This window comes from Streptomyces sp. NPDC039430, from assembly GCF_055639435.1.
Genome location: NZ_JBVKAK010000001.1, coordinates 286,988 through 402,330, shown reverse-complemented (window position 1 = coordinate 402,330; position 115,343 = coordinate 286,988). Strand labels below are relative to the sequence as shown.

The window sequence follows — 115,343 nt, the reverse complement described above, 5'->3', positions numbered from 1 at the left end:
GGAAGGCCACGCGCGGCTTTTCGCCGTTCCCGGCCGGGATCCGCGCGCGTACGGCGTCGATCCGGTCCTCCGTGCGCTGCTTCAGCTCGGTTCCCGCCGTCGGCACGCCCAGCGCGCCGGCCACCGCGTCGATCCGGGTCCCGACATCGGCGAGGCTCTTCGCCGGGTCGACGACGACCAGGGGAATGCCCGCGTCCCGGATCTGGGCGATGGCCTCGGCGGGGCCCGTGGTGGTGTCGGCGAGGACGAGCGTCGGCCTGAGCGACAGCACGCCCTCCGCCGAGACATCGTGCGCCCTGGTCACCACCGGCAGCTTCGCGGCCTGTTCGAAGGTGGCGGTGATATCGCGGGCGACGACCCGCTCGCCGAGACCGAGCGTGAAGACGATCTCGCTGAGCGAACCGGTCAGCGGCACGATCCGGTCGGCCGAGGCGACCGTGACCTTCCTGCCGTCGGCGGAGTTGACGGTGACGGGCAGCCGGGGCATGGGCGTGCCGGCCAGCGGCTCCACCCGGTCGGCGGCGGCCGTGGGCGACGGGTTCCGCTTCGCGTCGGCCGCCTTCGTATCGTCGCCGCCGCAGCCGGTGGCGACCAGGGCAAGGGCCATGGCGGAGAGAAGGGCGCCCGTGAGGCGTGATCTGCGCACAGAGCGCACCAACCTGTCGTTCAGTCGAATCGAGTCGAATCGTGGCGAGTCGAGTCGAGCCGAGTCGTGGCGAGTCGAGTCGAATTGCCGGTCGAGTCGTTCGAGCGGGGCTCCTGCGGGGAAGGGGTTCCGACACAGGCACGAGTTAGCTTAGGTTAGCCTTACCTTGCTTGCCAGGCCCGGGGCGGTGATGCGTCCGGGTCCGCCATCCCTGCTCGTCAGACGTGGGAGTGACTCCGAATGCTGTCCTTCAGACCCGTGCGCGCGTTCGTCGTCGCGCTGCTCATGGCACTGCCGGTGGCCCTGCTGCCGACCGCCGGCGCGCAGGCGGCCGACCGTACGGTGCGGGGCGGCCGGCTCGACTGGGGCATCAAATCGTCCTTCCTCGGCTATGTCACCGGGCCCATCGCGCAGGGCAGTTGGGCTCTCAACGGGGGCGCGGCCACGGTGGGCAGCCAGTTCCGGTTCCACTCGGCCACCGGTTCCTACGACCCGGACGCCGGCGCCTTCAGGGCGGGCTTCTCCGGCGGCGTCCGGTTCGTCGGTCACCTGAAGTCCGACGGCACCCATGAACTCGATCTCACGATCAGCCGTCCCACCGTGCGGATCTCCGGCGGCAACGGCACGCTCCACGCGGACATGACCAGCAAGTCGAAGGGCAGCGGCAAGGTCACCTCGGCCTCGCAGGTCCCGCTCGCCACGCTCGATCTCTCCGGCATCGGGATGAAGGGCGGCGGCAGCCCCGTCGCCCTCACCCGCGTCCCGGCGACGCTCACCGCACAGGGCGCGACCGCCTTCGCGGGGTACTACACCGCCGGTACACCGCTCGATCCGGTCAGCCTGTCCGTCGATGTGAAGGCGGCGGGCACGGCGAAGAAGTCCCCGGCGCCGTCCGCGACCGGGCCCGGCGAGGGCGACGGCGACGGCGACGGCGAGAAGTCCACGGACGCGATCGTGGACGCGGCCGTCGACTGGGGCGTGCGCCGCACCTACCGCGAGTACGTCACCGGCCCCATCGCCAAGGGGAAGTGGACGCTGCACGGCGGGGCCCAGGACGGAGGCGCGCTGTTCCGCTTCCCACGGGGCAAGGGGACGTACGACGCCGGGAAAGGCACGCTCGACGCCGCCTTCGCGGGCAGCGTCCGCTTCACCGGCACCGAGCTGGATCTGATGCTCAGTGAGATCGTCGTACGGGTGAAGGACGGAAAGGGCACGCTCTCGGCGGATGTCACCGACGCGGCCGAGGGCAGCCCGCCCCGTGAAGCCGTGCCGCTCGTGACCTTCGCGGCCGAGGACTTCACGCCCGAGAACGGTCTCGCGTCGCTGACCGAGGTCCCCGCGACGCTCACCACAACGGGCGCCGAGACCTTCGGCTCCCTCTACGCGGCCGGTACGGCGATGGACCCTGTCTCGCTCGCCGTCGCCGTTGACAAGAAGGCCGAGTTGCCCGCGCTACCGGATCTGGGCAGCGACGCCCCGCCCTCCGCGGCGCCGAAGGACACGGCCTCCGCCGCAGCCTCGACGGGGGCGGCCACGGACGACGCGTCCTCCTCGTCGGCGCCTTCATCCTCGTCGTCCGCCGGTGCGGGAACGTACGTGGCCATCGGCGCGGGCGCGCTCGTCGTGGCGGGACTGGCGGGCTCCACGGCCGTCGCCGTCCGCAAGCGCCGAGGCGCCAACACGCCATAGCCAGGACCCACACACGCCATAGCCAGGACCACACACGCCGTAGGCCCGGACCGCACATGCCATAACCCGGCCTCGACACGCCGTAATTCGGCGCACGCACGTCCCAACTCGGGCCTCCACACGCCATAACCCGGCCCTCACACGCCAGAGCCCGGCCCCCGCATGCCATAACCCGGCGCTCGTACGCCACAACCCGGGCCGCCGCATGCCGTAACGGGGCCTCCGCATGCCATGACCCGGCGTCAACACGCCGCACACACCCCCCCATCTCTCGCACGGCATCCGTGCCTTTCACGTCTCACCAGCAAGGAGAACACCCACTCATGCCTCCCACCCGCCGCCCCATAGGCCCCCTCGCACTCGCCGCCGCCATCGCGACGGCGGCAGCCCTCGGCGCCACCGCCTTCACCCTCCCGGCGCTCGCGTCCGGCGCCCCGGCAGGCGCGCCCGCCGGGCCGCTCGCGGGACCGCTCGCCGCGCCCGGCGCCGCCCCGAAGCTGGTTCTGAAGGACGGCACCCTGGACTGGGGGCTCAAGGAGTCCTTCCGTAAGTACGTGACGGGGATCGGGGCGGGCACGATCACCCCCGCCGACGGCGCCACCCAGGCCACCGGCAACGGCCCCTTCACCTTCACCAACGGCACCGGCTCGTACGACCCCGCCACGCACAACGTGGCCACGGACTTCGACGGCAGCGTGCTGTTCTCCTCCACGGCGCACGGCTTCGAGATCAAGGTCGCGGACGTCAAGCTGGTCACGGCCGGGACGGGCGGCGCCATCGAGGCGGACGTCACCCTCAACGGCGCGACCCAGCAGGACATCGAGCTGGCCGCGATCGATCTGACGGGCATCCGTCCGGAGACCACGGGCACCAGGATGGTCTTCAGGGACATCCCGGCCACGCTGACCGCCGCCGGCGCGAAGGCGTTCAACGGGATGTACGCGGAGGGCACGGCGCTGGACAAGGCCACGCTCGCCGTCGGTTACGAGACGGGCGGCGGCGCGTCCTCTCCGCCGGCCTCCCCGCCGGCCTCGCCGTCGCCGACCGAGTCCGATTCCGAGCCGGCGCCCTCGAAGCCGACGACCGCCCCCACGTCGGACGCGCCCAGCAGCGGACCCGCTCCGACCACCACCTCGTCCACCACCTCGTCCACCACGTCGTCCACCACTCCGTCCACCCCTGTCTCCGAGGCGCCCCCGGCGGCTGAGGACGGCGCGATCGTGGACGGCACTCTCGACTGGGGCGTCAAGGAGTCCTTCCGCTCGTACGTCGTCGGTCCGATCGCCCAGGGCGTGATCGAACTCGGCGACGGCGCGACGAAGTCGGGCGCGGCGGCCTACCGCTTCCCCAAGGGCACCGGCGACTTCGACGCGACCGCCCGGACCCTCTCGGCGTCCTTCGGCGGTACGGTCCGCTTCCTCGGCCACAAGGAGGCGGGCGCGTACGTTCTCGACCTCCGGCTGAGCGGTCTCCAGGTCGTGGTGAAGGACGGCAAGGGCACGCTCGTCGCCGACGTCAGCACCAAGGACCGCGAGACGGGCAAGGTCTCCACGTACCAGGACCTGACCTTCGCCACGCTGGACATCCCGGCCGCCGGGCTGGTCGCCGAGGACGGCGTCGTCACGCTGACCGCGGTACCCGCGACCCTCACCGCCGACGGTACGAAGGCCTTCGGCGGGATGTACCGGGCGGGCACGGAGCTGGACAGGCTGACTCTCGCGGTCGCGCTCGACAAGGACGCCAACCTCCCGGGCGGCATGGGCGGTTCCGGCTCTGGTTCCGGTACGGCGGGCGGCGGCAGCGTCGGCGGCACCGTCGGCGGCACGGGGGGCGGGGCCCTCGCCTCCACCGGCTCCGAGGTCCCGGCCGGCGCGCTGATGGGCGCGGCCGGTGCGATCGCCGCCGCCGGCGCGGCCGTCGTCTACGCGGCCAAGCGGCGCCGTGCCGGCCAGGAGGAGACCGCGTAACCCCGGCCCCCGCCCGGCACGCCCGGCACGCCCGGCACGGCAGGCACGGCGGGGACGGCGGGCACGCCCGGCACGGCGGGGCACCCCGTACCTCGTGGTGCCCCGCCGTCCCCGCCGTGACGGTGCGATTCGCGCCGCTCGACGGCGGTGCTTAAATGCCTGCGTGACTGACATCGACGTGCCCATCGACGTACTCAGCGTCTTCTGCGGAGCCGACGGCCGGCACGGCAATACGCTCGGTGTCGTCCGCGAGGGGCGTCACCACCCCGACCGGTCGGCCCGGCAGGCCATCGCGGCCCGGCTCGGCTACAGCGAGACCGTGTTCGTCGACGACCCCGAGCGCGGTGTGGTCGACATCTATACGCCGGGGCTGCGGCTGCCCTTCGCCGGGCATCCGCTCGTCGGCGCGGCCTGGCTGCTCGACCTGGAGACCGTGAACCCGCCCGCGGGCGAGGTGTGGGTGCGCCAGGACGGCGAGTTCACCTGGATCACGGCCCGCCCCGAATGGGCCCCGCCGCGCACGCTCCGGCAGTACGCCTCCGCCGCCGAGGTCGACGCGCTGCCCGCCCCGCCGCCGGGCGAGGGCTGGCTCTACGCCTGGGCCTGGGAGGACGAGGCCGCGGGCCGGGTCAGGGCCCGCGCCTTCCCGCGCCGTGACGACGGCATAGCCGAGGACGAGGCGACCGGCGCGGCGGCCCTGCTGCTCACGGCGGAGCTGGGGCGCGCCCTGAACATCACGCAGGGCCGGGGGTCGCAGTTGATCACGGCCCCCGGCCCTGACGGTTCGATCGAGATCGGCGGTCGCGTGCGTCTGCTCACGGCACACTGACGCCGTATCAGCCGACGGCCCGGCGCTGTCTCACCCAACCCACAACCCACGCCGTACAGCGCGCCGACGTCGTACGTACAGCGCCCCCGCGCTCAGCAGCTCACGCGCTCAGCGGGAACTGCGCGCCCAGCTCACGGAACACCGCCCCGTTGAAGTCGAACGCGCGCTTGCACTCGTCGATGATCCGCTGCTTCTCCAGATCGTCCGCCGCCACGCGGTCGAGCAGCTCGCGATAACTCCGCTTGAACGCCGCCGGGTTGGCGATCCCCTCGAACACGTAGAAGCGGACGCCGTCTCCCTTGCGGGCGAAGCCCCAGGTCTTCTCCGCCTTGTCGCGGATGATCTGGCCGCCGGAGAGGTCCCCGAGATAGCGGGTGTAGTGGTGCGCCACGAAGCCGCCGGGCCAGGTGCGCGCGCACTCCTCGACCCGCGCGGCGTACGCGGCCGTCGCGGGCAGCGCCTCCAGGCCCGTACGCCAGTCCGCCCCGCGCAGATGCGCCAGATCGCGCTCCAGCTCGGGCGTGCGCTCCAGCTCGCGCTGGATGAAGGGCCCGGCGACCGGGTCCTTCCGCAGCGCCTCCGAGGCGCCCTCCAGCGCGCGGTACACGAACCACAGCTGCTCGGTGTAGCGCGCGTACGCGTCCACCCCGAGCCGGCCACCCAGCAGGTCGCTCATGAACGACGAGGTCTCCGCCTCCGTGTGCTGAGCGTGCGAGGCGACGCGGATGAGCGTGGAGAACGGGGTGGCGGTGGCGGGTGCGTCCAAGGCGGGCCTCCGGGGACCGAGGGGGACGGGAGCAGGCGGGTGCCGCGCCGGCGGCACCGGTGGCCGCCATGACCAGATACTCTTACTTAGGCTTACCTAAGTCAACTGGTTCCCGACGTCCTGTCGGTAAAAACGCTACCCCGCCCAGCCGGGCCGGCAACCTCAGAGCCTCCGGAGATCTCGGACGCCCCGGGGGACCTCGGACCTCTCGGTGCCCCCGGGGACCTCGGGGAAGACCTCTCGGTGCCCCGGGGACCTCAGGGAAGGGTGAGGATCTCGGCCCCCGTCTCCGTCACCACCAGCGTGTGCTCGAACTGCGCGGTCCGCTTGCGGTCCTTGGTCACGACGGTCCAGCCGTCGTCCCACATGTCGTGCTCGTACGTACCGAGCGTGAGCATCGGCTCGATGGTGAAGGTCATGCCCGGCTGGATGACGGTGGTGGCGTGCGGGCTGTCGTAGTGCGGGACGATCAGCCCGGAGTGGAAGGACGAATTGATCCCGTGCCCGGTGAAGTCACGGACGACGCCGTAGCCGAACCGCTTGGCGTACGACTCGATGACCCGCCCGATCACATTGATCTGGCGGCCGGGGCGTACGGCCTTGATGGCACGGTTCAGGGCCTCGCGGGTCCGCTCGACCAGGAGCGTCGACTCCTCGTCGACGTCCCCGCAGAGATAGGTGGCGTTGTTGTCGCCGTGCACCCCGTTGAGGTACGCGGTCACGTCCAGGTTCACGATGTCGCCGTCGCGGAGCACCGTGGAGTCCGGGATTCCGTGGCAGATGACCTCGTTGACGGACGTACAGAGCGACTTGGGGAAGCCCCGGTAGCCGAGCGTGGACGGGTAGGCGCCGTGGTCGCACATGAACGTGTGCGCGACCCGGTCCAGCTCGTCCGTGGTGACGCCGGGCGCGATGTGCTTCGCGGCCTCCTCCATCGCCTGCGCGGCGACGCGGCCCGCGATCCGCATCAGCTCGATGGTTTCCGCGGTCTGCACTTCCGGCCCGGTGTACGGGGTGGGGGCGGGTTTCCCGACGTACTCGGGGCGCCGGATGTTGCCGGGAACGGAACGGACGGGAGAGAGCTCGCCTGGTACGAGCAGTGACTGGCCAGACATGCCGGCGAGTCTAACGAGCGCCGGTGGGGCAGCATGGCGTCAGAGGAAGGAGCCGAAGATGGCCCTGTTCAAGAAGCGCACGGTCGGCAAGCCCGGCGAGTGGTACTACTGCCTGAAGCACCAGAAGGTCGAGGAGGGGCCCGAATGCCCCGCCAAGGACCGCTTCGGGCCGTACGCGAACCGCCAGGAAGCGGAGCACGCGATGCAGACGGCCCAGGAGCGCAATCTGGAGTGGGAGACGGATCCGCGCTGGCACGACGCGCCCAAGGGCGAGGCCGGGGCGGGGGAGGACACGAACCCACCCGCCTGACGCGCTACGAGGTTTTCGGGCTCAGGCCGTCGTCGTCGCCGTCGCCGCTTCCTTCTGGGCGCGGCGGCGCAGGGCGTCCTCGTCCGTCTCCGAGTCGTACGTCACCAGTCTCGGCAGCACCGCGGCGAGCAGCCCCACCGAGGCCACGCAGGCAAGTCCGCCGCTCCAGACGGCGGGGCGGGTGCCCGTCCAGCCCGCCATAGCGCCCGCCCGGATCTGCCCGAGCTGCGGTCCGACGCTGTACGAGAGCACCTCGATGCCCGCGAGCCGGCCGCGCAGCTCCTCCGGGATCGTCTGGTTCCAGATGGTCGAGCGGCCCAGACCGCTGAGCATGTCGCCCGCGCCCGCGAGCCCCAGACAGACCAGCACGACCCAGATGTTCGAGAACCATCCCGCGGCCGTGATCGCCAGCCCCCAGCCCGCCGCGCCGAACACCACGAAGAGCCCGTGTCCGCGCACCCGTGAGGTCCAGCCGCTGGTCAGACTGAGCGCCACCGAGCCGACCGAGCCCGCCGCGTACATCAGCCCGAGCGCCCACTCCGCGTCCAGATCGTCCGCGAGGAACGGGAAGATCGTGTTCGGGAAGGCGAAGAACATCGCGGCCATGTCGATCGCGTACGTCCCCAGCAGCACCGGTCTGCTCCACGCGTAGCGGGCCCCCTCCACGATGCCCCGCAGGGACGGCGCCTGCGCGTCATGCGCGGCGGGCGCGGGTGAGAGCCGCAGACAGAGCACGACGGAGACGGCGAAGCCCAGGATCGTGACCCCGTAGGCCGTGCCGTGACCGGCGTACGCGACGACCAGACCGGCCAGCGAGGGCCCCGCGATCGCGCCGAGCTGCCAGCGCACGGCGTTGAGGGCGGCGGCCGCGGTGAGCTGGTCGTGCGGGACGATCCGCGCCATCAGCGAGTCCAGCGCAGGCCGTTGCAGACCCGCCAGCGCGGACACCCCGGCCGCCACCACGTACAGCGGCCACAGCAGCGGCTGGGGCAGCAGCGCGTTCACCAGCAGGACGGCGGCGAGCACCCCGAGCCCCGCCTCGGTGAGCAGGATGACCTTGCGCCGGTCGACGGCGTCGGCGAGCGCTCCGCCGTACAGCCCGAAGATCACCAGGGGCACCAGCTCCACCGCGCCCATCGCGCCGACGGCCAGCGGTGATTCGGTGAGGTCCTTGATCTGGAGCGGCAGCGCGATCATCGCCATGAAGCTGCCGAAGTTCGTCACCAGCCCCTGCACCCAGAGCAGCCGGAATTCCCGCGAGGAACGCAGAGGGGAGAGATCGGGGAGTATCGCGCCGAGCTTCTTGGTCACGAGAGGCCATGATTGGCGCGGATGTACGGATTGGGCAAATGATTTGCCGGGGCTCGGGGCGGGGCGCTCGCAGGCCGGTGGGGCCCTCGGCGGGGGTCGGGCCACCGACGCGCGGGGGTGTACGGGCGTGTGGGGATCGCCGTCTGGCGAGGACGGGGAGCAGGGCCACCGGCGTGCGGGCGTACCGGCTATGGGCCGGCGGCCTGCCGGCGTGCGGGCAGGCCGGCGTACGGGCCTACCAGCGGGCGGGGCTACCAGCGGGCGGGCCTACCAGCGGGCGGGGCTACCAGCGGGCGGGCGGTGGCGCCGTCAGCTGGTCGGCCAGCCGGGACAGCCGGTCCCGGAACCGCCGCCGCCCGCGCGGCCCCGGCAGGCTGTTCTCCCCGGCCGCCGCGCTCACCAGATGCTGCACGGTGTCCAGATCCACGCCGTGCGCCACCTCCGCCGCGTCCACCGACAGGGCGTCGTGCGCCAGCCCGCGCACCTCCGCGTCCCCGCCGTCCAGCGACAGCACCGTCGCCCCGGCCCGGCGGGCTCCGTGGACCCGCTCCAGCAGCCCGGTGCCCGGCCGCTCCGGCGCCACGACGAGCAGCGTCTCGCCCCGGCCGGCCGCTTCGAGGCGGCCGAGCCCGACGGCCAGATGCGCCGGGTCGCCGGACCGCACCCGGTGCCGTACGAGCGTGGGCGTCAGCTCGGGCTGTCCCGACCACGCCGCCTCGTCCACGAGATGCGCGGTGAGATGCCACGGTTCGTACTCCTCCGTCCCGACGAGCAGCAGCCCGCCGCCCTGCGACACGACAGAGACACGCAGCGCGCCCGCGAACCGGCGGGTCGCGGACGGCCAGTCCGTTCCGGCGAGTACTTCACGCAGCAGTGCGACGCGTACGGCATCCATGGGCCCGCATCCTGCCGCAGGCCGACGCCTGGGGGTGGCCGGTCCGGAACGGCTCACCCGAACGTGCGCCAGTACCGGCGAGTAGGGTCGTGACCATGACTTCAACGGACAGTGGCAGCACCCCCAAGCCCCCCGCCAAGGACCCCTGGGACCTCCCGGACGTCTCCGGTCTCGTCGTCGGTGTACTCGGCGGCACCGGCGACCAGGGGCGCGGGCTCGCGTACCGGCTGGCGAGGGCCGGACAGAAAGTGATCATCGGTTCCCGGGTCGCCGAGCGGGCCGAGACGGCGGCGGCGGAACTGGGCAACGGCGTCGAGGGCCTGGCCAACGCGGAGTGCGCGCGCCGCAGCGACGTGGTCATCGTCGCCGTGCCGTGGGAGGGACACGCCAAGACCCTGGAATCCCTCAAGGAGGAGCTGGCGGGCAAGCTCGTCGTCGACTGCGTCAACCCGCTCGGCTTCGACAAGCGGGGCGCGTACGCGCTGAAGCCGGAGGAGGGCAGCGCGGCCGAACAGGCCGCCGCCCTGCTGCCGGACTCCCGGGTGACCGCCGCCTTCCACCATCTCTCCGCGGTGCTGCTCCAGGATGTGGAGGTCGAGCGGATCGAGACAGATGTGATGGTGCTGGGCGAGGTACGCGCGGACACCGATCTCGTCCAGGCGCTGGCCGCCCGTATCCCGGGCATGCGCGGGGTGTTCGCGGGCCGGCTGCGCAACGCCCACCAGGTGGAGTCGCTGGTGGCCAACCTGGTCTCGGCGAACCGCCGTTACAAGGCACACGCGGGCCTGCGCCTGACGGATGTGTAGACCGTGAACGTGTACGCGTAGGAAACGCGCGGTACTCGCGGTACGTGCGGTCATCGCCGTACGCGCGGTACAGCGCGGTACATACGAGAGAGACGCGGCCCGTGCGGGGCGCGGGGCGGGCCGTCAGCCCGCGGCCGCCGCCGTACGGGCCGCGCGTTCCGCCTTCGCCTTGCGCACGTAGTACCAGGCCATGTTGGACGACAGTCCGGCCAGCAGCACCCACACGATGCCGAGCCAGCTCCCCTGGATGAAGGAGACCACGGCCGCGGCGACGGCGAGGACGCAGACGGCGAGGGCGTACAGAGCGAGGCGGGGCATGGGGGTCGGCTCCTGTCGGGGGCGTCTTGTGCTGTCGTCGTTCGCGTTCCAGTGTCCCCCATGCCCGGGAACGTCCCGCCGCCGCCCGGCCGCCTTCCCGCCGGACCTCTGACCTGCCGGATGTCGTCTTCACAGCGTTGGCATGAACTTGTCGATATTGTGCTGCGACGGTGATCGTATGTGTGTACGTTGTGACCGTCCGCATGGGGAGTGCGGACATCCTGGGCCGTCCATGGCCTCTTTTTGTTGCTCTGGGGAGGGCGCGTGCGTCTGCACGGCGAGCGTTTCGGGGTCCATCTGTCCACGCGCCGGCGGTCACTGACCGTCGGGGCACTGGTGCTGGCGCTGTCGGCCGGCCTGGCGTCGGCCGAGGCGGCGCCGCCGCCGGCGCCCACGTCCGGCGCGTCGTCATCAGCACCGTCACCAGTACAGCCATCAGCACCAGCTCCGGCATCCGCGGCCAAGCCGGCGGGCCCGGAGCAGACCTCCGCGGCGGTCGCCGCCGCGGCCGCTCCGGCGGCCGGCGACGCCGTATACGCGTACGACGCGGCCGGCAACCGGCTCGGTTCCGCCGGCGAGATCGAGTCGTCGGTGACGACATCGGTCACGGACACCAGCCCACCGACCGTCTCGATCACCACACCGGGCAACCGGGCGCAGGTGCTCTTCGACGCCGGCCAGGGCGACGACATCACCTTCGGCTTCACCAACGCCACCTTCAACTCGTCCGTCACCCTTGAGCTGTACGACCCGAAGGGCGAGAAGGTCCCCGGCGGCAACGGCAGTTTCAACGGAACGGCCGGTGACTGGGAGGTCGAGAACCTCCCCCTCGCGGGCACGTACTCGCTGATCCTCAGGCCCGGATCGAGCGCCTTCGGCGCCGCGACCGTCACCGTGTCGAAGCCGGTCACCGGAACGCTGAACCTGACGGGGCCGACAGCGCAAGTGCCGCTGTCCCGGGCCGGGCAGGACGGCAAGCTGTCCTTCACCGCCCTGCCGGGCGACTCCCTCAGCCTCGGTATCGATGCCGCGCCCGTGGGCAAGAGCGTGTACGCGCGTCTGTACGGGCCGGACGGCAGCCAGGTCAGCAGCCGTTACATCGCGGCGAACGGCGCGGGCGGGATCGATGTCGACGCCCTGCCGCGGGCGGGCACGTACACACTGAGGCTCGACCCCGACGCGGCGGCCACAGGCACGGTCGGTGTGACCGCTTCGCACTACGCGGACGCGGGAACCATCGATCCGGCCGCCCCCGCCGTCGAGTTGGCGATCGACCGGCCCGGACAGGACGGGCGGGCGCGGTTCGCAGGCGTGGCGGGACAGCGTCTGTCACTGGGCGTGGCGGCCACCGGGTTCGGCAGTCACGTACGGCCGGAGATCCGGCGGCCGGACGGCTCGCTGCTCGAATACTTCCTGGTTCCCGACGACTCCAGCGCCGAGTGGGACAGCCCCGTACTGCCGGAGTCGGGCACGTACACGATCGCCGTTCTGCCGAACCTCCCGCTCGCGACCGGCCGGCTGACACTGACACTCTCACGCCCGGTGGCGCTCGCCCCGCTCTCCGACACGGGCAGTGCCCTCGCGGCGACCATCGGCCGCTATGGACAGAACGCCGAGACGGCCTTCCAGGGCCAGGCCGGCGCCCGGCTCTCGCTGGGCATCACGGCGAACACCTTCACCGAGACCGTCGCGGTGACCGTCCTCGCACCGAGCGGCGCGGCCGTCGTCGACGCCGACAACGTCGCCGCGGGCAAGGCGGTGACGATCGCCCTGTCCGGACTGCCGGAGACCGGCTCGTACCAGGTGATCATCGACCCGAACAAGGGCGTCGGCGGAACGCTCGCCCTGACCCTGTCCACGGATGTCCCGGTGCCGCTGACGGCGGACGGGCCGTCGGTGCCGGTGGCCTTCGCACGCGCCGGGCAGCGGGCCCAGGCCGAGTTCACCGCGCCGGACACCGCGTCACTGGGCTTCGCCGCCACCGGCAACAGCGTGCCGCAGGCGACCGAGGTCCGGCTGATCCCGGAGGGCGGGACCGCGCAGACCGTCGGCTCCTTCACCAAGAACGCCTCGGGCGCCTACTACCTGACCGGCCTGACGCCCGGTAAGAAGTACACACTGCTGCTGACGCCCGCCGCCGCGGCCACCGGCTCCCTCACGCTCTGGCTGTCGAAGCCCGCGCCCGCCGCGGTGCTGACCCCCGCCGCCCCCTCCGCCACCGTCGACATCACCCGGCCGGGGCAGCAGGTGGAGCTCCGCACGGACGCGACCGCCGGGGACGGCTTCTCCGTCGTCTTCTCGGGCACCACGCTGACCGCTCAGTCGAGCGTCCGGCATCTGCCGCCGGGAGCCTCGGCCGATGTGTCGATCGGCACCCTGCGTACGGCGGCCGTGGATCTCGCGCTGCGCGCGCCGCTGACCGCGGGCACCCACCGGGTGCTGGTCCAGCCGAGCGCGCCGGCCACCGGACGTACGACCGCGACCCTGGTCAAGGACGTGAACGGCGGAACGCTGACCGTGGGCGGACCGCAGAAACCGGTCGCGATCACCACCCAGGGCGGACACGGTCACGTCACCTTCACCGGTACGAAGGGGCAGAAGCTCACACTGGGCATCGCCGCCCCGGCGTCCGAGTGGGTCCTGTCCGTCCACGGCCCTGACGGCAAGTGGCTGGTCAACGAACGCTCCATGAGCGCCACGACCCTCTCCTACGCCCTGGCCACGCTCCCGGCCAACGGTCTGTACACGCTGACCGTCGATCCGGGCGCACTGAAGACAGGCACGTACACCCTGGGACTCACCACCCCGGCTTCTTGAAGGCACCCGTTTGAAGGCACCTCATAGTGCCGGCGCCCGCCCCGGCCGACAGTCGTCAGAACACGCTGTCGGCCGGGGCGGGCACCGGCACGGTCGGCGGCGCCGGGCTCGTCTTCTCGCGCTGCCGACGCGACCTGGTGGTCGCTACCGGCCGGTCGGGCCGCAGATGTATTCGTTCCTCGTGTTCCAGAAGCTGAAGAGATCGCGTCCGCAGTAGCTGTCCAGCTCCGAGACCCCCAGCCCGCGCAGGATCGCGTGGATCAGGTCGAAGAAGGCCGCGTTCACCTGGGGGATGAAGAAGAGCAGGACGAAGACGGCGAGCAGACCGTACGGGGCGATCGGCTCCACCTGGCGGCGGAATGTGTAGGACAGCCAGGGCTCGACCACCCCGTAACCGTCCAGGCCCGGGACCGGGAGGAAGTTGAGGATCGCCGCGGTGACCTGGAGCAGGGCGAGGAAGCCGAGGGCGTAGCGGAAGCCCGTCGGGACGCCGGACAGGGCGTCCAGCCAGAAGGGCGCGGTGCAGACGATGGCGAACAGTACGTTCGTCAGCGGGCCGGCCGCGGAGATCAGGCTGTGCCGCCAGCGGCCCTGGATGCGCTGGCGCTCGATGAAGACGGCGCCGCCCGGCAGACCGATACCGCCCAGGATCACGAAGACCACAGGCAGCACGATGGACAGCAGCGCGTGCGTGTATTTGAGGGGGTTGAGCGTCAGATAGCCCTTCGCCCCGACCGAGATGTCCCCGCTGTGCAGCGCGGTACGGGCGTGCGCGTACTCGTGCAGACAGAGCGAGACGATCCAGGCGCCGGTGACGAACAGGAATACGGCGATCCGGATGTTCGCCGCGAAATCCGTCCACACGGCCCAGCCCGCGACCGCCGTGACAGCGGCGATTCCCAGGAAGACGGGGGAGATCCGCCGGTCACCGCGGCGGGAGGAGGCGGTCGTCATGAATGGGTCTCCTCGGGGGCGTGGGACGGCGGTCGGACCGCCCTACCGTGGACAGCGCGGGACGGCGGTCGGTGTCGCCCGACCGTACAGCTGACAGAACGGGAACGTCCGGCGCCCCGATAACGTCCCGCCAACGGATCCCGGCGTACGAGCGGTGGCGGCGCCCGGTCGGCGCCTGCCCCCGTGGTTCGGCACGCACGCTCGCCCAGCCACCCGCGCCACGTCGCGGGGGCCCTCGGCGCGAGGCCGGGCGGTCCTCCTGGCGGCCTTCACGGACAATGGGCGGATGCGCTACCTGCTCCTCGGCACCACACGGGCACTGCACGACGACGGCGCCCCCGTCGCCCTCGGCGGTGCGCGGCTGCGTGCGCTGCTGACGGTGCTCGCCCTGCGGCCCGGCCGTACGGTGCCGGTCGCCCAGCTCGTCGCCGAGGTCTGGGACGGCGATCCGCCCGCCGACGCGGTGGGGGCGCTCCAGGCGCTGGTCGGGCGGTTGCGGCGGGCGATCGGCTCCGCCGCCGTCTCCTCCGCGGAGGGCGGCTACCGGCTGCGCGCCGACGAGGAGGACGTGGATCTCCACCGCTTCGGCCGGCTCGCCGCCGAGGGCGCGCGGGCCCTGGCGGACGGTGACGCGACCAAGGCGGCGAGCCTCCTCGACGAGGCGCTGGCGCTCTGGCGCGGTCCCGCGCTGGCCGACCTCCCCGACCGTACGACCGAGGCGGCCCGCTGGGAGACCCGCCGGCTGGAGGCCCGCAGGGCGCGGCTCACGGCCGCGCTCGCCCTCGGCCGCGCCGAGGAGACGCTGCCCGAACTGGCCGCGCTCTGCGGTGAGTTCCCGCTCGACGAGCCGCTCCAGGCGCTGCGTATCCGCGCCTTGCGCGACGCGGCACGCCCGGCCGAGGCCCTGGCCGCGTACGACAGGGTGCGCCGGGCGCTGGCGGCCCGCCTGGGCGCCGACCCGGGCCCGGAACTGCGCGCTCTGCACGAGGAACTGCTCCGGGGCACCGGAGGCACAGGCGGGACTGGTGGCACAGGCGGGGCTGGTGGCACAGGCGGGGCTGGTGGGACCAGTGGGACCGGCGGGTCTGTGGGGACACGCGCGTCCGATGAGCCGGAGCGGGCCGGGGGCGGCGGGCGCTCCGACCGTACGGGCGCCACGTCCCCCGGCCCCGTCCGCCCAGCGGACCGGGCCCCGCGCCCCGCCGCGCCGCCCGGCAATCTCCGGGCACGGCTGACCAGCTTCGTGGGGCGCGAGGGCGACATCGAGGCCATCCGCGGCGATCTCGGCCGCGCCAGGCTCGTCACCCTGCTCGGCCCCGGCGGAGCGGGGAAGACCCGGCTCTCGCAGGAGGCCGCGGAGCTGATGGCAGAGGGGTGGACCGACGGCGTATGGCTCGCGGAACTGGCGCCCGTGAACGATCCGGAGACCGTGCCCGAGGCCGTCTTGTCCGCGCTCGGCGCGCGGGAGACCGTACTGCGGGGCGCCGGGGCCGAGGAGCTGCGGGCCGCCGACCGGCACGCCGGTGAGCCGCTCGTACGGCTGGCCGAGCACTGCGCGCGCCGGCGCATGCTGCTGCTCCTCGACAACTGCGAGCATGTGATCGGCGCCGCCGCCGCCCTCGCCGAGGAACTGCTCGCCCGCTGTCCCGAGCTGACGATCCTGGCGACGAGTCGTGAGCCGTTGGGGGTGCCGGGTGAGTCGGTGCGGCCGGTGGAGCCGTTGCCTCCGGATCCGGCGCATCGTTTGTTCGCGGAGCGTGCTCGTGCGGTGTGGCCGGGGTTCGATGTGGCGGGGGATCCGGCGGCGGTGGCGGAGATCTGTCGTCGTCTCGACGGTCTGCCGCTGGCGATCGAGCTGGCGGCGGCGCGGTTGCGGATGCTGACTCCGCGTCAGATCGCGGACCGGCTCGATGACCGGTTCCGGCTGCTGACCAGCGGGAGCCGGACGGTCCTGCCGCGTCAGCAGACGCTGCGCGCGGTCGTCGACTGGTCCTGGGACCTGCTCGACGCGTCCGAACGCGCGGTACTGCGCCGGCTGTCCGTCTTCGCGGGCGGCTGCGGACTGACGGCCGCCGAGTCGGTCTGCGCGGACAGCCCGGCTGAGTCGGCCGCCCCGGGCGCCCCTGAAGCCCCGGCCATCCTTCAGGCCCCGGCCGCACCGGCCATCCTTCAGGCCCCGGCTGCCCCCGAAGCCCAGGCGGTCCCAGCCGCCCCGGCCACCACACACATCGTCCCGTCCCAGGACGTCGCCCGCCTCCTCGGCTCCCTCATCGACAAGTCCCTCGTCGTCGCCGCCCCCGCGCCCGACGGCGACATGCGCTACCGGCTGCTGGAAACCGTCGCCGAGTACGCTGCCGAACGGCTCGACCAGGCCGGGGACCGGGCCGCCGCCGAGCGCCGCCATCTCGTGTACTACCGGGAGCTGGCCCGTACCACCGACCCCGTACTGCGCGGCCCCGGCCAGCACGCCGCGATCGCCCGGTTCCAGCTGGAGTACGAGAATCTGCGCACCGCGCTGCGCCGCGCCGTCGTCGCCCGCGACGAGCAGGAGGCGCTCTGTCTCGTCCTGTCCCTCGGCTGGCTCTGGCAGATGCTCGACCTGCGCGCCGACGCCCGGCACTGGGCGGAGGCCGCCGCGGCTCTCGGACCCGACCCGTTCGCCCCGCCCGTGGAGCCGGCCCCCGCCATCTCGGAGCGGTGCACGGACGCGCCACCGCCCATGACCCCCGAACTGCTCCAGGAGGCCAGGCGCCAGGTGCGGATGATCGGGATCGTCAGCATGAATCACGACGCGGAGAACTGGGCCACACCCGAGCGGCTCGCGTGGCTGAGCGACGTCGCCGCCGCCTACCGGCCGGGGCTTCCGCAGACCTGCCGGTTCCCCGGGACGCTGTACGTCTTCGCGTACATGCTCAGCGGGGATCCACAGGGGCTGAGACGGGTCGTGGACGAGACCGTACGGTCCTGCGAGAGGCTCGGTTACGACTGGGAGCTGGCCAGCGCGCTGCACGTACGGGCCAATATCTTCTCCAACCGCGGCGACCGGACCGGGGACGCGACCCGGGACAGCGACCGCAGCCTGGAGATCTTCCAGCGGCTCGGCGACGCCTGGGGCACCGCCGAGGCGCTGTCCGCGCGTGGCGAGGCCAGGGAGGGGGCGGGGGAGTACCGCCTCGCCGCCGACGACTACCGGGCCGCCATCGCCCATGCCGAGAGGCTCGGCGCGCAGAGTCAGGCCGCGCTGTTGCGTGCCCGGCTGGCGACGACCATGTTCGAGACCGGCCAGGGCGAGGAGGGCGAGCGCATCCTCCGCGAGGTGCTGGCCGAGGGGCGCGACACCTGGCAGGAGGCGCAGCCCGCGGCCCGGCTCTTTCTCGCGCTCTGGCTGGGCCGTACCGGACGCGGGGACGAGGCGCGGGACGAACTCAACCGGCTGCTCGACGTGTTCCGCTCCGAGACGCTGGCCATCTTCGAGGGGTTCGTCCAGGGCGTCTTCGCCTGGCTGGACTGCGCGGACGGCCGCTACGCCCCGGCGCTGGGGGCGGCCCGCGCGGCCGTGGAGGCGGCGCTGACACCGCTGTCGCTGATGGTCGCCCCCGAGATGGCCGCGATCCATCTGGTCACGGTGGCCTGGGCGCTGGGCGGTCTGGCCGCCGAGGAGGGCGACCGGGAGCGCGGCCGGGACGCGGCCCGGCTGATCGGCGCGTACGAGGCGCTGTCACCCGTCGGGCGCCACCCCGCGTACTCGGAGAGGTACATCGCGAAGGGCGCGCGCGAGACGGCCATGGGTCTGCTCGGCGCGGCCGCGTTCGAGGAGGCGCGCGCCGAGGGCGGCGGCCTCACTCTGGAGGAGGCCACCACCCTCGCCGGGTGCTGAGCCCGTCGTCGGGGGCCCGTCGTCGGGGGCCCGACGTCCGGGATCTGTCCGGTCCTGGATCCGTCGGGGCCCTGATCTCAGGACTTCTTACGGAACTTGGCCACCGCGAGCGGCGCTGTCACCAGCGTGATCGCCGCCGCCCACCCCAGCGTCATCCACGCCGAGTCCGCGACAGGACCGCCGTTGATCAGGCTCCGCGCCGCGTCCGCGAGATTGGACAGCGGGTTGTAGTCGGTGAACGTCTGGAGCCAGCCGGGCATCGTGGACGGCGGGGCGAAGATCGACGAGCCGAACTGCAAGGGCATCAGCACGAGCATCGCCACGCCCTGGACAGCCTGGGCCGTCTTCATGGTGAGCCCCAGCAGTATGAAGATCCACATCAGCGAGGCGCCGAACACCAGGGACAGACCGACCGCCCCGAACAGTTCGAGCACCGACGTCCTGATCTCCATGCCGAGCAGGAAGCCCATGCCGAGCAGGATGGCGGTGGCGACCAGCATCCGGCCGATCTCGACGACGATCTTGGCGATCAGCACCGAGGACCGGGCGATCGGCATCGTACGGAACCGGTCCATGACCCCCTTGCGGAAGTCGTCGTTCACACCCGTGCCGACGGCCATCGCGATGTTCATGCCCATCATCGCCATCAGGCCGGGGATCACATAGTTCACATACTCCTCACGGCTGCCGCCGAGGCTCGCGCCCACGGAGCCGCCGAAGACGTACACGAACAGCAGCGTGAAGATGATCGGCATCAGCAGGACGTCGAACATCGACTCGGGATCCTGCTTGATCTGGAGGGCGTTGCGGCGCACCAGCGCGCCGATGTGCCGCAGATTGGCGCGCAGTCCGATCCGGCCCTCGGCGGCGGCGGCGGTGGCGGGCGACGGCGCGGGTGCCTTCTCGGGCGCGGACGTGGGCAGTGTGGTCGTGCTCATGCCGCGACCTCCTCGGGTGTGGTGTCGGACACGGAGGCCGTCTTCTGGCCGGTGATGGCCAGGAACACTTCGTCCAGGCTCGGGAGATGGGTGCCGATATGGGCGATCCCGAAGCCGCGCTCGCCCAGCAGGCCGACGACCGCGGTCAGTTGCTCATCGCTCAGGATCGGTACGTACAGCAGGCCCTCGTCCGGGACGGCCTGCGTGCCGGACAGGCCGTCGAGCCCGGTCTCGGCGATCGCCCGTGCCATCGCGGGGAGCTGCGCCGGGTCCGCGGGCCGGATCTGGAGCGTACGGCCGCCGACCTTCGCCTTCAGCTCGTCCACCTTGCCGTTGGCGATGACCCGGCCGCGGTCGATGACCGTCAGCTCGCTGGCCAGCTGCTCGGCCTCTTCCATGTACTGGGTGGTGAGCAGGACGGTGGACCCCTCCGCGACCATCCGCTGCACCTCGTCCCAGACCTCGTTGCGGGTACGGGGGTCGAGCCCGGTGGTCGGCTCGTCCAGATAGAGCACGGAGGGTTGGCCGATCATCGAGGCCGCCAGGTCGAGGCGGCGCCGCATACCGCCGGAGTACTGCATCGCGGCCCGCTTCGCCGCCTCGGTGAGGGAGAAGCGCTCCAGCAGCTCGTCGGCGCGGCGGCGGGCGTCCTTGCGGGACAGATCGAGCAGCCGGCCGATCATGTAGAGGTTCTCCCAGCCGGAGAGCTTCTCGTCGACCGAGGCGTACTGGCCGGTGAGGCCGATGGTGCGGCGCAGCTGGCGCGGCTGGCGCAGTACGTCGTACCCGGCGACCATCGCGGTCCCGGCGTCGGGCTGGACGAGCGTGGAGAGAATACGGACGAGCGTTGTCTTGCCGGCGCCGTTGGGCCCGAGCACACCGAGGACGGTGCCCTCGCGCACATCGAGGTCCACTCCGTCGAGAGCCCGGGTGCCCTGTGGTCCGCCGTAGTGCTTGACCAGCCCCCGTACCTCGACGGCGTTGCCCGTGCGGCTGCCGTTGGGGTTCTTGTCGATTCGAGTCATGACACCAGTGGACCAGCTGCCACCGACAAGCCACCGACAAGCCACCGACAAGCCACCGACAAGCCACCGACAAGCCGCCGACAAGCCGCCGACAAGCCGCCGTCGGGAGGCTGTCGGGCCGCCGTCGTGGCGAGCCGCTCGGGCCGCCGGCGGCCCGCGGCCCGCGGAAAGCCGACAGCCCGCCGACGGGGGAAGATCGGCGGGCTGTCGTCCGTGCGGGCAGTGGCTTCTGGGGCGGTGGGGTCCGCCTCCCCGGCCGCGCCCAGGGACTGTCCCCGGCCGCGCCCGGGGACAGTCCCTGGTGGCTGGGAGCAGCCCCTATGGGCCGGGGGCAGGCCCTAGTGGAACGTGTGCTCCTCCTGAGGGAACGTTCCTCCGATGACCTCGTCCGCGAACTCCCTCGCCGCGTCCCCGAGCGTCTGCCGGAGATTCGCGTACTGCTTCGTGAAGCGCGGCACCTTCCCTCCGGTGAGCCCGACCATGTCGGTGTAGACGAGCACCTGCGCGTCCGTCTCGGGCCCGGCGCCGATCCCGATGGTCGGGATGTGCAGGATGCGGGTCACCTCGGCGGCCAGCTCGGCGGGGACCAGTTCGAGCACGACCGCGAACGCCCCCGCGTCCTGTACCGCCTTGGCGTCGCGGAGCAGCTGCTGCGCGGCCTCCTCGCCGCGGCCCTGCACCCGGTAGCCGAGGGTGTTGACGGACTGCGGGGTGAGCCCGATGTGCCCCATCACGGGGATACCGGCCTGTACCAGCAGCTCGATCTGGGTGTGCGAGCGCTCGCCGCCCTCCAGCTTGACCGCGCCCACCCCCGCGTCCTTCACCAGCCGGGTGGCGCTGCGCAGGGCCTGGACCGGCCCTTCCTGGTACGAGCCGAACGGCAGGTCGCCGACGATCAGAGCGCGCTTCGTGCCCCGTACGACGGCCGCGGCGAGCATCGTCATCTCGTCCAGCGTGACGGGCACGGTCGTCTCGTACCCCAGATGGCAGTTCCCCATCGAGTCGCCGACGAGCATGACCGGGATGCCTGCCTCGTCGAACACGGAGGCCGTCATCGCGTCATAGGCGGTGAGCATGGGCCATTTCTCGCCGCGCTCCTTGGCGGCGCCGATGTCATGGACGGTGACGCGCCGGGAACTCGTGCCGCCGTACAGCGCCTTGGGGCCTGCTTCGGGGCGTCCCGCGCGTGACGTCCGCGCAGCCTCGGTCTGAACAGTCATGGCCAAAGGCCCTTTCGTCATCTCGAGGCACCCTGACGGTGTCCCCGGACCGGGTCCATGGTGGCATCCCGGGACCGGTCACGGGAAGTAGGGGCCGGGAAGTGGGGGGCGGGCGGGGGCATGCGGGGCCATGGGCCGCGCGTAAAGACTTTCCAATACGAGACGGTCTCGTATCGAAAGTGGTCTAGGGTGTGCGTCATGTCCACACCGTCCGGCGGCGCCGCCGCCGCACCCCGCATACCCGAGTCCCGTGTCCCGGAGGCGGTCCACCGCCGCCGCTGGGCCATCCTCGGCGTTCTGATGTTCAGCCTGCTCATCGTCGTGCTGGACAACTCGATCCTGAACGTGGCGGTCAAGACGATCGCCGCCCCCGAGCCCACCGGCATCGGCGCCACCCAGAGCGAGCTGGAGTGGGCGATCAACTCCTACACGCTCGTCTTCGCCGGACTGCTCTTCACCTCCGGGCTGCTCGGTGACCGCATCGGCCGCAAGAAGGTGCTCCTCTTCGGCATCGCCGTCTTCGGCCTCGGCTCGGCGCTCGCCGCCCTGTCCGGCTCGCCCGCCGAACTCATCGGCTACCGCGCCCTGATGGGCTTCGGCGCCGCGTTTGTGATGCCCGCCACCCTCGCCGTCCTGATGAACGTCTTCGAGCGCGAGGAGCAGCCCAAGGCCATCGGCATCTGGGCGGGCAGCGTGGGCCTCGGCATCGCCATCGGCCCGATCACCGGCGGTCTGCTGCTCGAACACTTCTGGTGGGGATCCATCTTCCTCGTCAACGTCCCGGTGGCCGTCGTCGCGCTGGTCGCGATGGTGCTGCTGGTCCCCGACTCGAAGGACCCCAGCCCCGGCCGGGTCGACCCGCTGGGCGTCGTCCTCTCCATCGTCGGTCTCGTCCTGCTGGTGTACGGCATCATCCGCGGCGGCGAGCTGGCCGACTTCACCGGTGCGGGCGTGCTCGCCCCGCTCCTCGGCGGCGTGGCCGTACTCGCCCTCTTCGTCTGGCACGAGAAGCGCAGCAGCCACCCGTCCATCGACATCTCGTACTTCAGGAAGCCGGCCTTCGCCGCCGCCGTCGCCGCCATCGCGCTGGTCTTCTTCGCGCTGATGGGCGTGACGTTCTTCTCGGCCTTCTACCTCCAGAGCGTGCGCGGCTACAGCGCGCTCCAGTCCGGGCTGCTGATCCTGCCGCTCGCCGCGGCACAGATGATCTTCGCGCCGCGTGCCCGGCTGGTGGTGGACCGGTTCGGCGCCCGCGCGGTCTGCACGGCAGGCATGCTGCTCGTCGCGGCGGGACTCGCCGCGTTCGCCCTCTTCGGCGCGGACACCCCGGTCTGGGTGCTGTGCCTCGTCTTCTTCGTCCAGGGCACCGGAATGGCGCACATCATGCCGCCGGTGACCGTGGCGGTCATGCAGGCGCTGCCCCGCGAGAAGGCCGGTTCCGGCTCGGCCATCAACAACACCTTCCGCCAGGTCGGCGGCGCCCTCGGGATCGCAGTACTCGGCTCGGTGCTCTCCGCGACCTACCGGGGCGGGATCGAGGGACACCTCGGCGCGGTCCCGGCCGGCGCGCGGGACGCGGCGGGGGAGTCGATCGAGGCGACCCTCGGCGTCGCGGAGAAGATGGGTCCGGCGGGCCGGCCGCTGATCAGCTCGGCCTACGACGCGTTTCTCGACGCCATGCATGTCACCGCCCTCGGCTCGGCGGCCGTCGCGCTGATCGGCGCCGTGGTGGTCGCGCTCTTCCTGCCGGGCCTGCCGGAGCCCCGGAAGCTCGCGGGGAGCGAGGAGGCGCCCGAGCCCGCGACCGCCGCCCGCGGCTGACGGCGACGCCGTGTACGCCGTGGGGTGAGACGCCGTGGAGTGAGACGCCCGTGTACGAGAATTGGCACGGCGGAAGCGCGGCGCGGCGTACACGGCGTACACGTCGTACGCGGCGGCCGAGGGCGGCGAGAGGCGGAGACAGGTGCGGGAGCAGGGCCACGAGAACGAACACCGGCGCGGCAGGCCACGCAGTGAGGCGGTCGAGCGGGCGATCCTGGAGGCCGTCGTGACCCTGCTGGAGGACGGCGTGCCGCTCGGCGCGCTCTCCGTCGAACGCATCGCCCGCACGGCGGGCGTCGGCAAGGCGACCATCTACCGGCGCTGGCAGGGCAAGGAGGAGCTGTTCCTCGATGTCCTGCGGGAGATCGAGCCGCCGGAGCCCGAACTGCCCGGCACCTCGGCGCTCGACGATCTCAGGGCCGTGCTGGAGTCGATGCGCCGGCGCGGGCTCGCCCAGCGGTCCTCGGCCATGCTGCACAACGTCGTCGTCGAGATGAAGAGCCAGCCCAAACTCTGGGCGGAGTACCACAGGACGATCGTCGGCCCCCGGCGCGAGCTGACGACGGGCCTGATCCGGCGCGGGGTCGCCTCCGGTGAGCTACGGGACGACCTGAGCGTGGAGTTGATGCACGAACTGCTGGTCGGCCCGATGCTCATGCGCACCCTGCACCGGCCGGGCGCACCGCTGGACGAGGACCTCCCCGACCAGATCATCAGCGCCGTGCTCCAGGGGCTGCGCCCGCGCGAATGACGCCGGTGCGCGCCGGAAACCAGCCCGGCCCGGCCGTGCGGGATCTGTCACACCTGCCCCGCTTACCTCCTTGATCGGAACCCGCGAACCCGTACTCTTCGTCTCCGTGCCAGTACGGCTGTCCCCGGACGGCGGAGAAAGTGCCCGTACATCGCCTAGGGTCGGGGGCGGGCGTGCACAGCAAGGCAGTGAGGGCAGCGCATATGACGCAGGAGTACACGGCGCAATCGGTGACGGACGGCGGGCAGGAGGACCCCCGCACCAGCTCACGCGTCAGAACTCTGCTCGACCGATGGCGGGGCGATCCGGGCATCTGGCGGCGGGGCATCGTGCTCGCGCTGCTCGCCGTGGTGGTCGCGCTGCTGATGATCTTCCACGCGCAGATCCCGAACAAGATCGGCAACCTGGGCAGTCTCATCGAGACCTTCCTGCCCTGGTTCGGGGTGTTCGTTCCGCTGATCCTCGTGCTGGCGCTGGTACGGCGCTCCGCCACCGCGCTGATCGCCGTGCTGCTGCCCGCCGTGGTGTGGGTCAATGTCTTCGGCGGACTCCTCACCGACAAGTCCGGCGACGGCGGTGACCTCATGGTCGCCACCCACAACGTCAACGCGGACAACCCCGACCCCGAGGGCACCGCGCGCAAGCTGGCGGAGTCCGGAGCCGATGTGGTGGCGCTGGAGGAGCTGAAGGCCAGCGCCGTCAAGACCTATACCGACGCGCTCGCCGGGACGTACAAGTACCACTCGGTGCAGGGCACGGTCGGGCTGTGGAGCAAGTACCCGATGACCGGGGCCGAGCCCGTCGACATCAGGCTGGGCTGGGTCCGCGCCATGCGCGCCACCGTCAGCACCCCGGAGGGCCGGGTCGCCGTCTACGTGGCGCATCTCCCCTCCGTGCGCGTCAAGCTGAACGCGGGCTTCACCGCCAACCAGCGCGACAAGAGCGCCGACGCGCTGGGCGAGGCCATCTCGCACGAGTCGCTGAGCCGGGTGATCCTGCTCGGCGATCTGAACGGCACGATGAACGACCGCTCGCTCAACGCCGTGACCTCCCAGATGCGCTCCACCCAGGGCGCGGCGGGGCACGGATACGGCTTCAGCTGGCCGACGTCGTTCCCGCTGGCGCGGATCGACCAGATCATGGTGAAGGGCGTCGAGCCGACCTCGTCCTGGACCCTTCCCGCGACGGACAGCGACCATCTGCCGATCGCGGCGCGGGTGCGGTTGCGCTGAGCCTCCGCGCGAGGCCCCCGCGCTGCGCCGCCTCGCCGGAGCGGTGCCGGTCGAAGGCGCGCTGACCCGAAGCGCCCCGACCGAAGGCGTGCTGACCACGCCGCGCTGACCACGGCGCGTCGGCCGGAGCCTCGCCGGACGGAGCGCTGGGCGCAATCCGGAGTTCATCCGCCGGAATAGAAACCCTGAGAGACTTTGTTCCGTGGGGGTACTTAATCCTGAAGTCCTGACCCCCTGAAGCTCACCACGGAAGGTCTCTTGATGCCCCTCGCCCTGTTCGCCCTGGCCGTCAGCGCTTTCGGCATCGGGACGACAGAGTTCGTGATGATGGGCCTGCTGCCCAATGTCGCGGACGATCTGGGTACGTCCGTGCCGACCGCCGGATATCTGGTCTCGGCCTACGCGATCGGTGTCGTCGTCGGCGCCCCCCTGCTCACCGCCCTCGGCTCCCGTATCCCGCGCAAGCGGATGCTGCTCCTGCTCATGGGGCTCTTCGTCATCGGCAACCTCGGCTCGGCGCTCGCGCCCGGCTTCGGCTGGCTGCTGACGGGCCGCTTCCTCGCCGGGCTGCCGCACGGCGCGTTCTTCGGCGTCGGCGCGGTCGTCGCCGCCCGGCTGGTGCGCGAGGGCCGGCAGGCGCGCGCCGTCGCGACCATGTTCCTGGGCCTGACCGTCGCCAATATCGTCGGCGTCCCCGCGGCCACCCTGCTCGGCCAGAACCTCGGCTGGCGCGCCACCTTCCTGGTGGTGACCGTCATCGGCCTGGTCGCGCTCGCGGCGCTCGCCCGGCTCGTCCCGCACATGCCGGTGGAGGCGCACCAGAGCGTGGGCCGCGAGATACGCGCCCTCGGCGACCGTCAGGTGCTGCTCGGCCTCGCGACGGCCGTCTTCGGCTTCGCCGGGGTCTTCGCCGTCTACTCGTACCTGGCCTCGATCACGACCGAGGTGATGGGATTCGGCGAGTCCTCCGTCACGCTGGTCCTCGCGCTCTTCGGCATCGGGATGACGCTGGGCGCGCTGGCGGCCGGGCCGCTGACCGACCGGGCGCTGCGGCCCACCCTGTACGCCTCGCTCGGCACGCTCGCCGTCGTACTGCTCGCCTTCCGCTTCACGGCGCACATCCAGTGGGCGGCGCTGGTGACGGTCGTGGTGCTGGGCGCGGTCGGGTTCCTGACCACCACTCCGCTGCAGATGCTGGTCATGCAGAAGGCCAGGCACGCCCCCACGATCGCCTCCGCCTCGAACCACTCGGCCTTCAACCTCGCCAACGCGGGCGGCGCCTGGCTCGGCGGCGCGGCGATCGCGGCGGGCTGGGGCTGGCTGTCCCCGACCCTGGTCGGCGCGGTGCTCGCGGTCGTCGGCCTGGCGATCGCGGTGACGGCCGGGCTGCTGGACCGGGGCGACAGGGGCGGGCGGGCGCCGGAGGCGTCGCGGGTCGTCGCCTCGGCCACGACGAGGACCGGCGCGACGACGGAACGGGTGGGCTGAGCCACGACGGAACGGGTGCCGAGTCCCGTGGCTCACCCGGCGGGTGGGCCTCGGCTCCCACGCGGCCTCGGCTCCCACGCGGCCTCGGCTCCCACGCGGCCTCGGCTCCCACGCGGCCTCGGCTCCCACGCGGCCTCGGCTCCTGTGCGGACCCGCGTCCGCCGCGGCGCCGGGCCCCGCGGCCCCGCGCGCCCGTGTCCCTGTGCGTTACGGCCTGTGCTCGCGCCAGCGGTTCGTGATCGGCAGCCGCCGGTCCTTGCCGAAGCCCTTCGCCGAGATCTTGGTGCCCGGCGGGTACTGGCGCCGCTTGTACTCCGCGGTGTCCACCATCCGCAGCGTCCTGGCGACCAGTTCCGCGTCGAAACCGGCCGCGATGATCGCGTCCACGCCCTGGTCGCGGTCGACGTACAGCTCCAGGATCCGGTCCAGTACGTCGTAGTCGGGCAGTGAGTCCGTGTCGACCTGGCCGGGGCGCAGCTCGGCGCTCGGCGGCTTGGAGATCGAGGTCTCCGGGATCGGCGGGGTCTGGCCGCGCTCCTCGGCGGCGCGGTTGCGCCAGCGGGCGAGCCGGAAGACGGAGGTCTTGTAGACGTCCTTGATCGGGCCGTACGCGCCGACGGAGTCGCCGTAGAGCGTCGAATAGCCCACGGCCAGCTCGGACTTGTTGCCCGGTGCGAGAACGATGTGCCCCTCCTGGTTGGAGAGCGCCATCAGCATCGTGCCGCGCAGCCGCGACTGGAGGTTCTCCTCCGCGAGCCCGGTCAGCCCCAGCTCGCCCATGTACGCGTCGAACATCGGCTCGATCGGCTGCGTACGGAAGTTGAGTCCGGTACGGCGGGCCAGCTCGGCCGCGTCGTCCCTGGAGTGGCCGGACGAGTACTTCGACGGCATGGAGACGCCGTACACGTTCTGCGCGCCGACCGCGTCACAGGCGATGGCGGCGACGAGCGCGGAGTCGATACCGCCGGAGAGACCGATCAGCACGGACCGGAAGCCGTTCTTCGCGGCGTACGCGCGCAGGCCCACCACCAGCGCCGAGTACACCTCCTCGTCGTCGTCCAGGCGCTCGGCGTAGCCGCCCGTCAGCTCGGGCTCGTAGGCCGGCAGCGGGTCCTCGGAGAGGACGACCCGGTCGATCCGCAGCCCGTCGTCCACGACCCCCGTGGGCGCTTCCGGCGAGGCGGCCGGCAGATCGAGGTCCAGTACGACACAGCCCTCGGCGAACTGCGGTGCGCGCGCCACGACTTCGCCGTTCTTGTCCACGACGATCGAGTCGCCGTCGAAGACCAGCTCGTCCTGGCCGCCGATCATCGCCAGATACGCGGTGGTGCAGCCGGCCTCCTGGGCGCGCTTGCGCACCAGGTCGAGGCGGGTGTCGTCCTTCTCGCGCTCGTACGGCGAGGCGTTGACCGAGAGCAGCAGCCCCGCCTCGGCGGACCGGGCGGCCGGGACCCGGCCGCCGTCCTGCCAGAGGTCCTCGCAGATCGCGAGCGCGATATCGACGCCATGGACCCGGATGACGGGCATGGTGTCGCCCGGTACGAAATACCGGAACTCGTCGAAGACGCCGTAGTTGGGCAGATGGTGCTTGGCGAAGTTGAGGACGACCGCGCCGCGGTGCAGGACGGCGGCGGCGTTGCGCGGGGCGCCCGCGGGCTGGCCGTAGCGCGGCTGGGCCGACTCGGAGCGGTCCAGATAGCCGACGACGACGGGCAGCTCGCCGAAGCCCTCCTCGTCGAGCCGTACCGCGAGCGCGCGCACGGCGGCCCGGGACGCCTCGACGAAGGACGACCGCAGGGCGAGATCCTCGACGGGGTAGCCGGTCAGCGCCATCTCGGGGAACGCCACGACGTGCGCTCCCTGCGCGGCGGCGTGCCGGGTCCAGTGCACGATCGCCTCGGCGTTCGCGGCGAGATCGCCGACGGTCGAGTCGATCTGATTCAGAGCGAGGCGTAGTTGAGGCACGGGACCCAGTGTAATCGTCTGACTGACGCGATGTCCTGGGGTGCGTGTGTGGGGCAGCCCACTCGGCGGGGCTCACTCGGCGGGGGCCCACTCGGTACGGGCGGCGGCCCCTGCGGTGCGGGCGGTGCGTCCGCCGGGGGTGGCGCGCGAGCCGGGGCTCAGCCGTGCGCGTAGACCTGCTCCATCCAGGAGGCGAGCTGTCCGTCGGTGAGGTGCTGGGCCAGGTCGGCCTCGCTGATCATCCCGACGAGACGCTTGTCCTCGATCACCGGCAGCCGGCGTATCTGGTTGCTCTGCATCTCGTACAGCACCTCGTCCACGTCCGCGCCCGCGTCGATCCAGCGAGGGGTGCCGTGCGCCATCTCACCGGCCGTCGTCCCTGCCGGGTCATGGCCCATCGCCACACACCCGACGACGATGTCGCGGTCCGTGAGAATGCCGGTCAGCCGGTCCTCGGCGTCGGCGATGGGGAGCGCGCCCACATCCAGCTCGCGCATGAGCTGGGCGGCGCGGTCCAGGGTCTCGTGGGCCGGGATCCACTGGGCCCCGGGGTGCATGATGTCTTTGGCGGTCGTCATGGGTTCCGTCCCTCCTGAGTGCCGTCCACCCCGAGCCAGAACCATCATCGTGCAGCCGTTCGAGTGGCGCGACCGCAAGAGACCACCGAGTTCACGGGACCGCCGGGGCCCCGGCGGCCGGGGACTGAGCCCGGGACTGAGCCTGGGACTGAGCCGGGGCCGCCGGAGCCCGGGGGACCGGCGGCCCCGGCTGCCCCGTGCGTCAGCCGTCGGCGCGCGGCTTCGCGCCGCGCGCCGCGAGCAGGTCCGCCATCAGCTTCATCTCGGACTGCTGCGCCGCGACCATCCCCTCGGCGAGGTCCTTCTCCGTACCGGGCGCGCACAGCCGCACGCAGCCCTGGGCCATCGCGACCCCGCCCTTGTGGTGGTCGGTCATCAGCTGGAGATAGAGGATCTCGGCGGCCTTGCCACGGGCCTCGCGGAGCCGGTCCAGCTCCGTCTTCGTGGCCATGCCCGGCATCAGCGAGCCGTCGTGCGCCTGATGGCCCGCGTCACCGTGATCCATCGAGCCCATGTCCATGCCGCCGTCACCGTGGTCCATGGTCTTGTCCATGGACATCCAGGCCATCGGCTCACTGCCCGACTCGACCTTCGGCAGCCCCCACATGTCCAGCCAGCCCAGCAGCATTCCGCGCTGGTTCGCCTGGGTGTTGGCGATGTCGTACGCCAGCCGGCGCACCTCCTCGTCGTCCGTGCTGTCCCGCACGATGAACGACATCTCCACCGCCTGCTGGTGGTGGACCGCCATGTCCCGCGCGAAGCCCGCGTCCGCCGAGTCCGTGGCCGGGGTACGGGGCTCGGCGGAGCCGCCGTCGCGCCCGGCCGAGGCCACCGCCGCCGTACCGGCGAAGACCAGCGCCAGGACGACGGCGGTGATCGCCGCCCACTGCGTGCGTGTCACCTTGCGCGCCGGTCGGGCCGTCTCCGCCGTCTCGGCCGCGGCCGTCGGGCCGGGCGCGCTCTCCGCCGTCACTGCGCGCCCATTCCGCCCGTGCAGGCGGCGCCCGGCTCCGGGGTCTGCGTGCCCTGCACGTACTTCGTGAAGAACTGGTCCACGCGCGGGTCCGTGGCGCTGTCCACCGTGACCTGCTTGCCCCACGCGCTCAGCATGAGCGCGCCCGCCTGGTTCTTCACCGGGCTCATCAGCGTGTAGGGGGTGTTCTCCACCTTCTCGCTCAGCGCCTTCACGTCGGCTTCGGACGCCTTGTCGTTGTACGTGACCCAGACCGCGCCGTGCTCCAGCGAGTGCACCGCGTTCACGTCCGGGACCGGCTCCTTGTAGACGTCCCCGTCGCAGTTCACCCAGATCTGGTTGTGGTCACCGCCCACGGGCGGGGTCATCGGGTACGTGACCGCCTCGGTGACATGGTTACGGCCGAGCTTCTTGGCGTCCCAGGACTTCTCGTCCTTCACGGGCGCCTTGGCCGCCGCCTGTTCCTGCTCCTTCTTGTCCGACTCCTTGTTGAGGAGGTAGGCACCGCCGGCGATGAGGGAGACCACCACGACGGCGCTCGCCGTGATCGTGATGATGCGGCTGCGCCGCTCGCGGGCCCGCTCGGCGCGGCGCATCTCCTCTATTCGGGCCTTGCGCTCGGCGGACTGGGACTTGGAAGCCATGATGTGTGTCCTTCTGCGATGACTGATGACGGAGTGACTGCGGAACGGAACGTGGACAACTGCGTGAGCACGGAACGTGGTTCGGGACATGCGGAACCCGGTGCGGGGGCCGGACCGGCGAGATCCGGACGACAGGCCCTACGTCCGCAGTACTTGAAGGACGTGGAGGTCCGGGGCGCGGGCGAGCGCTCCGGAGCGGGGCACCCGGCCGGTGGGGAACGGCGGTTCGAGGTGCGAGGGCTGGACATCGCAGGCGAGCGGGGTGGCCGGCGGCGGGACGGTGAGGACGGCCGGGCTCTGATGGGGGAAGAGCCCGCAGTCACCCTTGTCGTACGGGCAGGTGTACCGGGCCTCGGCCTCGGCCCGGTCCCGGATGGTGGCCCCGGCGGCCGGGCCGTACGCGCCGCCGTCCGCCACCGCCGCCGGACCGTCCGGGTGGTGGACCCCGGTACCGTCCGGCTCGGCTCCCAGACAGATGAAGAGCGCGGCGAGCAGCGTCGCCACGGCACTCAGCAGTGCCGTGGGACGCGTGACGCGTATGTGGCCCGCCCGCGATCCCCCCATGGGCGCAGATCGTAGTGCGTACACCCCCGCCGGCAGGAGTGAGGAGCCTGTTCCGGTCCGTCTCGGGGACCCCAGACGGTACGAACCGGACGCCGCCGGGGTACAAAGAGGCATGGCCGAGGATCCGCAGCCGCACCGACAACCGCGCCCCCAGCCGGAGCCGCCCGCGCGGGACTCCGGGGGGCGGGCCGATGTCCCCGGGGGCCAGGCCGATGTCGACGCGGTGACGCACGCCGTGCTGACCGCCTCCCGGCTCCTGGTGAAGGTGTCGGCGCGGTCCCTGGCGGCCGTCGCGGAACCGGTCACCCTGCCGCAGTTCCGGCTGCTCGCGGTCCTCGCCGCCCATGGCGACGCCAAACTGGTCGATATCGCCGAGCGGCTCGGGGTGAACCCGTCGACGGCCATGCGGATGCTCGACCGGCTGATCGTCGCGGGCCTGGCGACCCGGCAGAGCAATCCGTGCAACCGCCGCGAGACGATGCTGCGGCTGACCCCGGAGGGCCGCACGCTGGTCGCCCGGGTCACCGCCGTACGCCACCGCGAGATCTCGGCGATCGTCGAGCGGCTCACCCCCGAGCAGCGCACGGCCCTGGTCGGCGCGCTCGGCGCGTTCACCGAGGCGGGCGGGGAGCCGGCGGTCCCGGGCGAGGACACGGAGCCGTACCCCCTGGGCTGGTCGGACACTCCCGCCCGGCACAGTGGTGGCTGACAGGCGCCAAAGTCGATCTTCCGCACCGGTCTCCCGCACAATGGATTGCGGCCGCCTGTTTCATGAGCATGGGACGAACGGGCACTATGGGCGAGAAGCCCGTACACACGCACGACGCGATGTGTTGGACGGGGGTTCGCAACGCGCCGGAAATCGTGTGGTGGGATGCTCGGGTGCCCCGGCGTGCCCCGCGGCATGGGAGCAGGTGGCCTGACCAGCAAGGATGGGTAGGACGGCTAATATGGACAAGCAGCAGGAATTCGTGCTCCGTACGCTCGAAGAGCGCGACATCCGCTTCGTACGCCTGTGGTTCACCGACGTGCTCGGCTTCCTGAAGTCGGTCGCCGTCGCGCCCGCCGAGCTGGAGCAGGCCTTCGACGAGGGCATGGGCTTCGACGGATCGGCGATCGAGGGCTTTGCCCGCGTGTACGAGTCCGACATGATCGCCAAGCCCGATCCGGGCACGTTCCAGATACTGCCCTGGCGCGCGGAGGCCCCCGGCACGGCACGGATGTTCTGCGACATCCTGATGCCCGACGGCTCGCCGTCCTTCGCGGACCCGCGCTACGTGCTCAAGCGGATCCTCGCGAGGACCTCGGATCTGGGCTTCACCTTCTACACGCACCCCGAGATCGAGTTCTTCCTGCTGAAGGACAAGCCGGTCGACGGCACGCGCCCCACGCCCGCCGACAGCTCCGGCTACTTCGACCACACCCCGCAGAACGTCGGCATGGACTTCCGGCGCCAGGCGATCACGATGCTCGAATCCATGGGCATCTCGGTGGAGTTCAGCCACCACGAGGGCGCCCCCGGCCAGCAGGAGATCGATCTGCGGTACGCGGACGCGCTCTCCACCGCCGACAACATCATGACGTTCCGCCTGGTCATGAAGCAGGTCGCGCTGGAGCAGGGCGTGCAGGCGACGTTCATGCCGAAGCCGTTCTCCGAATACCCGGGCTCGGGCATGCACACCCATCTCTCCCTCTTCGAGGGGGACCGCAACGCCTTCTACGAGTCGGGCGCCGAGTACCAGCTCTCCAAGGTCGGCCGCTCCTTCATCGCCGGGCTGCTGAAGCACGCGGCGGAGATCTCGGCCGTCACCAACCAGTGGGTCAACTCGTACAAGCGCATCTGGGGCGGCTCCAGCCGCACCGCGGGCTCGGGCGGCGAGGCCCCCTCGTACATCTGCTGGGGCCACAACAACCGCTCCGCGCTGATCCGCGTCCCGATGTACAAGCCGGGCAAGACCGGCTCGGCACGGGTCGAGGTCCGCTCCATCGACTCGGGAGCCAACCCCTATCTGACGTACGCGGTGCTGCTCGCCGCGGGCCTCAAGGGCATCGAGGAGGGCTACGAACTCCCGGCGGGCGCCGACGACGACGTATGGGCCCTCTCGGACGCGGAGCGCCGCGCGATGGGCATCGAGCCGCTGCCGCAGAACCTGGGCGAGGCGATCTCGCTGATGGAGCGCAGCGAGCTGGTCGCGGAGACGCTCGGCGAGCATGTCTTCGACTTCTTCCTGCGCAACAAGAAGCAGGAGTGGGAGGAGTACCGCTCCGAGGTGACGGCCTTCGAGCTGAAGAAGAACCTGCCGGTGCTGTAGTACGTGTGGTGCTGTAGCGCCCAAGGCGTGATCCGGTCCGGGCTGGCGGGGTTGTCGTACCGCCGGCCCGGACCGGCCCCCGGGCCCGCGGCGGTCAGAACCGCCAGCGCGTCTGGCTGTACGGGGCCTTCCCGAAGCCGAAGGCCGTGCGGGGCGCGACCTCGAAGACCAGCGCCACATTCCCCTCGCCGCCCGTGAACCCGCCGTCCTGTACGTCGAAGTGCCACTCCGCGCCGTATTTCGCCTCCCACAGCCCGGCGAGCACGGTCAGCCGGGACGCGTCGGTCACCCGGACCGCCGTGCCCTCGACCACCAGGTCACAGCCGCCCCGGAGCGCGTTCACACCGGTGGTGAGCACCACTTCCGGGTTACGGGCGAGGTTCATGGCCTTGCGCTCGGCCGCGCCGGTGCAGAAGTGCAGCGCGCCGTCCGCCCAGACGGCCGGCAGCGGGGTGACATGCGGGCGGCCGTCGGGCCGTACGGTCGACAGCCAGAACAGCTCGGCCTCGGCGAGCAGGCCCTCGGCCTCCGGCCAGGCGGTGGCGGCGGCCTCCGGCTCGCCGTAACGGGCGTCCAGCTCGGTGCGGGGCTCCTTGCGTGCCATGGTGCGGTCCTCTCGCGCGGTGTCGTACGACAGCTGTACAGGAGGGACCGGCGGCGCGGGCCGGACTCATCGGTCTTCCGCCGGGACCTGGGTCTAGGCTCGTTGCCTGAGCTTTGGTCGGACGGGGTCGTGGACAGGAGACGGGCGAACATGGCGCTGCCGGGACGCAGGAGCAGTACTTTCACCCGCCTGCTGCGGCACGGCTTCACCGATCCCTCCGCCGCCGAGCGGCTGCTCGACGCCCCCGCGATGTCACCCGTACGGTCCGATCCGATGCTCCTCGACGCGCTCGGCGCCACCGCGGACCCCGATCTCGCGCTGCGCGGGCTCGTCAGGCTGGCGGAGGCGCAGCGGCCCGAGGAGCTGCGGGTGCTGCTGGACACCGTGGTGACGGCGAAGCCGCTGCGGGACCGGCTGCTCGGAGTGCTCGGCGCGTCGGAGGCGCTCGGGGACCATCTGGTCAGACACCCGGGGGACTGGCACGTACTGGTCACCTACGAACTGGCCGATCTGCACCCCGGCGTCGAGGAGTTCGAGCGCGGACTCGCCGAGGCGGCCGACCCGGTCTCGCTGCGGGTCGCCTACCGCCGCTGTCTGCTGGCCATAGCCGCCAGGGACGTCTGCGGGACGGCGGACTTCGCCCAGACCGCCGCCGAACTGGCCGATCTGGCGACCGCGACCCTGCGCGCCGCCCTCGCGATCGCCAAGGCGGCCGCGCCCGAGGACGCCGCGCTGTGCCGGCTCGCGGTGATCGCGATGGGCAAGTGCGGCGGCCATGAGCTGAACTACGTCTCGGACGTGGACGTGATCTTCGTCGGCGAGCCCGCCGACGGGGTGGGCGGCGCCGCCGAGGGCATCGACGAGGGCAAGGCCATCCAGGCGGCGACCCGGCTGGCGTCGCATCTGATGCGGATCTGCTCCGAGTCGACCATCGAGGGCTCCATCTGGCCGGTCGACGCGAATCTGCGCCCCGAAGGCCGCAACGGGCCGCTCGTGCGGACGCTGAGCAGCCATCTCGCGTACTACCAGCGCTGGGCCAAGACCTGGGAGTTCCAGGCGCTGCTGAAGGCCCGCCCGGTGGCCGGCGACCCGATGCTCGGCGCCCAGTACATCGAGGCGGTCTCCCCGCTGGTGTGGCAGGCGTCCGAGCGCGAGCACTTCGTCTCCGACGTGCAGAAGATGCGCCGCCGGGTCGTCGACAACATCCCGCCCGGCCAGGTGGAGCGGGAGCTGAAGCTCGGGCCCGGCGGGCTGCGGGACGTCGAGTTCGCCGTACAGCTCCTCCAGCTGGTCCACGGCCGCAGCGACGCCTCGCTGCACAGCGGCTCGACCCTCGAAGCGCTGACCGCGCTGGCGGCGGGCGGTTATGTGGGCCGGGCGGACGCGGCGCAGCTGGAGGAGGCGTACCGCTTCCTGCGCTCCATGGAGCACCGCATCCAGCTCTTCCGGCTGCGCCGTACCCATCTGGTGCCCGAGGACGAGGCTGATCTGCGCCGCCTCGGCCGCTCGCTCGGACTGCGGGGCGATCCCGTCGCGGAGCTGAACCGGACCTGGCGGCGGCACGCCTCGGTCGTACGGCGGCTGCACGAGAAGCTGTTCTACCGGCCGCTGCTCGACGCGGTCGCCCAGCTCGCGCCCGGCGAGATCCGGCTCAGTCCGCGGGCGGCCCGGCAGCGGCTCGAAGCGCTCGGTTACGCCGACCCGGCCGCCGCGCTGCGGCATCTGGAGGCACTGTCGTCCGGTGTGAGCCGCAAGGCGGCGATCCAGCGGACGCTGCTGCCGGTGCTGCTCGGCTGGTTCGCGGACTCCGCCGACCCCGACGCCGGGCTGCTCGGCTTCCGCAAGGTGTCGGACGCGCTCGGCAAGACCCCCTGGTATCTGCGGCTGCTGCGGGACGAGGGCGCCGCGGCGGAGAATCTCGCGCGGGTGCTCTCGGCCGGCCGGCTCGCGCCCGATCTGCTGCTCCGCGCCCCCGAGGCGGTGGCCATCCTCGGCGACCCCCAGGGGCTCGCCCCGCGCGGCCGTGACCCGCTGGAGCAGGAGGTCCTGGCGGCGGTCGGGCGCGCGGAGACGGCGGAGGGCGCGGTCGCGACGGCCCGTGGGATGCGCAGGCGTGAGCTGTTCCGTACGACCGCGGCGGACATCATCGGCTCGTACGGTACGGAGGAGAGCCCCGCGGAGGAGGACCCGGGGGCGCTGGTCGACCGGGTGGGCAACGCGGTCACGGATCTGAACGCGGCGACCCTCGCGGGCGCCCTGCGCGCCGTCGTACGCGAGCGGTGGGGCGACACGCTGCCGACCCGCTTCGCGGTCATCGGCATGGGCCGGTTCGGCGGCCACGAGCTGAGCTACGGCTCCGACGCGGACGTGCTCTTCGTCCATGAGCCGCGCGAGGGCGTCAGCGAGCACGAGGCGGCGCGCGCCGCGAACGAGGTGGTCGCCGAGATGCGGCGGCTGCTTCAAGTCCCCACCTCCGACCCGCCGCTGCTGATCGACGCGGATCTGCGGCCGGAGGGCAAGAGCGGCCCGATGGTCCGTACGCTCGCCTCCTACGCGGCGTACTACCGGCGCTGGGCGCTGGTCTGGGAGAGCCAGGCGCTGCTGCGCGCGGAGCCGATGGCGGGGGACGCCGAGCTGGGTCGCCGCTTCATCGAACTGGTCGATCCGCTGCGGTATCCGGCGGAGGGCCTGGGCGAGGACGCGGTACGGGAGATCCGCAAGCTGAAGGCGCGGATGGAGACGGAACGGCTGCCGCGCGGCGCCGATCCGACGCTCCACACCAAGCTGGGCCGGGGCGGGCTCTCCGATGTCGAATGGACGGTCCAGCTGCTCCAGATGCGGCACGGCTGGGCGGAACCCGGCCTGCGCACCACCCGTACCCGGGAGGCGCTGGCGGCGGCCTGCGCGGCGGACCTGCTCTCGACGGAGGACGCGCGGATCCTGGACGAGGCGTGGGTGCTGGCGACCCGGGTCCGCAACGGCGTGATGCTGGTCAGGGGCAGGCCGGGCGACACCTTCCCGTCGGACGGGCGGGAACTGGGCGCGATGGGCCGCTATCTGGGGTACGGGCCGGGGCATGTGGGCGACATGCTGGACGACTACCGCCGTACGACGCGCAGGGCGCGGGCGGTGGTGGAGGAGCTGTTCTACGGGGCGGCCACCTGACCTCGCGGGCTCGGATCCTGAGCCCGCGGGCTTCCCGCACGCTTCCCGCGGGCTTCGGCCGGCCGAGCCCGTGCCCGTGGATTCTGCCGAGCCCGGACCGGCTCAGGCGGGACGCCGGAGGCGGCGCTGCCACCGCGGCCGGTCGTCCTCCACATGGCGGGGCAGCCGGTACGGCGGCGAGCCGTACCAGGCGTACGAGACCGCGACGCCGAACGCCAGGCAGAGCATGCCGCCCACCGCGTCCAGCCAGAAGTGGTTCGCGGTGGCGACGATCACCAGCAGTGTGAGCGTCGGATAGAGCAGGCCGAGTATCTTCGCCCAGGGCGCCGAGGCGAGCGCGAAGAGGGTCAGCCCGCACCAGAGCGACCAGCCGATGTGCATCGACGGCATCGCCGCGTACTGGTTCGACATGTGCTTGAGGTCACCGGAGGCCATCGAGCCCCAGGTCTCGTGGCGCAGCACGGTGTCGATGAAGCGCTGCCCGTTCATCAGCCGCGGCGGCGCCAGCGGATACAGGTAGTAACCGAGCAGCGCGACCGCCGTGGTGGCGAACAGCACCAGCCGGGCGGCGGCGTAGCGGCCCGGATGGCGTCTGAAGAGCCAGACGAGCACGCCGATCGTGACGATGAAGTGCAGCGTCGCGTAGTAGTAGTTCATGCCGACGATCAGCCACGTCACCGAATTCATCGCGTGGTTGATGGTCTGCTCGACCGCGATGCCCAGGGACTTCTCCGCCTCCCAGATCCAGTCCGCGTTCCGCAGGGCCTTGGCCTTCTGCTCCGGGACCGCGTTGCGGATCAGGGAGTACGTCCAGTAACTCACCGCGATCAGCAGGATTTCGAACCAGATCCGCGGACGGCGGGGCGCTCTGACGCGCTGCAGCCAGGTGCGGTCCTCGGCCGTGTCCGTGGCCGCCGCCGCCTCACCGCTCGTGCCCGCGACCGCCTCCTCTTCAGGGATGGGTGACGGGGTCGCCGTACGGCCGCGCAGGCCTTCCTGTGTCTTCACGGTCGATTCACCCATAGCGAGAGAGTCTGCCAGATTCCCGTTCCCGACCGATCATCCCCCGGACGGGTTCGGGCCGCATTCGCTACACCTCAGGGACGACTCCGCGGCACATCTCAAGCACGACTCAGCGGCCCCGATATTCCCTGGGATCCGGGGCGGGACCCGAGGCGGTTGAACCGCGTACCACCAGCTCGGGCATGAAGACGAATTCGCTGTGCGGGGCGGGCGTACCGCCGATCTCCTCCAGGAGCGTACGGACCGCGGCCTGGCCCATCGAGGGCACCGGCTTGCGGATCGTCGTCAGCGGCGGATCCGTGAAGGCTATGAGGGGCGAGTCGTCGAAACCGACGACCGACAGGTCCCGGGGTACGTCGAGACCGAGCCGCCGCGCCGCCCTGATCGCGCCCAGGGCCATCATGTCGCTCGCGCACACCACCGCCGTACAGCCGCGCTCGATCAGCGCGGAGGCCGCCGCCTGGCCGCCCTCCAGAGTGAACAGCGACTGCTGGATCAGTTCGTCCGCCTCCGCGGAGGAGAGCCCCAGCAACTCCTGGACCGTGGCGCGGAAACCCTCGATCTTGCGGAGGACCGGCACGAAGCGCCGGGGGCCGACGGCGAGCCCGATCCGCTGGTGGCCGAGCGAGACGAGATGGGTGACCGCGAGCCGCATGGCCGCCCGGTCGTCGGGCGAGATGAAGGGCGCCTGGACCTTCGGCGAGAAGCCGTCCACGAGGACGAACGGCACACCCTGGGCGCGCAGCTTCTCGTAGCGCCGCATGTCGGCGGAGGTGTCGGCGTGCAGCCCGGAGACGAAGATGATGCCGGAGACGTCCCGTTCGACGAGCATCTCCGTCAGCTCGTCCTCGGTGGAGCCGCCGGGGGTCTGGGTCGCCAGCACCGGCGTGTAGCCCTGCCGGGTCAGCGCCTGGCCGATGACCTGCGCCAGGGCCGGGAAGATCGGGTTCTCCAGCTCGGGGGTGATCAGTCCGACCAGCCCGGCGCTGCGCCGGCGCAGCCGTACGGGACGTTCGTAACCGAGGACGTCGAGCGCGGCGAGTACGGACTCGCGGGTGGTCGCGGCAACCCCGGGTTTGCCGTTCAGTACGCGGCTGACCGTCGCTTCGCTGACCCCCGCCTGAGTTGCGATATCGGCAAGCCGTGCGGTCATGTCAGTGGACTGTACCGGGCGTATGTCGGATTGCCCACCGTGCCCGGCGCCAAGTGATCGCGGCAAGCTCTTGCAAGATCTTGCGAGGACTTCCGGCCGCGCTGCCGCAGGAGGCGCGCGATCCGGCCGGGACCGGTGCTGAGCTGCGGAGTCCACCCCTGCCAGCACCTGAGGGTTCCCGTCAAGAGGTTGGCCGGCAATCGACAGGACACATGCCGGTAACGATCAGCCGTCCTTGCAGAAATATTCCGCAAGGTCTTTCGGCCATCTTGCAAGGCTGTTACGTTCACGTCCGACCCGGCGCCGCGACGGAGCGGTACGGCAGTTGAAGGAGTTCGGATGCGACGTGGCATAACGGCCACCGCCCTGGCCGCGACCCTGGCCCTCGCGGCGACCGCCTGCGGCAGCGACAGTGACACAGGCGGCGGCAAGAGCTCGGGCGGCGAGCTCTCGGGAACGGTCACCTGGTGGGACACCTCGACCGTGGGCAGCGAGGACAAGGTCTTCAAGCAGCTCGCCGAGGGCTTCGAGAAGAAGCACCCCAAGGTCGACGTCAAGTATGTCAACGTGCCCTTCGGCGACGCCCAGAACAAGTTCAAGAACGCCGCGCAGTCCGGCTCCGGGGCGCCCGACGTGATCCGCTCCGAGGTCGCCTGGACTCCCGAGTTCGCCGATCTCGGCTATCTCGCCCCGCTGGACGGCACCCCGGCGCTGAAGGACGAGAAGGACTTCCTCGCGCAGGCCGCCGCCTCCACGAAGTACAACGGCAAGACCTATGCCGCGCCGCAGGTCATCGACTCCATGGGCATCTTCTACAACAAGAAGATCTTCAAGGACGCCGGCGTCGAAGTCCCCAAGACCGTCGACGAGTTGAAGACCGTATCGAAGACGATCAAGGACAAGACCGGTAAGACCGGCCTCTATCTGCGCGGCGACGACGCCTACTGGTTCCTCTCCTTCCTGTACGGCGAGGGCGGCGACATGGTCGACGCGAAGAACAAGACCGTCACCGTCGACAACCCGGCCGGTGTCAAGGCCATGACCGTCGTCAAGGACCTGGTCGACTCCGGCGCCGCCAAGACCGACGCCACCGACGGCTGGGAGAACATGCAGTCGGCCTTCAAGGACGGCGATGTCGCGATGATCATCAACGGTCCCTGGGCCGTCGCCGACACCTACGGCGGCGCGCAGTTCAAGGACAAGGCCAACCTGGGCATCGCCCCCGTACCGGCCGGCTCCGTCGCGCAGGGCTCGCCGCAGGGCGGCCACAACCTCGCCGTCTACGCGGGCTCCAAGAACCTGGACGCCTCCTACGCGTTCACCGAGTACATGACCTCCGCCGAGAGCCAGACCAAGGTCGCCGAGGAACTGAGCCTGCTCCCGACCCGTACGTCCGTCTACACCCGGCCGGGCGTCGCGGACAACGAGATCGTCGGCTTCTTCAAGCCCGTCGTGGACAAGGCCGTCGAGCGCCCCTGGATCCCGGAGACCGGCAGCCTCTTCGCGCCGCTGGTGACCGAGTACACCAAGGTCCTCACCGGCCAGAGCGCCCCCGCCAAGGGCGCCAAGGACACCGGCGACGCCTACCGCAAGCTGCTCAAGGGCTGGAAGTAACGGGTAACGGGGAAGGAAGGCGGGCCGGCTGATGGCTGTCCACACCAGCCAGTCGGTGGCGTCGGCCGCGGGCGATGACCTCGCTCGCGGCCGCGGCCGCGGCACTGGCAAGGCACCCGGCGCTGCCGGGGTGCCGACGAGACTCCGGCGCGGTGTCTCGACCCACTGGTACGCCTGGGCCATGGTCGCCCCGGTGGTGGCCGTGATCGGCGTGATCATCGGATATCCGCTGGTCCGCGGCGTCTATCTGTCGCTCACCGACGCCAACGAGCGCAACGTCGAGCGCAGCATCGGCGTCAACCACCTGCCCGCCACCTACGAGTTCGTCGGACTCGACAACTACGCCGACGCGCTGACGGGCGATCAGTTCCTGGGCACCCTCGGCTGGACCCTGGTGTGGACGGTCTCCTGCGTCAGCGTCACCTTCGCGCTCGGCCTCGGCCTCGCCAGCATCCTCAACCGCCGGATCGCGGGCCGCTCCTTCTACCGGATGCTGCTGATCCTGCCCTGGGCCGTCCCCGGCTTCGTCTCCGTCTTCGCCTGGCGCTTCCTCTACAACGAGGACCGCGGCTTCCTCAACAAGCTGCTCGCGGGCGGCGGCATCGACGCCGTGCCCTGGCTCAACGACCCCACCTGGGCGAAGTTCTCGGTCATCGCCGTGAACATCTGGCTCGGCGTGCCCTTCATGATGGTCGCGCTCCTCGGCGGGCTCCAGTCCATCCCGGGGGAGATGTACGAGGCGGCCGAGATGGACGGCGCCAACGCCTGGCAGCGGTTCCGCCACATCACCCTGCCGGGGCTGCGCTCGGTCAGTACGACCGTGATCCTGCTCTCCACCATCTGGACCTTCAACATGTTCCCGGTGATCTTCCTGCTGACCCGCGGCGGACCCGGTGAGGCCACCCAGATCCTGGTCACGCAGGCGTACAAGTTCTCCTTCGAGATCAGCCCACGCGACTTCGCGCAGTCCTCCACCTGGGGCGTGCTGATCCTCGTCCTCCTGATGCTCTTCGCCGCCGTCTACCGGCGCGTCCTCCGTAAGCAGGGAGATACGTGGTGACCACCGCCGCCCCCGCCCCTGAGCGGACCGCCCCCGCCCCTGAGCGGACAGCCGACGTCCCGCGCCGCGGCCACCGTTCACCGCTGGCCTCGGTCGCGCTGCACGCGACCCTGATCGTCGCGTCCGTGATCGCCGTGTTCCCGGTGCTGTGGGTCTTCCTGACCTCGCTCAAGCCCGCGAGCTACGCCACGACCACGGACTTCTTCAAAGAGACGACGTTCGAGAACTACACGAACCTGCTGCGGGACACCCCGTTCCTCACCTGGTTCGGCAACTCCCTGCTCATCGCGGGACTCACCACCCTGCTCGGGGTGTTCGTCGCCGCCACCACCGGCTACGCCGTCAGCCGCTTCCGCTTCCCCGGCAAGCGCGGGCTGATGTGGACGCTGCTGGTCACCCAGATGTTCCCGGTCGCCGTCCTGATCGTGCCGATCTACAACATCATGGCGGGCCTCGGACTGCTCAATCAGTCCGCCGGCCTGGTGATCACGTATCTCACCATCGCCGTCCCCTTCTGCGCCTGGATGATGAAGGGCTTCTTCGACACCATCCCCCGGGAGATCGACGAGTCCGGGATGGTGGACGGGCTGACCCCGTTCGGCACCTTCTACCGGCTGATCCTGCCGCTCGCCAAGCCGGGGCTCGCGGTGACCGCGTTCTACTCGTTCATCACCGCCTGGGGCGAAGTGGCCTACGCCTCCGCCTTCATGGTCGGCGACGAGAACCTCACGCTCGCGGGCGGCCTCCAGAAGTTCGTCAACCAGTACGGCGCCCAGTGGGGCCCCATGACCGCCGCGTCCGTCCTCATCGCGATCCCCGCCGCGCTGGTCTTCCTCTTCGCGCAGCGCCATCTCGTCACCGGCATGTCCGCCGGCGCCGTCAAGGGCTGAGCGGCCTTGCCCTTACCACCGAGTCCGTACGACGACGGCGGCGCGCGGGACCTGACCGGCCGCGCGCCGCTCCCCACCCCCAGACACCACAGGGACGACATGACCCAGCACCTCGCTGCCCCTCTGACCGGCACGTCCGACGACGCCCCGGGCCACCCCCACGGCTGGTGGCGGGACGCGGTGATCTACCAGGTCTATCCACGCAGTTTCGCCGACGGCAACGGCGACGGAATGGGCGATCTCGACGGAGTACGCCGCCGCCTGCCGTACCTCAGGGACCTGGGCGTCGACGCCGTCTGGCTCAGCCCCTTCTACGCGTCCCCGCAGGCCGACGCGGGTTACGACGTCGCCGACTACCGCGCCATCGACCCGATGTTCGGCACCCTGCTGGACGCCGACGCGCTGATCCGTGACGCCCACGAGCTGGATCTGCGCGTCATCGTCGACCTCGTCCCCAACCACTCCTCCGACGCGCACGAGTGGTTCAAGCGCGCCCTGCGCGAGGGTCCCGGCTCCGCGCTGCGCGAGCGCTACCACTTCCGGCCCGGAAAGGGCGCGGACGGCGAACTCCCGCCCAACGACTGGGAGTCCATCTTCGGCGGCCCCGCCTGGACCAGGACCACCGACCCGGACGGCACCCCCGGCGACTGGTATCTGCATCTCTTCGCCCCCGAGCAGCCCGACTTCAACTGGGACCACCCCGCCGTCGCCGACGAGTTCCGCTCGATCCTGCGCTTCTGGCTGGACATGGGCGTCGACGGCTTCCGCGTCGACGTCGCCCACGGTCTGGTGAAGGCGGCCGGCCTGCCCGACATCGGCGACACCGGCCAGCTCAGGCTGCTCGGCAGCGCCGACGGCGGCACACCGTTCTTCGACCAGGACGGCGTGCACGAGATCTACCGGCAGTGGCGCCGCATCCTCGACGAGTACCCCGGCGAGCGGATCGCCGTCGCCGAGGCATGGACCCCGACCGTCGAGCGCACCGCGAACTACGTACGCCCCGACGAACTGCACCAGGCGTTCAACTTCCAGTATCTGAGCACCTCATGGGTGGGCGCCGAGCTGCGCGAGGTCATCGACGTCTCGCTCGCCGCGATGCGCCCCGTCGGCGCCCCCGCCACCTGGGTGCTCTCCAACCACGACGTCACCCGGCACGCCACCCGCTTCGCGAGCCCGCCCGGCGGCGCCACCCAGACCCGCGAGGCCGGCGACCGTACGCTCGGACTGCGCCGGGCGCGCGCGGCGACCCTGCTGATGCTGGCCCTGCCCGGCTCCGCCTATGTCTACCAGGGCGAGGAACTCGGGCTGCCCGATGTCACCGACCTGCCCGACGAGGCCCGACAGGACCCGTCGTACTTCCGCGCGGACGGCCAGGACGGCTTCCGCGACGGCTGCCGCGTGCCCATCCCCTGGACACGCGAGGGCAGTTCATACGGCTTCGGCGGCGGGGGCAGCTGGCTGCCGCAGCCGGAGGGCTGGGGCGCGCTCAGCGTCGAGGCGCAGACCGGCGACCCCGGCTCCACCCTGGAGCTGTACCGGGCGGCACTGGCCGCGCGCAAGGAGCACCCGGGGCTGGGCGCGGGCGACTCGGTGGAGTGGCTGGACGCGCCCGAAGGCGTGCTCGCGTTCGCCAGGCCCGGCTTCGTCTGCACGGTCAACACCACCGACACGGCGGTACGGATCCCCGCGCAGGGCCGGGTGCTGGTGGCCAGCGGCCCGGTGGCCGTGGCAGGAGCCGAGGCCGAACTGCCCGCCGACACCACGGTGTGGTGGACGGTGTGACCGACCTCCTGCCGCCGGGTGGCGACGGACGCCTCACCGCGGGTACGCCGAGGCTCGCTGACATAGCGGGCCGGGCGTCGGTGAGCGAGGCGACCGTCAGCCGGGTCCTGAACGGCAGGCCTGGCGTCGCGGAGACGACGCGTCAGCGGGTGCTCGCGGCGCTCGACATCCTCGGGCACGAGCGGGACGAGCGCTCCCGGCAGGAGGAGCGCTCCCCGCGCGGCCCCAGGCAGCGCGGGGCCGGGCTGATCGGGCTGGTGACCCCCGAACTCACCAACCCGGTCTTCCCGGCCTTCGCCCAGGCCGTCGAGCAGGTCCTGGCCGGGCACGGCCACACCCCGGTGCTCTGCACCCAGCTGCCCGGCGGCGCCACCGAGGACGAACTCGTCGAACAGCTCGTGGAGCGGGGCGTCGGCGGCATCGTCTTCCTGTCCGGGCTGCACGCCGACACCTCGGCGGACCCGGCGCGCTACGCCGCGCTCGCCGCGCGCGGTGTGCCGTACGTACTGATCAACGGCTACAACGAACGAGTCAGCGCGCCCTTCGTCTCGGCGGACGACCACGCGGCCGTACGGATGGCCGTCGGCCACCTCGCCGAGCTGGGCCACCGCAGGATCGGGCTGGCGACGGGACCGCAGCGGTACGTGCCGTCCCGCCGTAAGCGCGAGGGCTTCCTCGACGCGTCCGTCGGACTGCTGGGCCTGGCCTGGAGCGAGGCCGAGGAGCTGGTGTGCTCCACGCTGTTCGGCGTCGAGGGCGGGCAGGTCGCGGCGGGCGCGCTGCTCGGCCTCGGCTGCACCGGCATCGTCTGCGGCAGCGATCTGATGGCGCTCGGTGTGGTGCGCGCGGCCAGGGAGCGCGGGCTCGGCGTGCCGTACGACGTCTCGGTCGTGGGGTACGACGACTCGCAGCTGATCGCCTTCACCGATCCGCCGCTGACCACGGTCAGACAGCCGGTACGGGCGATGGCGGCGGCGGCCGTCGCCGCGCTGCTGGAGGAGATGGCGGGCAGTCCCGTGCAGCGCACCGAGTACGTCTTCCAGCCCGAGCTGGTGGTACGCGGCTCCACCGCGGGAGCGCGCGTACCCCGGCACCACTGACCATTTCCGCACCACCGCACCACCGCACCACCGCACGTGCACGGAGCCGCACCACAGGTGTTACCGAGAGCCGCACCATCCGCACCGCACGCACCATCCGCACCACCGTCACCCGTACCTCCCCCCACCAGTGTTGTTGGAGGAACCGAATGGCTCGCAGAACTCTGGCCGCCACGCTCGCCCTCGTGGCGGGCGCCACCGCCGCGCTCACGGTCCCCGCCGGGACCGCCCAGGCCGCGCCGCCCGGCAACAAGGACGTCACCGCCGTACTGTTCGAGTGGCGCTTCGACTCCATAGCCAAGGCGTGCAAGGACACCCTCGGCCCGGCCGGCTACGGCTACGTACAGGTCTCGCCGCCCCAGGAGCACATCCAGGGCGGCCAGTGGTGGACCTCGTACCAGCCCGTCAGCTACAAGATCGCCGGGCGGCTCGGTGACCGCGCCGCCTTCTCGAACATGGTGAACGCCTGTCACGCGGCGGGCGTCAAGGTCGTCGCCGACTCCGTCATCAACCACATGTCGGCCGGTGACGGCACCGGCACCGGCGGCTCCTCGTACACCAAGTACAACTACCCCGGCATCTACTCGGGCGCCGACATGGACGACTGCCGGTCGCAGATCAACAACTACGGCGACCGCGGCAACGTACAGAACTGCGAACTGGTCGGGCTCGCCGATCTGGACACCGGCGAGGAGTACGTACGCGGCCGGATCGCGGCGTACCTCAACGACCTGCTCTCGCTCGGCGTCGACGGCTTCCGGATCGACGGCGCCAAGCACATGCCGGCCGGTGACCTCGCCAACATCAAGAGCAGGCTGAGCAATCCGGGCGCCTACTGGAAGCAGGAGGTCATCTACGGCGCGGGCGAGGCCGTCTCGCCGACCGAGTACCTCGGCAACGGCGACGTCCAGGAGTTCCGGTACGCCCGCGACCTGAAGCGGGTCTTCAACAACGAGAACCTCGCCTATCTGAAGAACTACGGCGAGGGCTGGGGCTACATGCAGTCGGGCAAGTCCGCCGTCTTCGTCGACAACCACGACACCGAGCGCGGCGGCGACACACTCAGCTACAAGGACGGCGCGAACTACACGCTCGCCAATGTCTTCATGCTGGCCTGGCCGTACGGCTCGCCCGATGTGCACTCCGGCTACGAGTGGAGCGACAAGGACGCCGGCCCGCCCAACGGCGGCACGGTCAACGCCTGCTACAGCGACGGCTGGAAGTGCCAGCACGCCTGGCGCGAGATCTCCTCGATGGTCGCCTTCCGCAACACCACACGCGGCCAGGCCGTCACCAACTGGTGGGACAACGGCGGCGACCAGATCGCCTTCGGCCGGGGCTCCGCGGGCTATGTGGCCATCAACCACGAGGGCTCCTCGCTCACCCGGACCTTCCAGACCTCGCTGCCGGGCGGTACGTACTGCGATGTGCAGAACGGCAGGACGGTGACGGTGAACGGATCGGGACAGTTCACCGCGACGCTCGGCTCGAACACCGCCGTCGCGCTGCACACCGGTGCCCGCACCTGCTGACCACCGGCCCTGAGCCCCCTGCGCCGAGCGGCTGACACCGCCGCCGACGCACAGGAAACGGCCGTCCGGCGACCGCCTCCCCGCCTTCCGTCGCCGGACGGCCCCTTCCCGTACCCCGGCCCCTTCCCGTACCCCGGCCCCTTCCCGTACCCCGGTCACTCGCCGGTCCCCTGATCCGCCCGACCCCCCGAGCCACCCCCCGATCCCTTGATCCCGCACATCCGAGGAGATCCGCGTGAAACGCCCGCCCCTGCGAAGAACGGCCACCGCCGTCCTCGCCGCCGCCCTGTGCGCGGCGCTGGTACCCGCCCTGCCCGCCGCCGCGTCGGTGGCCGACCGGCCCGCCGCGTCCGCGCCGCCCGCCCCGCCGTCGGACGCCCGGCTCGCCGCCGAGCCCGCGCGCCACGATCTGACCCGTGAGCAGTTCTACTTCGTCCTGCCCGACCGGTTCGCCAACGGCGACAGGACCAACGACCGCGGCGGGCTGACCGGCTCGCGGACATCCACCGGATACGACCCCACCGACAAGGGCTTCTACCAGGGCGGCGACCTCAAGGGCCTGACCGACAGGCTCGACTACATCAAGGGCCTCGGCACCACCGCGATCTGGCTCGCGCCGATCTTCAAGAACAAGCCGGTGCAGGGGGAGGGCAAGGACGCCTCGGCCGGCTACCACGGCTACTGGATCACGGACTTCACACAGGTCGACCCGCACTTCGGCACCAACGCCGAGCTGACGAAGCTGATCGACAAGGCCCATGACAAGGGCATGAAGGTCTTCTTCGACGTCATCACCAACCACACCGCCGACACCGTCGACTACGCGGAGAAGGAGTACGGCTACCGGCCCAAGGGAGCCTATCCGTACCTCGACAAGGACGGCCGCCCCTTCGACGACCGCGGGACCGGCGCGCGGAAGGGCATCGCGAAGGCCGACGCGGACTCCTTCCCGTACACCCCCGTCGTGCGCACGGGCGAGAAAAAGGTCCCGGCCTGGCTCAACGACCCGATGATGTACCACAACCGCGGCGACTCGACCTTCGCGGGCGAGAGCGGTGAGTACGGCGACTTCTCCGGGCTGGACGATCTGTGGACCGAGCGCCCCGAGGTCGTCTCGGGGATGGAGAAGATCTACCAGAAGTGGGTCCGCGACTTCGGCATCGACGGCTTCCGCGTCGACACCGTCAAACACGTCGACCTGGACTTCTGGACCCAGTGGGCGACGGCGCTCGACACGTACGCGGCCGAGCGCGGCCGGGACGACTTCTTCATGTTCGGCGAGGTCTACTCGTCGGACACCGCGGTCACCTCGCCGTATGTGACCCGGGGGCGGCTGGACGCCACACTCGACTTCCCCTTCCAGGACGCGGCGCGCGCCTACGCCTCGCAGGGCGCGCCCGCCGAGCGGCTCGCGAAGGTCTTCGCCGACGACTACCGCTACACCAGCGACAAGGCCAACGCCTATGAACAGGTGACCTTCCTCGGCAACCACGACATGGGCAGGATCGGCACCTTCCTCGCCCAGGACAACCCGGACGCCGAGGACGCCGAACTGGTCGGACGGGCCAGACTCGCCAACGAGCTGATGTTCCTGTCCCGGGGCAACCCGGTGATCTACTACGGCGACGAGCAGGGCTTCACGGGCGCGGGCGGCGACAAGGACGCCCGCCAGACGCTCTTCGCCTCGAAGACCGCCGACTATCTGGACGACGACCAGCTGGGCACGGACCGTACCCACGCCTCGGACGCCTACGACCCGGCACACCCGTTGTACCGGTCGATCGCCGCGCTCTCGAAGCTCACCAAGGCCCACCCCGCGCTGCGGGACGGTGTCCAGACGGAGCGGTACGCGAAGGACTCGGTCTACGCCTTCTCCCGCACCGACGCGGCGGGCGCGAAGGCGCGTACCGAGTACGTCGTCGCCGTGAACAACGCCGCCGACGCCAAGACCGTGGAGATCCCGGTCGGCTCGGCCGCGGGCACCGACTTCCGTACGCTGTACGGCGGTTCGGGCGCCGGTACGGTACGCGCCGGAGACGGCTCCACCCTCAAGGTGACCGTACCCGCGCTCTCCTCGCTCGTGCTGAGGGCGGCGAAGCCGCTGCCCGCCCCCGCCGCCGCGCCCGCGATCACCCTCAAGGCCCCGGCGCCCGGCGCCACCGGCACCGTCGAACTCACCGCGGAGGTCACCGGCGGACAGCTCAACCGGGTCGTCTTCGCCGCCCAGACCGGCAACGGCGAGTGGCGGACCCTCGGCACCGCGGACCACGCCCCGTACCGGGTCACCGACCACGTGGCCACCGCCGCCGGAACGCCCCTGCGCTACAAGGCCGTCGTCGTCGACGGCACGGGGCGTACCGCGAGCGCCACCGCCGCCTCGACGGCCGGACAGACGCCCGCGCCGGAGAAGCCGAGCGCGGTCGAACGGGACTACGCCGTCGTCCACTACCAGCGGCCCGACGGCGACTACGAGGGCCGGCGGCTGACGTCCGGCTCCACGACCGCCGCGTTCACCGGCCGTGACGCCTATGGCGCCTTCGCCTGGATCAAGGTCCCCGAGGGCGCGTCGAGCATCCCGTACACCGTGGAGAAGCCCGGCGCCCCGGACGACGGGCCGCGGCGGACCGTCGATCTCGCGCGCACCGGCCAGGTCTGGATCACGCAGGGCGCGGACGGCCAGTCGGAGCAGGCCCCCGACGGCGCCTACCCGCCGCAGGACACCACGAAGGCGACCGTCCACTACCGGCGCGCGGACGGCGACTACGACGGCTGGGGGCTGCACACCTGGACGGGCGCGGCCTCGCCGACCGACTGGGCGAAGCCGCTCCAGCCGGTACGGCAGGACGCGTACGGCGTGACCTTCGAGGTCCCGCTCGCCGCCGGTGCCACCTCGCTCAGCTACATCCTCCACAAGGGCGACGAGAAGGACCTCCCCACCGACCAGTCCCTGGACCTCGCCACCTACGGCAACGAGGTGTGGCTGCTCGCCGGGCAGCCCAAGTACCTGCTGCCACAGGCCGGTTCGTCCCCGAGCCTCGACCTCACCAAGGCCGAGGCCCAGTGGATCGACACCGACACCGTCGTCTGGAAGGTGAAGGCCACCGCCGCCACCAGCCAGCAGCTGGTGTACGCGCGCGACGGCGGCATCACCGTCCAGGACGGCGCGCTGTCCGACGAGGGGCAGTGGCTGCGGCTCGCGCCCGCCGCGCTCACCGACGCGCAGAAGGCCGCGTACCCGCACCTCAAGGACTACCCGGCCTTCACCGTGGACGTACGCGACCGGGACCGGGTCCGCGACTCGCTCTCCGGACAGCTGATCGCCACCCAGCGGGCCGCCAACGGCGCGCTGCTCGCCGCCACCGGCGTACAGACGCAGGGCATCCTCGACGACCTCTACGGCGACCGGGCGGTCAAGGCGTCGCTCGGCCCGGTCTTCACCGGCGGGCGGCCCGTCCTCTCCCTCTGGGCACCGACCGCGCGGCGCGTCGCCCTCGAACTCGACGGCCGTACGGTCCCGATGAGGCGCGACGCCGCGTCCGGCGTCTGGTCGGTCAAGGGCGAGCGGAGCTGGGCGGGCAGACCGTACCGGTACGCGGTGACGGTCTGGGCGCCGAGCGTCCAGAAGGTCGTCACCAACAAGGTGACCGACCCCTACTCGACCGCGCTCACCACGGACTCGGCCCGCAGTCTCGTGGTGGATCTGGCCGATCCGAAACTGGCCCCCCAGGGCTGGTCCACGCTGAAGAAGCCCGCCGCCGTCCCGCTGCGCGACGCACAGATCCAGGAGCTGCACATCCGCGACTTCTCGGTCGCGGACCGCACCTCGGACCACCCGGGCCGGTATCTCGCCTTCACGGACCGCGACTCCGACGGGATGAAGCGGCTCGCGCGGCTGGCGGACTCCGGCACGTCCTACGTCCACCTCCTGCCGGCCTTCGACATCGGCACGATCCCGGAGCGCCCCTCCGACCAGGCCACGCCCGGCTGTGACCTGAAGGTGTACGCGCCCGACTCGCCGGAACAGCAGGCGTGCGTGGCGCGGACCGCCGCGAAGGACGCGTACAACTGGGGCTACGACCCGCTGCACTACACCGTGCCGGAGGGCTCCTACGCCTCGGACCCGGAGGGGACCCGCCGTACCGTCGAGTTCCGGCGGATGGTGCAGTCGCTCAACGGCACCGGGCTGCGGACGGTCATGGACGTCGTCTACAACCACGCCGTGGCGAGCGGCCAGGCGGACAAGTCCGTTCTCGACAAGATCGTGCCCGGCTACTACCAGCGGCTGCTGCCGGACGGCTCCGTCGCCACCTCCACCTGCTGCGCCAACACGGCGCCCGAGAACGCCATGATGGGCAAGCTCGTCGTGGACTCGATCGTCACCTGGGCCCGGGAGTACAAGGTCGACGGCTTCCGCTTCGACCTGATGGGCCACCACCCGAAGGCCAACATCCTCGCCGTACGGAAGGCGCTGGACGCGCTGACCCCGGCGAAGGACGGAGTCGACGGCAAGAAGATCATCCTCTACGGCGAGGGATGGAACTTCGGCGAGATCGCCGACGACGCCCGCTTCGTCCAGGCCACCCAGAAGAACATGGCCGGGACCGGGATCGCGACCTTCTCCGACCGGGCCAGGGACGCGGTGCGCGGCGGCGGGCCCTTCGACGAGGACCCGGGCGTCCAGGGCTTCGCCTCCGGTCTCCACACCGACCCCAACTCCTCCCCGGCCAACGGCACCCCCGCCGAGCAGAAGGCCCGGCTGCTGCACTACCAGGACCTGATCAAGGTGGGGCTGACCGGCAGCCTCGCCGACTACACGTTCACCGACACCTCCGGCCGTACGGTCCGCGGCTCCGAGGTCGACTACAACGGCGCACCGGCCGGCTACGCGGCCGTCCCCGGCGACGCGCTGGCCTACGCGGACGCCCACGACAACGAATCCCTCTACGACACGCTCGCCTTCAAGCTGCCGCCGTCGGTCCCGGCCGCCGGCCGGGCGAGAGCGCAGGTCCTCGCGATGGCGACCGCCACGCTCTCCCAGGGCCCGGCACTCTCCCAGGCGGGCACGGACCTGCTGCGCTCCAAGTCGCTGGACCGCAACTCCTACGACAGCGGTGACTGGTTCAACGCGATCCACTGGGACTGCCGCGACGGCAACGGCTTCGGCCGGGGGCTGCCGCCCGCCGCCGACAACGAGGACAAGTGGCCGTATGCCAGGCCCCTGCTGACGGCTCCGGGGCTCACGCCCGGCTGCGCGGAGATCGACGGCGCCTCGGCCGCGTACCAGGATCTGCTGCGGATCCGTGCCACGGAACCGGCGTTCAGCCTCACGTCCACGGACGCGGTCAGGTCCGCGCTGACCTTCCCGCTGTCCGGGCCCGGTGAGACCCCGGGTGTGATCACCATGCGGCTCGGCGATCTGGTCGTGGTCTTCAACGCGACCCCGACGGCCCGGGACCAGCGGGTGACGGAGCTGGCGGGGCGGCCGTACGCGCTGCACCGGATCCAGGCCGGGGGAGCGGACCGTACGGTCAAGGAGGCCCGTTACGAGCGGCAGTCGGGGACGTTCACCGTGCCCGCGCGGACCGTGGCGGTCTTCGTGGCACAGGGAGCGTGAGCGGCGTGTGAGGGTCTCGGCCGCGTGCCCCGGGCTGTCCGCCGGAGCACGCGGCCGGGAGCGCGCCGGTTCGGGAGCGCCGGTTCGGGAGCGTGCGCGGATGACGGTGGGAGCCCGCCGGTGCCTGAGTCCGCCGGTGTGAACCCGGCCGTACGGGCAACCCGGTAGGTATGACGTCCACCGAAGCGCATCCGGAGAAGCCTCGGAGCCGTACGCGGCTGTCCCGGTGGGGCAGGCTGCCGCTCGCCCTCGTCATCGTGGCCGCGCTGCTCTTCGCGGGCAGCCGGCTCGATCTGCTGCCCGGGTTCGGTGATCTCTTCGGCGAGGAGACCACCGACCGCACGGGACCGACCCTGCTCGAATCCATCCAGGACCTGGACCGGTACGAGGCGGCCTCCGGCAACTTCCAGGTCGTCGTCGATCTGGAGAAGGACGCCAAGTTCCTGCCGGACGCGATCCGCGGCACCCGCACCCTCTATGTGGGCGCGGGCACCGTCTCCTCCTATGTCGACTTCAGCGGCATCGGCGAGCGGAGCGTCCAGGTCGACGAGAAGCGCACCGCCGCGACGATCCGGCTGCCCCACGCCCGGCTCGGCGAGCCCGCGCTCGATCCGGAGCGCTCGTACGCCGTATCCAAGGAGCGAGGGCTGCTCGACCGGCTCGGGGACCTCTTCTCCGACAACCCGGCCGACGAACACGCCGTGAACAAGCTCGCCGCCCGCCATATCGGGGACGCGGCCAAGGAGAGCGAACTCACCGTACGGGCGGAGAAGAACACCACCAGCATGCTCCAGGGCCTGCTGCGCTCCCTCGGCTTCACCGAGGTGACGGTGGAGTTCCGCTGACCCAGGAGACCCAGGAGACCCAGGAGACCCAAGGGTCCCAGGAGGCCCGGCAGGTCCTCGACCGCCCGTTCTCAACTGCCCAGGGAACGGAAGGCCGAGTCGAGGCTGTTGAGCGACCAACCGCCGCCGCCGGGGCGGCAGTTCAGCCGGGTGTTGGCGGTGTTGGAGGCGTTGGTGCCGGTGTTGAAGTTGGTATTCGGGGTGTTCGGCAGCACACCCATGTAGTACATCCCGGCCGAAGTCCACACGCACTGGTGCAGGTTGAGGTGACGGTTGCCTGCCAGATCGAACGATCTGACGGCGGAGTTGGCCAACAGAAGGGTCCAGCCACCGCCGCCGGGGCGGCAGTTCAGCCGGGTGTCCGCGGTGTCGGACACGTTGGTGCCGGTGTTGAAGTTGGCGTTCGGGGTGTTCGGCAGCACGGCTGTGTAGTGCTGCCCGGCCGAGAAGTACACGCACTGGTGCAGGTTCAGATACCGGCCGGCGGTGAGGTCGAGGGCCTTCACCGCCGAATTGGCGGGCGCGGGCCTCCAGCCGCCGCTCCCCGGGCCGCAGGAGAGCGCCGTGTCCGGCGTGCCGGCGGCCTTCGTACCCGTGTTGAAGGCGGTGTTCGCAGTGTTCGGCAGCACGTTCGTGTAGTGCCCGCCGCTTCCGACATAGACGCACTGGTGCAGGTTCAGATAGCGCTCGGCGATCCGCGGCCCTTGCGGCCCCGCCGCTGCGGTGCCTCCCAGGGTCAGGCCGATGGCTCCCGCGACTGCTGACGCGACAACGGAAAAACCGCGCATGGCACGTTCTCCTCCCGAACCGACGCCATCCCTCCAGGGCATGTACGCACCAAGCTAACGGCGCGAGGTCCTGAGGAAGCCGGGACCGCGCGACGGCCCCTCGTTCGGCTGAGTCGATCGAATGCCAGTGCGACGAAGGCCGTCTACACCTGAGCCCGCTGGGCGGGCAGACCCGTACTCAGCGCGGTGAGGCGGCCGAGCAGATCGCCGAACGCGCCGTCGGCCGGCTCGTCGGCGATGATCCGCAGCAGGATCGCCGCCATCTCCTCGTCGTACGCGGCGCTCACGGCCGCCAGCGCGGCGAAGTCGTGCACCAGCTGCAACTCCAGCTCACCGCGCGGGACGCGCCGCCCGTCCAGCCAGATCAGCGCGGTCGTCTCGGCCAGCGACACCCAGGACCGCACGACCAGCTCCAGCCGCGCGGGCGGGTCCCCGACCCCGAGATGGGCCAGGATCTGTTCGTACGCGGCCTGCCGCACCTCGTCGATCATCGCGTTGGCCCTGGAGGAACCCACGGCGGGACCGCTGCGCATCAGGGCGAAGAAACCGGCGCCGTGCTCGTCGACGAAGTCGAAGAAGCGCCCCATGACGCGGAGCAGCCGCGCGCCGAGGGGCCCTTCGCGCGGCTCCAGGAACCGGGTCGCCAGATCGTCGGCGGCCCGGCGCACGGCGGCCTCGTACAGGCTCTGCTTGCCGGGGAAGTAGTGGTAGACGAGCGGACGGGAGATACCGGCGGCCGCCGCGATCTCGTCGATCGAGACGTCCTCGGGGGAGCGTCGGCTGAACAGTTCCAGCGCCACGCCGATCAACTGCTGCTTCCGCTCTTCCACGCCCATCCTGCGGCGCACCCCGGTCGTCATACGAACAGCCTAACGGGCAGGCACCGGGGGGTGTCCGTTACGCTCCGGGCCATGAGCGCAGCTGACCAGGACGAGGCCATGGACACGCCGGTACCGGAGCCCTACGAGGGCGGACTGACGCCTCGTCAGGCGCGCGCGGTGCGGATCGCGTTGGCGTCGGTGCTGCTGGTCGGTCTCGCCGCGCTGCTCGCGGTGCGGCTCGCGGAACGGACCTCGGTCCTGGTGGTCGGGGTGTACGGGCTCGCGATGATCCTCTGCGGTGTGGTGATCGAACTGAGCCGGCACGGCCGTACGCGGCTGGGCACATGGCTGCTGGGCGCCGGGCTGGTGGCCGCGCTGGGAGCGGACTGGCTGCTGCTGCCCTGAGGGGGCGCGGGGGCGGCCGGCCGGCCGGTGCCGCGCGATCGCGTCCGGGGGCCGCGCTCATGAGCGTGCGGCCCGGTCAGCGCAGCGCGTTCACCCGCGTCCCGTCGGGAGCCTTGCCGTACAGCTCCGCCTGTACGCCCTCGCGCGCCCGTACCGCCAGCAGATTCCCGGGCGCGCTGCCCCGCACCCCGCCCGACACCTCGACCGAGCCCAACCGCCCGCTCCCGGCGGCCAGTACGTACCACTTCCCGCCCCGCGACTTCCACAGCACGCCCGCCAGCACCTGTGACTGCCGTGCCCCGCAGGCCGGTGTGTCCTCCGCGCGCGCGGCGACGGCCCCGGGCGCCGCGGTCCGTGCGGGCGCCTGGAACTGCGCGAGCACCCGGCTTCCCGTGCCCCGCCAGGTCTCGGCGCGGGTGCAGAGCCAGGTCGCGGTGCCGTTGGACTCCGGCAGCCGCTGCCGCGCGTACGGCCAGGAGTTCACGGACCGTACGCCGTGCGACCGCATCGCGGGCAGCAGACAGGCGGTCCTGGCCCAGGCGGCGCGGTCGGCCGGGGCCGATACGTCACCGGGGGCCGACGGCGGCCCCGACGTCAGCCGGGCGGGCGTCAGTTCGCCGAGATCGGTGAGCAGCCGTTCCGTGGCGCCGTCGCTGCCGTCGCTGCCGTCGTCGTTGCTCGTCCCCTCGCGGCCGGGGACCGCCCCGTCGTCCCGTACGGAAAGCGTGTCCCAGGAGCGGCAGTCCTGGGCCATCGCCGGACTGGTCAGCGGATCGGTCACGCCGTCCGCGTCGCGCCGCAGGGGCCGCGCGGGCCCCGCCGGGTCGAGCAGGTCGCGGACCGACGTGCTCCGTACCCAGGGCGCGGTCAGATAGCGCACCTCGCCGTCCGAGCGGCCGACGACCAGCGCCGCCGCTGCGGCGGCGTCCGCGCCGTCGGCCCGCGCGAAGTCGAGGGCGGCCACCTCCTGGCCGCCGGCCGCGGGCTCCGCGTACCGCACCACCCGCAGGCCGTCGTGGAAGAGCACCACCCGCGCCGCGTCGACCGTCCCCGCGTACAGCAGCTGCGGCGAGCCCATCGGCGGTCCCGAAGGGGTGGCGGGCGTCGCCGAGATGTGTACGGACGCGCCGGGCGCGGCCCAGGCCGTCAGCGCCCGGCGCAGCAGCGCGTGGTCCTCGGCCAGCGGCCCGCGCGCGGGCCAGACGGAGAAGTCCGTACGGGCGGAGGTCTGCCACGCGGCGGGCGCGATCCGCCGCACCCTGGCGGGGTCGAGGGCCGCCGCGACCGCGGCGTTGTGGCCGTACGGGGAGTCCGCGTCGTCGTCCGGGCCCCAGCCGCCCGGCAGGCCGAGGAGCGTCCCGCAGACCAGCAGGGCCGCGGCGGCGGCCAGCGCGGCCCTGCCGTACTGGCGGCGGCGCAGCAGATCGGTTGGCCTGGCCTGGAGCGAGCAGGGATCGAACTCGGGCGAGCGCAACAGCTCGACGGGGTCCGCCGTACCGATCCGTTGCTCCGCGGCGTCCGCCGCCTCGGCGAGCGCGGTTTCCGTGTCCACGGCCCCGGCCGCGTGGAGCAGCCGGCGTACCTCCTCGTCGGTCAGCAGTTCCAGACCGCGCAGCGCGAACGCCGCGCGAGCCGGTCCCGACAGGCCGGAGAGCCGCTGGTCCAGGGCGAGTTCATCGGCGCCGCCCGAGCGGGGGAACAGCCGCAGCCCCCAGACGCGCGGCAGCGGCGGAGGCAGTTGGGCGAGCCGGGGCCGGGCGAGCCGGCGCAACGGCCGCCCGGCGTCGAGCGCCTGGCGCAGCACGCGCTCGCGCACGTACGCGTACCCGGGGTCGCGTCCCGCCCCGGTCGCGGTCCTGCCGTCGGTTCCGGTGCTCCGGACGCCCTCGGGATCCTCGGCGCCCCCGGTCTCCCCGGCCGCTTCCGCGCGGCTCTGCGCGGGGATCGCGGACCGCGCCGCCGTACGCCCGCGCGGGAGCGAGCGCTGCACGAGCGCGTGCGCGGTCACTACGCGCCGGTTGCGGCCGAGTGACGGCGGCAGCACGAGATACGCGAGGCGTACGAGACGGGTGTAGTGCTCGACGAGCGCCGCCTCGGCCTGCTCGACACCGAGGACGGCGAGGGGAGCCGCGCCGGATACGGGAGCCGCGCCGGACACGGACGTCTCCGCGGGTACGGCTGCGGAGGTGGTGGTCGAGGCGGTGACGGCGCTGTCTGGGGGCACGTTGAGCAGAACGAGCGATTGGTCCGATGGTCACCCCGGAATCCGGCCGTTCCGCCGCGCGGCGACCGGGTCCCGGGAGACGATGGCCGCATGCGTACAGAACGATCCCTGGTGGTGCTCGCGGCCCTGGCCCTGGCGCTGACGGCGGGCTGCGGCGGCAACGAAGGCAACGGCGGCGGCAACGGCGAAAAGGCTCCCACGGCACCGGAGACGGTGACGGGGAGCCTCGAACAGATCGCCTCCAAGGCGGAGTGCGAGCCGGACATCCAGACCGACGCCGACGAGTTGCGGCAGGGCAACTGCGCGACGGACGACGGGAAGTACGTGCTGGTCACCTTCGCCACCGACCGCGGTCTGCGCGAATGGATCAACGAGGCCAAGGACTACGGCGGTTCGTATCTCGTCGGCAGGAAGTGGGTCGCGGCCGGGGACGACAAGGTGGTGACGGCGCTGCGCGGCCGGCTCGGCGGGACCGTGGAGGCCGGCTCGTCGCACCACTCGGGGGGAAGTGGTGGCGGTGGGGGAGACGAGAAGCACTCCGGTCACCACACGGGCTGACCGCGCAGCGCGGATATGGGGGGACGGGACGGGACGGGACGAGGAGGCGGAAGGCGGGGGCCCCGGACAGGGACGGGGCCGGGGCCCCCGGGTCTGGGTCAGCGGCCCGCGGGCCGTTGGCTCACTTGCACGTGCGTCCGCCGTTGACGCAGTTCACGACCTTCTTCATCAGGTTGTCGTCGAAGACGTTGATGAAGTCGCCATGGTCGGTGACGGGCTTGTGCAGCTGCTCGGGGAAGGAGTCCACGGCGAAGCCGGGCCCCGGCGGTACGTCGTACACCACGCGCTGCTGGAGCTGCGGGATCGCCTTGAAGCCGTTCTGGCAGCGGCCGTTCTGATCGGCGAACGCCACATGGGTGCGGTGGTTGGCGCTGTCGACGTTCTGACCGTCCCAGCAGCTCTGGAACTTGAAGCTGCGGACCACCTGGCTGCCCTCGGGGCAGATCGGGTATTTGTCCTTGAGCTGGCGGTTCTCGAATCCGGTGCAGCTCCATGAGGCATTCGCGTTGGCGTCGCCATTGGTGAACGCCTTGGCGTCACCCGTGATGATCCGCAGGAACCGCGGCATGGCGGTGACCTTGGACTTCGGGCTGCCGGCGAAGGTCAGGGTCACCTGGGAGGGCGTCTGGATCTCGCCGACATTTCCCTCCTTGCCGCCGCCGTCCGCATTGGCGTCGGCTTCGTTCTGACCGTTCTGGAGACGCAGCACCGGCCAGTAATACGTGGACTTGTCGCCCTGATTACGGCAGCTGGTCTCACCGGCCGCGAGGGAGTCGTTGGTCGCGAACGCGTCATTGGCCTGGTTGCCGACATAGTCGTGCATATGGTGAGCGCCATTGCTCACACCTGGGGCGACGATGACATTGTCCGAATTGAACTTTCCGGCCTCGTTGACCCCGCAATTGGTGCTGAAGGTGCCCTTCGAGCCGCCGCGCGCGGTTCTGGCCTTCTTCACATTCGGCTGGACGGTGGTGATGTCGACGAAGTCGGAGGCCTCGGGGCCGTTGCCCGCCTGACCGCCCCCGTTCTGACCGCCGCCGTCCTGGCCGCCGTCCTGGCCACCGTTCTGTCCGTCGCCCTGGCCGCCGTCCTGACCGCCGTTCTGCCCTTGGTCCTGGCCGCCGTTCTGGCCCTGCTGACCGCCGTTCTGACCTTGCTGACCGCCGTTCTGGCCCTGGCCGCCCTGCGCGCGCAGGGTGCAGGGCGCGAGACCCTCCAGCCCCTGCGGCCGCTCCGCCACCCTGCCGATCGACAGGGCGATCCGCTCAAGGGTCGCCGCCCGCTTGTCCTTCAGCGGATTGAGAATGGCATTGTCGGCGAATCCCGGATCACGCTGGATCTGGGCCCTCTCATCGGCGAACCGTTTGTACGCCTCGGTGATCTGGCTGTCGATGAGGGCAAGATTCCGGTCGACCTCGGGACGCGCCGCCTCCGGCACATTCGTCAGCTGATCCCGGGTCGCCACATCCGGGCAGTCGATGGTCGACATCCACTGTCCGGCGTTCTGGGTCCCTGGGGCGGACCGGTGGGAATCGCCCTCACCCGCGGATGCGTAGACATTGACCGCTACCAGCCCACCCCCGCCCAGGAGCAAGGCGGCCGAGGCGACGATCGCCCGGTTCGCCAGTGTGGAGCGTTTTCTCGATGTGCGTGGCATGGAACTCCTCAAGCTTCGTCGCCGGTTACGGGAAAGCGCGGCAGGGGAGAATCGAAGCGCTCCGTTCCATACGGACCTCGCTTGAGGGGTGTTCAGCCGCCGGCGGAATTCATAGAAATCTCCAGCGCCAAACCGGGCGGATGCCCTCCAATCACCTGCCGTGGTCCAGATAGGCGAGAACCGCCAGTACCCGGCGGTTGTCGTCGTCCGACACCGGCAGATCCAGCTTGGCGAAGATGTTCGAGGTGTGCTTGGCCACCGCCCGCTCCGTGACGACGAGTTGGGCGGCGATGGCGGCGTTCGACCGGCCCTGCGCCACCAGCTCCATCACCTCGCGCTCGCGCGGAGTCAGCCCGCCGATCGGTTTGTCCTGCGCCCGCCGGGAGAGCAACTGCGAGATCACCTGGGGATCCATCGCCGTACCCCCCGCCGCGACCCGGCGCACCGCGTCGATGAACTGGTCCGCGTCGAAGACCCGGTCCTTCAGCAGATAGCCGATGCCGCCGTTGCCGTCCGCCAGCAGCTCGCGCGCGTACAACTGCTCGACGTGCTGGGACAGTACGAGGACCGGCAGACCGGGCCTGGCGCGCCGTGCCGCGAGCGCGCACTGCAGGCCCTCATCCGTGTGGGACGGCGGAAGCCGGACGTCGACCACGGCGACATCCGGCTCCAGCTCCGCCAGGGCCCTGGTCAGTTCGGGCCCGCTCTCGACCGCCGCCAGGATCTCGAAGCCGAATGCCTCCAGCATCCGCACCAGACCGTCGCGCAGCAGGAAGAGATCTTCGGCTAGGACAACTCGCAAGGGATCTCCATGGTGACCATGGTGGGACCGCCCGCTGGGCTGCTGACGGCCAGGACGCCGTCGAATGTACCGAGTCGGCGTTCGAGCCCGCTCAGCCCCGAGCCGGTTCCGATCGCCGCGCCCCCGCCGCCGTTGTCCGTGACGGCGATCTTCAGCATCCCCCTGGTGTGCGAGACATCGACCCAGACCCGGTCCGCGCCCGAGTGCTTGATCACATTGGCCAGCGCCTCGCTCACCGCGAAGTACGCGGCCGATTCGACCGGCGCGGAGGCACGCCCCGTCAGCTCCACCCGTACCTCGGTCTCCACCGGCAGCCGCAGCGCCAGCGCCTTCACGGCGTCCCCGAGACCGCGCTCGGCCAGTACGGGCGGATGGATGCCCCGTACGAGATCGCGCAGTTCGGTGAGTGCCTCGGCGGAGGACTGCCGGGCCTTGCCGAGCAGCGCCTTGGCCCTGGCCGGGTCCTTCTCGATGAGCGCCTCGACGGTGCCCAGATCCATGCCCACGGCGACCAGCCTGGCCTGCGCGCCGTCGTGCAGATCGCGCTCGATACGGCGCAGTTCGGCGGCGGAGGTGTCCACCGCGTCGTGCCGGGACTCGGTGAGCCGCTCGATCCGCAGCGCCATCTCCTGGTCGCTGCCGGGTGCGAGGAGCGTCCTGGCCAGCAGGAAGTGGCCGCGCAGCAGGTCCGCGTTGTAGCGCAGCGCGAGTCCGAACAGGACCGCGCCGAGGGCCGCCGCGGCGAGACCGGTCGTCTGGCTGCTGACCGGGACGAACGCGTACCAGTAGCGGTCGTTCTCGAACACCCGCCACAGGCCCGCGGCGAGGACGAACCCCTCCACCGCGTAGAGGAGCAGGGCGCAGGACAGCAGGGCGGTGAAGAAGCCCGCCGTCATGTCGACCACCAGCCACTGGAGATCGCGCCAGGTCGCCGGGTCCTTCAGCATCAGGGAGCAGCGCTCCACCCGGCCGGTGACACCGGTGCGCGCGTCCGCGGGGAAGGACCGGTACGGGACGGGGATACGCACGCCCGACCACCGCGCGGCCAGCAGCCGGCGCTGATTGGCATGTGCCCTGACCAGCGTCAGTACCCAGGGGGTGGTGAAGACCCCGAAGCCCAGCACGATGAAGGCGAGGGAGAGCACCGACAGCACGAAGAGGATGATCGATCCGGCGAGGGAGACGACCGACAGCATCAGTCCCCGCCCGGCCGACACCAACGGGCCCGGCCTCTTCGTACTGCTGTCCATGGCGTCTTCTCCCCTTCGCGGCCCGGACGGCCCGACGGCCCTCCGGCGGCCCGACCCCCGGACCTGGCATCAGTCTGACCGGCACGGGCCCGGCGGGGGCAGCCGGTCGGCCCCCGTTCCTGGGTGGTGCTGGGTACACCCCGGTCGGGCCGAGCGGGCATTGTCAGTGGCACCTGGCACGATCGGTGCAACGGGGTGTGCGGAACGTTGATCGACCGATGTGCGACGACCGCGGGTGAACGACCGAAATTGAACAACCAGGGGGCAGACCATGGGCACGTGGGACACCGGCCACTTCGACAACGACGCAGCGGTGGACTTCTCGGCCGACCTGGACGAAGTGACCGTCGAGCAGCGCACGGAGATCGTGCGGGCGGCTCTGCTGCGCGCGATCGGTACGGATGAGGGGGACGGAGCAGGGGGTTCGCCGGACGACGGGGACGGTGCGGGCGGTTCGCTGGTCGGTGGGGATGGTGCGGGCGGTGCGGGCGGTTCGCTGGACGGTGATGTGGGGGCGGTCGCCGTCGCCGCGGCCGCGCTGGTCGCGGCGCAGTGCCCCGGCGGGCCGGCCGTGGAGTCGGTGTACGGCCCGGAGGAGCCGTTGCCCCGGCTCCCCGAGGAGCTGAGAGAGCTGGCGCTCCTGGCCCTGGACCGGGTGGGCGTGGCCGGATCCGAGGTGCGCGACCGCTGGGTCAGGGCGGACGGCGAGGACGGCGCCTGGCACCACGGGATAGCCAGGCTGCGGCGCGCGCTGACCGCGGCGACGGAGGGGCGGACGGGGGCCGTCCAGGGCGGGTCGGCGGGTCACGGAAGCAGCGCCGTCCGCCCGTAGGGCGTCGCGGACCGGGCGGGCCTTTCCCTGCGCGACACGCCCTGCGCGACAGCCCTTAGCTGTCGCCCCGAGGGGAGAGGACCGTGGCCTCCAGCTCCGGTGCCAGCCCGACCGGCGGGCGGTCCGGGCGCTGGGGGGCCCGGCCGCCGATCGAGGCGAGCCAGGACCAGGTGTCCGCGACCGTCTCGGCCACCGGGCGGCAGCGCAGGCCCGTGGCAAGCGCCTTGGAGACATCGCTGCCGTGCATGGTGTCGTGCATCGCGCCCGGCGGGATCCAGACCGGCAGGTCCGTCCAGGGCTCGATCCCCGCCGCGAGGATCGTGCCGGGGTCCGTCCAGCGCAGTTCGGCGTCGGATCCGGTGACGCGGACGCAGGCGTCGAGCAGCTCACCCATGCTGGTGTGCCCGGCGGGGCTCACCAGGTTGTACGGGCCGCCCAGGCCGTCCCGTACGGCGTCCAGGGTCCATTCGGCGAGGTCACGCGCGTCGATGTACTGCAAGGGGTTGTCGCGCGGCCCCGGCGCCAGTACGGGGCCGCCCCGGGCGATCCGCCCCAGCCACCACGGCAGCCGGCCGATGTTCTCCCCGGGCCCGAGGATCAGCCCGGCGCGGACCAGCAGGGCGCGGTCGCCGAAGACCGCCTCGGCGGCCAGCTCGCCGCCCCGCTTGTCCTGGGGGTACGCGGTGCGCCCGGCCGCCGCGGAGGCGCCCTCCACCAGAGGGCCGTCCTCCGGGAGCCCGGCCGGGGCGGGGCTCGCGTACACGGAGCGGCTGGAGACGTACGCGTACCGCCCGACGCGCTCCGCCAGCAGCCGGGCCGAGGAGAGCACCGCCGACGGCGCGGCCGACCAGGTGTCGACGACCGCGTCCCAGGTGCCGACTGCGTCCGAGAGGGCCGCGAGACCGCCGGGCGCGGTGCGATCGCCGCGCAGGGTGGTCACACCGGCCGGGGCTTCGTGCCGGCCCCGGTGGAAGACGGTCACCCGCCAACCACGGGCGAGCGCCGCCTCCGTGACCGCCCGGCCGACGAATTCCGTACCACCCAGGATCAGGAGTCTCATGGCACCGACTGTGCCCGCGCGCCCGCTTCCGGGGCAGCCGAATTCGCTGCCAGAAGAATCGTGGGACCCCGGACCTGCCCTACGCACCCGTGAGGATGGCAGCATGTGCGCACCATGACAGACGCCGGATCACCGATACGCGCCCTGAGGGCCGCCGCGTTCGCCGCGGTATGCGTGACTCTGGCGGCGGTGGGGCATTCGTTCACATCCGGGCATGAGATCCCGCTCGGCGTGCTGTGGACGGCGTTCGGGGTGACCACGGGCGTGGCCTGGCTCGCGGGTGGGCGGCGGCGCGGATTCCGCTCGATCGGGGCCGGGCTGCTCACCGTCCAGGGCGGACTGCATCTGATCTTCGCCGGAGCGCTGCCGTTCGGTGGTTCCGGTGCCGGGTCGGCGGGCCACACACCTCATGGCACCGGCACCACCCCCGGTACGGGCATGGGCGGCGGCACGGGCAGCACAGGCACCGGCATGGACATGGGCGTCGGCACGGGCACGGGCACGGGCACGGGCCTAACGATGGGGGAGGGCCCCGGGACCGGCGTCCTCCCCATCGACACCGCCGTCCCCTTCGGCCTGGACGGACCGGTGGGGATGGTCGCCGCCCATCTCCTCGCCGCGGCCGTCTGCGCGCTCTGGCTGGCCCGGGGCGAAGCCGCGCTCTTCCGGCTCGCGACCGCCCTCGGCGCCCTGGCCTTCTCCCCGCTCCGGCTGCTGCTGACCACGGCCCGGCCGCCCGTCGCGCCCCGGTCGGCTGGGGCGGTACGAGCCGCCGCCGACGCTCCCTCGGCGCACCGCTTCCGGGGCGTCGTTCTCGCGCACACGCTGTCGCGGAGGGGCCCGCCGGTGCCTCGTAGCTCTCGCGCCACGGCCCCGGCGACGGCCCTCATCATCACTGTCCGACCTTAGGCAGGCAGGGCGGCCCCGGGGTCCGCTTCCCCATGCCCACGCCAACACCTAGGACAGTCATGGCCATTGACGACCCCGTACAGGGGCCCGCGACCGACGACCGGCCGACCACCCCGGACGCAGGGGGCACCAGCGCCAGTACCGGCACCCCCTCCCTCTGGGGTGCCCTGCGCCCCCTCGTACTGCGGCTCCACTTCTACGCGGGCCTGCTCATCGCCCCGCTGCTGCTGATCGCCGCCACCAGCGGCTTCCTCTACGCGCTCTCCTTCCAGGCGGAGAAGGTCCTCTACCGCCACGAGCTGCGGGTCCCGGTCGGCGACCGCGCCCTCCCGCTCTCCGAACAGCTCGAAGCCGCCCGCGCCGCCCGCCCGGACGGCACCATCACTTCCGTACGCCTGCCGTCCGAGGACGGCGCGACCACCCGCGTCCTGATGAGCACGCCCGACGCCGAGGAGAGCAAGTCCCTCGCCGTCTTCGTCGATCCGTACACCGCGGAGGTACGGGGAGAACTGACCACCTACGGCAGTTCGGGCGCTCTGCCGCTGCGCACCTGGATATCCGAGCTGCACCGCCATCTGCTGCTCGGCGAGCCCGGACGCGTCTACAGCGAACTCGCCGCCAGCTGGCTGTGGGTGGTGGCCCTCGGCGGCGTGCTGCTCTGGCTCGCCCGTACACGCACCTCGAAGCGCGCGCTCCTCACCCCCGAGCGCGGGGCCACCGGCCGGCGCAGAACGCTCTCCCTGCACGGTTCCGTCGGACTGTGGGCCGTGACCGGGCTGGTGCTGCTCTCCGCCACCGGGCTGACCTGGTCCACGTACGCGGGCGAGAACATCGGCTCGGTCAAGGACCAGCTGGGCGGTGGCACTCCCACCGTCTCCGCCGCGCTCGAAGGGGGCACCGGCGGCGCGGGCGGCGGCGGCCACGAGGGGCACGAGTCGATGCCGGGCATGGAGAACATGCCGGGCATGGAGGGCATGGCCGGCGGGGACATCGGCATCGATCTGGTGGTCGTCGCCGCCCGCCAGGCCGGTCTCGACGGACCGGTCTCGGTGACCCTGCCGACGGAGGGCACCGGCTATGTGGTCGCGCAGACCGACACCCAGTTCCCCGTACGGCTCGACTCGGTCGCCATCGATCCCGCCACCGGCGTTCTCATGGACGAACTGCGCTTCGCCGACTACCCGTTGCTCGCCCAGCTGACCCGCTTCGGCATCGACGCCCATATGGGCCTCTTCCTCGGCGTCACCAATCAGCTGGCGCTCGCGGCGCTCGCCCTCTCGCTGATCCTCATCATCTGCTGGGGCTACCGGATGTGGTGGCTGCGCAGACCCACCAAGGAGCGGAAGCTGAGCGCGGGCAGGCCCATACCGCGCGGTGCCTGGCGCAAGGTGCCCGTCACCGTGCTGCTGCCGCTCGCGGCGGCCGTGGCACTGATCGGCTGGTTCCTGCCGCTGCTGGGCATCAGCCTGCTGGCCTTCCTCGTCCTGGACGCCTTGCTCGCCCTGCGGACCCGTGTCCGCGCGCGTAAGGCCGGTGCGGCCCGTACGGCCGATACGGCCGATACGGCTCGTACCTGACGGAATCGCGGGGGAGCCCTGCCGGCCCGGCCAGGGTTCCCCCGCCTGGACTCGCTCGTCCAGACCCCTTTCAGGGCGTGTACTTGTACCCGACCCGCCGTACGGTCTTGATGCTGTGGCGGTGGGCGGCCCCCAGCTTCCGGCGCAGCCGCGCCACATGGACGTCGACGGTGCGGCCGTCGCCCACATGCCCGTAGCCCCAGACCGTGGTCACCAACTGGTCGCGGGTGTGCACCCGGTGGGGATGGGCCACCAGATGCGCGAGCAGCTCGAATTCGAGATAGGTGAGGTCGAGCTGCTCGCCGTCCACGACGGCGGTCCGCCGGACGCTGTCGATCGAGACGGGGCCGCCGCCGGCGGCCCGGGAGCCGGTACCGGCGCCTTCCGTGCCCGTACCGGGGCCGTCGCCCGCGGTCTCCGTGGTGGCGAGGTAGGGCGCCGAGGCCGCCGCGAGCACCGCCGCGTGCTGATCGGCCGGTACGAGGACGAGGTAGCCGACCATCGGCGGCTGTCCCGGCAGCGAGGGCAGGGCGTGCTGGGGCGCGGGCAGCCAGGTCGCGCCGGGCGGCAGGAAGTCCACGACCTGCCCGGCCGTGACGCCCGCCGGGAGATTCGGGAGCGTCGGGAGAGCAGGCCGGGCGGCGACCGGGGCGGTCTCGTCGCGGTCGACGGCCCGGAGCCGGTGCCGGCCGGGCGTGGCCTGCTTCTGGTTCAAGGCGGCAGCGGTCGCGGTGGCGGTCGCCGGCGCGGACGCGGAGGAGAAGGGGCGGGGATTCGCCATGGGAGGTCAGCTCTTTCGCGCGGAGGATTCGTCGAATCGACAGGACGGACGGGATGTACGTCATGCGCGGCGGCCGAAGGCCGGAAAGGCTTTAGAGGGCCGACGCGTTCCTCGCGCGGCAACACACCCGGTCGAAGTCGTGATGCTGCCGGGACGGCCAGAACGGCTCCAGGTCGGAGCGACCTGTCGCGGGGTGCTGGAAGCTGGCCATGTCCCCATTGAAGCAGATAGCGGAGGGGCGCAGCAGGTCCCTTTCGGCTGTCGATACGGCGGGGGCCCGTGACAGCCGACACAGTGGCGGGCCGCGGACGCGCGACGGCAGGCTCACCGCGCGTGCCGGCCGGCTCACTCACCGGGGGCGGGCGGGGGCGCGGGGGCGCGGGCGAGGGCGCGGGGGCGCGGGCGCGGGAGCAGCCGGCACCGCGCGCCGTGGCCTGGCGGACGCGACGAGGGGGCGGCCGCCGGGTGGCGGCCGCCCCCTCGCGGAGTGCGGTGAGCTGAGTACGGGCGGGCCGACGGGTCAGACCTGGCCGGCCTTCTCCAGCGCGGAGCAGCAGGTGTCGACGATCAGCCGCGTCACCACGTACGGGTCGACGTTGGCGTTCGGGCGGCGGTCCTCGATGTACCCCTTGCCCTCCTGCTCGACCTGCCACGGGATACGGACCGATGCGCCGCGGTCGGAGACGCCGTAGCTGTACTCGTTCCACGGGGCGGTCTCGTGCAGTCCGGTCAGCCGGTCGTCGATGCCCGCGCCGTAGTTCTTGACGTGGTCCAGCGGCTTCGAGCCCTCGCCGAGCGACTCGCACGCGGTGATGATCGCGTCGTACCCCTCGCGCATCGCCTTGGTCGAGAAGTTGGTGTGCGCGCCCGCGCCGTTCCAGTCGCCCTTCACCGGCTTCGGGTCGAGCGTCGCGGACACGTCGAAGTCCTCGGCGGTGCGGTAGAGCAGCCAGCGGGCGATCCACAGCTGGTCCGCCACCTCCAGCGGCGCCAGCGGGCCGACCTGGAACTCCCACTGTCCCGGCATGACCTCGGCGTTGATGCCGGAGATGCCCAGACCCGCCTTGAGGCAGTTGTCGAGGTGCGCCTCGACGATGTCACGGCCGAAGATCTCGTCCGAGCCGACACCGCAGTAGTAGCCGCCCTGAGCGGCCGGGAAACCGCCCTCGGGGAAGCCCAGCGGACGGGCGCCCTTGAAGAAGGTGTACTCCTGCTCGATGCCGAAGATCGGCTCCTGGCCCGCGAACCGCCCCGCGACCTCGGTCAGCGCCGCACGCGTGTTGGACTCGTGCGGCGTCATGTCGATGTTCAGGACCTCGCACATGACGAGGACGTCATCGCCACCCCGGATCGGGTCGGGGCAGGAGAAGACCGGCTTGAGCACCCGGTCGGAGGCGTGGCCCTCGGCCTGGTTGGTGCTCGACCCGTCGAAGCCCCAGATGGGCAGCTCCGCGCCATCGTTGAGGATCTTCGTCTTCGAGCGCAGCTTGGCGGTCGGCTCGGTGCCGTCGATCCAGATGTACTCAGCCTTGAAGGTCACGGGCCTCATCCTTTGCGGGTGCAGCAGGTATGTCCCGAAGCTTCGCAATCCGCGATTTCCCGGCTGTTGCCCTTCTGTGAACCACGCGTTACTCAGGTTTCCTGTGTTTCGTTTCCCTCTGTTTCCGTCGTCCCGGTTGTTTCAGTTCTTTCGCTTCAGCAGCGCGCCGAATCCGGCGGCGTCGATCCTGCGCACCAGTTCGGCGTGGGTGGTGCCCAGCGCCTCGGCCGTACGGTCCAGCCGCCAGTCGTGGGCCGCCAGCCGGCTCAGCAGATGCCCGCGTCTGATCTGCGCGTCCGACAGCCGGAACGTCTTGAGATACGCCGTACGGCCCTTGTGGTCGCTGATGAGTTCACCGATGTGCTGCTCCGTCTCCGGCGTCCCGGCGCCGGGCCGGTGGAACGGCGGCAGGAAGCGGTGCAGTTCGTACGAGCCCATGCGGTACACCCGTTCGAAGGAGTAGGACGTGGTGAGGAGTTCACGGGCGAACAGTGCCTCGTGCGCCTCGCTCCACGCCCGCTCCTGCGCCCGCGCCGCCGCCCGCAGATCGGCCAGCGTCTCCAGCCACCGCCCGTCGCGGACGCGCGCCTCGAACTCCGGCACCGGGCCCCCGAAGAACGCGTACTGGTACACCAGTTCCCCGTACATGTCCTGCAAGAGTGTCGGGTGCAGAAGGCGGTAGTCCTCGGGGTGCGGCACGACGAACGCGGCGGCGAGCGAATCCGCCGTGTACACCATCACCCCGCACTGCCCGGGATGGATCTCGAACACGCGCAGCGCGTCCGCGAGCCCCCGGACACTCAGGCCGAGACAGGCGTCCTCGGCGCGCGGCGACAGCCCCTGCTGTACCGCCTGCCGGGACCACTCGTCCCAGGCGATGGACGGTCCGCCGAAGTGCAGCGCGAGATAGCCCTCCATCGCCAGATGGAGCGGCAGGAACCGGCAACGGGTGGTCGAGGCGCTCTTTCCGGCGCCGTTCCTTCCGGCACCGCCCTTCCGGGCTTTCGCGCGCTTCACCATCCGGTGGTGACGGCGTACGGGCACGGTCTCGGGCCGGAAGTCTTCCTGGGCCGCGCCGTTCTCGCCGGCGTTGCCGTTCCGGGCCTCGCCGTTCCGGGGGGCGAACTGGGTGCCGTACGCGGCTTCCTGGCCGCCGTCGCCCGACCAGTCGGCGACGAATCCGTGCGGAATGTACGAGACATAACGGGTGCGCGGAGCCACCTGGACCTCGCCGAAGGCGCCGTAGATCTCGGGGTGCAGCCGCAGACCGGGCATCGGCTCCTCGCGCACCAGGGGCACGAGACGGACACCGCCCCAGACCTGGGCGGGACGCGTGGTCAGGCCGGTGAGATCGAGCCGGGTCATCGTGATCGCCCCTCCGGCGCCGTCGAGTCGGAAGCCGGCTCGTCCCTCTCGTTCGTATCGCCCCTCTCGCCCCTCTCGCCCCTCTCGTCCGTATCGTCCGGCTCATCCGGCTCACCCGTCTCAGCCGTCTCAGCCGTCTCACCGGGAAAGCGGCAGAACAGATCGTCGTCCACGAACCGCCGTACGCGCCCGTCCAGATACGCCCGCAGTTCGGCCAGTCCCGTACGGCCCTCCGCGAACTGCGCGATCTCCACCAGCGCCGGCAGATCCTCGGCGTCCCGTATCCCCGCCGTCGGGACGCTCGCGGACAGCCGGCGTACGTCAAATCCGTCCGCGTCGTATACAGGGTTCAGATGAACCACACTCGTCCTCCCCTCCCGGTCGAGCCGGGTACGCCAGACCCGGAGCACTTCCCCCGCCAGCCCCGGAGGGGCGTTGTCCCAGCCGTCCGAGACGATGACGAGCCGGTCGGGCGCGAACTCAAGCGCGTCGATGATCCGGGTGCCGAGCGGCGTCGGTCCGTAGGGGCGCACCAGAAGCGGATCGGTGCCTCCCGAGGTCCAGAACGCGGCGTACGCCCCCGGCGCCGCCAGCGCCTCCAACAGAAAGTGGCAGGCCAGAGCGGTCCCGAGCGGACGGCGGCGCTTCTCGCCCGAGCCGGACGAGGAGTAGCTGTCGTCCAGTACGGCGGCGACGCGCCCCCAGGTGTGGCGGTGCGGCCCGGCCACGCGCAGCGCCGCCGTACGCAGCGCGCGCGTCAGCCCGGCCCGGCGGGCGACCCGCTCGTCCGGCGCCAGTGACAGGACGTACAGCGCGAGCCGGGTCAGCGGCATGACGGTCAGATCGGTCCGGCGTGCGGTCCCCGCGGCGCGCTCCGTCCGCAGCCGCTCCAGCCGGGTCATCCGGTGCCCGATCCGCTCCAGGAACGCGTCGCGCGCGATGCCGTGCCTGGCCGCGAACCCCTCGGCCACGGTGAACGGCAGCTCGTAGAGCGCGCCCTGTTCGAAGTGAGCGCGACGGTACGCGTCGAGGAGCCGGTGGCCGTAGCGCGCGCGGCGGCCGGGCGAGAAGAGGAAGTCACCGATCTCGTCCGAAGGGGGCGCGGACGCCGGGCCGCGGCGCGCCGGGCTGCCGAACGGCGGGCTGCCGTCCGACGGGCTGCCGAGTGCCGGACGCCCGAGTGCCGGACGGCCCAGTGCCGGACGGCCGAGCGGCAGATGGAAGTGGCGCGCCGCTGACGTGAGACCGCCCCGGTACTTCACCGCGTCGTGCGCCAGATCCGGCCGGGCCGCCAGCCAGTCACGCAGGATCGCGCGCGTACGGCGGTTGCCGATCCCGGCGGCCCGCAGGTTGCGGAACAGCCGGTAGACGCGCTGCGGCGGCAGCCGTGTCAGCCGGGCCGCGATCAGCCGCCCCTCCGCGCGCTTCTCCTCCGCGCTCGCCTCGCCCGGTGTCCGCAGCAACTGCTCGATGATCAGGGCGGCGTTGTGGTCGTTGATGTCGAGCGCGAGCGCGGCGGCGTACACCGGGCGGTAGTTGACGCGTACGTACTCGTGCAGGAAGCCGAGCGAGAGCCGTTGGGCGCGAGCGTCGGAACGGAACTCACGCTGCCCCGTCGCCGTGACGGCGGCGTTCACGAAGAGCAGTACGTCCTCGGCCGCGATCAGATCGGCGAAGGTCTCCGCCATGGTTCTCCCCCCGGAGGATGGATGCCGGCCGGGGAATGGAGGCGCGAACAGCGAAATCACTGCTTCAGAGGCACGTCCCGGAAGTCGCACCGGAGGCCCGCGGCCGGCCTGTGCAACGTAACACCGGCCCCTGCCCGCCCGCCCACTGGTTTTCGCGCCGCCCTCGACGTACCGCCTTCGACGGCACCGTCCTTGACGCACCGTCCCTGACGCACCGTCCCTGACGAAACCGCCGCCGACTCGTGAGCGCCGACTCCCGAGCACCGACACGGCACACTGGCCGTCATGAGCAAGCTACGCATCGGACTCCTCGGCACCGGCCCCTGGGCGGAGCGCACCCACGCCCCCGCACTCGCCGCCCATCCCGGACTCGAACTCAGCGGCGTCTGGGGGCGGCGCCCCGAGGCGGCCGCGGCTCTCGCCGCCGCCCACGACACCACGGCCCACTCGGGCGAGGTCGGCCTCGACGCGCTCTTCGCCGAGAGCGACGCCGTCGCGTTCGCCCTGCCGCCCGACATCCAGGCCCCGCTCGCGGCGCGCGCCGCCGCGGCGGGCTGCCATCTCCTCCTGGACAAACCGGTCGCGACGACCGTGGCGGGCGCCCGCGAGGTGGCGGACGCGGTGGCGGCCGGCGGGGTCGCGTCCGTCGTCTTCTGCACGCTGCGCTTCGCGGCGGGCACCGTGGGCTGGCTCGGCGAGCAGAGCGCGAAGGGCGGCTGGTTCACCGCCCACGCGTACTGGCTCGGCGCCCTCTACTCGCCGGGCAGCGAGACCAGCCCGTACGCCGACTCCCCCTGGCGCCGTGAGAAGGGCGGCCTCTGGGACGTCGGGCCGCACGCGCTGTCCGTGCTGATCCCGGTGCTCGGCGACGTGACCGAGGTGACGGCGGTACGCACCGAGCCGGACCTCACCCACCTGGTGCTGCGTCATGTGTCCGGCGCGGCCAGCTCGGTGGCGGTGAGCCTGAGCGCGCCGAAGGCGGGCGCGGGTACGGGGATCGAACTCCGGGGCCGGCACGGCACGGCGACGCTGCCGGAGAACTGGGGCGACCCGGTCACCTCGTTCGGGGCGGCGGCCGACGCGCTGCTTGAGTCGGTCCGTACGGGCCGGCCGCACGCCTGCGACGTACGGTTCGGGCTCCGGCTGACGGAGATCCTGGCGGAGGCCGAGCAGCGGTTGAACGTCTAGGACGTGTCTTCGAGATCCCACCGGGGCCCGGTCGGCCGGTGCCGGACCGACCGGCCGATTCACCCGCTCACATAGCCTCTGGCCAGGGGCGATTGTCAGTGGGGGGCGGTAAAATGGAGGTAGTTCGTGAGGGAACAACCACCGCGCCGGGAGGTCGCCGATGGCCGTTGCCACCATGCCGACGAAACCCTTCGAGAGTCAGCCAGCCCTCAAGCGCAAGCCACTGCCCGCGGGTCAGCCCCGTGAGTGGTACGAGACCCATAACCGCCGCCTCAAGGCCATGCGCCTCGCCATCGCCCTGCTCGACTCGGGCGTGTACCACCCGGCGAACGCGAACAACGGCAGGATACGGAGGACGGCGGCCCGGATCGGGATCCACCCGCCGTCGGACACCACCTGCCGCATGGTGCGAACCCTGATCGGATAGAGCCTGTCCGGACTAGGGCCCGGACTCGGACCCGGGTTCGCGCCCGAGTCCGAGTCCGAGTCCGAGTCCGGGTTTCCGGTACTAGTCCGGCATTGTGCTCCGCCCGGCTTCCCTCCCCGCCTCTGGGGAAGGAGCCGGGCCGGGGCATCGTCGGTCCCCAGCGGTCAGCTCAAGACCCGGTCAGGACCGGGGCTGCCGCACGCTCGTCGTCGGTCGCCCGCCGGCGCCATCGCACCTCGCCGTCATGCCGTTCACCGTTCGCTGCGGGCCCAACGGCCGTGGCGACGGCGGCGGATGCCCCGTCGTACTGACCGAGGTCATGACGGCGCGATCGCGTGCAGCCGTCCGTGGCGGATCGCGAAGCGTGGCAGGGAGACGCCGAACACTCCCGCGATGGCGTCGAGACTCTCATACTCGTCATCGGGATCCAGGGCCCAACTGTCCCCCGTGCTGAGGCTTGAGACGTCGTCCGAGGTGTCGTCCGCCTCGTCGTGCGCGTCCTCGCCCCAGCCGGGCCCCGCGTCCGGGAAGAGATGCCCGGGGGCGAGCGCGTCAGGAATCTCCCCCCACTCCTCGATCTCGCCGTCGCGCACGGTGAACCCGTACACGCGCTCGCCGTCCTCCGCGTAGGAGAAGTGGAAGACGCCGGGGAGCGCCGCGGACCGGCCGCCGCGCTCGCACCACACCGTCACCGATTCCGTGCCCCGTGACAGCGCCTCGCTCGTTGGTTCCGTACCGTTCAGCCCGCTCTCGAACGCGAAGCTCCAGTTCTCCTCGCTCGTTCCCTTACCTTCACCCCCGTCCCCGCACGATCCGATGCGTATCGCCTGTCCCGCCTCCGACTCGTCGCACGGCGCCAGCAGCGGTCCGCGGCCGATCCGTTCGGCCAGCTCCCGCGGCGGGACGCCGTGGACGAGGACGAAGCGGTAGGCGTCCGGTGCCGAAGGCCCGGTGTCCTCGGCGAGCCAGCCGAGCCCGTCCGCTCTCACCCGGGCGGCCTCCCGCTCCCCGCCGCCGTTCGCCGTGCTCCGGCCGCCACCGGCACCGGCACGGGGCGTCTCCAGGAGGTACCGCCCGCGCTCCGCGGTGATCACCGGCCCGAGGAGCGGATCGGCGAGCAGCCCGACGGGAGCCAGGTGGTCCTCGCCGTACGGCTCCCAGTCGGCCACGGCACCCGCCACCGTGCGCCACGCGCCGTCCGTATCGCCCCAGCGTGCCTGTTCACGCGCCGAGGCGACCGCGTCGCCGAAGGGCCCGGGAGCCTCGTAGCGGAACGTCCGCTCATCGATCTCCCGCAGCAGGGCCAGCGCCTGCTTCCGGTCGTCCCCGTCATGGCCATGTCCGTCGGAGGACCGGAGGAACTCCGCCTCGTCATGGCCCGCCCCGTCCGCCAGGCCCGCCCGGAGGTGGTCCAGCGCGGCCAGCGGCAGAAGCTCGCGCGCGTACAGCGGATCGTCCAGCCGCCCGACGACACAGGAAGCCGGCGATCCGCCGACCGCGACCCCGGCCCGGACGCCGACCCCGACCCCGGCCCGGACGCCAACCGCGACCCCGGCCCGGACGCCGGCCCCACCCCCGCCGTTCAGCATCGCCTCCAACTGCACCCGCAGCGCCTGGGCCCGGGGCCGGCCGCACTCGGCCGCCTCGCTGAGCAGTTCGAGCGCGCCGTCGATGTCCTCGCCGTCCAGACACGCCAGCCGGGCCTCCTCGACATCGGCGTCGAGCTCGCGCGTCGTCTCGTTCGCGAACCCGGGCGTGTCCGCGTGCGCGCGGTGGAACTCCCGGAACAGGGCCTGCATGAGATCCATGAACGACCCGTGGCGCTCGGGCCGTTCGCCGCCCGCCCCGCCCCGGTGGAGATAGGCGGCCCACTCCCCGTCGGCGTCCGGATCGCCGGGGTCGAGGAGAACCTCGACCCCGGCGGGGTCGGCGGACAACCGCAGCGCCCTGCCCCACATACCCGCCCTGAGCACCTCCTCCTCTGAGGCATGCTCGGTCAACGCGCCCTCGTGGAGCGCCTGAAGGCCGTCCGGATCCCCGTACCAGTGCACGCCCTCCGCCGCGCCCACCCGGCCGACCGGCGTCCCCGCGGGCCGCCACCCGTCGGTGGTCGCCAGAAACGAGCGGTAGGTGGGCGGCAGCGTCACCCCCAACCGCTCCTCCAGCTCACCGATCCGGTTCTCCCCGGCGGCCGGGAACCCCAGCCACCGGTCCCGGAGGACCGTCTCGGCCATGTCCCCACGCTCCCGCGCGCCGGGTGAGTCGAGCCAGTCCGCACTCCACCGCTCAAGGAAGGGGCGCCAGTTGTAGGTCTTCATGTGGTCATGGTGCCAGCGCCCACTGACAACGGACACCCGCCTCCGTCCGGACGCGCCTCCGGTACGAGGCCCTCTCCTTCTTTGCCGAATCGGCAAGCTGGTTTGTCAAAAGCGCGGCACGGGCGGACCATCTCCAGTGAACGGAGGTAATAGCGCATATGAATGATCAAACACGGCATAACGGAATCATCACCCCCAGGACCGGGGAGCGCCGCCATGACGTCGTGGTCGTGGGCGGGGGAGCGGCCGGGCTGAGCGGGGCGCTGGCCCTGGCGCGGGCGCGGCGGTCGGTACTGGTGATCGACGGGGGCCGGCCGCGCAACGCCCCGGCGTCCCACGTCCACAACTTCCTGACGCGTGACGGCACACCCCCTTCGGAGCTGCTGGCCGCAGGCCGCGCGGAGGTGACCGGTTACGGCGGCGAGATCATCACGGCTGACGCCGTGGCGGCCGAGCGCCTGGAGACCGGCGGCTTCCGAGTCGCCCTGGCGGACGGGACGACCGTCCTGGCGCGGCGGCTGCTGGTGACCACCGGCCTGGTCGACGAACTGCCGCCGGTGCCCGGCCTGGCCGAACGGTGGGGACGCGAGGTGCTGCACTGCCCGTACTGCCACGGCTGGGAGGTACGCGACCAGCCGCTCGGCGTCCTCGCCACCGGCCCGTTCGCCGCCCACCAGGCACTGATGTGGCGGCAGTGGAGCGATGAGGTGACGTTGTTCCTGCACACCGGGCCCGAGCCGGACGAGGAGGAGTACGAGCAGCTCGCCGCCCGCGGCATCGCGGTGGTGGACGGCGAGGTGACCGGCCTTGAGGTGACGGACGACCGGCTCACCGGCGTCACCCTGGCCGGCGGACGGACGATTCCCCTCCGGGCCCTGGTGGTCGCACCGCGCTTCACCGCCCGCGCGGACCTCCTCACGGGCCTGGGCCTGACCCCCGTCCAGCAGGAGAGGGCCGGCGAGGTGATCGGCTCGTACATCGCCGCCGACCCGGTCGGCGCGACGGCCGTGCCCGGCGTTTGGGTGGCGGGCAACGCCAAGGATCTGATGGAGCAGGTCGTGGGAGCCGCCGCCTCGGGTGTACGCGCCGCCCTGGCGATCAACGGCGACCTGACGGCGGAAGACACCCGCCGCGCTGTCGCCGCCCGCCGCGATCCGTTCTCCCCGAGGCGGGAAAGGGAAGCGGCGGAGCACCGCATGCGCGCCGGCTCCCGGCCCGGCCTCTGACCCGGAGGGCGGCTCAAGAACCGCCGAGCCGCGCTTCCGCGGCCCGAGCCCCTTCGTCAGGCGCCCGTCAGATCCAGGAGGACCTTGGAGGCGACGGCCCGGTCGTGGGCGATGTCGAAGGCGGCGCGGGCCTCGCTGAGGGGGAAGGTGTGGGTCACGATCGCGTCGACGGGCAGGCCCTGGGCCAGCAGACCGATCGCCTCGTCGAACTCGGAGTCGAAGCGGAAGGCGCCCCGGAGCTGCAGTTCGCGGGTGACGGCGGTATTGCCCAGCAGGGGCACCTCGCCTGGGGGCAGCAGACCGAGGAGTACGACGGTGCCCCCGCGGCGCACCCGTTCGACGCAGCCGCGCAGACCCGCGGGCGCGCCGGACGCCTCGACGGCGATGTCGAACGGGTCCCTCCACGCGCCGTCGTCGGGACCGCCCACCCGTAGCGTCGCGGTGGCTCCGGACGCGGCGGCGATGCGCAGGGGGGTGTCGAGGAGGTCGCTCACGACGACCTCGGCGGCGCCCCTGTGCCGCAGAACGGCCGTGACCAGGCAGCCGATCGGGCCCGCGCCGGTGACCAGGACCCGCTTGCCCGTCACGTCACCGGCCCGGTGCACGGCGTGCAGGGCCACCGACAGGGGTTCGGCCAGGACGGCGCGGCGCAGATCGAGTTCCGGCGGCAACGGGCGGATCTGCGCCGCGGGGACGGTGACGCGCTGGGCGAAGCCGCCCTGGACGTGGGGCGTACGGGCGGCGCTGCCGAGGTAGCGGGCGTTGGCGCAGATGTTGCGGCGGCCCGCCGCGCACTCGGGGCAGTCGTCGCACGGTGTGGCGGGGTGGACGGCCACCGGCCTTCCGACGGCCGGTCCCTCGCCGTCGGAACCCGGGGCGGCGACATGGCCGACGACCTCGTGTCCGAGCACCATGGGCTCCCGTACGGTGAAGTCGCCCACCCTGCCGTGACGGTAGTAGTGCAGATCCGATCCGCAGATTCCGCCGAGGGCGACGGCGACGGTCACCTGGCCGGGGCCGGGCGGGGCGGGGGAGCGGTGTTCGACCCGGAGGTCTCCCGCCGCGTGGACGACGCAGGCTCGCATGGTGGACTTCCTTCCGTTGCGGCGTCCGTCACAGGACGGAGAGCATGCCGCCGTCGACGTAGAGCACCTGTCCGTTGACGAAGTCGGACGCGGGGGAGGACAGGAAGACGAGGGCGCCCACGAGGTCTTCGACGGCGCCCCAGCGGCCCGCCGGTGTACGCGCGCGGACCCAGGCGCTGAACTCCTCGTCGGCCACGAGCGCCGAGGTGAGTTCGGTGGCGAAGTAGCCGGGGCCGATGCCGTTGACCTGGATGCCCAGCGGGCCCAGGTCGGCGCACATGCCCTTGGTGAGCATCTTCAGGCCGCCCTTGGTGGCGGAGTAGGCGGCGATACCGGGCCTGACCACTTCGCTCTGCAGCGAGCAGATGTTGATGATCTTGCCGTGGCGTCGGGGCGCCATCCGCCGTGCGACCTCGCGTCCCACCAGGAAGGCGCTGGTGAGGTTGGTGTCGAGGAGACGGTGCCAGTCGTCGTCGGTGAACTCCAGGATGGAGGCGCGCTGTTGGACCCCGGTGTTGTTCACCAGGATGTCGATCGGCCCGGTCTCCTCCTCGATGCGAGCGATGGCGGCGCTGACGGCCGCCGGGTCCGTCACATCGAAGGCGGCGGTCCGTACGCGGTTCCCGAAGGAGGCCGCGAGTTCCGTGGCCGTCGCCTGGAGGGCCGTGATGTTCCGTCCGTTGAGGACGACCGTACAGCCGGCCTCCAGCAGGCCCTTGGCCAGCGCCTTGCCGATGCCCCGGCTGGAGCCGGTGACCAGGGCTGTCCTGCCGGTGATGTCGAACAGCGGGTGGCTCATGAGCGCGCTCCGGCGTTGCCCGCTGTGCCGGTGGGGGTATGGGCGGCGGGCGCGGCGGGGGTGCCGGCGGGGGTGCCCGGCACCGCCGGGGTGCCGGGGAGCGGGGTCCTGGCGGGCCGTCCGGCGAGTACGTCGAGGATGTTGTCGACCGCCCTGTCGACCATGGCGGCCCGCGTGGCCTCGGTGGCCGACCCGATGTGGGGCAGCGCGACGATATGCGGCTCCGCCACCAGCGGCGACAACTCCGTTCCCATCGGCTCGCGTTCGAAGACGTCGAGCCCGGCGGAGTGCAACCGTCCGTCCCGGACGGCCTGGAGCAGGGCCTCCTCGTCGACGACACCGCCGCGTGAGGTGCTGACGAGCGTGGCCGTGGGCTTCATCGCGGCCAGTTCGCGGGCCGAGATCAGGTGCCGCGTCTCCTCGGTGAGCGGCACGTGCAGCGACACGATGTCGGACTCGGCCAGCAGCGTGGCCAGATCCACCGAGGCCGACAGGCCGTCGTCGGGGGCGTAGGGGTCGTGGTGGAGCACGCGCATACCGAACCCGTGGGCCCGGCGGGCCACAGCCCGGCCGATCTGTCCGTAGCCGATCAGACCGAGAGTGGCCGCGTGAACGTCCAGGCCGAGGTAGTCGTGCATCCGGAACAGATCCCAGGAGCCGTTCGCGAGGCTCGCTCCGGCGGCGCCGAGCCGACGACGGGCGGCCAGGATCAGGGCGAAGGTGAGGTCGGCGGTGGTCTCCGCGAGCACGCGGGGGGTGTGGGTGACGACGATGCCGCGCTCGGCCGCGGCGGCCCGGTCGACCTGGTCGAAACCCATGCTCGCCAGCGAGATGACACGCAGCGAGGGACCCGCCGCGTCCATCAGCGCGCCGTCCACCGGGTCGTTCCCCAGCGCCAGAACGCCACTCGCCCCGGGGGCGAGCGCGGCGAGGTCCCCGGATCCCGGCTTCGCGGCCCCGGGCCAGGCCACCACGTCCGCGGCCTCGGACAAGCGCTCCAGGCCGCGGCCGGGCAGGATTTCACGGGTGGTCAGGACACGCCTTTTCATCTATGCCTCCACGGACGAGGTCTCCGGTGACGAGCCGGGCGTTGTCCACCGGGCGACTGGTTCCGAGAAAGCTAGCCGGGGTGGTCACCGGAAACAAATAGCGGATTCGTCTGACGCTATTGGCGATTCTTATTCTCCGCGGGGGGCCGGATTCTCCCCGGGGGCCGGATTCTTCGCGGCGGCCGGATTCTCGCCCGGGACCGGAATCCCGCCGGCGGCCGGAATCCCGCCGGGGGACCCGTCAAAGGTGGTGATCAGTTCGAGAAAGAGATCGTGCACCGCCAGGGCGGGCTCCGAGAGGGGCTGATTGTCCGAGGTGACCAGTGACAGCTTGACCTGGATGACGGGGTCCACGATGCGGCGCACGGACAGGGAGCGCACGTCGAGGATGGCGCGCGCCGCCGACCAGGGCAGGATCGTCGCGCCCAGGCCCGCGTCCACGGCGTTGACGAGCGTCAGCGCGGATTCGACCTCGCCCACCACGTTCAGCTGGAGCGACGCCTGCTGGAAGGCGGCGTCCACGACCTGCCGGATCGTATGGATACGGCTGGGGAGCAGCAGGGGCACGCTCGTCAGTTCCGCCAGGTTCACCTCGCCCTGCCCCGACGGCGCCGTATCGCCGGGTGCGCCGATCAGGAACAGGTCCTCCGTACGTACGGGCTCGAACTGCACACCCCGCGGCGGCCCGGCCCCGTAGATGAACGCCATGTCCATCCGGCCCGTCATGATCGCTTCGCTGATCACGCCGCCGAAGTTCTCGTTGATGTGCAGCAGGATGTCCGGATAGCGCTCGCGCACGCTCTTGAGCAGCGGCAACGCGAGTGCCGCGCCCAGGCTGTACGGCGCGAGCCCCACCGACACGCTGCCCGCGGGAGCCCGGCCGGAGGCCCCGACGGCGGCGTGCGCGAGGTCCACTTGGCGCAGGATCAACTGAGCGTGCCGGTACAGCGCCCGGCCCGCCTCCGTCGGGGCGACCCCACGCTTGCTGCGGATCAGCAGTTGCTGCCCGAACTGCGCCTCCAGCGCCGACAGTTGCTGACTGAGCGCGGGCTGCGCGATATGCAGGATGTCGGCCGCCCGCGTGATGCTCCCCGCGTCGATGATCTTGATGAACGAGTACAGACGCCTGGTGTCCATGCGCGGCCTTCCCTGGGGAGCGGAGCCTCATCGTAGGGAGGGGCCACCGCGATGCACAGCCCTGACGAGTCCCGGGTGTGAGGTGGGTCATAGCCGTTTGTGATAACGCCAGATCGAATGCATATTGGCGGTCACGCGAGCAGCGCATTAAGTTGTGCGGAACATCCAGCCGGAACCGCCCGGCCGAGTCGAACCGCCCGGCCGGGTCGACGTGAGTCGGTGCCGAGGGATTCCGCCCGCTCGCGATCACTTTTTACGTCCGGGAAACGCGGATCCTTTCCGGGATATCACGAAGACGTGATGGCATCCCGCTTCAGGTAATCCCCCTCAGGTATCCCCGTTCACGTATCCGCTTCGGGCAGCTCGTTTCAGGTATCTCCTTCCCCGCATCCCCAGCCCAGCATCCCCAGCCCAGCATCCCCATCCCCGCATTCCCTCCCGGAGGACGTCATGACTCCCATGGTTGATCTCGTCGCCGATCTCGGTGAGGGATTCGGCGCCTACACGATGGGCGACGACGAAGCCCTTCTGGAGACGCTGACCTCCGCCAACGTGGCCTGCGGGTTCCATGCCGGTGATCCGCGCATCATGGACGCCACCGTCCGGCACTGCGTGGCGAAGCGGGTGGCCGTGGGGGCCCATCCGAGCTTTCCCGACCTGGTCGGCTTCGGCCGCCGCGCGATGGACCTCACCCCCGAGGAGGTCCGTACGGATGTGCTGTACCAGATCGGTGCCCTCCAGGCGTTCGCCGTCGCGCACGGCACCCGGGTGCGCCACGTCGCCCCGCACGGACGGCTGGGCAATCTGGTCGCCGTCCGGCCCGACTACGCCCGTGCCGTCGTGGAAGCCGTCGCCTCCCTGGACGAATCGCTGATCATCCTCGCGCAGGACGGCGAGCTGGCCGACGCCGCCCGCGTCCATGGCCTGCGCGTGGGCATCGTCGGCATCGCCGACCGCGCGTACCGCGCCGACGGGACGCTCGTGCCCCGCTCCGAACCCGGCGCGGTGATCCACGAACCGGACGAGGTCTCCCGGCGGACGCTGCGGATGGTCACCGAAGGCGTCATCCGCGGCGTCGACGGCACGGACGTCCCCGTCACCTGCGACACCGTGCTGCTGCACGGGGACAGCCCCGGAGCGATCGCGCTGGCCGGCCGCGTCCGCGAGGGACTCCTCGCCGCCGGTGTCGCGATCACCTCGCTCGACGCGGTGCTGAGCGGTAAGGGCGTCTGACATGAACAGCCGAGCGAGCCAGGCAGAAAAAGCAGACCGAGCAGACCGAGCAGACCGAGCAGACCGAGAAGGCCGGGCAAGCCGGGCGAGCGGGGTAACGATCACGGACTGCGGCGACTCCGCCCTGATCGCCAAGGCCGTGGGCCTGGAGGCCGAAGACGGCTGGCGGCTCGTCCACGCCCTGGCCGACGCCCTCGACGCCGTCCGGCTCAGCGGCGTCCGCGATGTGGTGCCCACCTACGACGCCCTGCTCGTGGAGTTCGACTGCGCCGACACCGACCACGACACCGTCAGGCGGGTCCTGTCGCACGAAGCGGCCCGCCTCGGGCCGCACCCCGCGAGGACGGCGCCGCCCCGGCGCTTTGTCGTACCCGTCGTCTACGGCGGCGAGTACGGGCCCGATCTGCCCGAGGTGGCCGCCCACCTCGGCCTGGCCGAGAGCGAGGTCGTCGCCCTCCACTCCGGGGCCGATCTCACCGTGCGCTGCCTCGGCGCGCCCGCGGGCGCGCCGATGATGGACGGGCCGCCGTTCCCCGGGCCGGTGCCGCGCCTGGGGTCGCCCCGTACCCGCGTCGATCCCGGCTCGGTCGCCGTCGCCGGCCGGCAGGCGGTGATCTGTCCCATGCCCTCGCCCGGCGGCTGGCCGCTCCTCGGCCGCACCCCCGTGCGCGTCCTCGACCCGCACCGCGATCCGATCACCGCCTACCGGCCCGGCGACACCTTCCGCTTCGTCCCCATCACGCCCGACCAGTGGGACGGTTACGCCGATACGGCCCTGGCGGCGTGTCATGGCTGAGACCCTCACGATCCGGACCGCGGGCATCGTCACGGTGCAGGATCTCGGCCGCGTCGGCCGCTCCCGTTACGGTCTGCCCTCCAACGGAGCCGCCGACCAGCACTCGGCGCGCGTCGCCAACGTCCTGTGCGACAACGACGAGCGCGCCCCGCTGCTGGAGATCACCGCTCTCGACTTCGCGTGTGTTCCCTCCGGCGACATCCTCGTCGCCGTGACCGGCGCGCCCGCCGACGTGACCGTCGCAGGAGGGGCCCGCCCGCAGTGGGAACCGGTTCCCGTACGCGCCGGAGAGACCATCCGTATCACCGGCATCCGGCGGGGCCTGCGCGTCTATCTGGCCGTACTCGGTTCGTTCGAAGCGGACTACCTTCAGGGCAGCTGCGCTCCCGACACCGTTCTGGGCTTCGGCCCCGCCCTGCGAAGCGGCGACCGACTCGTCCTGCGTACGGTCTGCCCGCCCCTCGACCACCCCTTCTCGCGGATCCCGCTGTTCCGTCTGCACGCACCCGTCCCCCCGTTCCCCACCGCCTGGACCATCGACGTCACCGACGGCCCCGACCGGGCAGAGTTCGGGGACACGGGGGCCCGCCTGTTCGACGCCCCCTTCACCGTCAGCCCGCGCAGCAATCACATCGGTCTGCGGCTCGGGGGCGAGGTGCCCCGCCGTGTCACCCAGGGCGAGGTGCTCTCCCGCGGCGTCCCCATCGGCGCCGTCGAAGTACCGGCGGGGGACGAACTGCTCGTGCTGCACCGCGGCCGCGGCGTCACGGCCGGCTATCCCGTCCTCGCCGTCGTCACCGCCACCGGTCTGTCCGACCTGGGGCAGGTACGCCCGGGGCAGACCATCCGTTTCCGCCACCGCACCCTCGGCCAGGCGGTCATCGCCCACCGCGCGCGACGCCACGCCATCGACGCCCTGAGAACCCGGGTCCGCACGGCCTTCGCCACCCTGCGCATTCGCGCTCCCGTCGGCGGCTGAGTTCCCCGACCCCGCTCAGCCGCCCCCATCGCCCGCCCGCCCGCCCGCCCGCACGGAGCCGAACGACCCTCATCCCCAGCCTGCTCGCCCAGACAGGAGAGCCATGAGCACCGTGGCCGCTCAGCCGGCACCCAACCCGGCCAACTCGGTACCCAGCACCGTCGACCCCAGGACAGCCCGGAAGGTCACCCTCGCGGGGTGCGTCGGGATCTTCGCCGAGCTCTACGACAACGGCATCTTCGGCTTCATGGCCGGAACGCTCGCCGCCGTCTTCTTCCCCGGCTCGGAAAACGCCATCCAGCTCGTCTTCCTCGGCTACGCCGTCTCCTTCTTCTTCCGCCCCCTCGGCGGCGTCATCTGCGGCCACCTCGGCGACCGCGTCGGACGTCAGCGGATGCTCGTCTTCGTCATCCTGCTCATCAGCGTCGCCACCGCGGCGATCGGCGTCCTGCCCACCTACGCGAGCATCGGCATCGCGGCGCCCGTCCTGCTGATCCTGCTGCGCGTCGCGCAGGGCTTCTCCGTCGGCGGTGAGGCCGCGGGCGCCATGAGCTTCCTCGCCGAGCACGCCCCGGAGGGCAAGCGGGGCCTCTACACCAGCTACGCGCAGATCGCGTCGTTCCTCTCCCTGCTCACCGGCACGCTGGTCGCCGCCGCCCTGACCAGCGGACTCGGCGCCGAACGCATGGAGTCCTGGGGCTGGCGCATACCGTTCCTGCTCGCCGTCCCGCTCGGTGTCGCCGGCATCTACATCCGCAAGCGCATCAGTGACACGCCGAACTTCACCCGCCTGAAGGAAGAGGGCGGCCTGTCCAAGAACCCCCTCAAGGAGGCGTTCACCTCCGCCGAGCACCGCCGCGCCATGCTGCTGGCCCTGTTCATCCCCCTGATGAACGGCTCCGGGTACTACGTCCTGTTCGGCTACATGCCCACCTTCATGAGCAGCGAGCTGGACTTCGGCAAGGTACAGGGGCTCCTCGTCACCGCCTCCAGCCTGGTCGCCATCTGTATCGCCATCCCGTACATGGGCCGCCTCTCCGACCGCGTCGGCCGCAAGAAGGTCATCGCGGGTGCCGCGATCGCCATGGCCGTCGTCGGCGTACCCAGCTACCTCCTGATCGGCACCGGCAACGTGGCCCTCGCCGTCATCGGCGCCTGTGTCATGGCCGTCGTGTTCGCCGGGCACACCGGCGTCATCCACATCCTGCTCGTCGAGCTCTTCCCCACCCGGGTGCGCTACTCCGCCTACGGCCTGGGTTACAACGTCTCCTCCGCGCTCTTCGGCGGCACGGCGCCCCTGCTGATGACCTACCTCATCGACCGCACGGACAACGTCAACATGCCGGCCTTCTACGCCGTCGTCACCGCCCTCGGCACGCTCATCGCCGTGTCCCGGGTGCGGGACCGTGCCCACCTCCCCCTGCGCGACGCCTGACAGACAGTCAGCCGGACAGCCGGACAGCCGGACAGGCAGCCACCGGACAGGCAGCCACCGGACAGCCGGACAGCCGACGGACATCCGCACCCGCACACCCCCACAGCAAGGAGCACATCAGCATGCCCATCTCCGACTACAGGACGGCCCTCGTCACCGGAGCGTCGACCGGCATCGGAGCCGTGGTCGTCGAGCGACTCGCCAAGCGCGGCCTTGAGGTTCATGCCCTGGCCCGTAACGCCGAACGGCTCGACGCCCTCGCCCTCGCCACCGGCTGCACACCGCACGCCGTCGACATCACCCACACCGAGGCGCTCACGGCCTTGCTGGACGGCCTGGAGATCGACGTCCTCGTCAACAACGCGGGAGTCTCGCGCACGGGCAACATCCTGACCGCCGACGAGTTCGCCGTCGACGAGCAGATCGCCGTCAACATCCAGGCGGTTCTGCACCTGGTGCGGCTGCTCATGCCCGGCATGGCCGAGCGCGACCTCGGCCACATCGTCAACATCAGCTCCATCGCCGGGGTCTACAACTTCGGCGGCAACACCATCTACCACGCCACCAAGTCGGCCGTGCACACACTCTCCCGCCAACTGCGGGTCGACGGCTACGGCCGCAGGATCCGTGTCACCGAGATCTGCCCGGGGCGCGTGGAGACGGAGATCTTCGGCCGGCTGCTCGGCGACATGGAAGAGGCCCAGCGGCAGTTCTACGACGGCTACGAGTCCCTGAAGCCCGAGGACATCGCGGACGCCATCGAGTTCGCCGTCGACTCGCCCCGGCACGTCAACATCGGCCACGTCGAGATCCTGCCCACCTTCCAGGTCCCCGGCGGACTGAACTTCGAACGCCGGGAGGGCTGAGCCGATGAGCAGCCTCCCCGGCCTCCCGGACACCACCGGCCTCCCCAGCACCACCAGCACCACCAGTACCGCCAGCTCCCCCAGCACCACCGGCCTTCCCAGCACCACCGCGGCACGCGTGCGCCGTATCAAGCCCTCGCCCAGCACGGCGGCGGCGCAGCGCGTACGCACACTCAAGAGCCAGGGGCTCACCATCCTCGACCTGACGGTCGGCGAGCCCGACTTCGACACCCCCGATCACGTCAAGGCCGCGGCGATCCGGGCCATCGAGGCGGGGGAGACCAAGTACACACCCGTGAACGGCACCCCGGAACTGCGTGCCGCGATCGCCGGGAAACTCCGTGCACGCCACGGGCTGGAGTGCACCGACGCGCGGATCACGGTCGGCGGCGGTGCCAAGCAGGTCATCTTCCTCGCCCTGATGGCCACTCTGGACGAAGGGGACGAGGTCATCGTTCCCGCCCCGTACTGGGTGTCCTATCCCGACATGGTCCGCGCCAACGACGGCACCCCCGTCATCGTGGACTGTCCCGAGACGGACGGCTTCAAGCTGACCCCGGAGCGGCTCGGCGCTGCGCTCACCGAGCGTACGCGCTGGGTCGTCCTGAACACCCCGGGCAACCCGACCGGGTCCGCCTACACCGTCGGTGAACTCCGCGCGCTCGCCCAGGTGCTGCTGGCACATCCCCGGGTGCGCGTCCTCACCGACGAGATCTACGACGAGATCTGGTACCGCGAGGAGGACGCCCCGTCCCTGGCGGCCGTCGAACCCCGCCTGGCCGACCGGGTGTTCCTCACCAACGGTGTCTCCAAGACGTACGCGATGACCGGGTGGCGCATCGGTTACGGAGTGGGCCCGGCGGACCTGGTGACCGCGATCAACACCCTGCAGTCCCAGACCTCCTCCTGCCCCTCCTCCGTGAGCCAGGCCGCCGCTGCCGCCGCCCTCACGGGACCGCAGGACTTCGTCCGGGAAACCGTGCGGGTCTACCGTGCGCGCCGCGACGCGACCGTGACGTTCCTCAACGACGTTCCCCGGCTCAGCTGCACCGTCCCGGACGGAGGCTTCTACCTCCTGGTGAACTGCCAGGACGCCATCGGGCGGTTCACACCGGGCGGGGAGCGGATACGGAACGACGAGGACTTCGCCCGCCACCTCCTCGACAGCCGGCAGGTGGCGGTGATCCACGGAGCCGCGTACGGCGCCCCCGGCTACTTCCGCATCTCGTTCGCCACCTCCACGGACATCCTCACCGACGCGTGCGCGCGCATCGCGGCCGCCTGCGCCGAACTCTCCTCCGTCACGTACGTCTGAAGTCACCCGAAAGGCCATCATGATCCGCGTCAGCATGAAGTTCGAGCGGCCGGAACCCGCCGCGGTCGAGCGACTGAGCGCCTTCTCCTCGGCGACCATCCACGAGGCACAGGGCCGGCTCGGGGCGCTGGACTCGGTCATCAAGCCGGTCGACCACCGCATGTCCCTGTGCGGCCCCGCCTTCACCGTCCAGTGCGCGCCACGCGACAACCTGATGCTGCAGACCGCCATCGCCTACGCACGCCCCGGGGACGTCGTGGTCGTGTCCGCGGGCGCCTACGAGGAGGCGGGTTCCTTCGGGGACGTACTCGCCAACGCCTGCCAGGCCAAGGGGCTCGGCGGCCTGATCACCGACACGGGTGTCCGGGACACCGAGGACCTGCGGGCCCTGGGATTCCCGGTGTTCTCCCGCGCTGTGTCCATCAAGGGCACGGTCAAGGAGACCGTCGGCCCGATGTGCGAGCCCGTCACCGTCGGCGGCGTACTCGTCCGCCCCGGCGACGTGGTGCGGGGCGACGCCGACGGGGTGGTCGTCGTCCGCCGCGAGGATGTCGCCGAGGCGGCCACCGCGTCACAGCGGCGGGTCGACGCCGAGGCGGGGTACATCGCCGCGTACCGGGCGGGCAGGACGGTCGTCGACATGTGCGGTCTGGAGCCGCTTCTCGCGGCGAAGGGGCTGGTGATCGAGGACTAGGGCGTGTCGCGAGAGTCCCGCCTTGCCTGCGGGCGGACGGCGCTGCTTTCGCAACACGCCCTGGACGGGCAGGGCGTCAGTGTCCGGCGCCCTTCCCGTGGCCCGTGGGCCCGTCGACGATGTTCAGCACGGACATCATGCCCATGTCCTCGTGGTTGAGGATGTGGCAGTGCAGCACGGTCCGCCCGGTGAAGTCCGAGAAGCGGACCCGCAGCACGAGCTTCTGCTTGCGCAGGATGTTCACCGTCTCCTGCCAGGCGTGGGCGGGGTCCACGGCCTTCCCGTTCAGGGACATCACCTGGAAATGGTTGGTGTGCAGATGGAAGGAGTGGTCCTCCTCCGTGTCGTTGCGCACCGTCCACTCCTCGACGGTGTTGAGCCGGGAGACGAAGTCGACGCGCTTCGGGTCGAAGTACTTTCCGTTGATGAAGTACTTCTCGGGGCTGGCCTGCTCCGTGTACACCATCGTCTTGCGGTCCGCGATTCTCGCGTGGGAGAGGTCGACGAAGGGTCCGAAGCGGGACGGGATGCCGGTCCGGGCCACGGGCGCGCCGCCGGTGACGACCGTCGCCAGGTTCACCCGCGGGAAGGTGTTGCCGGCCGGTCCGGTGTCGAACGGCAGTGTCTCCAACTCGGCGGTGCCCGCCCGGTCGGCCTGCACCAGGACGTCGTACCGGGCGGCGGCCGAGACGATCAGTGTCTTCGTGGAGTAGATCTTGTGGACGGGATAGCCGTCCTGGGCGATCACATGGAAGGTGAAGCCCTTGAGGTGCAGCTTGTAGTAGATATTGGCGCCGATGTTGGCGAGCCGCCACAACTGGGTCTCGCCCGGTCGGATACGGATCACCGGGTTCTGCTGGCCGTTGACCGTGCGGTTGGTCTGCGCCTGGATGGACAGCGGATTGATCTTGATCTCGTCGCCCTGGATCTGGTTGTCCTTCAGGGCGATCACATGCTCGGTGACATCGCGCAGGGACGGTGGCAGATACTTCCGCAGCCCGTCGATGACGATGATGCCCGACTCGCCGCCGGCGACCTGCCCGGCCGAGAACATATCGATGTGCGAGTGGTACCAGTACGTGCCCGGCGTGAGGTCCCGCGGCAGCCGGTACGAGTAGTTGTAGGTCGTACCGGGCTTGATGGAGATGAAGATGTCGTCGGCGGGCTGACGCGGCGAGACATGGAGCCCGTGCACATGCAGGTTCGTGTCCGCCCCGACGCCCTGCGACTTCGCCTTGACGCGGTTCACCATGGCGAGTTCGATGCGGTCGCCGGGCCGGGCGCGGAGTGTGGGCGGCATATAGCGGCCGTTGTAGGTCAACGCCCACAGCCGGCGGTCGCCCACCCACACCTTGCGCCGCTCCACCACGACGGTGGTCCGCAGCACCCCATGGTGGCTCACCACCTCCGGCGGATCCTGGAGATCCGCACCTCTGACCTCACGGGCGGCCGCCAACGCGCCGGGCGCCGCCTGCTCGGACGGGGGCGCGTTACAGCCGGACAGCCAGGTCACCGCGAGTGCCAGGCCGACGAAGAACCCGGTCACCTTGGAAAATGAGCGCATGACGGTCTTTCTCTGGGGGTGGCGTGCCATGCTCGCGAAGCCTGAGGACCGCACGAGCCGGACAGGGCGAACTGATGTGCTTTCACGACGAACTGATGTGAGTTCACGCGGGTTTGGGGCGAGCCGCGACAGGCGGTTTCGGCTGCCGGCCGGCGAGAAGAGTGTCTACCGATTCACCATGAGTTGGCATGACTTGCATGGGAGTGTCGGGGTTTGGTGTGAAGGTGAACGCTCAACGAGGCCGCGTGCTCCCGGTTCCGGGGGTGACGCGTGTTCGCGGTTCCGGGAGTGACGACATCGCGGTTCGGGGCAGGGGGGTGACGTCGTACGGGCGCTCGGTGCGCGTACCGCTCCGCTACCGCCTGCTCAGTGCGCGTACCGCTCCGCTACCGCCTGCCGGTCCAGCGCGCCCTTGACGGTGTGCGGCAGCGCGCGGGTGATCTCCAGCCGGTCGGGCACCTCGTACGGCGCCAGCCGGTCCCGGCAGTACGCCAGGATCTGTTCGGCGTCGGGGCCGGCGCCGTCGCGGGTGACCACGGCCGCGCCGACGCGCTGCCCGTACGTGGCGTCCGGAACCGGGTAGACCGCGGCCTCGGCCACGCCGGGGCCGCCGCTCAGCACTTCCTCGACATGCTCGGGGGATATCTTCTCGCCGCCGCGGTTGATGAGGTCTTTGATCCGGCCCGTGAGGACGAGTTCGCCGTCCCTGTCCAGGGAGCCGAGGTCGCCGGTGTGGAACCACCCGTCGGTGAAGCCGCGTGCCGTCTCCGCCGGATCGCCGAGGTAGCCGCGGGTGACCGTGGCGCCGCGTACCCACACTTCCCCCACCGCGCCAGGCGGGCGGTCCTTCCCGTCCGGGCCGACGATCCTCAGGTCCACCCCGGTGGACCGGCCGACCGACCCGCTCTTCCGCGTTCCGCGCCCCGGCGGCCGCTGGCTGGTCGCCTGGTGCGTGGACTCGGTCATCCCGTACGCGGACAGGACCGGCACCCCGAGCGTGCGCTCCAGTGCCCGGCCGGTCGTGGCGCTGAGGGGCGCGCTGCAACTGCGGACGAAGCGCAGCGGCGCCACCCGCGGCCCGGGATACTCGCGCGCCGCCCGCTCCAGCAGGATCTCGTGGATGGTCGGGACGGCGGTGAACCACGTGGCGCCGCCCGCCCGCACGTCGTCCCAGAAGGTGTGCGCCGAGAACCGCCCCTGGGCCGGCAGGAGCACACACCCACCGGTCGCCAGCGGTGCCAGCAGCGCCGCGAGCAGCCCGTGACCGTGGAAGAGGGGCATCACGGCGACCGTCGCGTCGGCGGGCCCCAGCTCGTAGCCGGCGCAGATGCCCCGTACCGACGCCGCGACATTGGCGTGGGTCAGCGGCACCATCTTGGCCCGGTCGGTGGTGCCGGCGGTGAAGAGCACCAGGGCGTCCGCCGCGGAAAGGCTCGACGTGATGCGGGGCGCTGGGTCCGAGGCCGCGTCCGACGCCGTGCGGGGAACTGTGTCCGACGCCGCGTCCGACGCCGTGCGGGGCGCCGCTGTGTCCGCTGCCGTACGCTGCGCCGCGCCCGGGGCGCTGTGCGCCGTGCGGCTCCCGGCATCCGGGGCGTGACCCCCGGTTCCCGGGGCGTGGCCCCGCGTATCCAGGGCGACGTGCACGCGCCCGGCGCGCGGGGTGTCGATCCGCAGGATCCAGCCGGGCACAGCCCCCCACGCGACCGGCACCGCTTCCAGCGCAGGCGCGCCGACCACGACGACCCGCGCCCCCAGGGCCCACAGCCGGGCGGACATCTGGGACTCGGGCAGCGCGGGGTCCAGCGGCGCCACGACCAGCCCGGCCCGCGCCGCGGCGAGCAGCGCGACGACGAACTCCACGGTGTTGCCGCCGGTCAGGGCGATCGCGTCGCCGCGCCGCAGCCCCTCGCGCCCCAGCCGGCCGGCCACCCGCTCGATCAGGCCGTCCAGCGCGCGGTACGTCAGCGGTACCCGGTCCTGGCCGACGACCAGGGCCGGGGCTCCGGGCCGCTCCCGCAGTTGTTCGTCCAGCAGGTCGGCCAGACCGGTGAGCTCCGGGGGCCGGTACGGTTCGGCGCCTGACACGGACGCCGTGGTCGGTATGGACACGGCCACCACCACCTCCTCGCACCAGGCCACTGGTGCCTCTGCCGCTCCCCGAGCCTGCGCCGCTTCCCGAGCCTGCGCCGCTTCCCGAGCCTGCGCCGCTCCCCGAGCTGCGCCGTTCCCGTTCCGGAGCCGCCGCTCATCGGCTCCGAACGGCTGTTCAGGACGGTGAGGGCGGACGACTCCACGGGAGACCAGGCGACATCCCATCGCTAGTGGAAGGATAGGGCCAAAAGGAGTAATTACGACACGGAGGGCATTGGATCATGGCAACCGTTTCCGCGCCCGGCGGCACGGCGACCGCCGGCGCCATGCCCCTCACCGACGGGTTCCACCTGGTCGTCGACGCGCTCAAGCTCAACGATGTGCGGGTCATCTACGGGGTGGTGGGCATCCCCGTCACCGACCTGGCCCGGGTCGCGCAGGCCTCGGGCATCCGCTATATCGGCTTCCGCCACGAGAGCGACGCGGGCCACGCCGCCGCGGCGGCCGGCTTCCTGACCAAACGGCCGGGCATCGCCCTGACCGTATCCGCCCCCGGCTTCCTCAACGGGCTGGTGGCGCTCGCGGACGCCACCACGAACTGCTTCCCGATGGTCCAGATCTCCGGGTCGAGCGAGCGGCACATCGTCGACCTCAAGCAGGGCGACTACGAGGAACTCGACCAGCTGGCCGCGGCCAAACCGTTCGCCAAGGCCGCCTACCGGGTGGACCGGGTCGAGGACATCGGCCGCGGCGTCGCCCGTGCGATCCGTACCGCGATCTCCGGCCGCCCCGGCGGCGTGTACCTCGACATCCCCGCCGCGGTGCTCGGCGAAGTCGTGGACGCCGCGACGGGCGCGGCCTCGCTGTGGCGCGTCGTCGATCCGGCGCCGCGTCAACTGCCCGCGCCCGAGGCGGTGGACCAGGCGATCGAGCTGCTGGCCGGCGCCGAACGGCCGCTGGCGGTGCTCGGCAAGGGCGCCGCGTACGCCCAGGCGGACCAGCGGATCCGGGAGTTCATCGAGACCACCGGCCTGCCGTTCCTGCCCATGTCGATGGCCAAGGGCCTGCTGCCCGACGACCACCCGCAGTCGGCCGCCGCCGCCCGCTCGCTGGCGCTGCGCCGGGCTGATGTCGTGATGCTCGTCGGCGCGCGGCTGAACTGGCTTCTGGCCCACGGCGAACCACCGCACTGGAACCCCGACGCGAAGTTCATCCAGGTCGACATCGAGCCCACCGAGCTGGACAGCAACCAGCCCATCGCGGCCCCGCTGGTCGGAGACATCGGATCGGTGATGGAGGCACTCGTCGAGCGGGCCAAGCCCGGCCGGATACAGGTCGCCGCGCGGTGGCGGCAGGAGCTCGGCGAGCGCTCGGCGCACAACGCCGCCAAGATGGCGGAGCACCTCGACGCCGACCCGCACCCGATGCAGTTCTACGGCGCGCTGCGGGCGATACGTGACGTGCTGCACGAGCACCCCCGTGCCTACGTCGTCAACGAAGGGGCGAACGCGCTCGACTTCGCGCGCAACGTGCTCGGCATGCAGCAGCCGCGCCACCGGCTGGACAGTGGCACCTGGGGCGTCATGGGGGTCGGCATGGGATACGCGATCGCCGCCGCCGTCGAGAGCGGCGACCCCGTCGTGGCGGTCGAGGGCGACAGCGCCTTCGGCTTCGACGGCATGGAGCTGGAGACGATATGCCGCTACCGGCTGCCCGTCGTCGTCGTCATCCTCAACAACGGCGGCGTCTACCGCGGCGACGGCACCAACGCCGCCTCCGCCGATCCGTCCCCGACCACCCTGATGCTCCACGCCCACCACGACCGTCTGATCGAGGCGTTCGGCGGCAAGGGCTACCACGCGACCACGCCCGCCGAGTTGACGACCGCCCTCACCGAGGCACTGGCCTCCGGCGGTCCGGCCCTCATCGACTGCGTGATCGACCCCACCGCCGGCACCGAGAGCGGCCACCTCACCAACCTCAACCCGCAGGGAGTCACGGCCCCCGCCCCCGAGGCCCCGGCGAAGAAGAAGTGAGCGCGCCCGGCGGCGGCCCGCTCGTACCGCCCACCTCCCGGAAGGGAACGCACCATGACTGACCAGTCGCAGAGTACTGACCTGCCACTCACCGGGATCAGGGTGATCGACTTCTCCGGCGTCCAGGCGGGCCCGGCATGCTCCCAGATGCTCGCCTGGTTCGGGGCGGACCTGCTGAAGGTGGAGCGGGTCAACGGCGGTGACGTGACCCGTCACCAACTGCGCGACATCCCCGACGCCGACGCGCTGTACTTCACCATGCTCAACAGCAACAAGCGTTCCCTCGCGATCAACACCAAGACCCCTGAGGGCAAGGAGGTCATGGAGAAGCTGATCGGTGAGGCCGACGTGCTGGTCGAGAACTTCGCACCCGGCGCCATGGACCGCATGGGACTGCCCTGGGAACACATCCAGGAGCTCAACCCACGCCTGATCTACGGCTCCGTCAAGGGCTTCAACGACGACTCGCCGTGGTCCGACATCAAGGTCTACGAGAACGTGGCACAGGCCGCCGGCGGCGCCGCCTCCACCACCGGGTTCTGGGACGGCCCGCCGACGGTCAGCGCCGCGGCCCTCGGCGACAGCAACACCGGGATGCACCTGCTGATCGGCATCCTCACCGCGCTGCTGGCCCGCGAGAGGACCGGAAAGGGCCAGAAGGTGTCGGTGTCGATGCAGGACGCCGTACTCAACCTGTGCCGGGTCAAGCTGCGCGACCAGCAGCGCCTTGAGAAGGTCGGCTACCTTGAGGAGTACCCGCAGTACCCGAACGGCACGTTCACCGACGTGGTGCCGCGCGGCGGCAACGCGGGCGGCGGCGGCCAGCCCGGCTGGGTACTCAAGTGCAAGGGCTGGAAGACCGACCCCAACGCCTACATCTACTTCACCATCCAGGAACAGGACTGGGAACAGACCTGCCAGGCGCTCGGCCGGCCCGAATGGATCGACGACCCGGCCTACAAGACCGCCGAGGCCCGCCAGCCGCACCTCTTCGACATCTTCGCCGACATCGAGAAATGGCTGGCCGACAAGACCAAGTACGAGGCGGTCGACATCCTCCGCACGTTCGGCATCCCCTGCGCACCGGTGCTCAGCATGAAGGAAGTCGCCTACGACCCCGCGCTGCGCCGCAGCGGCACGATCGTCGAGGTCGACCAGCCCGAGCGCGGCACGTATCTCACGGTCGGCAGCCCGATCAAATTCTCCACCTTCGCCCCCACGATCACCGCGGCCCCACTGCTCGGCGAACACACCGACGAAGTCCTCACGGAACTGGGCTACGACGCCGACGACATCGCCAAGATGCACGCCAACCAGGTCGTCGTCTGACGCACACCAGCCGTCGTCTGACGCAGGGGCCACACACGAGCCAACGAGGGCCGCCACCTCTGGACTATGAGGTAGCGGCCCTCGTTGCGGTTCTGACACCAAGTCAGGGTGTGGGTCGGGCGATGCACACTCGGCGCACACGGGGCGGAAAACAGCTGGGAACTAATGAAGAGAGTTCTTGCAGTTCACAGCCAGTTTCCTGAGCTTCGGCCCAGGCTGCCCGGCCCCGCCTTCTAGATGTCGAAGTACAGCTCGAACTCGTGCGGGTGCGGGCGCAGCTGGATCGGGGCGATTTCCTTCGTGCGCTTGTAGTCGATCCACGTCTCGATCAGGTCCGACGTGAAGACGCCGCCGGCCTGGAGGTACTCGTTGTCCGCCTCCAGGGCCTCCAGGACCGCCGGGAGGGACGTCGGGACCTGGGGGACGCCCGCGTGCTCCTCGGGGGCGAGTTCGTAGAGGTCCTTGTCGATCGGCTCGGCCGGCTCGATCTTGTTCTTGATGCCGTCCAGGCCGGCGAGGAGGAGGGCCGAGAAGGCGAGGTACGGGTTCGAGGACGGGTCCGGGGCGCGGAATTCGACGCGCTTGGCCTTCGGGTTCGAGCCCGTGATCGGGATGCGCATGGCCGCCGAGCGGTTGCGCTGCGAGTAGACCAGGTTGACCGGGGCCTCGAAGCCGGGGACCAGGCGGTGGTACGAGTTCACCGTCGGGTTGGTGAAGGCCAGCAGCGACGGGGCGTGCTTGAGGATGCCGCCGATGTAGTAGCGGGCGGTGTCCGAGAGGCCCGCGTAGCCCTGCTCGTCGTAGAAGAGCGGGGTGCCGCCCTGCCACAGGGACTGGTGGACGTGCATGCCGGAGCCGTTGTCACCGAAGATCGGCTTGGGCATGAAGGTCGCGGTCTTGCCGTTGCGCCAGGCGACGTTCTTCACGATGTACTTGAAGAGCATCAGGTCGTCTGCCGCGGCGAGCAGCGTGTTGAACTTGTAGTTGATCTCCGCCTGGCCGGCCGTGCCGACCTCGTGGTGCTGGCGCTCGACCTGGAGGCCGGACGCCTCCAGCTCCAGGGAGATCTCGGCGCGCAGGTCGGCGAAGTGGTCGACCGGCGGGGCCGGGAAGTAGCCGCCCTTGTAGCGGACCTTGTAGCCGCGGTTGTCCTCGATCGCACCGGTGTTCCAGGCGCCGGCCTCGGAGTCGATGTGGTAGAAGCCCTCGTTCGCGGTGGTGTTGAAACGCACGCTGTCGAAGACGTAGAACTCGGCCTCGGGGCCGAAGTACGCGGTGTCCGCGATGCCGGTGGAGGCGAGGTACGCCTCGGCCTTCTTGGCGATGTTGCGCGGGTCGCGGCTGTACTGCTCGCCCGTGATCGGGTCGTGGATGAAGAAGTTGATGTTCAGCGTCTTGTCACGGCGGAAGGCGTCGACACGGGCCGTCGACAGGTCCGCGCGCAGCGCCATGTCCGACTCGTGGATGGCCTGGAAGCCGCGGATCGACGAGCCGTCGAAGGCCAGCTCCTCGGCTGGATCGAACGCCTTCGCCGGGATCGTGAAGTGCTGCATCACGCCAGGAAGGTCGCAGAAACGGACGTCGACGAACTTGACGTCCTCGTCCGCGATGAACTTCTTGGCCTCGTCGGCGTTCTGGAACATCCAGCTCCTCCTCCTCCCGACCCGGGGAGGGGCGGGGGTTATCGGTCGTGCGGCCAGTGCGGTGGCACACGCTGGACCCGACCATAGGTTTCCGGGATTTCTCCAGCATGACCCATTTGTTTCGCCGAAGTTAACCAGCCCGGGTGCGCGCCGGGGCGTACGGCGCCTACGTCGACACCCGCGTACCCCCCGTTCCCGGGGCCGAAAACAGGTCGCAGTACCGTGGACGGGTGGACAACAGGCAAGCAATCGGATCGTGGCTTTCCGGACCGCGCGCGGCAGCCGAGGACATGGGTGTCGACTTCGGCTACCGGGGTGAGCGGCTCGGTCTGCCGGAGCACGGACCGGGCTCCGTCGCCCCGCTCGGCCGGCGCTTCGGCGCCCTCCTCACCGACTGGGCGCTCTGCCTGCTGATCGCATACGGGCTGCTCGCCCGGGGTGACTGGCAGGCATCGGGCAACTGGGCCCTGGGCGTCCTTCTCGTACTCAGCGTGCTCACCCTCGGTACGGTCGGCTTCACACCCGGCAAGCGCCTGTTCGGCCTGCGGGTCATCACCGAGAGCGGCGAGCGGATCGGGTTCGGCCGCGCGCTCGTACGCAGCGTCCTGCTCTGCCTGGCCATCCCCGCGCTGATCTGGGACCGCGACGCGCGCGGGCTCCACGACCGCCTCGCCCGCGCCGTACAGGTGCGGATGTAGCCCCTGGCGGCCCTTGGGGGCAGCGGCCAGAGACAAAGAAGAGAGAGGGCGGTCCGGAACTCGCGTTCCGGACCGCCCTCTTGAATGTCTGCCGACCCTCGTGCGCGCGGAGATCAGCGCGGCTTTCCGCCGCCCTTCGGCATCCGCATGCCCTTCGGCATCGGCCCCTTCGGCAGCGGCATATTGCTCATCAGGTCACCCATCGCCCGCAGCCGGTCGTTGGCCGCCGTCACCTGCGGGCCCGCCAGCACCCGGGGCAGCTTCAGCATCGTCGTACGGACCTTCTTCAGCGGCACCTGGCCCTCGCCGTCACCGACGATGATGTCGTGCACCGGCACGTCCACCACGATGCGCGCCATCCGCTTCTTCTCGGCCGCCAGCAGCCCCTTCACCCGGTTCGGGTTGCCCTCGCCCACCAGCACGATGCCCGCCTTGCCGACGGCCCGGTGGACGACGTCCTGGTTGCGGTTCATCGCCACCGCGGGCGTGGTCGTCCAGCCGCGTCCGACGTTCTCCAGGACGGCCGCCGCCGCTCCCGGCTGGCCCTCCATCTGCCCGAAGGCGGCTCGCTCGGCGCGGCGGCCGAAGATGATCGCCATCGCGAGGAACGCCAGGATGAAGCCCAGGATGCCCAGATAGATGGGGTGGTTGATCAAGAAGCCGACCGCGAGGAAGACACCGAAGGTGACGATTCCCACACCAGCGACGACAAGACCGACCTTCGAGTCGGCCCGCCGGGTCATCTTGTAGGTAAGGGCGATCTGCTTCAGTCGCCCCGGGTTCGCAGCAGTGTCTGCGTTTTCCTTCCTCGCCATGCCCAGAAGTTTACGTGGCGTGGGAAGTGGCCTCCGACACCGCCTCCAGTACATGCTCCGCCTCGACCCGGTCCTTGGCCCTGCGGCGGTCCTCCAGCACGGCCGTCCAGGCGTTGCGGCGGGCCGTGCGCTGGCCGCCGCTCAGGAGCAGGGACTCCACGGCGCGCAGGGCGGTGGAGACGGAGGGCAGCACCATGCGGGTGCGTGGGGTGGCTGCCGCCACCACTTCGGAGACGGGTCGTACCGGCGCGACCTGCATGGCGGCGGTCCCTTCAGGAGCGGTGAAGGTGAACGTGAACGTAGAGGCGAAGACGCGGACACCTGTACGCGGAACGTGCATTCAGGGTCACGCACTGGTGTTACCAGTGCGTGACCGACCGGTCAAACGCGAATGAAACCCTGACGTGCCCCCCGGACCGCCCCCGGACACACCGACGCGGCTCGTACACCCCATGACCTGCGGGGGAGTACGAGCCGCGCGGCGCATCGTCTCTACTGCCTGGTAGCCACTTGTGCTCGGATTCACACAGCCTGGCCGAGGCCCGGATCCCTTATCCGGCCTGGGCGGTGACCGCCGCGCCGCGCCGCTCCATCGCCTGCTGGTACAGCCGGCCCGCGCGGTACGACGACCGCACCAGCGGTCCCGACATCACACCCGAGAAGCCGATCTCCTCGGCCTCGTCCTTCAGTTCCACGAACTCGTGCGGCTTCACCCAGCGTTCGACCGGATGGTGTCGTACGGACGGACGCAGATACTGCGTGATCGTGATCAGCTCGCAGCCCGCCTCGTGCAGCTGCCGGAGCGCCTCACTGACCTCGGCGCGCTCCTCGCCCATCCCCAGGATCAGATTGGACTTGGTGATCAGTCCCGCCTCACGGGCGCGCGTGATCACTTCGAGGGAGCGCTCGTACCGGAATCCGGGGCGGATCCGCTTGAAGATCCGCGGCACCGTCTCGACATTGTGCGCGAGCACCTCGGGGCGGGAGGAGAAGACCTCGGCCAGCTGCTCCGGCACGGCGTTGAAGTCCGGCACGAGCAGCTCGACCTTGGTGGCGCCGCTCTCGCGGCCCGCCGTCTGCGCGTGGATCTGGCGCACGGTCTCCGCGTACAGCCAGGCGCCGCCGTCCTCCAGGTCGTCGCGCGCGACGCCGGTGATCGTGGCGTAGTTCAGGTCCATCGTGACGACGGACTCACCCACGCGGCGCGGCTCGTCGCGGTCCAGCGCCTCGGGCTTGCCCGTGTCGATCTGGCAGAAGTCACAACGCCGGGTGCACTGGTCACCGCCGATGAGGAAGGTCGCCTCGCGGTCCTCCCAGCACTCGAAGATGTTCGGACAGCCCGCCTCCTGGCAGACCGTGTGCAGCCCCTCGCTCTTCACGAGGTTCTGCAGCTGCTTGTACTCGGGACCCATTTTCGCCCGGGTCTTGATCCACTCGGGCTTGCGCTCGATGGGGGTCTGGCTGTTCCGGACCTCCAGGCGCAGCATCTTGCGTCCGTCGGGTGCGACAGCGGACACGTCCGGCACCTCTCTCTGCTGGCGCGGCATTCGATTCTTCGGCGAACACCAGGTTACGCCCGATATTTGTGCGGCATTACGTCTGGCCAACCCGTGGCCAGAGGGACACATTCCCCCGGTCGGCCCAGGGAAGGGAACGGACCGGAACGGAAGCGGAAGGGAACGGACGGAGCCTAGGCGCTCGCGCGCTCGCTCTCCCGCTCGATCTCGCGCGGCTTGGGCTCCGCGTGGTCCAGTACGTCCCGCAGATGCCTCTCCACCACCGGGACGACCTCCTCCACCGTGATGTCCCGGCCCAGTTCGTACGCCAGGGAGGTGACGCCCGCGTCCCGGATCCCGCACGGCACGATCCGGTCGAACCAGGTGTTGTCCGGGTTCACATTGAACGAGAAGCCGTGCATGGTCACGCCCTTGGCGACCCGGATACCGATCGCCGCCAGCTTGCGGTCCTCCCGGCGCTGGCCCGCGTTGGACGGCGCGTACTCCGGGCCGTTCAGCCGCGGGTCGAACTCCTCGTCCGCCACCCGGGGATCGAAGTCCAGCGAGAGCCCGCCCACGGCCGGCCGCTCCGCCAGCGGATCCCCGAGCACCCACACCCCGCTGCGGCCCTCGACCCGGGACGTCTCCAGGCCGAACTCGGCGGCCGTACGGATCAGCGCCTCTTCGAGCCGGCGGACATGCGCCACGACATCCACCGGGCGCGGCAGCTTCAGGATCGGGTAGCCCACCAGCTGGCCGGGGCCGTGCCAGGTGATCCTCCCGCCACGGTCCACATCGACGACGGGGGTGCCGTCCAGCGGGCGTTCGTTGTCCGCCGTACGCCGTCCGGCCGTATAGACCGGCGGGTGCTCAAGCAGCAGACAGGTGTCGGGGATCTCGTCCGCGAAGCGGGCCGCGTGTACCCGGCGCTGCTCCTGCCATGCCTCCTGGTACTCGACGGACTCCGCGCCGAATCCCAGGCGGATGTACCGCAGCTCACTCACGGCAGTGCCTCCTTCGGAACCTTCACCGTGCACGTATCGCGCCCTCGCCACTGTACGGCGGGCCCTCGGCGGTGAGCCGGGCAGGTGCTTCCGGGCGCCTTCCACGCACCTCCCACCGGGCTCCCACCGGGCCTCCGGCGGGCCGCCCACGCGACCCCTGCCACCCCGCCGCCGCCCGCTTGTCAGCAACGCCATCGATCCTCACACGAACGGATGAATATGGGGCGAAGCTGCCGGTGAAACCGGTCACTGCTACTAAATTCGCGCCGTTCCATGAGGGCTGCTCCCCGGGCCCGGAAGGCAGGAGACCGTACAGCTGATGTCGGAACGACCTCCGCAGCGCATCCCCAACCGCCAGCTCGCCGCGCTCATCTCAGAAGCCGGTTTCTCCCACGCAGGTCTCGCCCGCCGGGTGGATCAGCTCGGTCTGGAGCACGGCCTCGATCTGCGGTACGACAAGACGTCGGTGACGCGCTGGCTGCGCGGACAGCAACCACGCGGCACCACCCCCGCACTGATCGCCGAGGTCTTCACGCGCCGGCTCGGCCGCCGGCTCTCCGCCCAGGATCTCGGCCTGGACGCCTGCGCGCCCGTCTACGCGGGCCTCGAATTCGCGTCCACCCCCGAGGAAGCCGTCGACATCGTCGGCGGACTCTGGCGCAAGGACTCCGGCAGCCACAGCGAACTGCGCAAGATCGCGTTCACCCCGGCCGGCCTCGTCGTCCCCAGCCGCGACTGGCTGATCGGGCGCCCCGACGAGCGAGTGGCCCACCCGCCGGCCGTCCCGCAGAACGGCACCCGCGTGCCCACCCAGGGGAGGCCCGCGTCCCCGGCCGTCCCCCGGCAGCGCACCGAACGCGCGGCCGGCCAGCGGGTCACCGCGGGGGACATCGAGGCCCTGCGCTCGGTCGGTGACCTCTTCCGCACCCTCGACCACGCCTACGGCGGCGGCCACGCCCGGCAGGCGCTCGTCCGCTATCTGGAGCACGAGGCCGAGCCGATGCTGCGCGGCCTGTACGGGGAGACCACCGGGCGCAGACTCTTCGCCGCCGCGGCCGATCTGACCCGCCTCGCGGGCTGGACCTCGTACGACATCGCCGCCCACGGCCTCGCCCAGCGCTACTTCGTCCAGGCCCTGCGGCTCTCCCAGGCGGCGGGTGACCGCGCGTACGGTTCATACGTCCTGACCACCATGAGCCGCCAGGCGGTCTACCTCGGCCACGGCCGGGAAGCCGTCCAGCTCGCCCGCGTCGCCCAGCAGGGCATCGGCGCGTCCGCGCCCCCGGTCGTCCAGGCGCTGCTGCACTCCGCCGAGGCCCGGGGGCATGGAGTCCTCAGCGAGGTACGGGCCTGTACGGCCTCACTCGTACGGGCGGAACGCGCCCTGGAGGCGGCACGCCCCGGCGACGACGTACCGCACTGGGCCCGGTTCTTCGACGAGGCGCAGCTCGCCGACGAGTTCGGGCACTGCCACCGCGATCTCCAGCAGTACCGCGCCGCCGTGCAGCACGCCGAACGCTCGCTCCAGCTGCGCTCCCCGGCGTTCGCGCGCAGCCGTCTCTTCTGCCGCGTCGTGCTCGCCTGCGGCCGGCTGGGCCTCGGCGAGCTCGACCAGGCGTGCCTGCTGGGCGCGGAGGCGGCGCAGGCGGCCACCGAGATGCGCTCGGCGCGCGCCGTGGAGTACGTACGGGACTTCGAACGACGGCTGGAGCCGTACCGGGACGCGGCGGCCGTACGGAACTACCGCGACCGCGTCGCGGCGCTGGGCTGAACGGGGCAGCGCCCGACGGGAGTTGAGCCGGTCCCGTCCGAGGTGAGTCGGCGCCCGGACGGGACCGGAGCCTTCGCGGTGCGCGGGCACGGGCGCGCGCCGGCCGGACTACGCCACCGCCGGCAGTCGCACCGGCCCGTACGCGGGGCGCACGCCCAGGTCGCGCAGGACCGCGTGAGCGGCGCGCCGGCCCGAGAACAGCGCGCCTTGGACCGTGTTCGTGTCGCGGTGATCCCCGCACACGTACAGCCCCGACAACAGCCGGACCGGGCGCCGCAGATCGTGCGGCGGGGGCATCGCGGGCACCGCTTCCGGGTCGTGGTGGACGGCCAGCAGCTCCCAGTCGTCGGTCGGCGTCCCGTACAGCCGCGCGAGCTGCGCACGGACCGTACGGTCGAGAACCGCGGCCGGGGGAGGGGGCCCCAGCACCGACGACGAGATCAGCACACGGCCCTCCGGCGCGCGCGACGGGTCGACCGCGCTCATCACCGCCGTGTGCGCCACCGGTCCGCTCCGGTCGGCGTCCAGCAGCAGCGCCGGATCGGCCAACGGGGCGGTCGGCGCGGTGTGGTGAAGCACCGTCACCGCGTGGAAGTCCGGCACCCGCAGCCCCGGCAGCAGCTCGGCCGCGGCCCGCGCGCCGGTCGCCACCACGAGCGAGCGGCAGGTGATCTCGCCGTGCTCCTTGGTGGTGACACCGGAGATCGACGCGTCCGTGACACACACATCCGTACGGACCGTGCCCTCCGGCAGCGTCCGCGCCAGCAGGTCGGGCAGTACGGAGGAACCGCCCGCGGTGACACACAGCCTGCCCCGGGCGAACGCGCGCAGCGCGAGGTCCGCGCACCGGCTCGACGTGGTCAGCTCCGGATCGCAGAGCAGCGCGGACAGCAACGGACGGACAAAGGCGTTGACGGTACGTACGGGCAGACCGCGGACCGACAGGGCCTCCAGCGCGGTGCGTTCGGGACGGGCCAGCAGCCGGGTGGTCGGCGTCGCCGCGAGACGCGCCAGGGCCGCGCCGAGCCGGGCCTGATCGACCGCGCCGCCGAGCGGGGGGCGGGGGGCGCTCGCCAGGGCGCGTGCCACTGTCAGTGCGCTCCGCGCGCTCCCTACGGCACCGGTCCGATAGTTCCGCCCGTCGCTGTGCACGACCACACCCGGCGAGAACATCCGCAGGGCGGCGCCCTCCAGACCCGGCGTGCGGAGCAGCTCCGGATACGAGGTGGTGAGCAGCCGCCCACCCCGGTCGAGGCGGAAGCCGTCGACCCGGTCGGTGGCCATGCGGCCGCCGACATGGGGGGCGGCCTCCAGGACGCTGACTCTCACCCCGGCGCTGGTCAGATGATGAGCCGCGGCGAGGCCGGCGAGACCGGCTCCGATGATGACGACGTCTGCGTGGTGCGCGGTGCTGAGTGCGGTGCTGAGCACGTGCCCCTCCCCGAGGTCGGCGCGGATGGGTCGAGAGTAGGGAGGGAGGGGGGGCGGTGGCGTCCGCGCGCGGTGGGGGTCACCGATGCATGGGGGGCGGTCGCCGGGTCGCGGTCTCGTGCGGCTGGGGGCGGGAGCCGGGGCCTCCGGGGGCGCATGTCCGGACGGCACGCTGTGTCTTCCCGGGGGACACCCCCGGACCCCCGTACGGCGCGACTCCGGCCGGTCGATGGTTCGGGCGTCCGCGCGCCACACATCACGCTTTAGTGTCCGGACACGCACCTCCTGCGCCCCGCCCCCTCCCGCCGGTGGGCCCGCGCAACCCGCCGACCTGGTGAGGGTGTGGGGTCGGGTGCGGCCCGCCGGCCCCGGCCAATCGCCGTCCCGGTCGGCCCCACCACTCGCCCCCGGGCGCTGCCGCGCCCCTACCCGCCCCCGCGCACGGCCGGGTACGGGAGTGTGCCGCCGCCTCCCCCGCCCGCCCCCGCGCACGGCCGCGCCAGTCCGTGACGGGCGGTGAAGGGGGGCGCGCAGGGGTCGTGTCCGGGACGTAGAGCGTGATGTGTGGCGCGCGGACGCCCGAACCATCGTCAGGGCAGCTGCGCGCCGTACATCATGCAGTCCCGGGCGCGAGGCCCGGAGCGACCACCGGCGACAACCCGCACCGCACCACCGGCCCCGGCCAAAACGCACCCCCGGAAAACGCCCCGGCCGAAGTCGCGTCGGCCTCAGCCGAACCGCGTGGCGGACAGCGCCCCGCGCCGGACGGCGCACCGCGCCACTCGGCGGCAACCCGCACGCGACCACCGGCCCGAGCCGAAACGGACCCCCGGGACAACGCTCCGGCCGAAGTCGCGTCGGCCTCAGCCGAACCGCGTCGCGGACAGCGCCCCCGCTGGACGGCGCACCGCGCCACTCGGCGGCAACCCGCACGCGACCACCGGGCCGAGCCGAAACGGACCCCCGGGACAACGCTCCGGCCGAAGTCGCGTCGGCCTCAGCCGAACCGCGTCGCGGACAGCGCCCCCGCGCCGGACGGCGCACCGCGCCACCCGGCGGCAACCCGCACCCGACCACCGGCCCGAGCCGAAACGGACCCCCGGACCTACGCCACCCGCACCGCCTCCTCAATCGTGGGGAACGCGAACCTGAAGCCCGACTCCAGCAGCCGCGTCGGCACCACCCGTTGGCTCCCCAGGACCTCCGCCGACAGCTCGCCCAGCGCTACCCGCAGCGCCACCGCCGGGACCGGGAACGGCGTCCGGCGGTGCAGTACGCGCCCCATCGTCGCCGTGATCTCGCTGTTCGTGACCGGTTCCGGCGCGGTGAGGTTCACCGGGCCCTCCAGGGTCTCCGTGTCGATCAGGTGCCGCAGCGCGGCCACCTCGTCGTGCAGCGCGATGAAGCTCCAGTACTGGCGCCCCGAGCCGAGCCGCCCGCCCAGGCCCGCCCGGAACAGCGGGAAGAGCCGGCCCCAGGATCCGCCCCCGCGCGCGACCACGAGGCCCGTGCGCGCGAACACCGTGCGTACGCCCGCCTCTTCCGCCGCCAGGGCCGCCTCCTCCCACTCCACGCAGAGCGAGGGGAGGAACCCGTCGCCCGGAGGCGCGCTCTCGTCCACCTTGCGGTCTCCGGTCTCGCCGTAGAAGCCGATGGCGGACCCGCACACGAGCACCCGTGGCGGCTGGTCCAGGGTGGCGACGGTCTCCGCGATCGTGGCGGTGCCGAGGATTCGGCTGTCGCGGAGTTCCTTCTTGTACGCCTCGGTCCAGCGGCGGTCGCCGATGCCGGCTCCGGCGAGATGGACCACGGCGTCGCAGCCGTTGAGGCGGTGGCCGTCGACCCGCTGCCGCAGTGGGTCCCACTCGACCTCGTCGGCCGTCCGGACGGGGCGCCGTACCAGGCGGACCACCTCGTGGCCGTCGGCGCGAAGGGAGCGTGCGAGTGCCGTACCGATGAGCCCGGTGGAACCGGTGATCGCGATCCTCATGGGCCCATCCTGCCCGGGGAACGCCCCATGGCACAGTTGCGCCATGTCTGACGCACAGATACGTCCCGCACTCCCTTCCGACGACGGTGTCCTGGGCGAGCTCGACCGGGTGACCTGGTCGTCGCTGCACGCGGTGTCGCCCCGGCCGCAGCCGCCGTACGGTCCGTTCTTCGACGAGCGGCACCGGCCCGAGGACTTCCTGGTCGCCGAGGTCGACGACGAGCGGATCGCCGGCTACATACGGGTGGTGCGGCCCACGCCGCTCGCCAGCAACGCGCATGTACGGCAGATCCAGGGGCTCGCGGTCCACGAGTGGGCGCGCGGGCGCGGGGTGGCGCGTGCGCTGCTGCGCGCGGCGGCGCTGCACGCGCGCAACCAGGGCGCACGGAGGCTCACGCTGCGCGTGCTGGGACACAACACGCCGGCTCGGGCGCTGTACGAGAAGGAGGGCTATGTCGTCGAGGGGGTACTGCCCGGGGAGTTCTGTCTCGACGGCGCGTACGTGGACGATGTGCTGATGGCCATCTCGCTGACGGACTGAGCGCGGCGCGCGACTACGCCCCGAAGCGCTCCGAGAGCCGGGGGAAGCGTTCCGCGAGCGCCGTCTCGTCCTCGAAGTCCAGTGGTGTGCCCTCCGGCTCGGCGGGCTGCGAGGCGATGCCCAGGGCGGGTGCCACCACCCCGGTCAGCTGTTCGTACGCCTCGTCCGCCGCGTACCCCAGGTCCTCGCCGTCCCCGTCGATGTCCGGGTCGAAGTCGTCCAGCAGCTCGGCGAGCGCGTCCGGGTCGTGCAGCGCGCCCTCGAAGATCTCACGGCCCTGGCCGATGAGCCAGCAGCGGAAGTAGTCGAAGGCGTCGTCGCTGACGCCGCCGAGCAGGACGGCGGCGGCGCCCCACAGGTCCCAGCGGTACGCGCGGTTGTAACGCGACTCGAAGTGGCGCGAGAAGTCCAGTACGGAGTCGGGGTCGAGCTGCAGCAGCCGCTCGACCAGCTGATCGGCCTGGTCCTCGGGGTCGCCCTCGGCGATCTCGCGGGTGCTGTCGACGATCTCCCAGAACTCCGTCTCGTCCATCACGGGTCCAGCATCGTGCTTGCGGCAGGGCGGCGCATGCCGAGCCACGGATTGTGAGCCGTTTCGTTGCCGGGTGTTCGGGTCGGCCGCCGCCGGGCGGCGGCCGGTCATCCGTACAGGGTCCGCATCCGCCGCGCGGCCTCGGCGAAGCGGTCGCGCAGGGGGGCCGGGTCCAGGACCTCCACGTCGGGGCCGAGCGTGAGCAGCTGGGAGTACGCGACGTCCTCCGACTCCACCGGCAGCGTGAGCGTGAGCAGGCCGCGGTGGTCCGGCGGGTCCGCGGTGGCGAGCGCCTCGCGCGCGGCCTCGCGGTCGACGACGTACGGCAGCCGCCGGGCGCCGTCCGCCGAGAGCCGGATCAGGACCTCCGTACGCAGCAGCGAGCGCGCGAACTCCGCGGCGCGCTCCTCCCAGAACCCGGGAAGATCGAAGGTCTCATCCCTGAGAAAACGTTCCTGCAAGGTCTCCGCCGTGGTGAACCGGTCCACTCGGTAGACGCGGAAGGATCCCTGGGAACAGGCGCAGACGTACCAGACACCGGCCTTCAGCACGAGACCGTACGGGGCCAGCTCCCGCTCCACCTCGGTGTCCTTGCGCAGGTAGCGCGCCGCGACCAGCCGGTCGCCCCAGACCGCCTCGGCGAGGACCGGCAGCAGCTCGGGCGTCTCCGGCTCCTGGTACCAGCCCGGCGCGTCCAGATGGAAGCGCCGCGCCGCCGAGTCCGGGGCGTCCCGCAGCGATGGCAGCAGCGCCGCCGACACCTTCAGCCGGGCCGCGGACGAGACGTCGTCGAGGCCCATCTCCCGCAGCGCGCCCGGTACTCCGGAGAGGAACAGCGCCTCGGCCTCGCCGCGCGCCAGCCCGGTCAGCCGGGTGCGGTAGCCGCCGACCAGCCGGTAGCCGCCGCTCCTGCCCCGGTCCGCGTAGACCGGGACCCCGGCCTCGGAGAGCGCCTGGGCGTCCCGGGTGATGGTCCGCTCGGACACTTCGAGCTCCCGGGCCAGTTCGCCCGCGGTCATGGAGGGCCTGGACTGGAGCAGGAGCACCATCTTGATCAGCCGAGCAGCACGCATGGACCCATGATGCAGGGAGCCCCCGCCACAGCGTGACGGGGGCTCCCTGGGCATGACCACGTCAGGCCCGGCCTCGGGCGGCCGGGGCCTCGGCCGCCGAGGCGTTCAAAGGCCACGGGACTCAAAGGCCGCGGCGTTCAGAGGCCCCGGCGTTCAGAGGCCGTAGCGTTCAGAGGCCGTAGCGCTCGCGGGCCTCCACGACCCGCTCCGGCTTGACCTCGCCCCGGCGGGCCAGCTGCGCCAGCGCCGCGACCACGATCGACCGGGCGTCCACCCCGAAGTGACGGCGGGCCGCCTCGCGGGTGTCGGAGAGCCCGAAGCCGTCCGTACCGAGCGAGGTGTAGTCCTGCTCGACCCACTGGCTGATCTGGTCGGGGACCTGGCGCATCCAGTCGCTGACCGCGAGGACCGGACCCGGCGCGCCGGCCAGCGCGCGCGTCACGTACGGCACCCGCTCCTCGCCGCGCAGCAGCGCCTCGTCGGCCTCCATCGCGTCCCGGCGCAGCTCGCCCCAGGACGTGGCGGACCAGACATCGGCGGTGACGCCCCAGTCGTCGGCGAGCAGTTCCTGTGCCTCCAGGGCCCAGTGGATCGCCGTACCGGACGCCAGCAGCTGGGTACGGGGGGCGTCGGCCGCGGCCGGGGTGCCCTCCTTGAAGCGGTACAGGCCCTTGACGATGCCCTCCTCGACGCCTTCCGGCATCGCGGGCTGCGGCATCGGCTCGTTGTAGACCGTCAGGTAGTAGAAGACGTCCTCGGCCTCGGGGCCGTACATCCGCCGCAGGCCCTCCTTGACGATCACGGCGATCTCGTACGCGAACGCCGGGTCGTAGTTGAGCGCGGCCGGGTTGGTGGACGCGATCAGGTGGGAATGGCCGTCGGCGTGCTGGAGTCCCTCGCCGGTCAGGGTCGTACGGCCCGCGGTGGCGCCGACGATGAAGCCCTTGCCCAGCTGGTCGGCGAGCTGCCACATCTGGTCGCCCGTGCGCTGCCAGCCGAACATCGAGTAGAAGATGTAGAAGGGGATCATCGTCTCGCCGTGCGTCGCGTACGACGTCGCCGCGGCGATGAAGTCCGCCATCGAACCGGCCTCGGTGATCCCCTCGTTGAGGATCTGGCCGTCCTTGGCTTCCTTGTAGTACATGATCTGGTCGCGGTCGACCGGGTCGTACGTCTGGCCGAGCGGCGAGTAGATGCCGGCCGACGGGAACAGCGCCTCCATACCGAAGGTGCGGGCCTCGTCCGGGACGATCGGGACCCAGCGCCTGCCGGTCTCCTTGTCCCGCATCAGGTCCTTCATCAGCCGGACGAACGCCATGGTGGTCGCCACCGACTGCTTGCCCGAGCCCTTGTAGACCGCCTGGAACGGCTTCTCGGACGGCTCCGGAAGGGCCACGGCGTGCACCCGGCGGGCCGGGGCGGGGCCGCCCAGCTCCGCGCGGCGCTCCTGGAGGTAGCGCACCTCGGGGGAGTCGGCGCCGGGGTGGCCGTACGGTACGAGGCTGTCGTCCAGCTTCGCGTCCGGGATGGGCAGGTCGAGCAGATCGCGCATGGCGCGGAACTGGTCGCCCGAGAGCTTCTTCATCTGGTGATTGGCGTTGCGCGACTCGAAGCCGGCGCCGAGCGTGTAGCCCTTCACCGTCTGCGCCAGGATCACGGTCGGGGCGCCCTTGTGCGCCAGGGCCGCGCGGTACGCCGCGTACACCTTGCGGGCCTCGTGGCCGCCGCGCGAGGTGTAGAAACACTCGGCGATCTTCGCGTCGGGCAGCAGCTTCGACAGCTCGATGAGGGCCGGGTCCACGCCGAAGAAGTGCTCGCGGATGTAGGCCACGTCGCGGGTCGCGTACGTCTGGAACTGCGCGTCGGGCACCTGGCGCAGCCGGCGTACCAGCGCACCCGTCGTGTCCAGGGCGAACAGCTCGTCCCAGGCCGAGCCCCACAGAGACTTGACGACATTCCAGCCGGCGCCGCGGAACTGGGCCTCCAGCTCCTGCACGATCTTGAAGTTGGCGCGGACGGGACCGTCGAGCCGCTGGAGGTTGCAGTTGATGACGAAGGTCAGATTGTCCAGCTGCTCACGGGACGCGAGCGCCAGGGCCGCCGTCGACTCGGGCTCGTCCATCTCGCCGTCGCCGAGGAACGCCCAGACGTGCGAGGCGGAGGTGTCCTTGATACCGCGGTTGGTCAGATAGCGGTTGAAGCGCGCCTGGTAGATCGCGGAGAGCGGGCCGAGCCCCATCGAGACGGTGGGGAACTCCCACAGCCAGGGCAGCCGGCGCGGATGCGGGTACGAGGGCAGGCCCTTGCCGCCCGCCTCCTGGCGGAAGTGGTCGAGGTCCGACTCGGTCAGCCGGCCGTCGAGGAAGGCGCGGGCGTATATGCCGGGGGAGGCGTGGCCCTGGATGTAGAGCTGGTCGCCGGAGCCGTCCCCCTCCTTGCCGCGGAAGAAGTGGTTGAAGCCGGTCTCGTAGAGCCAGGCCGCCGACGCGAAGGTGGCGATATGGCCGCCGACACCGTAGCGGGCGCCGCGGGTGACCATGGCGGCCGCGTTCCAGCGGTTCCAGGCCGTGATCCGGGACTCCATCGCCTCGTCGCCGTCGAAGGCGGGCTCGGAGGCGGTGGGGATGGTGTTCACATAGTCGGTCTCCAGCAGCGCGGGCACCGGGACCCCGGCCGTTCCCGCGTGGTGGAGGGTGCGCCGCATCAGATAGGCGGCGCGGTGCGGGCCGGCGTGCTCGGTCACGGCATCGAGCGAGGCCGCCCACTCGGCGGTCTCCTCGGCGTCACGGTCCGGGAGCTGGTCGAGCTCGCTCGGAAGCTTGCCTACGGGGTCGGGCATGGTCGCCGCCTTCCGGACAGGAGGGGGGTGGAGAAAGAGCCTTGTCTGGCAGGACAGGGCGGAGGACTGGGTGCAGTCCGTCTAAGACTGTAAGTCGCTGATCGATGATCGATCAAAGGGTTGAAAGGCAAAACTTCTCGATCTGGAGGAATTGGCATTCCGTGCCGCAGAACGGGGCACCGAGTGACGGAGAGTGAGTCATGACAGAAGGGGTGAATCAGGCGCGGGGCGCACATCCGAGCACATGGTCCTTCACCAGTGCGCCAATGCCGGGATCCCTTCTGCGGAACGCCTCGACCAGCTCCTCGTGCTCCTCCGCGTACGACTTCTGCACCGTTCCCAGCCAGCGGATCGACAGCGCGGTGAAGACCTCGATGCCCAGCCCTTCCCAGGTGTGCAGCAACACACTGTTACCGGCCGCCCGCACCAGCTCCCGGTGGAAGCCCACGGTGTGCCGCACCTGACCGGTCCCGTCCGCTCTCCGGTCCGCCTCGTACAGCGCCAGTACGTGCGGCTCCAGCGCCGAGCAGTCCCGCGCGAGCCGCTCGGCGGCCAGCTCCGCGGCGATCTGCTCAAGCCCCGCCCGTACCGGATAGCTCTCCTCCAGATCGGCCGCGGTCAGGTTCCGTACCCGTACGCCCTTGTTCGGCGCCGACTCGATCAGCCGCAGACTCTCCAGCTCGCGCAGCGCCTCGCGTACGGGCGTCTGGCTGACCTGCAGTTCGGTCGCGATGCGCCGCTCCACGATCCGCTCACCCGGCTTCCAGCGGCCGCTGACGATCCCCTCCACGATGTGCTCGCGGATCTGTTCGCGCAGCGAGTGGATGACGGGCGGGGTCATGAAGCGCTCCTGGGGACAGCGGTCGATGGATGAACGATACGGCGGCGTGCACCATACGGCGGCGCCCCCGCCCGGAGATAGATCCGGGCGGGGGCGCCGTTGCCGTACGTGTTTTTGGCTTGTTCGCCTCGGGCCTACAGGCCGAGCTCGACCTCGAACTCGCCGGCTTCCAGAATCGCCTTGACCGCCGTCAGGTAGCGGGCGGCGTCGGCGCCGTCCACCAGCCGGTGGTCGTAGGAGAGCGCGACGTACGTCATGTCGCGCACCGCGATCGTCTCGCCGAGGTCCGGGTGGTTGATGACCACGGGACGCCGGACGGTGGCGCCGATGCCCAGGATGGCGACCTGGTTCGGCGGCACGATGATCGTGTCGAACAGCGCACCGCGCGAACCGGTGTTGCTGATGGTGAAGGTCGCGCCGGCCAGGTCGTCCGGGGTGATCTTGCTCGCCCGGACCGCCGCCGCCAGCTCCGCGGTCTTCTTGGAGATACCGGCGATGTTCAGATCGCCCGCACCCTTGATGACCGGGGTCATCAGCCCCTTCTCGGAGTCCACGGCGATGCCGATGTTCTCCGAGTCGAAGTACGTGATCGTGCCTTCGCCCTCGTTGATCCGGGCGTTGATGACCGGGTGGGCCTTCAGCGCCTGGGCCGCCGCCTTGACGAAGAACGGCATCGGGGAGAGCTTGACGCCCTCACGGGCGGCGAAGGACTCCTTGGCCTGGGCGCGCAGCCGCATCAGCTTGGTGATGTCCACCTCGACCACGGAGGTCAGCTGGGCCTGCGTCTGGAGCGCCTTCAGCATGTTGTCGCCGATGACCTTGCGCATGCGGGTCATCTTGACGGTCTGGCCGCGCAGCGGGGACGCCTCCAGCGTGGGCGCCTTCGACGCGGCGGGAGCGGCCGCGGGGGCCGGAGCCTGTGCGGCGGCCCGCGCGGCGGCCTTGGCGGCCTCCGCGGCGGCGATGACGTCCTGCTTGCGGATACGGCCGCCGACGCCGGTGCCCTTGACCGCGCCCAGGTCGACGCTGTTCTCGGCGGCGAGCTTGCGCACCAGCGGGGTGACGTACGCGCCGTCGTCGCCGGTGGTCGCGGCGGGCGCCGGGGTGACCGGGGCCGGAGCCGCGGGCGCCGGAGCCGGAGCGGCCGGAGCGGGTGCCGGAGCCGCGGGCGCGGCCTGGACCGGCGCGGGCGCCGGAGCCGGAGCGGCGGCCGGAGCCGGAGCGGCGGCGGGTGCCGGGGCGGGGGCCGGAGCCTCCTGGACCGGCGCGGGCGCCGGAGCGGCCGGAGCCGGAGCGGCGGCCGGGGCGGCCCCCGGAGCACCGATGACGGCGAGCTTGGCGCCGACCTCGGCGGTCTCGTCCTCGCCGACCACGATCTCCAGCAGCACACCGGCGACCGGGGCGGGGATCTCGGTGTCGACCTTGTCGGTGGAGACCTCAAGCAGCGGCTCGTCCTCCGCGACCTCCTCGCCGACCTCCTTCAGCCAGCGGGTGACGGTGCCCTCGGTGACCGACTCGCCCAGCGCGGGCAGCGTGACGTCGGTGCCGGAGGCGCCACCGGCCGCCGGGGCGGCGGCGGGCGCGGGCTGGGCGGCCGGAGCCGCGGGAGCCTCGGCCACCGGGGCAGGGGCGGCGGGGGCCGGAGCGGACTCGGCGACGGGGGCCGGAGCGGCCTCCGTCGGCTGGGCCGCCTCGACGCCGCCCGTGCCGTCGTCGATGATGGCCAGCTCGGCGCCGACCTCCACGGTCTCGTCCTCGGCCACCTTGATGGAGGCCAGCACCCCGGCGACCGGGGCGGGGATCTCGGTGTCGACCTTGTCGGTGGAGACCTCAAGCAAAGGCTCGTCGGCCTCGACGCGCTCGCCCTCGGCCTTCAGCCAGCGGGTGACAGTGCCCTCGGTGACGCTCTCGCCGAGCGCCGGCAGGGTTACGGAAACCGCCATGGTTTCAGTTGCTCCTAACGGTGGGGTCTCCCCAGCTCGCGCGGAGCGCCGAGCGAGGGGAAGTGCGGTAGTGGTCGTCGCGCCCGGACTGAAGCATCAGTCGTGGGAGTGGAGGGGCTTGCCGGCCAGGGCCAGGTGGGCCTCGCCGAGAGCCTCGTTCTGGGTCGGGTGCGCGTGGATGAGTTGCGCGACCTCGGCCGGCAGAGCCTCCCAGTTGTAGATCAGCTGAGCTTCGCCGACCTGCTCGCCCATACGGTCACCGACCATGTGGACGCCGACCACGGCGCCGTCCTTGACCTGGACGAGCTTGATCTCGCCCGCGGTCTTGAGGATCTTGCTCTTTCCGTTGCCCGCGAGGTTGTACTTGAGGGCGACGACCTTGTCCGCGCCGTAGATCTCCTTGGCCTTGGCCTCGGTGATACCGACGGAGGCGACCTCGGGGTGGCAGTACGTCACCCGCGGCACGCCGTCGTAGTCGATCGGAACGGTCTTCAGACCGGCCAGCCGCTCGGCCACCAGCATGCCCTCGGCGAAGCCGACATGCGCCAGCTGGAGGGTCGGGACGAGGTCGCCGACCGCCGAGACGGTCTCCACGTTCGTGCGCATGTACTCGTCGACGACGACATAGCCGCGGTCGGTCGCGACGCCCTGCTCCTCGTACCCGAGACCCTCGGAGACCGGACCGCGGCCGATGGCGACGAGCAGT

At 71.5% G+C, this 115,343-nt stretch carries 90 protein-coding genes and 1 pseudogene (2 of these 91 running past the window's edge); 42 read left to right on the top strand and 49 right to left on the bottom strand.

From position 1 onward, the window contains the following. A protein-coding gene (locus ACZ7LS_RS01670; RefSeq protein WP_385130099.1) for a heme/hemin ABC transporter substrate-binding protein crosses the window boundary here: on the bottom strand, positions 1-607 show its 5' portion. It extends 365 nt beyond the left edge of the window; the window shows 607 of its 972 coding nt (coding positions 1-607); the start codon lies at positions 605-607; its stop codon lies beyond the left edge, outside the window. A 279-nt stretch (positions 608-886) separates the two neighbouring features. Between ACZ7LS_RS01670 and ACZ7LS_RS01665 the strand changes: the two genes are divergently transcribed. The 3 genes from ACZ7LS_RS01665 to ACZ7LS_RS01655 all read left to right on the top strand — a co-directional run bounded on the left by ACZ7LS_RS01665 (position 887) and on the right by ACZ7LS_RS01655 (position 5,131). Then, the gene (locus tag ACZ7LS_RS01665) at positions 887-2,335 is read left to right on the top strand and encodes an HtaA domain-containing protein (RefSeq protein ID WP_385130101.1); all 1,449 of its coding nucleotides are present in this window, start codon (positions 887-889) and stop codon (positions 2,333-2,335) included. A 323-nt stretch (positions 2,336-2,658) separates the two neighbouring features. Next, the gene (locus ACZ7LS_RS01660) at positions 2,659-4,302 is read left to right on the top strand and encodes an HtaA domain-containing protein (protein ID WP_385130103.1); all 1,644 of its coding nucleotides are present in this window, start codon (positions 2,659-2,661) and stop codon (positions 4,300-4,302) included. A 163-nt stretch (positions 4,303-4,465) separates the two neighbouring features. Continuing rightward, a complete protein-coding gene (locus ACZ7LS_RS01655; protein ID WP_382968018.1) occupies positions 4,466-5,131 on the top strand; it encodes a PhzF family phenazine biosynthesis protein in 666 nt (221 codons plus the stop codon). 100 nt (positions 5,132-5,231) lie between these two features. On the opposite strand, the gene ACZ7LS_RS01650 is transcribed toward ACZ7LS_RS01655, so the two are convergent. Together ACZ7LS_RS01650 and map are read right to left on the bottom strand one after the other, a co-directional pair. Further along, positions 5,232-5,897 carry a biliverdin-producing heme oxygenase gene (locus ACZ7LS_RS01650; RefSeq protein ID WP_385130105.1) on the bottom strand — a complete coding sequence of 222 codons (666 nt, stop codon included), beginning with the start codon at positions 5,895-5,897 and terminating at the stop codon, positions 5,232-5,234. Positions 5,898-6,154: 257 nt separating this feature from the next. Then, positions 6,155-7,012, bottom strand: coding sequence for a type I methionyl aminopeptidase (map, locus tag ACZ7LS_RS01645; RefSeq protein WP_382878380.1), 858 nt, complete (start codon positions 7,010-7,012; stop codon positions 6,155-6,157). Positions 7,013-7,070: 58 nt separating this feature from the next. Between map and ACZ7LS_RS01640 the strand changes: the two genes are divergently transcribed. Beyond that, the gene (locus tag ACZ7LS_RS01640; RefSeq protein ID WP_382518548.1) at positions 7,071-7,322 is read left to right on the top strand and encodes a hypothetical protein; all 252 of its coding nucleotides are present in this window, start codon (positions 7,071-7,073) and stop codon (positions 7,320-7,322) included. A gap of 21 nt (positions 7,323-7,343) precedes the next feature. Here ACZ7LS_RS01640 and ACZ7LS_RS01635 read toward each other — a convergent pair whose 3' ends face one another. Both ACZ7LS_RS01635 and ACZ7LS_RS01630 read right to left on the bottom strand, forming a co-directional pair. Continuing rightward, complete coding sequence (locus ACZ7LS_RS01635) at positions 7,344-8,633, bottom strand: MFS transporter (protein ID WP_382518551.1); 1,290 nt, start codon at positions 8,631-8,633, stop codon at positions 7,344-7,346. Positions 8,634-8,916: 283 nt separating this feature from the next. Beyond that, positions 8,917-9,528 carry a hypothetical protein gene (locus ACZ7LS_RS01630; protein ID WP_382518553.1) on the bottom strand — a complete coding sequence of 204 codons (612 nt, stop codon included), beginning with the start codon at positions 9,526-9,528 and terminating at the stop codon, positions 8,917-8,919. Between the two features lie 95 nt (positions 9,529-9,623). Here ACZ7LS_RS01630 and npdG point away from each other — a divergent pair, with 95 nt between their 5' ends. Beyond that, positions 9,624-10,334, top strand: coding sequence for an NADPH-dependent F420 reductase (gene npdG / locus ACZ7LS_RS01625; protein WP_382518556.1), 711 nt, complete (start codon positions 9,624-9,626; stop codon positions 10,332-10,334). 123 nt (positions 10,335-10,457) lie between these two features. Here the strand turns inward: npdG and ACZ7LS_RS01620 are convergent, their stop codons facing one another. Continuing rightward, positions 10,458-10,652: a hypothetical protein gene (locus ACZ7LS_RS01620; RefSeq protein ID WP_382664187.1), complete on the bottom strand. Its 195-nt coding sequence runs from the start codon at positions 10,650-10,652 to the stop codon at positions 10,458-10,460. Between the two features lie 264 nt (positions 10,653-10,916). Here ACZ7LS_RS01620 and ACZ7LS_RS01615 point away from each other — a divergent pair, with 264 nt between their 5' ends. Then, positions 10,917-13,469: a hypothetical protein gene (locus ACZ7LS_RS01615; RefSeq protein WP_382664185.1), complete on the top strand. Its 2,553-nt coding sequence runs from the start codon at positions 10,917-10,919 to the stop codon at positions 13,467-13,469. 144 nt (positions 13,470-13,613) lie between these two features. On the opposite strand, the gene ACZ7LS_RS01610 is transcribed toward ACZ7LS_RS01615, so the two are convergent. Beyond that, on the bottom strand, positions 13,614-14,423 hold the full coding sequence (locus tag ACZ7LS_RS01610) for a site-2 protease family protein (protein ID WP_382664184.1): 810 nt from the start codon (positions 14,421-14,423) through the stop codon (positions 13,614-13,616). 286 nt (positions 14,424-14,709) lie between these two features. On the opposite strand from ACZ7LS_RS01610, the gene ACZ7LS_RS01605 reads away from it, so the two are divergent. Then, on the top strand, positions 14,710-18,300 hold the full coding sequence (locus tag ACZ7LS_RS01605) for an AfsR/SARP family transcriptional regulator (protein WP_385130109.1): 3,591 nt from the start codon (positions 14,710-14,712) through the stop codon (positions 18,298-18,300). Between the two features lie 77 nt (positions 18,301-18,377). On the opposite strand, the gene ACZ7LS_RS01600 is transcribed toward ACZ7LS_RS01605, so the two are convergent. The 3 genes from ACZ7LS_RS01600 to panB form a co-directional block, all read right to left on the bottom strand. After that, entirely contained in the window at positions 18,378-19,238 is an 861-nt protein-coding gene (locus ACZ7LS_RS01600) for an ABC transporter permease (RefSeq protein WP_385130111.1), read from the bottom strand. Beyond that, positions 19,235-20,263 carry an ATP-binding cassette domain-containing protein gene (locus tag ACZ7LS_RS01595; protein WP_382518571.1) on the bottom strand — a complete coding sequence of 343 codons (1,029 nt, stop codon included), beginning with the start codon at positions 20,261-20,263 and terminating at the stop codon, positions 19,235-19,237. Before ACZ7LS_RS01595 ends, ACZ7LS_RS01600 begins: the two co-directional genes overlap by 4 nt. Positions 20,264-20,601: 338 nt before the next feature. Then, entirely contained in the window at positions 20,602-21,483 is an 882-nt protein-coding gene (gene panB, locus ACZ7LS_RS01590; RefSeq protein WP_382518574.1) for a 3-methyl-2-oxobutanoate hydroxymethyltransferase, read from the bottom strand. Between the two features lie 198 nt (positions 21,484-21,681). Between panB and ACZ7LS_RS01585 the strand changes: the two genes are divergently transcribed. From ACZ7LS_RS01585 to ACZ7LS_RS01570, 4 genes are all read left to right on the top strand, one after another. Continuing rightward, complete coding sequence (locus ACZ7LS_RS01585; protein ID WP_382518576.1) at positions 21,682-23,304, top strand: MFS transporter; 1,623 nt, start codon at positions 21,682-21,684, stop codon at positions 23,302-23,304. A gap of 142 nt (positions 23,305-23,446) precedes the next feature. After that, positions 23,447-24,055 carry a TetR/AcrR family transcriptional regulator gene (locus ACZ7LS_RS01580; RefSeq protein ID WP_382518809.1) on the top strand — a complete coding sequence of 203 codons (609 nt, stop codon included), beginning with the start codon at positions 23,447-23,449 and terminating at the stop codon, positions 24,053-24,055. Between the two features lie 203 nt (positions 24,056-24,258). Next, a complete protein-coding gene (locus tag ACZ7LS_RS01575; protein ID WP_382876498.1) occupies positions 24,259-25,287 on the top strand; it encodes an endonuclease/exonuclease/phosphatase family protein in 1,029 nt (342 codons plus the stop codon). 261 nt (positions 25,288-25,548) lie between these two features. After that, positions 25,549-26,775, top strand: a complete 1,227-nt coding sequence (locus ACZ7LS_RS01570; RefSeq protein WP_382518581.1) for an MFS transporter — start codon at positions 25,549-25,551, stop codon at positions 26,773-26,775. 207 nt (positions 26,776-26,982) lie between these two features. On the opposite strand, the gene ACZ7LS_RS01565 is transcribed toward ACZ7LS_RS01570, so the two are convergent. From ACZ7LS_RS01565 to ACZ7LS_RS01545, 5 genes are all read right to left on the bottom strand, one after another. Continuing rightward, on the bottom strand, positions 26,983-28,740 hold the full coding sequence (locus tag ACZ7LS_RS01565) for an NAD+ synthase (protein ID WP_382518583.1): 1,758 nt from the start codon (positions 28,738-28,740) through the stop codon (positions 26,983-26,985). A gap of 158 nt (positions 28,741-28,898) precedes the next feature. Further along, positions 28,899-29,318, bottom strand: a complete 420-nt coding sequence (locus tag ACZ7LS_RS01560) for a CBS domain-containing protein (RefSeq protein ID WP_382518586.1) — start codon at positions 29,316-29,318, stop codon at positions 28,899-28,901. A 202-nt stretch (positions 29,319-29,520) separates the two neighbouring features. Next, on the bottom strand, positions 29,521-30,219 hold the full coding sequence (locus ACZ7LS_RS01555) for a DUF305 domain-containing protein (protein ID WP_385130191.1): 699 nt from the start codon (positions 30,217-30,219) through the stop codon (positions 29,521-29,523). A 68-nt stretch (positions 30,220-30,287) separates the two neighbouring features. Then, positions 30,288-30,935, bottom strand: a complete 648-nt coding sequence (locus tag ACZ7LS_RS01550) for a DUF3105 domain-containing protein (protein ID WP_382664170.1) — start codon at positions 30,933-30,935, stop codon at positions 30,288-30,290. Between the two features lie 138 nt (positions 30,936-31,073). Continuing rightward, entirely contained in the window at positions 31,074-31,499 is a 426-nt protein-coding gene (locus ACZ7LS_RS01545; RefSeq protein ID WP_385130115.1) for a hypothetical protein, read from the bottom strand. 112 nt (positions 31,500-31,611) lie between these two features. Here ACZ7LS_RS01545 and ACZ7LS_RS01540 point away from each other — a divergent pair, with 112 nt between their 5' ends. Both ACZ7LS_RS01540 and glnA (ACZ7LS_RS01535) read left to right on the top strand, forming a co-directional pair. Beyond that, positions 31,612-32,208: a MarR family winged helix-turn-helix transcriptional regulator gene (locus ACZ7LS_RS01540; protein ID WP_382518594.1), complete on the top strand. Its 597-nt coding sequence runs from the start codon at positions 31,612-31,614 to the stop codon at positions 32,206-32,208. Between the two features lie 241 nt (positions 32,209-32,449). Beyond that, positions 32,450-33,811: a type I glutamate--ammonia ligase gene (glnA, locus tag ACZ7LS_RS01535; protein ID WP_129773011.1), complete on the top strand. Its 1,362-nt coding sequence runs from the start codon at positions 32,450-32,452 to the stop codon at positions 33,809-33,811. A 94-nt stretch (positions 33,812-33,905) separates the two neighbouring features. On the opposite strand, the gene ACZ7LS_RS01530 is transcribed toward glnA (ACZ7LS_RS01535), so the two are convergent. Then, positions 33,906-34,415, bottom strand: a complete 510-nt coding sequence (locus ACZ7LS_RS01530) for a pyridoxamine 5'-phosphate oxidase family protein (RefSeq protein WP_382664166.1) — start codon at positions 34,413-34,415, stop codon at positions 33,906-33,908. 150 nt (positions 34,416-34,565) lie between these two features. Here ACZ7LS_RS01530 and ACZ7LS_RS01525 point away from each other — a divergent pair, with 150 nt between their 5' ends. Beyond that, the gene (locus ACZ7LS_RS01525) at positions 34,566-37,580 is read left to right on the top strand and encodes a bifunctional [glutamine synthetase] adenylyltransferase/[glutamine synthetase]-adenylyl-L-tyrosine phosphorylase (protein WP_385130118.1); all 3,015 of its coding nucleotides are present in this window, start codon (positions 34,566-34,568) and stop codon (positions 37,578-37,580) included. Between the two features lie 102 nt (positions 37,581-37,682). Here ACZ7LS_RS01525 and ACZ7LS_RS01520 read toward each other — a convergent pair whose 3' ends face one another. Next, on the bottom strand, positions 37,683-38,603 hold the full coding sequence (locus tag ACZ7LS_RS01520; protein ID WP_385130120.1) for a phosphatase PAP2 family protein: 921 nt from the start codon (positions 38,601-38,603) through the stop codon (positions 37,683-37,685). 109 nt (positions 38,604-38,712) lie between these two features. Next, positions 38,713-39,756 (bottom strand): LacI family DNA-binding transcriptional regulator, encoded by a 1,044-nt coding sequence (locus ACZ7LS_RS01515; RefSeq protein ID WP_382518606.1) that lies wholly within the window; start codon positions 39,754-39,756, stop codon positions 38,713-38,715. A 339-nt stretch (positions 39,757-40,095) separates the two neighbouring features. On the opposite strand from ACZ7LS_RS01515, the gene ACZ7LS_RS01510 reads away from it, so the two are divergent. The 8 genes and pseudogenes from ACZ7LS_RS01510 (at position 40,096) to ACZ7LS_RS01475 (ending at position 54,193) form a co-directional block, all read left to right on the top strand. Further along, a complete protein-coding gene (locus ACZ7LS_RS01510) occupies positions 40,096-41,370 on the top strand; it encodes an extracellular solute-binding protein (RefSeq protein ID WP_382518607.1) in 1,275 nt (424 codons plus the stop codon). Between the two features lie 31 nt (positions 41,371-41,401). Continuing rightward, the gene (locus tag ACZ7LS_RS01505; RefSeq protein ID WP_382518608.1) at positions 41,402-42,430 is read left to right on the top strand and encodes a carbohydrate ABC transporter permease; all 1,029 of its coding nucleotides are present in this window, start codon (positions 41,402-41,404) and stop codon (positions 42,428-42,430) included. Further along, entirely contained in the window at positions 42,427-43,320 is an 894-nt protein-coding gene (locus ACZ7LS_RS01500) for a sugar ABC transporter permease (protein WP_382518611.1), read from the top strand. The genes ACZ7LS_RS01505 and ACZ7LS_RS01500 overlap by 4 nt, the downstream gene beginning before the upstream one ends. Positions 43,321-43,419: 99 nt before the next feature. Then, positions 43,420-45,102, top strand: a complete 1,683-nt coding sequence (locus ACZ7LS_RS01495; RefSeq protein ID WP_382664160.1) for a glycoside hydrolase family 13 protein — start codon at positions 43,420-43,422, stop codon at positions 45,100-45,102. After that, positions 45,087-46,202, top strand: coding sequence for a LacI family DNA-binding transcriptional regulator (locus ACZ7LS_RS01490; RefSeq protein WP_382664158.1), 1,116 nt, complete (start codon positions 45,087-45,089; stop codon positions 46,200-46,202). The genes ACZ7LS_RS01495 and ACZ7LS_RS01490 overlap by 16 nt, the downstream gene beginning before the upstream one ends. Before the next feature lie 149 nt (positions 46,203-46,351). Next, positions 46,352-47,731 (top strand): annotated as a pseudogene (locus tag ACZ7LS_RS01485) (alpha-amylase); the annotation flags it as partial. Positions 47,732-47,969: 238 nt separating this feature from the next. After that, positions 47,970-53,348 (top strand): pullulanase-type alpha-1,6-glucosidase, encoded by a 5,379-nt coding sequence (pulA, locus tag ACZ7LS_RS01480; RefSeq protein ID WP_385130125.1) that lies wholly within the window; start codon positions 47,970-47,972, stop codon positions 53,346-53,348. 170 nt (positions 53,349-53,518) lie between these two features. Continuing rightward, the gene (locus tag ACZ7LS_RS01475) at positions 53,519-54,193 is read left to right on the top strand and encodes a DUF4230 domain-containing protein (RefSeq protein ID WP_382518623.1); all 675 of its coding nucleotides are present in this window, start codon (positions 53,519-53,521) and stop codon (positions 54,191-54,193) included. 71 nt (positions 54,194-54,264) lie between these two features. On the opposite strand, the gene ACZ7LS_RS01470 is transcribed toward ACZ7LS_RS01475, so the two are convergent. Further along, on the bottom strand, positions 54,265-54,981 hold the full coding sequence (locus tag ACZ7LS_RS01470; RefSeq protein WP_382518626.1) for a hypothetical protein: 717 nt from the start codon (positions 54,979-54,981) through the stop codon (positions 54,265-54,267). Positions 54,982-55,124: 143 nt separating this feature from the next. Then, complete coding sequence (locus tag ACZ7LS_RS01465) at positions 55,125-55,841, bottom strand: TetR/AcrR family transcriptional regulator (RefSeq protein WP_382518629.1); 717 nt, start codon at positions 55,839-55,841, stop codon at positions 55,125-55,127. A gap of 51 nt (positions 55,842-55,892) precedes the next feature. Between ACZ7LS_RS01465 and ACZ7LS_RS01460 the strand changes: the two genes are divergently transcribed. Continuing rightward, positions 55,893-56,207: a hypothetical protein gene (locus tag ACZ7LS_RS01460; RefSeq protein WP_382518632.1), complete on the top strand. Its 315-nt coding sequence runs from the start codon at positions 55,893-55,895 to the stop codon at positions 56,205-56,207. A 76-nt stretch (positions 56,208-56,283) separates the two neighbouring features. Here ACZ7LS_RS01460 and ACZ7LS_RS01455 read toward each other — a convergent pair whose 3' ends face one another. Further along, positions 56,284-58,365, bottom strand: a complete 2,082-nt coding sequence (locus ACZ7LS_RS01455) for a hypothetical protein (protein WP_385130193.1) — start codon at positions 58,363-58,365, stop codon at positions 56,284-56,286. Positions 58,366-58,521: 156 nt separating this feature from the next. Between ACZ7LS_RS01455 and ACZ7LS_RS01450 the strand changes: the two genes are divergently transcribed. Further along, complete coding sequence (locus ACZ7LS_RS01450; RefSeq protein WP_382518635.1) at positions 58,522-58,989, top strand: hypothetical protein; 468 nt, start codon at positions 58,522-58,524, stop codon at positions 58,987-58,989. 121 nt (positions 58,990-59,110) lie between these two features. Here the strand turns inward: ACZ7LS_RS01450 and ACZ7LS_RS01445 are convergent, their stop codons facing one another. From ACZ7LS_RS01445 to ACZ7LS_RS01435, 3 genes are all read right to left on the bottom strand, one after another. Continuing rightward, positions 59,111-60,646: a DUF1996 domain-containing protein gene (locus tag ACZ7LS_RS01445; protein WP_385130128.1), complete on the bottom strand. Its 1,536-nt coding sequence runs from the start codon at positions 60,644-60,646 to the stop codon at positions 59,111-59,113. A gap of 151 nt (positions 60,647-60,797) precedes the next feature. After that, entirely contained in the window at positions 60,798-61,448 is a 651-nt protein-coding gene (locus ACZ7LS_RS01440; protein WP_356507022.1) for a response regulator transcription factor, read from the bottom strand. Next, a complete protein-coding gene (locus ACZ7LS_RS01435; RefSeq protein ID WP_385130130.1) occupies positions 61,433-62,698 on the bottom strand; it encodes a sensor histidine kinase in 1,266 nt (421 codons plus the stop codon). Before ACZ7LS_RS01435 ends, ACZ7LS_RS01440 begins: the two co-directional genes overlap by 16 nt. Before the next feature lie 271 nt (positions 62,699-62,969). On the opposite strand from ACZ7LS_RS01435, the gene ACZ7LS_RS01430 reads away from it, so the two are divergent. Then, positions 62,970-63,530 carry a DUF4259 domain-containing protein gene (locus tag ACZ7LS_RS01430; protein WP_385130132.1) on the top strand — a complete coding sequence of 187 codons (561 nt, stop codon included), beginning with the start codon at positions 62,970-62,972 and terminating at the stop codon, positions 63,528-63,530. Positions 63,531-63,585: 55 nt separating this feature from the next. On the opposite strand, the gene ACZ7LS_RS01425 is transcribed toward ACZ7LS_RS01430, so the two are convergent. Further along, entirely contained in the window at positions 63,586-64,590 is a 1,005-nt protein-coding gene (locus ACZ7LS_RS01425) for an NAD-dependent epimerase/dehydratase family protein (RefSeq protein WP_385130134.1), read from the bottom strand. Between the two features lie 114 nt (positions 64,591-64,704). Here ACZ7LS_RS01425 and ACZ7LS_RS01420 point away from each other — a divergent pair, with 114 nt between their 5' ends. Both ACZ7LS_RS01420 and ACZ7LS_RS01415 read left to right on the top strand, forming a co-directional pair. Beyond that, positions 64,705-65,499 (top strand): hypothetical protein, encoded by a 795-nt coding sequence (locus ACZ7LS_RS01420; protein ID WP_385130195.1) that lies wholly within the window; start codon positions 64,705-64,707, stop codon positions 65,497-65,499. 59 nt (positions 65,500-65,558) lie between these two features. Beyond that, the gene (locus ACZ7LS_RS01415; RefSeq protein ID WP_385130136.1) at positions 65,559-67,076 is read left to right on the top strand and encodes a PepSY-associated TM helix domain-containing protein; all 1,518 of its coding nucleotides are present in this window, start codon (positions 65,559-65,561) and stop codon (positions 67,074-67,076) included. Positions 67,077-67,146: 70 nt separating this feature from the next. Here ACZ7LS_RS01415 and ACZ7LS_RS01410 read toward each other — a convergent pair whose 3' ends face one another. The 4 genes from ACZ7LS_RS01410 to ACZ7LS_RS01395 all read right to left on the bottom strand — a co-directional run bounded on the left by ACZ7LS_RS01410 (position 67,147) and on the right by ACZ7LS_RS01395 (position 72,450). Next, positions 67,147-67,857: a winged helix-turn-helix domain-containing protein gene (locus ACZ7LS_RS01410; protein WP_382518652.1), complete on the bottom strand. Its 711-nt coding sequence runs from the start codon at positions 67,855-67,857 to the stop codon at positions 67,147-67,149. A 520-nt stretch (positions 67,858-68,377) separates the two neighbouring features. Then, positions 68,378-69,397 (bottom strand): glutamine synthetase, encoded by a 1,020-nt coding sequence (gene glnII / locus ACZ7LS_RS01405; RefSeq protein WP_382518654.1) that lies wholly within the window; start codon positions 69,395-69,397, stop codon positions 68,378-68,380. Positions 69,398-69,538: 141 nt separating this feature from the next. Then, the gene (locus ACZ7LS_RS01400) at positions 69,539-70,762 is read right to left on the bottom strand and encodes an ARPP-2 domain-containing protein (RefSeq protein WP_385130138.1); all 1,224 of its coding nucleotides are present in this window, start codon (positions 70,760-70,762) and stop codon (positions 69,539-69,541) included. Beyond that, positions 70,759-72,450 carry a hypothetical protein gene (locus tag ACZ7LS_RS01395; RefSeq protein WP_385130140.1) on the bottom strand — a complete coding sequence of 564 codons (1,692 nt, stop codon included), beginning with the start codon at positions 72,448-72,450 and terminating at the stop codon, positions 70,759-70,761. Before ACZ7LS_RS01395 ends, ACZ7LS_RS01400 begins: the two co-directional genes overlap by 4 nt. A gap of 285 nt (positions 72,451-72,735) precedes the next feature. Between ACZ7LS_RS01395 and ACZ7LS_RS01390 the strand changes: the two genes are divergently transcribed. Further along, positions 72,736-73,638, top strand: a complete 903-nt coding sequence (locus ACZ7LS_RS01390) for a Gfo/Idh/MocA family protein (RefSeq protein WP_382664131.1) — start codon at positions 72,736-72,738, stop codon at positions 73,636-73,638. Between the two features lie 160 nt (positions 73,639-73,798). Then, positions 73,799-74,065 (top strand): hypothetical protein, encoded by a 267-nt coding sequence (locus ACZ7LS_RS01385; protein ID WP_382518665.1) that lies wholly within the window; start codon positions 73,799-73,801, stop codon positions 74,063-74,065. A gap of 317 nt (positions 74,066-74,382) precedes the next feature. Here ACZ7LS_RS01385 and ACZ7LS_RS01380 read toward each other — a convergent pair whose 3' ends face one another. After that, positions 74,383-76,383, bottom strand: coding sequence for an SMI1/KNR4 family protein (locus tag ACZ7LS_RS01380; protein WP_385130143.1), 2,001 nt, complete (start codon positions 76,381-76,383; stop codon positions 74,383-74,385). A gap of 158 nt (positions 76,384-76,541) precedes the next feature. Between ACZ7LS_RS01380 and ACZ7LS_RS01375 the strand changes: the two genes are divergently transcribed. Next, positions 76,542-77,609, top strand: coding sequence for an NAD(P)/FAD-dependent oxidoreductase (locus ACZ7LS_RS01375; RefSeq protein WP_385130145.1), 1,068 nt, complete (start codon positions 76,542-76,544; stop codon positions 77,607-77,609). 56 nt (positions 77,610-77,665) lie between these two features. On the opposite strand, the gene ACZ7LS_RS01370 is transcribed toward ACZ7LS_RS01375, so the two are convergent. From ACZ7LS_RS01370 to nac, 4 genes are all read right to left on the bottom strand, one after another. Then, complete coding sequence (locus ACZ7LS_RS01370) at positions 77,666-78,694, bottom strand: L-idonate 5-dehydrogenase (RefSeq protein ID WP_385130147.1); 1,029 nt, start codon at positions 78,692-78,694, stop codon at positions 77,666-77,668. 28 nt (positions 78,695-78,722) lie between these two features. Further along, a complete protein-coding gene (locus tag ACZ7LS_RS01365) occupies positions 78,723-79,493 on the bottom strand; it encodes an SDR family oxidoreductase (RefSeq protein ID WP_382518675.1) in 771 nt (256 codons plus the stop codon). After that, positions 79,490-80,542, bottom strand: coding sequence for a 2-hydroxyacid dehydrogenase (locus ACZ7LS_RS01360; RefSeq protein ID WP_385130150.1), 1,053 nt, complete (start codon positions 80,540-80,542; stop codon positions 79,490-79,492). The genes ACZ7LS_RS01365 and ACZ7LS_RS01360 overlap by 4 nt, the downstream gene beginning before the upstream one ends. Positions 80,543-80,671: 129 nt before the next feature. Then, on the bottom strand, positions 80,672-81,679 hold the full coding sequence (gene nac, locus ACZ7LS_RS01355) for a nitrogen assimilation transcriptional regulator NAC (RefSeq protein ID WP_385130152.1): 1,008 nt from the start codon (positions 81,677-81,679) through the stop codon (positions 80,672-80,674). Between the two features lie 450 nt (positions 81,680-82,129). On the opposite strand from nac, the gene ACZ7LS_RS01350 reads away from it, so the two are divergent. From ACZ7LS_RS01350 to ACZ7LS_RS01320, 7 genes are all read left to right on the top strand, one after another. Continuing rightward, on the top strand, positions 82,130-82,912 hold the full coding sequence (locus tag ACZ7LS_RS01350) for a LamB/YcsF family protein (RefSeq protein WP_385130154.1): 783 nt from the start codon (positions 82,130-82,132) through the stop codon (positions 82,910-82,912). A gap of 100 nt (positions 82,913-83,012) precedes the next feature. Continuing rightward, positions 83,013-83,708 carry a 5-oxoprolinase subunit B family protein gene (locus ACZ7LS_RS01345; RefSeq protein ID WP_385130197.1) on the top strand — a complete coding sequence of 232 codons (696 nt, stop codon included), beginning with the start codon at positions 83,013-83,015 and terminating at the stop codon, positions 83,706-83,708. Beyond that, entirely contained in the window at positions 83,701-84,687 is a 987-nt protein-coding gene (locus ACZ7LS_RS01340) for a 5-oxoprolinase subunit C family protein (protein ID WP_382664115.1), read from the top strand. Before ACZ7LS_RS01345 ends, ACZ7LS_RS01340 begins: the two co-directional genes overlap by 8 nt. A 103-nt stretch (positions 84,688-84,790) precedes the next feature. Further along, complete coding sequence (locus ACZ7LS_RS01335) at positions 84,791-86,122, top strand: MFS transporter (RefSeq protein ID WP_382518686.1); 1,332 nt, start codon at positions 84,791-84,793, stop codon at positions 86,120-86,122. Between the two features lie 122 nt (positions 86,123-86,244). Then, positions 86,245-86,988: an SDR family oxidoreductase gene (locus tag ACZ7LS_RS01330; protein WP_385130157.1), complete on the top strand. Its 744-nt coding sequence runs from the start codon at positions 86,245-86,247 to the stop codon at positions 86,986-86,988. Positions 86,989-86,992: 4 nt separating this feature from the next. Continuing rightward, positions 86,993-88,303, top strand: coding sequence for an aspartate transaminase (locus ACZ7LS_RS01325; protein ID WP_385130159.1), 1,311 nt, complete (start codon positions 86,993-86,995; stop codon positions 88,301-88,303). A gap of 19 nt (positions 88,304-88,322) precedes the next feature. Next, the gene (locus tag ACZ7LS_RS01320) at positions 88,323-88,997 is read left to right on the top strand and encodes a 4-carboxy-4-hydroxy-2-oxoadipate aldolase/oxaloacetate decarboxylase (protein ID WP_382518695.1); all 675 of its coding nucleotides are present in this window, start codon (positions 88,323-88,325) and stop codon (positions 88,995-88,997) included. Positions 88,998-89,073: 76 nt separating this feature from the next. On the opposite strand, the gene ACZ7LS_RS01315 is transcribed toward ACZ7LS_RS01320, so the two are convergent. Together ACZ7LS_RS01315 and ACZ7LS_RS01310 are read right to left on the bottom strand one after the other, a co-directional pair. After that, positions 89,074-90,561 (bottom strand): multicopper oxidase family protein, encoded by a 1,488-nt coding sequence (locus ACZ7LS_RS01315; RefSeq protein ID WP_382664107.1) that lies wholly within the window; start codon positions 90,559-90,561, stop codon positions 89,074-89,076. Positions 90,562-90,927: 366 nt separating this feature from the next. Then, positions 90,928-92,673: an AMP-binding protein gene (locus ACZ7LS_RS01310; RefSeq protein WP_382968162.1), complete on the bottom strand. Its 1,746-nt coding sequence runs from the start codon at positions 92,671-92,673 to the stop codon at positions 90,928-90,930. Between the two features lie 263 nt (positions 92,674-92,936). Between ACZ7LS_RS01310 and oxc the strand changes: the two genes are divergently transcribed. Both oxc and frc read left to right on the top strand, forming a co-directional pair. Then, positions 92,937-94,691, top strand: a complete 1,755-nt coding sequence (gene oxc, locus ACZ7LS_RS01305; protein ID WP_385130161.1) for an oxalyl-CoA decarboxylase — start codon at positions 92,937-92,939, stop codon at positions 94,689-94,691. A 54-nt stretch (positions 94,692-94,745) separates the two neighbouring features. Further along, the gene (frc, locus tag ACZ7LS_RS01300; RefSeq protein WP_385130163.1) at positions 94,746-96,020 is read left to right on the top strand and encodes a formyl-CoA transferase; all 1,275 of its coding nucleotides are present in this window, start codon (positions 94,746-94,748) and stop codon (positions 96,018-96,020) included. A 233-nt stretch (positions 96,021-96,253) separates the two neighbouring features. Here the strand turns inward: frc and glnA (ACZ7LS_RS01295) are convergent, their stop codons facing one another. After that, positions 96,254-97,663, bottom strand: a complete 1,410-nt coding sequence (gene glnA, locus ACZ7LS_RS01295) for a type I glutamate--ammonia ligase (protein WP_382518708.1) — start codon at positions 97,661-97,663, stop codon at positions 96,254-96,256. A gap of 230 nt (positions 97,664-97,893) precedes the next feature. On the opposite strand from glnA (ACZ7LS_RS01295), the gene ACZ7LS_RS01290 reads away from it, so the two are divergent. Next, positions 97,894-98,361 carry an RDD family protein gene (locus ACZ7LS_RS01290; protein ID WP_382518711.1) on the top strand — a complete coding sequence of 156 codons (468 nt, stop codon included), beginning with the start codon at positions 97,894-97,896 and terminating at the stop codon, positions 98,359-98,361. Positions 98,362-98,474: 113 nt separating this feature from the next. On the opposite strand, the gene ACZ7LS_RS01285 is transcribed toward ACZ7LS_RS01290, so the two are convergent. The 4 genes from ACZ7LS_RS01285 to lipB all read right to left on the bottom strand — a co-directional run bounded on the left by ACZ7LS_RS01285 (position 98,475) and on the right by lipB (position 101,676). Next, complete coding sequence (locus ACZ7LS_RS01285; RefSeq protein WP_356507087.1) at positions 98,475-99,176, bottom strand: DUF4191 domain-containing protein; 702 nt, start codon at positions 99,174-99,176, stop codon at positions 98,475-98,477. A gap of 10 nt (positions 99,177-99,186) precedes the next feature. After that, the gene (locus tag ACZ7LS_RS01280) at positions 99,187-99,435 is read right to left on the bottom strand and encodes an SCO2195 family GlnR-regulated protein (protein ID WP_453641042.1); all 249 of its coding nucleotides are present in this window, start codon (positions 99,433-99,435) and stop codon (positions 99,187-99,189) included. Between the two features lie 292 nt (positions 99,436-99,727). Then, positions 99,728-100,693, bottom strand: a complete 966-nt coding sequence (gene lipA, locus ACZ7LS_RS01275) for a lipoyl synthase (RefSeq protein WP_365970857.1) — start codon at positions 100,691-100,693, stop codon at positions 99,728-99,730. 173 nt (positions 100,694-100,866) lie between these two features. Further along, a complete protein-coding gene (gene lipB / locus ACZ7LS_RS01270) occupies positions 100,867-101,676 on the bottom strand; it encodes a lipoyl(octanoyl) transferase LipB (protein ID WP_382518715.1) in 810 nt (269 codons plus the stop codon). 319 nt (positions 101,677-101,995) lie between these two features. Here lipB and ACZ7LS_RS01265 point away from each other — a divergent pair, with 319 nt between their 5' ends. Then, on the top strand, positions 101,996-103,447 hold the full coding sequence (locus tag ACZ7LS_RS01265; protein ID WP_382518718.1) for a regulator: 1,452 nt from the start codon (positions 101,996-101,998) through the stop codon (positions 103,445-103,447). A gap of 108 nt (positions 103,448-103,555) precedes the next feature. Here the strand turns inward: ACZ7LS_RS01265 and ACZ7LS_RS01260 are convergent, their stop codons facing one another. Then, a complete protein-coding gene (locus ACZ7LS_RS01260; protein WP_385136048.1) occupies positions 103,556-104,878 on the bottom strand; it encodes an NAD(P)/FAD-dependent oxidoreductase in 1,323 nt (440 codons plus the stop codon). Between the two features lie 1,105 nt (positions 104,879-105,983). Next, positions 105,984-106,868 carry a TIGR01777 family oxidoreductase gene (locus tag ACZ7LS_RS01255; protein ID WP_382518723.1) on the bottom strand — a complete coding sequence of 295 codons (885 nt, stop codon included), beginning with the start codon at positions 106,866-106,868 and terminating at the stop codon, positions 105,984-105,986. Positions 106,869-106,911: 43 nt separating this feature from the next. Here ACZ7LS_RS01255 and ACZ7LS_RS01250 point away from each other — a divergent pair, with 43 nt between their 5' ends. After that, entirely contained in the window at positions 106,912-107,409 is a 498-nt protein-coding gene (locus tag ACZ7LS_RS01250) for a GNAT family N-acetyltransferase (protein ID WP_382664087.1), read from the top strand. A gap of 13 nt (positions 107,410-107,422) precedes the next feature. On the opposite strand, the gene ACZ7LS_RS01245 is transcribed toward ACZ7LS_RS01250, so the two are convergent. The 6 genes from ACZ7LS_RS01245 to lpdA all read right to left on the bottom strand — a co-directional run. After that, positions 107,423-107,941, bottom strand: coding sequence for a DUF4240 domain-containing protein (locus ACZ7LS_RS01245; RefSeq protein ID WP_385136102.1), 519 nt, complete (start codon positions 107,939-107,941; stop codon positions 107,423-107,425). Between the two features lie 107 nt (positions 107,942-108,048). Further along, on the bottom strand, positions 108,049-109,014 hold the full coding sequence (locus ACZ7LS_RS01240) for a helix-turn-helix transcriptional regulator (RefSeq protein ID WP_382664085.1): 966 nt from the start codon (positions 109,012-109,014) through the stop codon (positions 108,049-108,051). Positions 109,015-109,183: 169 nt separating this feature from the next. Then, on the bottom strand, positions 109,184-111,853 hold the full coding sequence (aceE, locus tag ACZ7LS_RS01235; protein ID WP_382518730.1) for a pyruvate dehydrogenase (acetyl-transferring), homodimeric type: 2,670 nt from the start codon (positions 111,851-111,853) through the stop codon (positions 109,184-109,186). 217 nt (positions 111,854-112,070) lie between these two features. After that, positions 112,071-112,694 carry a GntR family transcriptional regulator gene (locus ACZ7LS_RS01230; protein ID WP_129769818.1) on the bottom strand — a complete coding sequence of 208 codons (624 nt, stop codon included), beginning with the start codon at positions 112,692-112,694 and terminating at the stop codon, positions 112,071-112,073. A gap of 134 nt (positions 112,695-112,828) precedes the next feature. Beyond that, positions 112,829-114,637 carry a 2-oxoglutarate dehydrogenase, E2 component, dihydrolipoamide succinyltransferase gene (gene sucB / locus ACZ7LS_RS01225; protein WP_385371779.1) on the bottom strand — a complete coding sequence of 603 codons (1,809 nt, stop codon included), beginning with the start codon at positions 114,635-114,637 and terminating at the stop codon, positions 112,829-112,831. A gap of 96 nt (positions 114,638-114,733) precedes the next feature. Beyond that, on the bottom strand, positions 114,734-115,343 hold the 3' portion of the coding sequence (gene lpdA, locus ACZ7LS_RS01220; protein WP_382518735.1) for a dihydrolipoyl dehydrogenase. The gene runs 779 nt beyond the window's last position; only the last 610 of its 1,389 coding nucleotides appear in the window; its start codon lies beyond the right edge, outside the window — the gene reads right to left on this strand; the stop codon is at positions 114,734-114,736.

What these genes read in the sequence shown, in the direction of transcription:
- ACZ7LS_RS01665 (WP_385130101.1), top strand. Translation starts at nt 887, where the DNA reads ATGCTGTCCTTCAGACCCGTGCGCGCGTTCGTCGTCGCGCTGCTCATG.
- ACZ7LS_RS01660 (WP_385130103.1), top strand. Translation starts at nt 2,659, where the DNA reads ATGCCTCCCACCCGCCGCCCCATAGGCCCCCTCGCACTCGCCGCCGCC.
- map (WP_382878380.1), bottom strand. Translation starts at nt 7,012, where the DNA reads ATGTCTGGCCAGTCACTGCTCGTACCAGGCGAGCTCTCTCCCGTCCGT.
- ACZ7LS_RS01640 (WP_382518548.1), top strand. Translation starts at nt 7,071, where the DNA reads ATGGCCCTGTTCAAGAAGCGCACGGTCGGCAAGCCCGGCGAGTGGTAC.
- ACZ7LS_RS01630 (WP_382518553.1), bottom strand. Translation starts at nt 9,528, where the DNA reads ATGGATGCCGTACGCGTCGCACTGCTGCGTGAAGTACTCGCCGGAACG.
- npdG (WP_382518556.1), top strand. Translation starts at nt 9,624, where the DNA reads ATGACTTCAACGGACAGTGGCAGCACCCCCAAGCCCCCCGCCAAGGAC.
- ACZ7LS_RS01620 (WP_382664187.1), bottom strand. Translation starts at nt 10,652, where the DNA reads ATGCCCCGCCTCGCTCTGTACGCCCTCGCCGTCTGCGTCCTCGCCGTC.
- ACZ7LS_RS01610 (WP_382664184.1), bottom strand. Translation starts at nt 14,423, where the DNA reads ATGACGACCGCCTCCTCCCGCCGCGGTGACCGGCGGATCTCCCCCGTC.
- ACZ7LS_RS01605 (WP_385130109.1), top strand. Translation starts at nt 14,710, where the DNA reads ATGCGCTACCTGCTCCTCGGCACCACACGGGCACTGCACGACGACGGC.
- ACZ7LS_RS01600 (WP_385130111.1), bottom strand. Translation starts at nt 19,238, where the DNA reads ATGAGCACGACCACACTGCCCACGTCCGCGCCCGAGAAGGCACCCGCG.
- ACZ7LS_RS01595 (WP_382518571.1), bottom strand. Translation starts at nt 20,263, where the DNA reads ATGACTCGAATCGACAAGAACCCCAACGGCAGCCGCACGGGCAACGCC.
- panB (WP_382518574.1), bottom strand. Translation starts at nt 21,483, where the DNA reads ATGACTGTTCAGACCGAGGCTGCGCGGACGTCACGCGCGGGACGCCCC.
- ACZ7LS_RS01585 (WP_382518576.1), top strand. Translation starts at nt 21,682, where the DNA reads ATGTCCACACCGTCCGGCGGCGCCGCCGCCGCACCCCGCATACCCGAG.
- ACZ7LS_RS01575 (WP_382876498.1), top strand. Translation starts at nt 24,259, where the DNA reads ATGACGCAGGAGTACACGGCGCAATCGGTGACGGACGGCGGGCAGGAG.
- ACZ7LS_RS01570 (WP_382518581.1), top strand. Translation starts at nt 25,549, where the DNA reads ATGCCCCTCGCCCTGTTCGCCCTGGCCGTCAGCGCTTTCGGCATCGGG.
- ACZ7LS_RS01560 (WP_382518586.1), bottom strand. Translation starts at nt 29,318, where the DNA reads ATGACGACCGCCAAAGACATCATGCACCCCGGGGCCCAGTGGATCCCG.
- ACZ7LS_RS01550 (WP_382664170.1), bottom strand. Translation starts at nt 30,935, where the DNA reads ATGGCTTCCAAGTCCCAGTCCGCCGAGCGCAAGGCCCGAATAGAGGAG.
- ACZ7LS_RS01545 (WP_385130115.1), bottom strand. Translation starts at nt 31,499, where the DNA reads ATGGGGGGATCGCGGGCGGGCCACATACGCGTCACGCGTCCCACGGCA.
- ACZ7LS_RS01540 (WP_382518594.1), top strand. Translation starts at nt 31,612, where the DNA reads ATGGCCGAGGATCCGCAGCCGCACCGACAACCGCGCCCCCAGCCGGAG.
- glnA (WP_129773011.1), top strand. Translation starts at nt 32,450, where the DNA reads ATGGACAAGCAGCAGGAATTCGTGCTCCGTACGCTCGAAGAGCGCGAC.
- ACZ7LS_RS01530 (WP_382664166.1), bottom strand. Translation starts at nt 34,415, where the DNA reads ATGGCACGCAAGGAGCCCCGCACCGAGCTGGACGCCCGTTACGGCGAG.
- ACZ7LS_RS01525 (WP_385130118.1), top strand. Translation starts at nt 34,566, where the DNA reads ATGGCGCTGCCGGGACGCAGGAGCAGTACTTTCACCCGCCTGCTGCGG.
- ACZ7LS_RS01520 (WP_385130120.1), bottom strand. Translation starts at nt 38,603, where the DNA reads ATGGGTGAATCGACCGTGAAGACACAGGAAGGCCTGCGCGGCCGTACG.
- ACZ7LS_RS01515 (WP_382518606.1), bottom strand. Translation starts at nt 39,756, where the DNA reads ATGACCGCACGGCTTGCCGATATCGCAACTCAGGCGGGGGTCAGCGAA.
- ACZ7LS_RS01510 (WP_382518607.1), top strand. Translation starts at nt 40,096, where the DNA reads ATGCGACGTGGCATAACGGCCACCGCCCTGGCCGCGACCCTGGCCCTC.
- ACZ7LS_RS01505 (WP_382518608.1), top strand. Translation starts at nt 41,402, where the DNA reads ATGGCTGTCCACACCAGCCAGTCGGTGGCGTCGGCCGCGGGCGATGAC.
- ACZ7LS_RS01495 (WP_382664160.1), top strand. Translation starts at nt 43,420, where the DNA reads ATGACCCAGCACCTCGCTGCCCCTCTGACCGGCACGTCCGACGACGCC.
- ACZ7LS_RS01475 (WP_382518623.1), top strand. Translation starts at nt 53,519, where the DNA reads ATGACGTCCACCGAAGCGCATCCGGAGAAGCCTCGGAGCCGTACGCGG.
- ACZ7LS_RS01470 (WP_382518626.1), bottom strand. Translation starts at nt 54,981, where the DNA reads ATGCGCGGTTTTTCCGTTGTCGCGTCAGCAGTCGCGGGAGCCATCGGC.
- ACZ7LS_RS01465 (WP_382518629.1), bottom strand. Translation starts at nt 55,841, where the DNA reads ATGACGACCGGGGTGCGCCGCAGGATGGGCGTGGAAGAGCGGAAGCAG.
- ACZ7LS_RS01460 (WP_382518632.1), top strand. Translation starts at nt 55,893, where the DNA reads ATGAGCGCAGCTGACCAGGACGAGGCCATGGACACGCCGGTACCGGAG.
- ACZ7LS_RS01450 (WP_382518635.1), top strand. Translation starts at nt 58,522, where the DNA reads ATGCGTACAGAACGATCCCTGGTGGTGCTCGCGGCCCTGGCCCTGGCG.
- ACZ7LS_RS01445 (WP_385130128.1), bottom strand. Translation starts at nt 60,646, where the DNA reads ATGCCACGCACATCGAGAAAACGCTCCACACTGGCGAACCGGGCGATC.
- ACZ7LS_RS01435 (WP_385130130.1), bottom strand. Translation starts at nt 62,698, where the DNA reads ATGGACAGCAGTACGAAGAGGCCGGGCCCGTTGGTGTCGGCCGGGCGG.
- ACZ7LS_RS01430 (WP_385130132.1), top strand. Translation starts at nt 62,970, where the DNA reads ATGGGCACGTGGGACACCGGCCACTTCGACAACGACGCAGCGGTGGAC.
- ACZ7LS_RS01425 (WP_385130134.1), bottom strand. Translation starts at nt 64,590, where the DNA reads ATGAGACTCCTGATCCTGGGTGGTACGGAATTCGTCGGCCGGGCGGTC.
- ACZ7LS_RS01420 (WP_385130195.1), top strand. Translation starts at nt 64,705, where the DNA reads ATGACAGACGCCGGATCACCGATACGCGCCCTGAGGGCCGCCGCGTTC.
- ACZ7LS_RS01415 (WP_385130136.1), top strand. Translation starts at nt 65,559, where the DNA reads ATGGCCATTGACGACCCCGTACAGGGGCCCGCGACCGACGACCGGCCG.
- ACZ7LS_RS01410 (WP_382518652.1), bottom strand. Translation starts at nt 67,857, where the DNA reads ATGGCGAATCCCCGCCCCTTCTCCTCCGCGTCCGCGCCGGCGACCGCC.
- ACZ7LS_RS01400 (WP_385130138.1), bottom strand. Translation starts at nt 70,762, where the DNA reads ATGACCCGGCTCGATCTCACCGGCCTGACCACGCGTCCCGCCCAGGTC.
- ACZ7LS_RS01395 (WP_385130140.1), bottom strand. Translation starts at nt 72,450, where the DNA reads ATGGCGGAGACCTTCGCCGATCTGATCGCGGCCGAGGACGTACTGCTC.
- ACZ7LS_RS01390 (WP_382664131.1), top strand. Translation starts at nt 72,736, where the DNA reads ATGAGCAAGCTACGCATCGGACTCCTCGGCACCGGCCCCTGGGCGGAG.
- ACZ7LS_RS01385 (WP_382518665.1), top strand. Translation starts at nt 73,799, where the DNA reads ATGGCCGTTGCCACCATGCCGACGAAACCCTTCGAGAGTCAGCCAGCC.
- ACZ7LS_RS01380 (WP_385130143.1), bottom strand. Translation starts at nt 76,383, where the DNA reads ATGAAGACCTACAACTGGCGCCCCTTCCTTGAGCGGTGGAGTGCGGAC.
- ACZ7LS_RS01375 (WP_385130145.1), top strand. Translation starts at nt 76,542, where the DNA reads ATGAATGATCAAACACGGCATAACGGAATCATCACCCCCAGGACCGGG.
- ACZ7LS_RS01370 (WP_385130147.1), bottom strand. Translation starts at nt 78,694, where the DNA reads ATGCGAGCCTGCGTCGTCCACGCGGCGGGAGACCTCCGGGTCGAACAC.
- ACZ7LS_RS01365 (WP_382518675.1), bottom strand. Translation starts at nt 79,493, where the DNA reads ATGAGCCACCCGCTGTTCGACATCACCGGCAGGACAGCCCTGGTCACC.
- ACZ7LS_RS01360 (WP_385130150.1), bottom strand. Translation starts at nt 80,542, where the DNA reads ATGAAAAGGCGTGTCCTGACCACCCGTGAAATCCTGCCCGGCCGCGGC.
- nac (WP_385130152.1), bottom strand. Translation starts at nt 81,679, where the DNA reads ATGGACACCAGGCGTCTGTACTCGTTCATCAAGATCATCGACGCGGGG.
- ACZ7LS_RS01350 (WP_385130154.1), top strand. Translation starts at nt 82,130, where the DNA reads ATGACTCCCATGGTTGATCTCGTCGCCGATCTCGGTGAGGGATTCGGC.
- ACZ7LS_RS01340 (WP_382664115.1), top strand. Translation starts at nt 83,701, where the DNA reads ATGGCTGAGACCCTCACGATCCGGACCGCGGGCATCGTCACGGTGCAG.
- ACZ7LS_RS01335 (WP_382518686.1), top strand. Translation starts at nt 84,791, where the DNA reads ATGAGCACCGTGGCCGCTCAGCCGGCACCCAACCCGGCCAACTCGGTA.
- ACZ7LS_RS01330 (WP_385130157.1), top strand. Translation starts at nt 86,245, where the DNA reads ATGCCCATCTCCGACTACAGGACGGCCCTCGTCACCGGAGCGTCGACC.
- ACZ7LS_RS01325 (WP_385130159.1), top strand. Translation starts at nt 86,993, where the DNA reads ATGAGCAGCCTCCCCGGCCTCCCGGACACCACCGGCCTCCCCAGCACC.
- ACZ7LS_RS01320 (WP_382518695.1), top strand. Translation starts at nt 88,323, where the DNA reads ATGATCCGCGTCAGCATGAAGTTCGAGCGGCCGGAACCCGCCGCGGTC.
- ACZ7LS_RS01315 (WP_382664107.1), bottom strand. Translation starts at nt 90,561, where the DNA reads ATGCGCTCATTTTCCAAGGTGACCGGGTTCTTCGTCGGCCTGGCACTC.
- oxc (WP_385130161.1), top strand. Translation starts at nt 92,937, where the DNA reads ATGGCAACCGTTTCCGCGCCCGGCGGCACGGCGACCGCCGGCGCCATG.
- frc (WP_385130163.1), top strand. Translation starts at nt 94,746, where the DNA reads ATGACTGACCAGTCGCAGAGTACTGACCTGCCACTCACCGGGATCAGG.
- glnA (WP_382518708.1), bottom strand. Translation starts at nt 97,663, where the DNA reads ATGTTCCAGAACGCCGACGAGGCCAAGAAGTTCATCGCGGACGAGGAC.
- ACZ7LS_RS01285 (WP_356507087.1), bottom strand. Translation starts at nt 99,176, where the DNA reads ATGGCGAGGAAGGAAAACGCAGACACTGCTGCGAACCCGGGGCGACTG.
- ACZ7LS_RS01280 (WP_453641042.1), bottom strand. Translation starts at nt 99,435, where the DNA reads ATGCAGGTCGCGCCGGTACGACCCGTCTCCGAAGTGGTGGCGGCAGCC.
- ACZ7LS_RS01265 (WP_382518718.1), top strand. Translation starts at nt 101,996, where the DNA reads ATGTCGGAACGACCTCCGCAGCGCATCCCCAACCGCCAGCTCGCCGCG.
- ACZ7LS_RS01255 (WP_382518723.1), bottom strand. Translation starts at nt 106,868, where the DNA reads ATGAGGATCGCGATCACCGGTTCCACCGGGCTCATCGGTACGGCACTC.
- ACZ7LS_RS01250 (WP_382664087.1), top strand. Translation starts at nt 106,912, where the DNA reads ATGTCTGACGCACAGATACGTCCCGCACTCCCTTCCGACGACGGTGTC.
- ACZ7LS_RS01245 (WP_385136102.1), bottom strand. Translation starts at nt 107,941, where the DNA reads ATGGACGAGACGGAGTTCTGGGAGATCGTCGACAGCACCCGCGAGATC.
- ACZ7LS_RS01240 (WP_382664085.1), bottom strand. Translation starts at nt 109,014, where the DNA reads ATGCGTGCTGCTCGGCTGATCAAGATGGTGCTCCTGCTCCAGTCCAGG.
- aceE (WP_382518730.1), bottom strand. Translation starts at nt 111,853, where the DNA reads ATGCCCGACCCCGTAGGCAAGCTTCCGAGCGAGCTCGACCAGCTCCCG.
- ACZ7LS_RS01230 (WP_129769818.1), bottom strand. Translation starts at nt 112,694, where the DNA reads ATGACCCCGCCCGTCATCCACTCGCTGCGCGAACAGATCCGCGAGCAC.
- sucB (WP_385371779.1), bottom strand. Translation starts at nt 114,637, where the DNA reads ATGGCGGTTTCCGTAACCCTGCCGGCGCTCGGCGAGAGCGTCACCGAG.